The 115,343-nt window shown below is 61.5% G+C and carries 105 protein-coding genes and 1 riboswitch (2 of these 106 cut by a window edge); of the genes, 53 read left to right on the top strand and 52 right to left on the bottom strand.

The features are described 5' to 3' along the window. Positions 1 to 888: the 5' portion of a stealth family protein gene (locus G9U53_RS30100; RefSeq protein ID WP_207624724.1), read on the bottom strand. Its footprint begins 606 nt before the window's first position; 888 of the gene's 1,494 nt are visible here — the first part of the coding sequence; its start codon is at positions 886 to 888; the stop codon falls past the left edge of the window. Positions 889 to 1,168: 280 nt separating this feature from the next. Here G9U53_RS30100 and G9U53_RS30095 point away from each other — a divergent pair, with 280 nt between their 5' ends. After that, a complete protein-coding gene (locus G9U53_RS30095) occupies positions 1,169 to 1,402 on the top strand; it encodes a hypothetical protein (RefSeq protein WP_007729258.1) in 234 nt (77 codons plus the stop codon). A gap of 3 nt (positions 1,403 to 1,405) precedes the next feature. Here G9U53_RS30095 and G9U53_RS30090 read toward each other — a convergent pair whose 3' ends face one another. Continuing rightward, complete coding sequence (locus G9U53_RS30090) at positions 1,406 to 1,831, bottom strand: nuclear transport factor 2 family protein (protein WP_031333638.1); 426 nt, start codon at positions 1,829 to 1,831, stop codon at positions 1,406 to 1,408. 234 nt (positions 1,832 to 2,065) lie between these two features. On the opposite strand from G9U53_RS30090, the gene G9U53_RS30085 reads away from it, so the two are divergent. Further along, positions 2,066 to 3,040 carry a TauD/TfdA family dioxygenase gene (locus tag G9U53_RS30085; RefSeq protein WP_165639745.1) on the top strand — a complete coding sequence of 325 codons (975 nt, stop codon included), beginning with the start codon at positions 2,066 to 2,068 and terminating at the stop codon, positions 3,038 to 3,040. Here G9U53_RS30085 and G9U53_RS30080 read toward each other — a convergent pair whose 3' ends face one another. Beyond that, positions 3,041 to 3,883 (bottom strand): hypothetical protein, encoded by an 843-nt coding sequence (locus G9U53_RS30080; RefSeq protein ID WP_083059551.1) that lies wholly within the window; start codon positions 3,881 to 3,883, stop codon positions 3,041 to 3,043. 31 nt (positions 3,884 to 3,914) lie between these two features. After that, complete coding sequence (locus G9U53_RS30075; protein ID WP_165639744.1) at positions 3,915 to 5,708, bottom strand: alanine racemase; 1,794 nt, start codon at positions 5,706 to 5,708, stop codon at positions 3,915 to 3,917. A gap of 160 nt (positions 5,709 to 5,868) precedes the next feature. On the opposite strand from G9U53_RS30075, the gene G9U53_RS30070 reads away from it, so the two are divergent. Both G9U53_RS30070 and G9U53_RS30065 read left to right on the top strand, forming a co-directional pair. Next, on the top strand, positions 5,869 to 7,314 hold the full coding sequence (locus tag G9U53_RS30070; protein WP_003940657.1) for an amino acid permease: 1,446 nt from the start codon (positions 5,869 to 5,871) through the stop codon (positions 7,312 to 7,314). Beyond that, entirely contained in the window at positions 7,311 to 8,231 is a 921-nt protein-coding gene (locus G9U53_RS30065) for a universal stress protein (RefSeq protein WP_165639743.1), read from the top strand. The genes G9U53_RS30070 and G9U53_RS30065 overlap by 4 nt, the downstream gene beginning before the upstream one ends. 42 nt (positions 8,232 to 8,273) lie before the next feature. Here the strand turns inward: G9U53_RS30065 and G9U53_RS30060 are convergent, their stop codons facing one another. After that, positions 8,274 to 9,275: an MBL fold metallo-hydrolase gene (locus G9U53_RS30060; RefSeq protein WP_054831764.1), complete on the bottom strand. Its 1,002-nt coding sequence runs from the start codon at positions 9,273 to 9,275 to the stop codon at positions 8,274 to 8,276. A gap of 296 nt (positions 9,276 to 9,571) precedes the next feature. Between G9U53_RS30060 and G9U53_RS30055 the strand changes: the two genes are divergently transcribed. The 7 genes from G9U53_RS30055 to G9U53_RS30025 all read left to right on the top strand — a co-directional run bounded on the left by G9U53_RS30055 (position 9,572) and on the right by G9U53_RS30025 (position 20,219). Further along, positions 9,572 to 10,672, top strand: coding sequence for an LLM class flavin-dependent oxidoreductase (locus tag G9U53_RS30055; RefSeq protein WP_063316922.1), 1,101 nt, complete (start codon positions 9,572 to 9,574; stop codon positions 10,670 to 10,672). 109 nt (positions 10,673 to 10,781) lie between these two features. Next, complete coding sequence (locus tag G9U53_RS30050; protein ID WP_230358890.1) at positions 10,782 to 12,905, top strand: hypothetical protein; 2,124 nt, start codon at positions 10,782 to 10,784, stop codon at positions 12,903 to 12,905. Further along, complete coding sequence (locus G9U53_RS30045; RefSeq protein ID WP_165639741.1) at positions 12,898 to 14,415, top strand: ATP-binding protein; 1,518 nt, start codon at positions 12,898 to 12,900, stop codon at positions 14,413 to 14,415. The genes G9U53_RS30050 and G9U53_RS30045 overlap by 8 nt, the downstream gene beginning before the upstream one ends. After that, entirely contained in the window at positions 14,412 to 17,336 is a 2,925-nt protein-coding gene (locus tag G9U53_RS30040; protein WP_165639740.1) for a Z1 domain-containing protein, read from the top strand. Before G9U53_RS30045 ends, G9U53_RS30040 begins: the two co-directional genes overlap by 4 nt. A gap of 33 nt (positions 17,337 to 17,369) precedes the next feature. Continuing rightward, positions 17,370 to 18,224, top strand: a complete 855-nt coding sequence (locus G9U53_RS30035; protein ID WP_165639739.1) for a ParA family protein — start codon at positions 17,370 to 17,372, stop codon at positions 18,222 to 18,224. Next, the gene (locus G9U53_RS30030; RefSeq protein ID WP_125051573.1) at positions 18,221 to 18,712 is read left to right on the top strand and encodes a hypothetical protein; all 492 of its coding nucleotides are present in this window, start codon (positions 18,221 to 18,223) and stop codon (positions 18,710 to 18,712) included. The genes G9U53_RS30035 and G9U53_RS30030 overlap by 4 nt, the downstream gene beginning before the upstream one ends. Before the next feature lie 511 nt (positions 18,713 to 19,223). After that, entirely contained in the window at positions 19,224 to 20,219 is a 996-nt protein-coding gene (locus G9U53_RS30025; protein WP_039972632.1) for an HNH endonuclease, read from the top strand. Between the two features lie 3 nt (positions 20,220 to 20,222). Here G9U53_RS30025 and G9U53_RS30020 read toward each other — a convergent pair whose 3' ends face one another. The 4 genes from G9U53_RS30020 to G9U53_RS30005 form a co-directional block, all read right to left on the bottom strand. After that, positions 20,223 to 21,056 carry an HNH endonuclease gene (locus G9U53_RS30020; RefSeq protein ID WP_165639738.1) on the bottom strand — a complete coding sequence of 278 codons (834 nt, stop codon included), beginning with the start codon at positions 21,054 to 21,056 and terminating at the stop codon, positions 20,223 to 20,225. A gap of 184 nt (positions 21,057 to 21,240) precedes the next feature. After that, positions 21,241 to 23,121: a DUF2075 domain-containing protein gene (locus tag G9U53_RS30015; protein ID WP_332314325.1), complete on the bottom strand. Its 1,881-nt coding sequence runs from the start codon at positions 23,119 to 23,121 to the stop codon at positions 21,241 to 21,243. Positions 23,122 to 23,262: 141 nt separating this feature from the next. Next, positions 23,263 to 29,175, bottom strand: coding sequence for a DUF4011 domain-containing protein (locus G9U53_RS30010; protein ID WP_256083146.1), 5,913 nt, complete (start codon positions 29,173 to 29,175; stop codon positions 23,263 to 23,265). Between the two features lie 676 nt (positions 29,176 to 29,851). Then, positions 29,852 to 30,448, bottom strand: coding sequence for a hypothetical protein (locus G9U53_RS30005; protein WP_165639736.1), 597 nt, complete (start codon positions 30,446 to 30,448; stop codon positions 29,852 to 29,854). Positions 30,449 to 30,691: 243 nt separating this feature from the next. Between G9U53_RS30005 and G9U53_RS30000 the strand changes: the two genes are divergently transcribed. Continuing rightward, positions 30,692 to 31,702, top strand: coding sequence for a plasmid pRiA4b ORF-3 family protein (locus G9U53_RS30000; RefSeq protein ID WP_347570840.1), 1,011 nt, complete (start codon positions 30,692 to 30,694; stop codon positions 31,700 to 31,702). A 482-nt stretch (positions 31,703 to 32,184) separates the two neighbouring features. Here the strand turns inward: G9U53_RS30000 and G9U53_RS29995 are convergent, their stop codons facing one another. Beyond that, positions 32,185 to 32,454: a hypothetical protein gene (locus G9U53_RS29995; RefSeq protein WP_165639735.1), complete on the bottom strand. Its 270-nt coding sequence runs from the start codon at positions 32,452 to 32,454 to the stop codon at positions 32,185 to 32,187. Between the two features lie 176 nt (positions 32,455 to 32,630). Here G9U53_RS29995 and G9U53_RS29990 point away from each other — a divergent pair, with 176 nt between their 5' ends. Continuing rightward, complete coding sequence (locus G9U53_RS29990; protein ID WP_099698360.1) at positions 32,631 to 33,194, top strand: recombinase family protein; 564 nt, start codon at positions 32,631 to 32,633, stop codon at positions 33,192 to 33,194. 290 nt (positions 33,195 to 33,484) lie between these two features. Here the strand turns inward: G9U53_RS29990 and G9U53_RS29985 are convergent, their stop codons facing one another. The 7 genes from G9U53_RS29985 to G9U53_RS29955 all read right to left on the bottom strand — a co-directional run bounded on the left by G9U53_RS29985 (position 33,485) and on the right by G9U53_RS29955 (position 41,121). Beyond that, the gene (locus G9U53_RS29985) at positions 33,485 to 34,459 is read right to left on the bottom strand and encodes an alpha/beta hydrolase (protein WP_063316911.1); all 975 of its coding nucleotides are present in this window, start codon (positions 34,457 to 34,459) and stop codon (positions 33,485 to 33,487) included. Between the two features lie 300 nt (positions 34,460 to 34,759). Further along, positions 34,760 to 35,587 (bottom strand): alpha/beta fold hydrolase, encoded by an 828-nt coding sequence (locus tag G9U53_RS29980; RefSeq protein ID WP_347570839.1) that lies wholly within the window; start codon positions 35,585 to 35,587, stop codon positions 34,760 to 34,762. Further along, positions 35,584 to 36,021, bottom strand: coding sequence for a nitroreductase/quinone reductase family protein (locus G9U53_RS29975; RefSeq protein WP_165639734.1), 438 nt, complete (start codon positions 36,019 to 36,021; stop codon positions 35,584 to 35,586). The genes G9U53_RS29980 and G9U53_RS29975 overlap by 4 nt, the downstream gene beginning before the upstream one ends. Positions 36,022 to 36,118: 97 nt before the next feature. Continuing rightward, on the bottom strand, positions 36,119 to 37,090 hold the full coding sequence (locus G9U53_RS29970) for an NAD(P)H-quinone oxidoreductase (protein WP_081558892.1): 972 nt from the start codon (positions 37,088 to 37,090) through the stop codon (positions 36,119 to 36,121). Between the two features lie 70 nt (positions 37,091 to 37,160). Beyond that, the gene (locus G9U53_RS29965) at positions 37,161 to 38,753 is read right to left on the bottom strand and encodes a succinic semialdehyde dehydrogenase (protein WP_165639733.1); all 1,593 of its coding nucleotides are present in this window, start codon (positions 38,751 to 38,753) and stop codon (positions 37,161 to 37,163) included. A gap of 38 nt (positions 38,754 to 38,791) precedes the next feature. After that, the gene (locus G9U53_RS29960) at positions 38,792 to 39,703 is read right to left on the bottom strand and encodes an acetoacetate decarboxylase family protein (RefSeq protein WP_165639732.1); all 912 of its coding nucleotides are present in this window, start codon (positions 39,701 to 39,703) and stop codon (positions 38,792 to 38,794) included. A gap of 125 nt (positions 39,704 to 39,828) precedes the next feature. Next, positions 39,829 to 41,121, bottom strand: coding sequence for an NADH:flavin oxidoreductase/NADH oxidase family protein (locus G9U53_RS29955; RefSeq protein WP_165639731.1), 1,293 nt, complete (start codon positions 41,119 to 41,121; stop codon positions 39,829 to 39,831). A gap of 61 nt (positions 41,122 to 41,182) precedes the next feature. On the opposite strand from G9U53_RS29955, the gene G9U53_RS29950 reads away from it, so the two are divergent. The 3 genes from G9U53_RS29950 (at position 41,183) to G9U53_RS29940 (ending at position 44,500) form a co-directional block, all read left to right on the top strand. Next, the gene (locus G9U53_RS29950) at positions 41,183 to 41,758 is read left to right on the top strand and encodes a WHG domain-containing protein (RefSeq protein ID WP_058039359.1); all 576 of its coding nucleotides are present in this window, start codon (positions 41,183 to 41,185) and stop codon (positions 41,756 to 41,758) included. A gap of 35 nt (positions 41,759 to 41,793) precedes the next feature. After that, positions 41,794 to 42,486, top strand: coding sequence for a type 1 glutamine amidotransferase domain-containing protein (locus G9U53_RS29945; RefSeq protein ID WP_075834874.1), 693 nt, complete (start codon positions 41,794 to 41,796; stop codon positions 42,484 to 42,486). Positions 42,487 to 43,300: 814 nt separating this feature from the next. Then, entirely contained in the window at positions 43,301 to 44,500 is a 1,200-nt protein-coding gene (locus G9U53_RS29940) for an IS110 family transposase (protein WP_165639730.1), read from the top strand. Between the two features lie 67 nt (positions 44,501 to 44,567). Here the strand turns inward: G9U53_RS29940 and merB are convergent, their stop codons facing one another. After that, positions 44,568 to 45,575 carry an organomercurial lyase gene (gene merB / locus G9U53_RS29935; RefSeq protein WP_165639729.1) on the bottom strand — a complete coding sequence of 336 codons (1,008 nt, stop codon included), beginning with the start codon at positions 45,573 to 45,575 and terminating at the stop codon, positions 44,568 to 44,570. Beyond that, complete coding sequence (locus G9U53_RS29930) at positions 45,572 to 45,976, bottom strand: MerR family DNA-binding protein (RefSeq protein ID WP_165639728.1); 405 nt, start codon at positions 45,974 to 45,976, stop codon at positions 45,572 to 45,574. Before G9U53_RS29930 ends, merB begins: the two co-directional genes overlap by 4 nt. An 843-nt stretch (positions 45,977 to 46,819) precedes the next feature. Here G9U53_RS29930 and G9U53_RS29925 point away from each other — a divergent pair. The 4 genes from G9U53_RS29925 to G9U53_RS29915 all read left to right on the top strand — a co-directional run bounded on the left by G9U53_RS29925 (position 46,820) and on the right by G9U53_RS29915 (position 50,968). Then, a complete protein-coding gene (locus G9U53_RS29925; RefSeq protein WP_207624721.1) occupies positions 46,820 to 48,472 on the top strand; it encodes a sodium:solute symporter family protein in 1,653 nt (550 codons plus the stop codon). A 27-nt stretch (positions 48,473 to 48,499) separates the two neighbouring features. Beyond that, a complete protein-coding gene (locus G9U53_RS33720) occupies positions 48,500 to 48,631 on the top strand; it encodes a putative transporter small subunit (protein WP_003941363.1) in 132 nt (43 codons plus the stop codon). An 85-nt stretch (positions 48,632 to 48,716) separates the two neighbouring features. Next, entirely contained in the window at positions 48,717 to 49,178 is a 462-nt protein-coding gene (locus G9U53_RS29920; protein WP_003941330.1) for a MarR family winged helix-turn-helix transcriptional regulator, read from the top strand. Continuing rightward, positions 49,175 to 50,968 carry a long-chain fatty acid--CoA ligase gene (locus G9U53_RS29915; RefSeq protein ID WP_165639726.1) on the top strand — a complete coding sequence of 598 codons (1,794 nt, stop codon included), beginning with the start codon at positions 49,175 to 49,177 and terminating at the stop codon, positions 50,966 to 50,968. Before G9U53_RS29920 ends, G9U53_RS29915 begins: the two co-directional genes overlap by 4 nt. Here G9U53_RS29915 and G9U53_RS29910 read toward each other — a convergent pair. Continuing rightward, entirely contained in the window at positions 50,965 to 51,345 is a 381-nt protein-coding gene (locus tag G9U53_RS29910) for a helix-turn-helix domain-containing protein (RefSeq protein ID WP_007726046.1), read from the bottom strand. The genes G9U53_RS29915 and G9U53_RS29910 overlap by 4 nt on opposite strands. 223 nt (positions 51,346 to 51,568) lie before the next feature. Here G9U53_RS29910 and G9U53_RS29905 point away from each other — a divergent pair, with 223 nt between their 5' ends. The 3 genes from G9U53_RS29905 (at position 51,569) to G9U53_RS29895 (ending at position 53,848) form a co-directional block, all read left to right on the top strand. After that, on the top strand, positions 51,569 to 51,814 hold the full coding sequence (locus tag G9U53_RS29905) for a hypothetical protein (protein ID WP_020908376.1): 246 nt from the start codon (positions 51,569 to 51,571) through the stop codon (positions 51,812 to 51,814). A gap of 124 nt (positions 51,815 to 51,938) precedes the next feature. Further along, the gene (locus G9U53_RS29900; protein WP_165639725.1) at positions 51,939 to 53,528 is read left to right on the top strand and encodes an FAD-binding protein; all 1,590 of its coding nucleotides are present in this window, start codon (positions 51,939 to 51,941) and stop codon (positions 53,526 to 53,528) included. Continuing rightward, positions 53,525 to 53,848: a ferredoxin family protein gene (locus G9U53_RS29895; protein ID WP_007726052.1), complete on the top strand. Its 324-nt coding sequence runs from the start codon at positions 53,525 to 53,527 to the stop codon at positions 53,846 to 53,848. The genes G9U53_RS29900 and G9U53_RS29895 overlap by 4 nt, the downstream gene beginning before the upstream one ends. On the opposite strand, the gene G9U53_RS29890 is transcribed toward G9U53_RS29895, so the two are convergent. Further along, positions 53,838 to 54,893: a 2,3-butanediol dehydrogenase gene (locus tag G9U53_RS29890; RefSeq protein ID WP_003941279.1), complete on the bottom strand. Its 1,056-nt coding sequence runs from the start codon at positions 54,891 to 54,893 to the stop codon at positions 53,838 to 53,840. The genes G9U53_RS29895 and G9U53_RS29890 overlap by 11 nt on opposite strands. Before the next feature lie 176 nt (positions 54,894 to 55,069). Here G9U53_RS29890 and G9U53_RS29885 point away from each other — a divergent pair, with 176 nt between their 5' ends. Together G9U53_RS29885 and G9U53_RS29880 are read left to right on the top strand one after the other, a co-directional pair. Then, positions 55,070 to 55,564 (top strand): DUF3558 family protein, encoded by a 495-nt coding sequence (locus G9U53_RS29885; protein ID WP_003941299.1) that lies wholly within the window; start codon positions 55,070 to 55,072, stop codon positions 55,562 to 55,564. A 41-nt stretch (positions 55,565 to 55,605) separates the two neighbouring features. Further along, positions 55,606 to 55,932 (top strand): hypothetical protein, encoded by a 327-nt coding sequence (locus G9U53_RS29880; RefSeq protein WP_003941339.1) that lies wholly within the window; start codon positions 55,606 to 55,608, stop codon positions 55,930 to 55,932. Between the two features lies 1 nt (position 55,933). Here G9U53_RS29880 and G9U53_RS29875 read toward each other — a convergent pair whose 3' ends face one another. From G9U53_RS29875 to G9U53_RS29865, 3 genes are all read right to left on the bottom strand, one after another. Next, positions 55,934 to 56,287 carry a UBP-type zinc finger domain-containing protein gene (locus G9U53_RS29875; RefSeq protein ID WP_003941317.1) on the bottom strand — a complete coding sequence of 118 codons (354 nt, stop codon included), beginning with the start codon at positions 56,285 to 56,287 and terminating at the stop codon, positions 55,934 to 55,936. A 70-nt stretch (positions 56,288 to 56,357) separates the two neighbouring features. Beyond that, on the bottom strand, positions 56,358 to 57,794 hold the full coding sequence (locus G9U53_RS29870; protein ID WP_003941311.1) for an ATP-binding protein: 1,437 nt from the start codon (positions 57,792 to 57,794) through the stop codon (positions 56,358 to 56,360). A gap of 9 nt (positions 57,795 to 57,803) precedes the next feature. Further along, a complete protein-coding gene (locus G9U53_RS29865) occupies positions 57,804 to 59,480 on the bottom strand; it encodes an FAD-dependent oxidoreductase (RefSeq protein ID WP_047270241.1) in 1,677 nt (558 codons plus the stop codon). A gap of 180 nt (positions 59,481 to 59,660) precedes the next feature. Between G9U53_RS29865 and G9U53_RS29860 the strand changes: the two genes are divergently transcribed. Further along, positions 59,661 to 60,188 (top strand): DUF3558 domain-containing protein, encoded by a 528-nt coding sequence (locus tag G9U53_RS29860; RefSeq protein ID WP_232329882.1) that lies wholly within the window; start codon positions 59,661 to 59,663, stop codon positions 60,186 to 60,188. 160 nt (positions 60,189 to 60,348) lie between these two features. Then, positions 60,349 to 60,555 carry a hypothetical protein gene (locus tag G9U53_RS29855; RefSeq protein WP_240952927.1) on the top strand — a complete coding sequence of 69 codons (207 nt, stop codon included), beginning with the start codon at positions 60,349 to 60,351 and terminating at the stop codon, positions 60,553 to 60,555. A gap of 56 nt (positions 60,556 to 60,611) precedes the next feature. Here G9U53_RS29855 and G9U53_RS29850 read toward each other — a convergent pair whose 3' ends face one another. Together G9U53_RS29850 and G9U53_RS29845 are read right to left on the bottom strand one after the other, a co-directional pair. Then, on the bottom strand, positions 60,612 to 61,073 hold the full coding sequence (locus G9U53_RS29850; protein WP_007726074.1) for a 6,7-dimethyl-8-ribityllumazine synthase: 462 nt from the start codon (positions 61,071 to 61,073) through the stop codon (positions 60,612 to 60,614). A 46-nt stretch (positions 61,074 to 61,119) separates the two neighbouring features. Continuing rightward, the gene (locus G9U53_RS29845) at positions 61,120 to 61,632 is read right to left on the bottom strand and encodes an Lrp/AsnC family transcriptional regulator (RefSeq protein WP_003941343.1); all 513 of its coding nucleotides are present in this window, start codon (positions 61,630 to 61,632) and stop codon (positions 61,120 to 61,122) included. Positions 61,633 to 61,851: 219 nt separating this feature from the next. On the opposite strand from G9U53_RS29845, the gene G9U53_RS29840 reads away from it, so the two are divergent. The 3 genes from G9U53_RS29840 to G9U53_RS29830 all read left to right on the top strand — a co-directional run bounded on the left by G9U53_RS29840 (position 61,852) and on the right by G9U53_RS29830 (position 65,696). Beyond that, positions 61,852 to 62,967, top strand: coding sequence for a Glu/Leu/Phe/Val dehydrogenase dimerization domain-containing protein (locus G9U53_RS29840; protein ID WP_003941274.1), 1,116 nt, complete (start codon positions 61,852 to 61,854; stop codon positions 62,965 to 62,967). A 129-nt stretch (positions 62,968 to 63,096) separates the two neighbouring features. Then, positions 63,097 to 64,215, top strand: coding sequence for a class I SAM-dependent methyltransferase (locus G9U53_RS29835; protein WP_165639724.1), 1,119 nt, complete (start codon positions 63,097 to 63,099; stop codon positions 64,213 to 64,215). 113 nt (positions 64,216 to 64,328) lie between these two features. Continuing rightward, positions 64,329 to 65,696 carry an acetamidase/formamidase family protein gene (locus G9U53_RS29830; RefSeq protein WP_165639723.1) on the top strand — a complete coding sequence of 456 codons (1,368 nt, stop codon included), beginning with the start codon at positions 64,329 to 64,331 and terminating at the stop codon, positions 65,694 to 65,696. A gap of 20 nt (positions 65,697 to 65,716) precedes the next feature. Here the strand turns inward: G9U53_RS29830 and G9U53_RS29825 are convergent, their stop codons facing one another. The 7 genes from G9U53_RS29825 to G9U53_RS29795 all read right to left on the bottom strand — a co-directional run bounded on the left by G9U53_RS29825 (position 65,717) and on the right by G9U53_RS29795 (position 72,125). Next, entirely contained in the window at positions 65,717 to 67,063 is a 1,347-nt protein-coding gene (locus G9U53_RS29825; protein WP_165639722.1) for a hypothetical protein, read from the bottom strand. Between the two features lie 212 nt (positions 67,064 to 67,275). After that, the gene (locus G9U53_RS29820) at positions 67,276 to 67,758 is read right to left on the bottom strand and encodes a hypothetical protein (protein WP_003941346.1); all 483 of its coding nucleotides are present in this window, start codon (positions 67,756 to 67,758) and stop codon (positions 67,276 to 67,278) included. Positions 67,759 to 67,923: 165 nt separating this feature from the next. Then, positions 67,924 to 68,481, bottom strand: a complete 558-nt coding sequence (locus G9U53_RS29815) for a LysM peptidoglycan-binding domain-containing protein (protein WP_003941373.1) — start codon at positions 68,479 to 68,481, stop codon at positions 67,924 to 67,926. 288 nt (positions 68,482 to 68,769) lie between these two features. Beyond that, entirely contained in the window at positions 68,770 to 69,564 is a 795-nt protein-coding gene (locus G9U53_RS29810) for an ABC transporter ATP-binding protein (RefSeq protein ID WP_165639753.1), read from the bottom strand. Positions 69,565 to 69,572: 8 nt separating this feature from the next. Next, on the bottom strand, positions 69,573 to 70,376 hold the full coding sequence (locus G9U53_RS29805) for an ABC transporter permease (protein ID WP_003941393.1): 804 nt from the start codon (positions 70,374 to 70,376) through the stop codon (positions 69,573 to 69,575). Then, positions 70,354 to 71,382, bottom strand: coding sequence for an ABC transporter substrate-binding protein (locus G9U53_RS29800; RefSeq protein WP_030536827.1), 1,029 nt, complete (start codon positions 71,380 to 71,382; stop codon positions 70,354 to 70,356). The genes G9U53_RS29805 and G9U53_RS29800 overlap by 23 nt, the downstream gene beginning before the upstream one ends. Next, positions 71,382 to 72,125, bottom strand: coding sequence for a TenA family protein (locus tag G9U53_RS29795; RefSeq protein WP_007726090.1), 744 nt, complete (start codon positions 72,123 to 72,125; stop codon positions 71,382 to 71,384). The genes G9U53_RS29800 and G9U53_RS29795 overlap by 1 nt, the downstream gene beginning before the upstream one ends. After that, positions 72,113 to 72,208, bottom strand: a riboswitch (TPP riboswitch). Its footprint overlaps the gene before it by 13 nt. Positions 72,209 to 72,312: 104 nt before the next feature. Here G9U53_RS29795 and G9U53_RS29790 point away from each other — a divergent pair. Continuing rightward, positions 72,313 to 73,881, top strand: a complete 1,569-nt coding sequence (locus G9U53_RS29790) for a carboxylesterase/lipase family protein (protein ID WP_058037977.1) — start codon at positions 72,313 to 72,315, stop codon at positions 73,879 to 73,881. On the opposite strand, the gene G9U53_RS29785 is transcribed toward G9U53_RS29790, so the two are convergent. Both G9U53_RS29785 and G9U53_RS29780 read right to left on the bottom strand, forming a co-directional pair. After that, on the bottom strand, positions 73,874 to 75,100 hold the full coding sequence (locus tag G9U53_RS29785) for an MFS transporter (RefSeq protein WP_039972654.1): 1,227 nt from the start codon (positions 75,098 to 75,100) through the stop codon (positions 73,874 to 73,876). The two genes, G9U53_RS29790 and G9U53_RS29785, sit on opposite strands and share 8 nt — an antisense overlap. A 161-nt stretch (positions 75,101 to 75,261) precedes the next feature. Beyond that, positions 75,262 to 75,531: a GNAT family N-acetyltransferase gene (locus G9U53_RS29780; protein WP_165639721.1), complete on the bottom strand. Its 270-nt coding sequence runs from the start codon at positions 75,529 to 75,531 to the stop codon at positions 75,262 to 75,264. Between the two features lie 573 nt (positions 75,532 to 76,104). Between G9U53_RS29780 and G9U53_RS29775 the strand changes: the two genes are divergently transcribed. Then, positions 76,105 to 76,431 carry a hypothetical protein gene (locus G9U53_RS29775; RefSeq protein ID WP_003941297.1) on the top strand — a complete coding sequence of 109 codons (327 nt, stop codon included), beginning with the start codon at positions 76,105 to 76,107 and terminating at the stop codon, positions 76,429 to 76,431. A 57-nt stretch (positions 76,432 to 76,488) separates the two neighbouring features. On the opposite strand, the gene G9U53_RS29770 is transcribed toward G9U53_RS29775, so the two are convergent. Further along, entirely contained in the window at positions 76,489 to 77,112 is a 624-nt protein-coding gene (locus G9U53_RS29770) for a Type 1 glutamine amidotransferase-like domain-containing protein (protein ID WP_042447910.1), read from the bottom strand. A gap of 34 nt (positions 77,113 to 77,146) precedes the next feature. Beyond that, positions 77,147 to 77,965, bottom strand: a complete 819-nt coding sequence (locus tag G9U53_RS29765) for a maleylpyruvate isomerase family mycothiol-dependent enzyme (RefSeq protein WP_064444064.1) — start codon at positions 77,963 to 77,965, stop codon at positions 77,147 to 77,149. Between the two features lie 191 nt (positions 77,966 to 78,156). Here G9U53_RS29765 and G9U53_RS29760 point away from each other — a divergent pair, with 191 nt between their 5' ends. The 4 genes from G9U53_RS29760 (at position 78,157) to G9U53_RS29745 (ending at position 83,085) form a co-directional block, all read left to right on the top strand. Beyond that, positions 78,157 to 79,695: an AMP-binding protein gene (locus G9U53_RS29760; protein WP_165639720.1), complete on the top strand. Its 1,539-nt coding sequence runs from the start codon at positions 78,157 to 78,159 to the stop codon at positions 79,693 to 79,695. Positions 79,696 to 80,222: 527 nt separating this feature from the next. Then, positions 80,223 to 81,332 carry a Re/Si-specific NAD(P)(+) transhydrogenase subunit alpha gene (locus G9U53_RS29755; RefSeq protein WP_083059500.1) on the top strand — a complete coding sequence of 370 codons (1,110 nt, stop codon included), beginning with the start codon at positions 80,223 to 80,225 and terminating at the stop codon, positions 81,330 to 81,332. Continuing rightward, the gene (locus G9U53_RS29750) at positions 81,332 to 81,655 is read left to right on the top strand and encodes an NAD(P) transhydrogenase subunit alpha (RefSeq protein WP_003941319.1); all 324 of its coding nucleotides are present in this window, start codon (positions 81,332 to 81,334) and stop codon (positions 81,653 to 81,655) included. Before G9U53_RS29755 ends, G9U53_RS29750 begins: the two co-directional genes overlap by 1 nt. Further along, complete coding sequence (locus tag G9U53_RS29745) at positions 81,655 to 83,085, top strand: NAD(P)(+) transhydrogenase (Re/Si-specific) subunit beta (protein ID WP_003941368.1); 1,431 nt, start codon at positions 81,655 to 81,657, stop codon at positions 83,083 to 83,085. The genes G9U53_RS29750 and G9U53_RS29745 overlap by 1 nt, the downstream gene beginning before the upstream one ends. Positions 83,086 to 83,480: 395 nt before the next feature. Here G9U53_RS29745 and G9U53_RS29740 read toward each other — a convergent pair whose 3' ends face one another. The 5 genes from G9U53_RS29740 to pdhA are packed head-to-tail and all read right to left on the bottom strand — an operon-like array spanning position 83,481 to position 88,647. Continuing rightward, complete coding sequence (locus G9U53_RS29740) at positions 83,481 to 84,122, bottom strand: hypothetical protein (protein ID WP_003941332.1); 642 nt, start codon at positions 84,120 to 84,122, stop codon at positions 83,481 to 83,483. 41 nt (positions 84,123 to 84,163) lie between these two features. Next, the gene (locus tag G9U53_RS29735) at positions 84,164 to 85,369 is read right to left on the bottom strand and encodes an MFS transporter (protein WP_054781838.1); all 1,206 of its coding nucleotides are present in this window, start codon (positions 85,367 to 85,369) and stop codon (positions 84,164 to 84,166) included. Between the two features lie 10 nt (positions 85,370 to 85,379). Continuing rightward, positions 85,380 to 86,588 carry a dihydrolipoamide acetyltransferase family protein gene (locus G9U53_RS29730; protein ID WP_165639719.1) on the bottom strand — a complete coding sequence of 403 codons (1,209 nt, stop codon included), beginning with the start codon at positions 86,586 to 86,588 and terminating at the stop codon, positions 85,380 to 85,382. Next, positions 86,585 to 87,562: an alpha-ketoacid dehydrogenase subunit beta gene (locus tag G9U53_RS29725; protein ID WP_054187321.1), complete on the bottom strand. Its 978-nt coding sequence runs from the start codon at positions 87,560 to 87,562 to the stop codon at positions 86,585 to 86,587. The genes G9U53_RS29730 and G9U53_RS29725 overlap by 4 nt, the downstream gene beginning before the upstream one ends. Continuing rightward, positions 87,559 to 88,647, bottom strand: a complete 1,089-nt coding sequence (pdhA, locus tag G9U53_RS29720; protein WP_007726109.1) for a pyruvate dehydrogenase (acetyl-transferring) E1 component subunit alpha — start codon at positions 88,645 to 88,647, stop codon at positions 87,559 to 87,561. The genes G9U53_RS29725 and pdhA overlap by 4 nt, the downstream gene beginning before the upstream one ends. A gap of 221 nt (positions 88,648 to 88,868) precedes the next feature. Between pdhA and G9U53_RS29715 the strand changes: the two genes are divergently transcribed. Continuing rightward, entirely contained in the window at positions 88,869 to 89,897 is a 1,029-nt protein-coding gene (locus tag G9U53_RS29715; protein WP_003941376.1) for a phosphotransferase family protein, read from the top strand. Here the strand turns inward: G9U53_RS29715 and G9U53_RS29710 are convergent. The 3 genes from G9U53_RS29710 to G9U53_RS29700 are packed head-to-tail and all read right to left on the bottom strand — an operon-like array spanning position 89,894 to position 92,088. Continuing rightward, positions 89,894 to 90,343, bottom strand: coding sequence for a thioesterase family protein (locus G9U53_RS29710; RefSeq protein WP_007726113.1), 450 nt, complete (start codon positions 90,341 to 90,343; stop codon positions 89,894 to 89,896). The genes G9U53_RS29715 and G9U53_RS29710 overlap by 4 nt on opposite strands. After that, positions 90,340 to 91,578: a benzoate/H(+) symporter BenE family transporter gene (locus tag G9U53_RS29705; RefSeq protein WP_064112973.1), complete on the bottom strand. Its 1,239-nt coding sequence runs from the start codon at positions 91,576 to 91,578 to the stop codon at positions 90,340 to 90,342. Before G9U53_RS29705 ends, G9U53_RS29710 begins: the two co-directional genes overlap by 4 nt. A gap of 36 nt (positions 91,579 to 91,614) precedes the next feature. Further along, positions 91,615 to 92,088: an Lrp/AsnC family transcriptional regulator gene (locus tag G9U53_RS29700; protein WP_165639718.1), complete on the bottom strand. Its 474-nt coding sequence runs from the start codon at positions 92,086 to 92,088 to the stop codon at positions 91,615 to 91,617. A 102-nt stretch (positions 92,089 to 92,190) separates the two neighbouring features. Here G9U53_RS29700 and G9U53_RS29695 point away from each other — a divergent pair, with 102 nt between their 5' ends. Further along, the gene (locus G9U53_RS29695; protein WP_003941342.1) at positions 92,191 to 92,814 is read left to right on the top strand and encodes a LysE family translocator; all 624 of its coding nucleotides are present in this window, start codon (positions 92,191 to 92,193) and stop codon (positions 92,812 to 92,814) included. A 22-nt stretch (positions 92,815 to 92,836) separates the two neighbouring features. Beyond that, positions 92,837 to 93,673, top strand: coding sequence for a sulfurtransferase (locus tag G9U53_RS29690; protein ID WP_003941325.1), 837 nt, complete (start codon positions 92,837 to 92,839; stop codon positions 93,671 to 93,673). A gap of 1 nt (position 93,674) precedes the next feature. Here G9U53_RS29690 and G9U53_RS29685 read toward each other — a convergent pair whose 3' ends face one another. Beyond that, the gene (locus G9U53_RS29685) at positions 93,675 to 94,136 is read right to left on the bottom strand and encodes a DUF6328 family protein (RefSeq protein ID WP_003941357.1); all 462 of its coding nucleotides are present in this window, start codon (positions 94,134 to 94,136) and stop codon (positions 93,675 to 93,677) included. Between the two features lie 13 nt (positions 94,137 to 94,149). Next, the gene (locus tag G9U53_RS29680) at positions 94,150 to 94,968 is read right to left on the bottom strand and encodes a shikimate 5-dehydrogenase (protein WP_007726117.1); all 819 of its coding nucleotides are present in this window, start codon (positions 94,966 to 94,968) and stop codon (positions 94,150 to 94,152) included. 127 nt (positions 94,969 to 95,095) lie between these two features. On the opposite strand from G9U53_RS29680, the gene G9U53_RS29675 reads away from it, so the two are divergent. Beyond that, positions 95,096 to 96,670: a molybdopterin-dependent oxidoreductase gene (locus tag G9U53_RS29675; RefSeq protein ID WP_058227739.1), complete on the top strand. Its 1,575-nt coding sequence runs from the start codon at positions 95,096 to 95,098 to the stop codon at positions 96,668 to 96,670. On the opposite strand, the gene G9U53_RS29670 is transcribed toward G9U53_RS29675, so the two are convergent. After that, complete coding sequence (locus tag G9U53_RS29670; protein ID WP_047270252.1) at positions 96,657 to 97,292, bottom strand: TetR/AcrR family transcriptional regulator C-terminal domain-containing protein; 636 nt, start codon at positions 97,290 to 97,292, stop codon at positions 96,657 to 96,659. The two genes, G9U53_RS29675 and G9U53_RS29670, sit on opposite strands and share 14 nt — an antisense overlap. 158 nt (positions 97,293 to 97,450) lie before the next feature. Here G9U53_RS29670 and G9U53_RS29665 point away from each other — a divergent pair, with 158 nt between their 5' ends. Beyond that, positions 97,451 to 98,683, top strand: coding sequence for an amidohydrolase family protein (locus G9U53_RS29665; protein ID WP_165639717.1), 1,233 nt, complete (start codon positions 97,451 to 97,453; stop codon positions 98,681 to 98,683). Position 98,684: 1 nt separating this feature from the next. On the opposite strand, the gene G9U53_RS29660 is transcribed toward G9U53_RS29665, so the two are convergent. Both G9U53_RS29660 and G9U53_RS29655 read right to left on the bottom strand, forming a co-directional pair. Then, positions 98,685 to 99,386 (bottom strand): HNH endonuclease family protein, encoded by a 702-nt coding sequence (locus G9U53_RS29660; RefSeq protein WP_083059489.1) that lies wholly within the window; start codon positions 99,384 to 99,386, stop codon positions 98,685 to 98,687. 106 nt (positions 99,387 to 99,492) lie between these two features. Further along, entirely contained in the window at positions 99,493 to 100,413 is a 921-nt protein-coding gene (locus tag G9U53_RS29655) for an NADP-dependent oxidoreductase (protein WP_165639716.1), read from the bottom strand. 63 nt (positions 100,414 to 100,476) lie between these two features. On the opposite strand from G9U53_RS29655, the gene G9U53_RS29650 reads away from it, so the two are divergent. The 3 genes from G9U53_RS29650 to G9U53_RS29640 all read left to right on the top strand — a co-directional run bounded on the left by G9U53_RS29650 (position 100,477) and on the right by G9U53_RS29640 (position 104,962). Next, positions 100,477 to 103,293, top strand: a complete 2,817-nt coding sequence (locus tag G9U53_RS29650) for a DEAD/DEAH box helicase (protein WP_165639715.1) — start codon at positions 100,477 to 100,479, stop codon at positions 103,291 to 103,293. Beyond that, positions 103,290 to 104,063: an SWIM zinc finger family protein gene (locus G9U53_RS29645; protein ID WP_047270178.1), complete on the top strand. Its 774-nt coding sequence runs from the start codon at positions 103,290 to 103,292 to the stop codon at positions 104,061 to 104,063. The genes G9U53_RS29650 and G9U53_RS29645 overlap by 4 nt, the downstream gene beginning before the upstream one ends. Positions 104,064 to 104,212: 149 nt before the next feature. Then, a complete protein-coding gene (locus G9U53_RS29640; protein ID WP_007726130.1) occupies positions 104,213 to 104,962 on the top strand; it encodes a GntR family transcriptional regulator in 750 nt (249 codons plus the stop codon). Between the two features lie 54 nt (positions 104,963 to 105,016). Here the strand turns inward: G9U53_RS29640 and G9U53_RS29635 are convergent, their stop codons facing one another. Then, positions 105,017 to 105,475 (bottom strand): glucose PTS transporter subunit IIA, encoded by a 459-nt coding sequence (locus tag G9U53_RS29635; RefSeq protein ID WP_064075266.1) that lies wholly within the window; start codon positions 105,473 to 105,475, stop codon positions 105,017 to 105,019. Next, positions 105,472 to 105,702, bottom strand: a complete 231-nt coding sequence (locus tag G9U53_RS29630) for a PTS glucose/sucrose transporter subunit IIB (protein ID WP_064075265.1) — start codon at positions 105,700 to 105,702, stop codon at positions 105,472 to 105,474. The genes G9U53_RS29635 and G9U53_RS29630 overlap by 4 nt, the downstream gene beginning before the upstream one ends. A 327-nt stretch (positions 105,703 to 106,029) precedes the next feature. Between G9U53_RS29630 and G9U53_RS29625 the strand changes: the two genes are divergently transcribed. From G9U53_RS29625 to G9U53_RS29585, 9 genes are all read left to right on the top strand, one after another. Beyond that, positions 106,030 to 107,373 carry a PTS transporter subunit EIIC gene (locus tag G9U53_RS29625; protein WP_064075264.1) on the top strand — a complete coding sequence of 448 codons (1,344 nt, stop codon included), beginning with the start codon at positions 106,030 to 106,032 and terminating at the stop codon, positions 107,371 to 107,373. Positions 107,374 to 107,375: 2 nt separating this feature from the next. Further along, entirely contained in the window at positions 107,376 to 107,645 is a 270-nt protein-coding gene (locus G9U53_RS29620; RefSeq protein ID WP_003941322.1) for an HPr family phosphocarrier protein, read from the top strand. Then, complete coding sequence (gene ptsP / locus G9U53_RS29615) at positions 107,645 to 109,318, top strand: phosphoenolpyruvate--protein phosphotransferase (protein ID WP_064075263.1); 1,674 nt, start codon at positions 107,645 to 107,647, stop codon at positions 109,316 to 109,318. Before G9U53_RS29620 ends, ptsP begins: the two co-directional genes overlap by 1 nt. Beyond that, positions 109,315 to 110,556, top strand: coding sequence for an amidohydrolase family protein (locus G9U53_RS29610; protein WP_165639714.1), 1,242 nt, complete (start codon positions 109,315 to 109,317; stop codon positions 110,554 to 110,556). The genes ptsP and G9U53_RS29610 overlap by 4 nt, the downstream gene beginning before the upstream one ends. Continuing rightward, positions 110,544 to 111,323: a glucosamine-6-phosphate deaminase gene (gene nagB / locus G9U53_RS29605; protein ID WP_007726140.1), complete on the top strand. Its 780-nt coding sequence runs from the start codon at positions 110,544 to 110,546 to the stop codon at positions 111,321 to 111,323. Before G9U53_RS29610 ends, nagB begins: the two co-directional genes overlap by 13 nt. A gap of 1 nt (position 111,324) precedes the next feature. Next, positions 111,325 to 112,047 (top strand): copper homeostasis protein CutC, encoded by a 723-nt coding sequence (locus G9U53_RS29600; protein ID WP_007726141.1) that lies wholly within the window; start codon positions 111,325 to 111,327, stop codon positions 112,045 to 112,047. A gap of 129 nt (positions 112,048 to 112,176) precedes the next feature. Continuing rightward, complete coding sequence (locus tag G9U53_RS29595; RefSeq protein ID WP_003941275.1) at positions 112,177 to 113,694, top strand: CoA-acylating methylmalonate-semialdehyde dehydrogenase; 1,518 nt, start codon at positions 112,177 to 112,179, stop codon at positions 113,692 to 113,694. Positions 113,695 to 113,708: 14 nt separating this feature from the next. Then, positions 113,709 to 114,869: an isobutyryl-CoA dehydrogenase gene (locus G9U53_RS29590; RefSeq protein WP_165639713.1), complete on the top strand. Its 1,161-nt coding sequence runs from the start codon at positions 113,709 to 113,711 to the stop codon at positions 114,867 to 114,869. Further along, positions 114,866 to 115,343, top strand: the 5' end (the start) of a protein-coding gene (locus G9U53_RS29585; RefSeq protein WP_042923165.1) for an enoyl-CoA hydratase/isomerase family protein. Its footprint extends 581 nt past the window's final position; only the first 478 of its 1,059 coding nucleotides appear in the window; the start codon lies at positions 114,866 to 114,868; its stop codon lies beyond the right edge, outside the window. The genes G9U53_RS29590 and G9U53_RS29585 overlap by 4 nt, the downstream gene beginning before the upstream one ends.

Genomic DNA, 115,343 nt, shown 5'->3' with positions numbered 1-115,343 from the left:
GTGCAGCTGGCACTCGACAGCTTGAGAATTGTGGGTGGGCAACACACTTGGATCGGCGAAGAACTTTTCGCTGGGCATGAACGTGACTCGCGGATCGTCGGCAAGCCAGTCCGGACGATCGGAATCGGTTGCGACGAAGATCCGCCGGATCCACGGCGCGTACATGTGGATAGATCTAAGTGCGTATTTGAGCTCGTCGATCTGACGGAAGCGCGCTTCTGATTCGTCGCCCTCGCCGACGATGTAGTTCTGCATGCGCTTGGCGCGCTGAGCCTGAAACTCTTTGGAAGAACCGTCGACCCAGGAAAAGACAAGATCGATATCGAAGCTGATATCGGAGGCATGATCGGCGAACATGTTCTCGATGGTCGGCCAGATCCGGCCGAATCGCTCGACGGTTCCTCGGACAGCTTCTTCGGGGAGGACGGTTCGTCGTGTCAGTGAGTTCTCGACGGGTAGGACGATTTCTTCGTCGGAAATCGACCACAATTCGATCTGAACGCCGATGTTCGCGCCGTAGTTCATACCGCTTGCGACGTGAACCCTCGGACGGAACAAGCGGAAGATCCGTGACTTGTTGGTTTTCGACAGGGCACCGTCCGCGACAAGGAGCGCTGGACTCTTCTTCGCGTCGACGGTTTTGGAATAGAAGGGTGCGTTTGCGCATCCCTCGACAAGTGCCTGCCGCAGGTTCTTGCGTTCCGTCCAGCTGACCGCGATGACCGGGCGCTCGTCGTTTCCGCGGACGAGTAGATACTCGATTCCTGCGGCGTCGAGGATGTCGCGGATGAAGAGGAGATCTTCGACCATCGCTTCGAGCGGCGTGGTGGTCGTGATCGCGAGGGCAAAACGATTCTTGAATCGGACGGTCTCGGGTAGCTCGCCCATCCGTGCGCGTGACGCGGCCGACGCCGGCTCCACAGGATTGGGGCTGTCCTGCTCCGGAGGTACGAAGTAGATGTCGTGCGGAGCGGGAGATTCTGTAATGGGATGCCTTCCGATTCTGATCCAGCTGTGTATCTGTCGCCCCCGACGCTGCGAGAGCGTGGTGGCGACGAGCTCAGTCTATGCCGTCGGCGCCGAAAGTCGGACATGAGTGACGGGGATGGGTAGCGCGGGGCGAGTCGGGTACCCCGAGGACCGAAGCGAGAGTGAAGGAGGAGAACCGATGCGTGTGAAAGCGATGGTCGGAACAGGCGCGATGGCGGTTGCGCTGGCCGCCGGCCCAGTTGCGACAGCGTCTGCGGAGCGAACCGAGGCAGCGGGGTCGGAGGGTTCACCGGAGATGCTGACCTGCGAGGTGGTCTTCGATGCACTCGAAGACATGAGCCCGGAATGGACGGAAGAGGGGATCGATCAGGTCGAAGACTGGTGTGAGGCGATCACCGGCGAAGAAGACTGACCGTCAGCCGCGCGAGATCACTCGTCGCGACAGTCGCCACCGCCCGTCTTCGAGTTCGAACTCGTCCGCGTAGCTCCCGACGCCGCTGAGTTCGGGCGACGTGGCTGTGTCGACGTAGAACGTCCACACCGCATCCGCGCGGGCTGTCGTTTCCGAGGTCACGTCCACGGCGATCGCCGTGGTGACGTGGCGTGTGAATGTGCCCGGGCCTTGTATGCCGGCGGCTCGACGCTCGACTACTCCAGCAGCAATTTCTTCGCGGCCACGTCGTACCTGTGCGGGGATACCGCGATCGGGGTTGGCCGGCATGTTCCATTCGGCCTCGCGGGTGAACTGCTCCACGTAATCCTCGACCGAGCCGGTATCGGCAAGATGCGCGATGCGAGCGAGCGTTGAACGAATCTGTTCGGCAGGGCCCTCGGGTTGCATGCTGTCCTCCGTAGACGTGGGTGCGGCAGATCGCACGCTACAGCTCATGACGACAACGACGACGGCCTCGTCCCAGTGAGCGGCAATATTCTCCGGCGAGGGAGCGGCGAACTTTGAGATCACCTCGAGTTCAACCGTATTCGAGCCCGCAGCGTAAATGATTGATTGTTCACAGTAGGCAGCGCCATGACGACTGCCGCGCCCGTAGGCTTGACCGACTCACAGGAGATCGCCATGTCCGTCACCGAACTCGAACGTGTCACCCAGACCCCGGAGCAGATCTACGCTGCCGGCGGAATCACTGTCCACAAGGTCGGTGAGCTGATCGGCGCCCGCATCGACGGCGTACACCTCTCGGGGGATCTGTCCGAAGAGACCGCCTACGCGATCAACTATGCGCTGGCAGCGCACAAGGTTGTGTTCTTCCGTGGGCAGCATCATCTCGACGACACGTCGCAGTACGAATTCGCCGGAACCCTCGGCACCCAGACCACCCCGCATCCGACGGTGAAGTCCAGGGGCGACAAGCTGTTGGTGCTCGACCGAGCCGCCAACAGTTGGCAAACGGACGTGACGTTTGTCGACCGCATCCCGAAAGCCTCGATTCTGCGAGCGACGACCATTCCCGAGTACGGCGGAGCGACCACGTGGGCGTCGACCACCGCCGCGTACGACCAACTGCCGTCTTCACTCAAGGTCTTGGTCGAGAATTTGCGGGCCGTTCACACCAATGCCTACGACTATGCCGAGGTTGTCGATCAGGCGAACCCGGTAGACGCGCAGCGCCAGGCCTACTACGCCGAATTCACCCGTGAGATCTACGAGACCGAACATCCGGTGGTGCGTATCCATCCGGCGACGGGGGAGAAGACCCTCCTGCTCGGTCACTTCTTCAAGGAGTTCGTCGGGCTCAAACCGTCGGAGTCGGTAGCTCTTTACCAGATCCTGCAGGCACGAATCATCAAGTTGGAAAACACTGTTCGATGGAACTGGTCGGCCGGCGACCTGGCGATCTGGGACAACCAGGCGACTCAACATTACGGTATCGCCGACTACGGGACTCAGGCGCGCAGTGTGCACCGAGTGACATTGGCCGGCGACGTCCCCGTCGACGTCCACGGCGAGCAGAGTCGAATCCTCCAGGGTGACGCCGCGGAGTATTCGATCATCGCGGACATCGATCGGCTTCCCGGCTTCGCCGCGAACTGATCAGTCGTGCTGCGGGTGATCCGGCGGGAACATCTGTCCCCATGAGTGATTGCATGCTCGGCACGTCCATTCCGGGGTGTCCGGTCCCACGACGCAGCCTGTTCCGGCGAGCCACGGTAGGTGATCGAATGGATGGACCGGCATCCCCGGGGAACACTGAGCGGTTCTGTGTGCACCGCAGAGTGGGCACGACGGATTCTTCGACAGCATGTAGTCGATGAAGTTGGTGTGCCCGGACGTGGCCATCCTTCCGGTGCACTTGCGGCACAGGACGGCTGGGTAGTCGTCACCAGGTTCAGCCTGCCTGAAGATCCGTGATGCGGAATGAAAGTGAAGGCGATCGCCGCTGTTGAACATTCGCAACGGTAGCGGTGAGCGGCAACCTGTGCAGTTTCCCCTCTCGTTCATCAACGTTCGGGCGTGGGCAGCTGTGGACGTCGGATCCAGCGTGTCGATGTCGCCGAAGTAGTGCGCATAGTGTGACTGGCCGGCCGTGAGAATCCGGTCGGCCAGTGCGTCGTCGACCGGCCCTGGATCCGTGGGAAACGTGATGGAGCATCGTTGTTCGAGTTCTGGAACGGTGGGCAAACCGTGGAGTTCGTACGGGCGTTCATCGACTTCCATCCGCGACGTGCCGTCGAACGGCGCAGCCACGGTTTCGATGCAGAGCAGCGTGCGAGGAGTGGTGTCGAGAACCGTGACCAGCAGGTCACCGATGACCATCTTTCCGTGCATGATCCAGGGATCGACACGGGCCCGGGGTTCGAGAAACGCGACCACGGCATCGATCCATGGCGTGCCGAGTGCGATGAATACGTGCTGACCGGAGCTCCGCGTGATCATCGAACGATTCTCGCAAGGGCTGCCGACAACGTCAGGCTTTGACCACCTTGCGCCCGAGCAGCGATGCAACCAGTCCGTCGACGAAGATCGCCTGACGGCCGAGAGGATCGGAATCCGCTGCCGCAACGCTGCCGATCGAAATCGATCTCGTCAGGCCGGTCTCGCTGATGAATTCGGCGGCGAGGTGCGCTTCTCGGAATGTGAGGCCGCCCAGATGTGTCGTGTCGTCGACTCCGAGAACACGTCCGTCGATGATGTCCATGTCGAAATGGACGTGGACGCCGTTCACACCCTGGCCCGCCGCGGCGAGGACGCGAGGCATCAAGGCCGCCATGCCATGGCGATCGATCTCGTCGATCGTCACCAGCAATACCCCGTACTCGTCGAGTGCGCGCTTGTGATCGACCGTGGCGTTCTTGACGCCCACCAAGACGGTGTTCTCCAAACTGGGGCCGTGCAGATCCGCCGCCGACGACAGCAGTTGTTCGATATCGCCGTGGGAGGCGAAAATGATTGCACCCAAATCGGTTCCGGGTTCGGTGGCAATCGGAATTCTGGTGTTCTGCCAGGCCTCGGTAGTGAGCCACAGCGGCAGCGTTGTGAGATCCGCGGCGGCGTTCTCGGCTTGAATGCAGTTGAAACCGATTCCGGACATGTCCTCGCGTAGACCGTGATCGAGGAGATGGCTTGCCAGCCCGGTAGTTTCGAAATCGATCAATTCGACGGTCGCATTGGCATCGATCGGTTCGGTGCCCAGGACGTAGCGCTTTTCGACGTAGGGCGATGTCATCGCCATCAAGAGCGCGCCGTAATCGATCGTGAAGTCGACGGTGCCACCCAGTCGGTATTCGTCACCTGTTTCTCCGGCGTCGACGAGGAGGTGATCGCTGCTGGCACTGATCACCTTCAATCGCGGATCGATCGGGGTCAAGCCTTCCGGCGAGATGTCCTCGCGGCCGATGGACAAGATCAGGCGTCGGCTCGGCTTGTCCTCGTTGTCGAAGACGGGGCGTCGGCCGAATGCGTCTTCCCCTGAGACTCCATACGGCCGCGACGGCTTGACCTTGGCCTCGATGATGTCCGCGGTGAGAGTGAAGGCATCGTTGTTCAGCAGTTCGTACAGTCCGGGGGGAGTGGGTGATTCGGCCAGTACGATGCTGGCGCCCAAACGCAGATGGTTGATCCCCTCGGGCATCGTGCCCGTCTCGAGGAGTGGCAGCGAGAACGTATTGCCGCCGGAAACGATCGGCAGTTCGATCGAGAACCGCTTCGTGATTTCGTCGGCTAGGTAGACCAGATTCGACAGGTTGTCGACGGTCGGTTGGATGCCGCCGACGCAGGCGAGGTTCGCGCCGATTCCGATCAGTCTGATGCCCTCGATGGGAAGGATTTCAGCGACTACGTCCAACGCCTCCGCCGGCAGGATTCCTTCGCGGAGATCTCCGAGGTCGATCATCAGCACGATGTCGTGGACGACTCCTCGCGTTCGTGCTGCTCTGCCCAGAGCAGCAATCGTCGTCAACTCGGAGTTGAGGCTGATGTCCGCGTAGCGGATCGTGTCGTCGATCTCGTTCAACGACGGTGCGCGGATCAGCATCAAGGGAACGGTGATGCCGTCGCGGCGAATGCGGGCCAGGTTGTCCAGGCGGGAGTCGGCGATCTGCGCGACGCCGCCGCGCACCATGGCTCGCGCAACCTTGGGGGAGCCACACGTAGATTTGCTGACACCGGCCACCGATATACCGTGAGCGCTGGACGCCTCGACGAGGACGCGCGCATTCTGTTCGATACGACGCAGGTCGACGGTGATGGTCGGTCCGGTCATGATCTCCCCGTTTTCTCCGAAGGTGGTTCACGATCCGGGCATTCCAGACCGGACGGTTGGCGTGAGCTGGGCAACTTTGCTCCAACTGTTGTGTCGCAGGACACTTACGTGCAGTATGAGGATACAACAGTTTCCTACCAGGCACTCTAGAGGAGCGTCGATGGCTACTCTCGTCAAACACGTACTTCGGCGCAAGCCGGCTTTGCAGATAGACCAGGAGACCGGCGCAGATACCAACGGCGGTGAGCTGACCCGCAGTATCGGTTTGGCGCAGTTGTCCATGTTCGGCATCGGCGCCACGATCGGCACCGGTATTTTCTTCGTCCTCTCGCAGGCGGTCCCGGTCGCCGGTCCGGCAGTGATCATCTCCTTCGTTGTTGCCGGTGTCGTCGCGGGACTCACAGCGATCTGTTACGCGGAGTTGGCCGGAGCTGTCCCAGCGTCGGGCTCGTCGTATTCCTACGCTTACGCGACGCTCGGAGAGCTTCCGGCCATGGCCGTCGGCGCGTGTCTGCTTCTCGAGTACGGAGTCTCGGCCGCGGCGGTGTCCGTCGGATGGTCGCAGTACTTGAACCAGCTACTTGGCAACCTCTTCGGGTTCCAGATCCCCGACGCGCTGTCACAAGCGCCGGAGCAGGGCGGCATCATCAATCTGCCCGCAGTGATCCTGGTGTGCCTGTGCGGTGTTCTGCTCATTCGCGGTGCCAGTGAATCGGCCAAGGCCAACGCCATCATGGTCTCGATCAAACTCGCAATTCTGCTGCTCTTCATCGTGGTCGGCATCGCCGGATGGAACAGCAATCACTTCGCCGACTTCGCACCGTTCGGATTCAGTGGCGTCATGTCCGCCGCCGGAATCATCTTCTTCTCCTATATCGGCCTCGACGCAGTGTCCACCGCCGGTGAAGAAGTGAAGAACCCTCGTCGCAATCTCCCTCTCGCGATCCTCATTGCACTCGTGTCCGTCACCGCGATCTACATCGCCGTTGTCGCCGTGGCGATCGGTGCACAGGATTCCGCATCGTTCGAAGGTCAGGAAGCCGGACTGTCCGCCATCCTCGAACAGGTGACCGGATCTACCTGGCCGGGAACACTTCTGGCCGCCGGTGCGGTGATCTCGATCTGCAGCGTCACGCTCGTGGTCATCTACGGTCAGACCCGCATCCTGTTCGCGATGTCACGCGACGGCATGATTCCGTCGATTTTCCACAAGGTGAACCCGCGGACTCTGACGCCGGTGCCCAACACCATTATCGTCTGCGTCGTCATCAGCATTCTGGCCGGTTTCATTCCCATCAACTTCCTCGCCGAAATGACCAGTATCGGAACCCTGGTGGCCTTCCTCGTGGTCTCGATCGGGGTCATCATCCTGCGGCGCAGTGACCCGGACCTGCCGCGCAGCTTCAAAGTTCCCGGCTATCCGGTCACACCGATCCTCTCGATCCTGGGCTGCCTGTGGATCATCAAGGACCTCCGAACCGTCACGATCTACGTGTTCCTCATCTGGGTGACCGTCGCGATCATCTGGTACTTCGCCTACGGTATGAAGCACTCGCGTCTCGGTGCGAAGAACCGCGCCGAATTGGGATCGGAGTCCGAGTCATGACGCTGCTCGCGGGATACGCACCCGACGGTGACAGTTCCGGAACCGTCCATCTGGCAACGCTGTTGGCGCGCTCGTCCGGTGAACCGCTGGTGATCTGCGCGGTGATTCCCTCGCCGCCACCGCCCGGAATGGCGCGTGTCGACGCCGAATACCACCAGCAGTTGCGAGCCGAAGCCGAAGCGGCGCTGGCGAAAGCGCGGGCAGACATGCCCTCCGACGTCGACGTGACCTATGTCGTACATGAGGCTCAGTCGACGTCGAGTGGCTTGCTTGATCTCGTTCACGAGCATGAAGCCAAGATGATCGTCCTGGATTCGTCTACGGCCGGGGTGTTCGGTCACGTGGCTCTCGGCAGTGTCACCTCACGCTTGCTGCACAGCTCCGACGTTCCGGTCGCCCTGGCGCCGAGGGGATTTCGAACCAAGCCCGGTGAGGTGGTTCGCCGCGTCACCGCCGCATACTCGGGCACACCCGATCAAGACGATCTGGTGCTCGCCGCCGCGACCGTGGCTGCGCGTGTCGATGCCGGACTCAGACTGGCGGCGTTTGCAGTTCGCGCAAACGCGCAGTACACGACCACACTCGGGACCGAGGGGGATTCACCGATCATCTCTGAGTGGGCCGAGGTGGTCGAGCGCGAAACCAACGCTGCCTTCGAGCGCGTGCGTGCACTGCCCGAAATACCCGACGTCATGGAATCGCTTATCAGCCATGGTCGTAACTGGGCCGAGGCGCTCGAGGGCGTCGAGTGGGACCGAGGTGACGTTCTGACTGTCGGCTCGAGCAAGGCAGGTCCACTGGCGCGGGTGTTCCTCGGCAGTCGGGCAGCGAAGATCGTGCGGTACTCACCGGTTCCGGTGGTGGTGGTCCCGCGATCGGCGTCGACCCGAATAGTCGATCAGGCCGAAGCGGAATAGAGATCAGGGCCGACGAGCGGAGTGCTTGTCGGCCCTGATCTTTCAGACGGAGCGAGCGAAGAGCGCGGGCTCGGAGCCGGGAACCTGAGAGACCTGCTCTCGGGCAACCAGATGGCGAAGGTGAGCTGCACCTTCGGACAACGCCATCGTCTTTCCCATCGGGGAGATCTCGGCCCACGGCTTGTACCACTTCATCTTTGCCGCGACGTCCCATACGGTGAGCTTGTCGTCGGCGAACTCCTGGAGCAGGTGATCGAGTCGTTCCTGGTGATGCTCGATCAGCTCACCGGCGCGACCTCCGACGTCGTCGATCGGAATGCCGTGAGCGCCGAGACCGCGGGTGATGTTCATGTTCTGCACCCGTGCGAGCGAGTCGAGGAAATCGGCGAGGGCGTCACGCTCGTCGAGGGGGTACACGAAGTTGCCGACGTGCGGTGTTGTCTTCTGCAGGACGTGGTCGCCGGTGAACATGATGTCGGCGTCGTCGAGGTAGAAGCAGACGTGACCAGGCGTGTGGCCGGGGGTGTAGACAACGCGGAGGCCGCGGCCGGTGAGTGCGATGATCTCGTCGTCGACGAGAAGGCGGTCGGGAGCGGACTCGGGGCCCACGGGAGACTCACCCGCGGCAGCCAGTCGGAAGGCATCACGGTCAGCTGCGGGCGCTCCGGCACGTTCCATGTTGTCGAGCTGGTACGCCATCCACTCCTCGTTACGCGCAGTGGCCATCTGATCGAACAGGTAGTGGTCGTCCTCGTGCATGGCGATCCAAGCGCCGGATGCCTCGCGGACCCGTCCGCACAGTCCGGTGTGGTCCGGATGGAAGTGCGTGACCACGACGCCCTCGATATCGGTCACCGAATGCCCGATCTCGGCGAGCCCCGCGTTGAGGCCCTGCCAGCCATTGTCGTCACCCCAGCCAGCGTCGACCAAGATCAGTCCGCCGGGGGATTCCATGGCGTAGACGAGCGTGTGCCCGAGCGGGTTGTCCGTGATCGGGACAGGAATCTGAAATATGCCATCACCGATGGCTGCCGCACCGTTCATGTCAAGTACCTCTTAACGATAAGGGAACGCACTCTTAGTACTTCATGTTTACCGTGCGCTCGTTTGGTTGGTGACACAGGTCCTGCCTGGCGGGAGTTCGGCATGTTTTCGGGCGACTTCGGATCGGGGAGAGTTTTATCGACCGAATAGTGCCATTGATTTGAAAGTAGTTGTTGAATAGGGTTTTTCGTGATCTCGTCGTGTCAGGGGCGTCCTCGGATGGCGGATCCGTCGACGAGTCGCGTACTAGCCTCCGAGGGACAGGCGCGCTGTGCGGTTATCGAGAAAGACGGGTCATGCGTTTTCAGGTTCTGGACATCATTTTCAACCCACCCCATCCAGTGACCGGCGAGGAAGTTGCCCCGTCCGATCGGCTCAACCGCGTCGTCGAACTGGCCGTTCTCGCCGAAGAACTGGGTATCGATTCGTTCTCGGTGGGTGAGCGCCATGCCGGGCCGGTTCTTTCGTCGGCGCCAACCGTCGTTTTGGGCGCGATTGCGCAGGCCACGGACAGAATCCTGCTGTCTACAGGTGTCACCGTCCTGTCGCTACTCGACCCGATCCGAGTCGCCGAAGATTTCGGAACCATCGATCAACTCAGCCGGGGACGCCTCGAGATCGTGATCGGCAAGGGCAACGAGGTTCTTCAATACCCGCTCCTCGGTCTGGACATCACCAAGCAGTACGAGTACCTCACCGAGAACTACGAACTCCTCAAACTGCTGATCAGCGAGGAAAACGTCAAGTGGGTGGGAACGCACCGGCCTTCGCTCGAGGACGCGACGACGTTACCGCGTCCTTTCGACGGCCCGTTCCGTATCTGGCACGGATCGGCTACCTCGTTCGAGGCCGTCGAACTCGCGGCGAAGTGGGGCGACCCCATCGTCACCGCCAACGCCTTCCAGCCTCGTGAGAACTACAAAGTGCTGATCGACCACTACCGCGAGCAGTACCTGGCGTACGGGCACGACCCGTCCAAGGCGTACGTCGGATCGGGTTCGGGCGGATTGTTCCTCGCCGACACGACCGAACAAGCGATCGAAGAGTTCCGTCCGATCTACGAAGGCGCCGTTGCGCAGGCCGACAAACGCAAGCACGATCCCAAAGCTGTCGGAAAGTCGACGAGTTTCCGGACCATCGAAGAGGCCGTCGATCGCGGGCCGGCGTTGGTCGGGTCGTCTGAGCGAGTCGCCGAGAAGATCCTCGATTACCACCAGAGCTACGGCCACGATTTCCAATCGGTGTCGGTCAATCACGTGCTCGACTTCGAGCAGCAGAAGGACACTTTGCGCTGCTTTGCGGAAGAGGTCATCCCGCTGGTGAAGGCGGAACTGTCGACGACGCTGTGGACCTCGGCCGACAAAGATCGGGCGAAGGGTTTCACCGCCGTCGACTGAGCGGAGAAGTCTGACTGTCGGGTAAGCGGGTCCGGCGCTGCGACCGCTCACGAGCTGCAGTAACTTGTTACCGACATCGCGGTCGGTTTTGACCGCAATGAAGGTATCCGTGAGTGGGAGTAGTGCGTTGACGTTGGGTGTGAACTCGCTTCCCGCGAACGAGCTGAGTCAGACGCTGTGGGTCGATCTGTTTCCTTGGCTGGACGACTACGTATCCGATCGTGCTGCGCTGCTCGAGCCGCTGGCACCGTCACCTGATTGGTGGTTCAGCGAAGCGCCGTCGTTCACTGTTCTCGAGGTCGATCTCGAGAAGGTTCTCTCCGAGCTGGCGTCCCTCTACATCGCTCACCACGCGGCAGCGGTATTAAGAGCGAGCTTTCCGCTACTTGGTGAAGATCTCCCGCTGGAGGTGTTGAGTCTCGATACTCGCGCAGTGACTGCACTGTCTCGGCTCACCACCGACAAAGCAATCGGCGGACTGCTGATGCACACGACCGCTGAGATCTTCGGCGTGCGCGGAACGAGCGAACAGACGGTGCACGACATAGTGCTCAACCTGTTGGTCTGTGCGGTCATGACGACTCCGCTCGCCCGCGTCGAGGCCAATGAGGAAGCAGGTGCCCCACCCGCGATCACAGCGCTGCTCGACGATCTCGCTCAGCTTGCTATGTGGCGACGGGTCCGAGGTCAGGACAGCAGACCACTCGTCACCGTCGAGATCGACGACGAATCTCCGGCCTCGATTCAGGAAGTTGCCGCCCGGATCTCGGCTCTGACGCCGAACGACTTGCCCGACACGGACCGTACCGACGCGATGGACGAGATCGACAATCTCTTCTCGCAGCTGGATGAGCGGGAGTCGTTGGTGTTGCGTGAGCGGATCGTGGCGCGAGTTCCGCAGCGCAGGGGAGCGATCGGAGCCAAGCTCGGTGTGGGCTCGGGGCGAGTCGGGCAGATCGAGGCCGACGTGAAAGCCAAACTCAACGCGGCGTGCGGATTCGGGACGGCGGTGGGGAACCTGCTTGCCAGCCTGCGGGTCGAGATTCAGCCGGTAGCTTCGCTTGATCGCCTCCTCGACGTGCATCCGAGCATCGCGGCGGAGGTGCCTGGTTACGGAGTTCCGCTGTGGTTGGTTCTGGACCGTCTCGACGACTACTTCGAGGTGACTGACGGTTGGGCTGCCGCTCCGGGCGTCGCGGAGGCCAAGAAGCGGACTCAGACCTTGCTCGAGGACTTTGAGTCCCCGAACGGTGTGGTTGCACTCGACGACGTCGCCGAAGTGGTGTCGATGTCACGCGGCGAACTGGAGAAGTGGCTTGCGTGGTGCGGCGTTGTCGTTGTGGCGGAGTCTGCGCTGACGCGTGCGCGTCGGATCTCCGATCTGGCAGTCGGCGCGCTCGAAGCCGTCGGATCGCCGAAGTCCGTCGTCGAGCTAGTGGACTTACTGAAGTCCGATCGCAGTGAGCGGTCGATCGAGCGCGCGCTCGAGGCCGACGATCGCGTGGCGCTCGACGGCGCAGTGTGGCGGCTGCACGCCTGGGGAAGCGCGGATTCCGTTGGGGAGGAACCGGTTTCTTCGGGAGAGGCTGAAGAAGCCAGTGAGTTCAACATTGGTGGTGACGGGATAGTCCGGCGCAAGCGGACACGCAACACTGCGAAGACGCCAGAGTTGACTCGCCGCCTGTACCGGTCAGGTAGTACGTGGCGGTATCGACTGACTGTGACCGCAGATCATCTGCGGGGCTCCGGATTTGCTGTACCCGCCGGTGTCGCGGTCGCTGCCGGCTGTGTGCGCGGTGAGACCATCGAGTTGGAGAGCCACCTCGGCGTTCAAGCAGTTCGGTGGACCGGAGCGCAGCCGACGTTCGGCACTATCCGCCGATTCCTGCGTGAACTCTCCGCTGTCGAGGGCGAAGACGTGTTGCTCGAGCTGTGGCAAGACGGAACCTTCCGCGTGGTCCGACCGGCGATTGTCCACTCTGACATCGACCCACTACGTCAGGCACTTGCAGAGGTTGGCAATCGCGAGCCATTGCGAACTGCCGAGAGACATGTGGTGCGGATTCTCGCCGAAGCCGTGTGTCTGGACGGCGAAGACCGTCCACGAAAGATACTGCGCGCGTACGAAGATCGTGGTGAAGACGTGGTTTTGGACTTCCTGGAGGCGGCATGGAGGCGCGGCGAAGCATCCGAAATCGACGAGGTAGAGGGTAAGGATGCATCCCATGACTGACGTCGCGGACACCCGCATAGTGGGCACCAAGATCCTTGCTGCGGACGAGTCCCTCGCCGGCGCCATCGGCTTGCACCACACCATCGCGACAGCGCTCGCCGATCTGATCGACAACAGCCTCGACGCCGAGGCCTCCCACGTGCTGATCAGGTTCGTTCAGGAAGGCACACGGATCGTGTCGATGATGGTGATCGACAACGGCTCCGGCATGGACAGTGACACCATTGATTCCGCGATGACCTACGGCCGCCGACGCGACTATGCCGCCGGGGACCTGGGTCATTTCGGTGTAGGGATGAAGGCGGCGTCGTTGAGTCAGGCTCGGTTGCTCCGAGTGTGGTCTCGAAAGTCCGGGCACCCGACGCAGGGCCGCGAGATCGACTCGGCCTCAGTGCAGGGGCGTCAGTCAGTTTCGGTGATCGAGGACCGGCAAGCCGAAGAATTCTTCGACGCAGTCACGCCCCGCTTTCCCTTCGACACCGGAACTGTTGTCGAATGGCGCGGCATCACAACATTTCTCATGTCCGCGCACGCGGACGAGCAGACCAGCTGGCTCGAACAGACCATCAACGACGTGCGCAGTCACCTCGGCGTCGTATTTCACCGTCTCATCGAATCCGGCCGGATCGCTCTGACTGTGGATGTCTTCGACGTCGAAGCGGGACGCGCCGGCGCGCTGCGCACAGTCAGTGCCATCGACCCGTTCCGGTATCCGCGCACCGGCGACCCCAACTACCCTCGGACACTTACCGTGTCGATCGCCGGTGCCACAGTAACCGCCGAAGCTCACATGTGGCCCGCCCGGAGCAATGCACCGGAATTTCGCATCCACGGCGCCCCCGGCCGCGACCAGCAGGGGCTCTACTTCTATCGGCACGATCGACTCCTGCAGATCGGCGGCTGGAACGCGATAGTGCGGGGCCGACCGGACCACGGATTGGCACGAATTGCTGTCGATCTGAACGATTCTCTGCTGCAGCACATCACCATCAATCCCGAGAAATCGGGGGTGACGCTCGACGCCACTGCGTCGGCTGCCGTCGACGGGGCCGTCTTCACGGATTGCAACGGTGGATTCCGTTCGTATCTGACCGATGCCGAGCGCGTCGTGCGGGCAGCCCGAAGTTCTGCACCTCGGCCGATCAGCGTCATCGAGCCGGCATCCGGCTTTCCGGAAGACGTGCTCGATTCCTTCAGCGACGCCTTCGAATTCAGCGTCGGTGATGATCCTGTTGCTGTGGGTTGGCGAGCCTTGGCGCGTGATCAGTTCTTCGAAGTTGACCTCAAGACTCGGACTTTGTGGATCAATGCGCGTTTTCGGCGTGATCTGCTCGGACGTCGCAGTCTCGACCCGGCTGATGCTCCGGTGCTCAAGACGCTTGTCTTCCTGTTGGTGAGTGAGATGTTCGAAGGAACGAGAATCGGCGCTCGTCAGAGGGAAAAGATGCAGGCGTGGCAGGAAGTGTTGATTTCCGCAGTGGCAGCGCACCGGGAGCAGGTAGTGCAGTGAGTGATGAAGTATTCCGTGCGGTTGCGCGTGAACTCGGTGACGGGTTTCCGCCCGAGAACGTGCTCTACCCGGTCAACGCGCGCCTGCGAGCGAGCTATCCGGATGGCCTGACCATCGCGGACATCATCGATGTGTTCCTCGATGAGAGTGCTGTCGGTGTACGAACGGCGCTCACCTCGCGTCTACGGCAGTGGGATGCGGAAAGTGTCGAGACGTGGGTAGGCTCGACTGTTCCGCAAAGTCGGGAACGGCGGGCTCGGATCTACGACTTGTTGGGATTGCCGGTCGACGCCCACGCCGAGATGGATGCGCACTTCCCTCGCGAAGGTGGGCCCGTTGTCATTGCGGCTCAGCAGCCGTGGGACCCCTGGTACACCTCCGAACGCCGCCGCGAGCACGACTTCTATTGGCGCGCTTACAAGCGAGGTCTAGCCGACAAGAACTGGGACGAGGCGACAATCGGAAAGCTGGACATTGCAACCACTGAGGTTGTGCACCGGCTTGCGGATCCGACGCGGCCCGAGCCGTATCAGTCCAAAGGTTTGGTGGTCGGCTACGTCCAGAGCGGGAAGACGGCGAATTTCAGCGGCGTGGTGGCCAAGGCGATCGACGCTGGGTACCGCTTGGTCATCGTGTTGACCGGCACGATCGAGATTCTCCGGAGCCAGACTCAGCGACGCCTCGACATGGAATTGGTCGGTCGTCAAAACATCAGTGCCGGTGTGGACGACGACTACGCCAACGACGAGGACTGGCGGGACGGGAACTTTCTCGAACACGAAATCGATCCGAACAAGACCAATGAAATCCCGGCTATCCGTCGACTCACCACCTCGACCTTTGACTACAAGAGCCTGCTCGCGGGCCTGAGCGCACTGCACTTCGAAACCGTGGATCACTCCCTTCCGCTGAATGATCCGAAGAATCTGTACCCCAGCAATATTCGCATCGCGGTCGTGAAGAAGAACGTCTCCAGCCTCAAGAAGCTGGTGGCCGATCTGAAGAAAGTGCCGACCGAACTCGATCAGATTCCTGCCCTGATCATCGACGACGAAGCCGATCAGGCATCGGTGAACACGATCGATCCGAAGAAGATGAAAACCGAGCAGGTCGAGCGGACGGCGATCAACGGTCAGATTGCCGAGATCCTCGGTCTACTCGAGCGTGCCCAGTACATCGGTTACACCGCAACACCTTTTGCCAATGTGTTTGTCGATCCGGAAGACAGCGTCAACGTCTTTCCTTCGGACTTCATCGTCAGTCTCGAGCGGCCCGGCCCGTACATGGGTGGTGCGGACTTCCACGATCTAGACGATCTCGAAGACGACGACAAGACTCCGGCCAATTCGAACCAGAAAGCGTACGTACGGGATCTCCGGGCCGAGTGCGACGAGGATCGCTCAGCCGAGCAGTTGCGAGCGCTCGACTCGTTTGTCCTGACCGGGGCGATCAAGCTATTCCGGGAATCGAAGGGCGCCAAGCCGTATCGGCACCACACGATGCTGGTGCACGAATCGGTGAAGCAGGCCGAGCATGACGCCGTAGCCGACGACTTCAAGGCCTTGTGGAAATCGGCCGGATACAGCCAGGCCAAGAGTCTTTCCCGGCTGGACAAGCTCTGGGCCGAAGACTTTGCGGTGGTGAGTGCGGCTCGGGGCAGTGAACTGGAGAATCCTGGTTCGTTTGCCGAGTTGGAGGAATTCATCGGCGCTGCCTACGACAAGATTTCCGAGGGAACCAGCCCCGTTATCGTGGTCAACGGTGCGGCCGAGAAGGACTACAAACAGGATTCCCTCGATTTCCAGGAACGCGGCGTGTGGAAGATTCTGGTCGGCGGCACGAAGCTGAGTCGCGGCTTCACGGTCGAGGGCCTGACCATCACTTATTATACGCGTCGAACGGGCCAAGCTGACACATTGATGCAGATGGGACGATGGTTCGGATTCCGCCCCGGGTACCGAGACTTGGTGCGCCTGTTCATCGGCCGCACGGTTGGCGGACCCGCCGGCGCGGACTACGACATGTACAAGGCGTTCGAGGCGATCGTTCGGGACGAGCAGGAGTTCCGGAACGAGCTCACTCGGTTCAGCGGCGTGAACGAGAAGGGCGAACCGTGGGTCACTCCACGCGATGTGCCGCCGATGGTGTTTCAGCAGCTGCCGTGGCTGAGGCCAACGGCTCGAAACAAGATGTTCAACGCCGATCTGGTTTATCGAGGCATGGGCGGTGAAAGTTTCAGCTTCACGATGCAGCCCCCGCGAGGTGACGGTTCGATCAACGCTCGGCACTTCGACGCGGTTGCACCATTATTGAAGTCGTTGGGCGAAACAGGGTCCTTCAATTTCGTTGACAAGGATGATGTTTCGCGATCGTTCACTGCGCGATACGGCATTGTCCCTGCCCATGTGGTGTTAGAGGCCGTCGACCAGTTCGAGTGGGCGAACGGGTGGGATTTCGGTCCCCACCGCGAAGCGCTTTCGACCGCAATCGAATCCGGATTGCTCGAGGATTTTGCAGTTCTGCTGCCGTACCCCAAGACCCGGGAGCCGATCGAGATCAAGGGTTGGCACGAGAAACTTCCGATCGTCAATCGCAAGCGTCAGGAACGCGAGTACCGAACAGGTTTCACCGGTACGGCCGTCCGTGAGCGCGATGCGATCGAGCACATTGCGGGCAGCCCGAAGAAGAACGGTGGACCGCTTGCGGGTGCTCTTCATCGGAAGACTCGCGGTGCATTGATTCTGGTATTGGCCAACGATCCGGCTCCTCGTCAGTTGAAACGGGCACAGGCTGGTCCCGTGGACTCGCGCGGTTTTGCGACGTTGTTCTCGTACGCGCTTCCGCACGCGGCGGAGCCGTTGGGGCGAATCGGTTTTCGGGTGAAGCAGTCAGGGACAGGGGCGATCGTCGATGCGAACTAGGTGTGTTGTGGTGGGAGACAGGAATGGGTTCTGATGGCTAAGACGATTGCGACGATCAACCTCAAGGGCGGCGTCGGTAAGACGACGATCACCGCGGGGTTGGCCGAGTTCATGTCGCTCGAATTCGGTCAGCGCGTGCTGTTGATCGACCTCGATGCGCAGATCAATCTGACGACGATGATGATCAGTGAGGATCACTGGCTCGAACTCAACAAGCAAGGGCTGACCAGCGCAAACATTTTCCGCGACGCCGTCGATGGCACGTCGAACTTCGATCTTGAAGCCTCGATTCAGCGCGGAGTTTCTCCGGTCAAGCGAGTGACGGGTGTGGATCTGCTTCCCTCATCTCTCGATTTGATCGAGCTACAGGAGGAGATCAGTGCCCTTCGGGTTGCTGATCGGAACTCCACCAAGCCGGTTGAATTGTTGAGGGATGCCGTCGCCCCGGTGATGCCGTACTACGACTATGTTCTGATCGATTGCCCGCCGAATCTCGGGCCGATCACACTCAACGGATTGGCAATGGCTGACGGCTACGTGATCCCCACGATCCCGGATGTACTCTCCACGTACGGCATTCCGCAGATCCAGACGCACATCGCGAAGTTCGGCAAAGAACTCGGCCGTGAACTCTTCGAACTCGGGTTGGTGATCACCAAGTACAAGTCCAACTCGGCGGTGCACCGCACGACTGTGCGAAATCTTCGACGCGATCCCAACGTCCCTCACGTATTGCCGGAGTATCTCGCGGAGTCGAATCAGATTGCCGCGTCGGCGGAGTTTCACCCGTACAGCACTTTGAAGGTGAAGTACGGCAATGCAGGTCAGTTCGATCAGATGCGTGCAATTACGCAGAACATTCTCACGGAAGCGCAGGCGAAGCTATGAGTGCGGGTATCGATGAGGCGCGTCGTCGGGTGCAGGTTCAGGAGACCGGTGCTGCGCTCTTGAAGTTGGGTGCAACTAATGCCTCGGCCTCGGTGTTGCTGGCCAAGCTGGTTCAGGTAGTCGCGGAGGAAGCTGCCCGTACCCCGAGGTTCGCGAAGGCAATTGAGAACGCTTTCGCAGTTCCGTCCGATGGATCCGCCGCTGCGGTACCTGCTTCTGCGCCGGCGCCGCGTCGTCGTGCTGCGGGTCCGAAGGTGAAACGGGAGCCGGGGGCTTTCGACCCGTTCGAGGTCTTCAAGCTTGATGGGGAAGAGGCTCTCTTGGAGCGTCTTTCGGCCCTCGATGCCGACGGGATCAAGGACATCATCGCGGAGCAGGAAATGGATACGCACAAGGAGACGGGTCGCAAGCGCAAAGTGGATGTGCTTGCGATCTGGACTGTCGAGCGGGTGAAGACTCTTACCTCGAAGGGCAGTGCGTTCCGGTAGGGGCCTGCGGCCCCTGTGCGCCTTTATGGTAGTGGGCGCCACCAGAAAGGCGCACGGGTTCGCGGGCCTGGTTTGCAATTGAGCATCAACTGTTTTCACTGCTACCTGCCAGAGGCATAGCTATGACAAGCACGCTTCGGCAAGCAGAGAGTCACCGACTGCCGGATCATCATCGCTGGTTGGTGGTCGATGTTGACACGTCAGGCGAACGGGCGTCACATCGCGTGCTCAGCATCGGTCCGTGGGCTGTGAACTAACTCTGTTCACACGTCGAATCCGGCGTGGACGAGCTGGACCGCTCATGCAATCGACACGCGCCCGCGAGTGATTCTTCGAGTATTGCCGAATAGGGGGTTATGCCGGCTGCCTCGGCTTTGGATGCGTGGTGGCGTCCGGAGGCGCATGATGCCACGGATTTGGGAGAGATCGTTACGGCAAGGTGCGGGTGTGTCATTTCGGGCGCCGGCTACTGTGTGAATGTTGCAGTCAACCTCGATGAGGGAAGTGGATCTTGGCGCCGTTGGCGATTTCTGAGTTTCTCGACCCGACACCAGCGGCTTTGTCAGAGCAGTGGACGTCGGTATTGGCACGCCAAATTCCTCCGCCAAAAACGAACCAAGTGAACTTTGTGCCATCCGAAGTGGTGCTGTCGCTATGCGCTTCCTTGTTGGTCGACCACAGCAGGTTCGGTAGCGGGTCCGCTCATCGTGCAGGCATGCCTGTGCAACACCTAGCGCGATTATTCAAGCGTCCACCGACCAGCTTCATCGCGAAGATGGCAAACCTCGACGGGAGTCGCAGCAACGGGGGTCGGCACGAAGTTGAAGTTGCGGCGCGGATGCTCTCAGACAGCGAGCTTCTTCAAGACGTCTACCTGCGAATCCTGCGGTCGGCCAGGCAACACGGAATCGACGAAGTTACTTTGCCGGACTTCCTGGGCCTCGAGCACGGCGAAATACTGTGGCTCGCGGGTCAAGAAGAGCTGGTGGAGAGCGAGATCGAAAAGTCATTGGAACTGACTCTCGAAAAGTGGTCTAAAGTGCGTGACGATATTCCGATAGAAACCACGCAGCGGTTGCTAACTTCCACCGTGCGTGTGGGGCAGCACCGTTTCGCAGAAGGCGTGCTTCGTAATCACCAGCACCGATGCGTGTTTTGCGGACTCAGCGCGAATATCGGCGGACGCCGCCGTCCACGACTTCTCACCGCGAGTCACATAAAACCTTGGCGTGACAGCACCGGTAGGGAACGCCTCGACCACCGGAATGGTTTCACCGCCTGCCCGACCCACGACGTCGCCTTTGACACAGGACTGATCACCGTCGACAAGGAACTCAACCTTCACTACGCACCTGGTGTCGAGAACGAGATGCTGACCGAAGGCCCGCTGCGCGCGGCGCTCGGAAAGCCACCCCTCACAGACCGTTTGATACTGCCCGATGCTGCCGACCGGCCAGACATCGCCTACCTGGACTGGCATCGTACGCAGATTTACGTCGCATCCTGAAGTTTAGGTTGTGGCCGATGAATTGGGCATCCAGGAGCAGCTTTCGCGGTGCCGGTGGAGAGCACCCCGATCTGGGTGGTGAGCTAGGTTGGCGGGCAACCGAAGTGGCATGCCATCGAGAGACTCGTACTCCGTGCCCGTCAGCTTGGGATCGACTCGGATAAGGAAATTCTCGTCCACCGTGATGCGTCGGAGATCGAACAACGTGTGGAGATCGGCACGCAGCAGAAGCCCGTTGGTTACGTGATGCGTGTTCTCACCAAAGTAGCGGTCGATATGAGCGGCTTCGAGCACTGATGGCACTGAGGTTGCGGTCATAGCGCAGGCACCGTGGTAGTTGTCCATGAGAGATTTCCGAAACGCACCCTGGCCTTGGCGAATCACGATCAAGCGCTCGGCTCGCTTGCGCATGTCCTCGCCTTGGACGTACGGGTCGTCGATTCGTGAGGGAACAACAGACGAGTCGACGGTGATAGTCGTCGCATACGGCCCGATGGTGCGGTCAGTTTGGGAGGCGAATAGTGATCGCAAGTAATCGACTTGCTGTGTGGTTTGGAATTCGCGGGGAGCTTGCGCCGTGAATGCGGTCCCGAGCAGCTTCTGCGCCTCGCCCCAGCGGGGGTCGACGGTTCTCTGTGTGTTGACCAGCTGGAAGTGGAACCTGTACTTGTAGCCGTAGTTCGGATCGGTCCAAGGAAGCGTGCTTGGATCCACGACTTCCACTCCCGAGGACACAATTCCCCAGCCGGCCATGCCTGCATGCGCGACCTTGGGCTTCTCGCCGGAAAGCCAGAAGAAAACGTCGTCGCCTTGTTGGATATTGAAACGCTTGGGCATGTCCCAGAAGCTATTGGCTTGGGCGATCTCCCAGTTCTCAAGCTTATCGCCGTCTATCGGAACTATCCAAGCGGACATTTAGTCATGCACCTATCCGGTATCGCACCGGGTGGAGGCATGTCCTGTGGCGGAAGCCTGTCGGGCCGAGCTCGTTTTCTGCTAGAAGTGTGTTTCGAACGGAAGGTCAGAGGTGTTCGCTCACCAACGAACGCAAAGCTTTTCGAGTTTCTTCGTCTGTCGAGTAGATGACAGTTCCAACCATGCCTCGGGTGAGCAGAACTTTGTAGATGTTGCGGATCAAGCGGTTGAACCGGACGTCGCCGATCTTCTTGGTGTTTTTGAGATCCGGGTCGCGGTTGGCGGTGCGTACCGTGGTGAATGCGCCGTTGCGCCAGACAATGTCAGGTCCAAGAATGACACCGTTCCAGTCGTATTCGAAACCCTGTGCGGTGTAGACGCATCCAACTTGCCCGAAACCGCCGTCTTCCGTAGCCCAAAGCGGGGCCGGAGGTGCGTCTCCGATTCGTCTGTCACTCTTGCTGTTCCAGGGACGGGACCAGTTGTCGATCTCTACGTCCGGCACGAGAGTGCCATCTTTCTCGGCGTTGCTCCATGGCCAGCAGTACCCGGCCGTCATGCGAGCCGAATATCCACGTTCGATCTGTTGTGACAGCAGATGTTCCATCTCCTGCGGTGTGTCGGCGATACGAACTGAGAACTGCGGATCGCCAGCCCAGGCTACGGGCTCACCTTCTGCCAGTCCGAGAAGCTGTTTGACCCAGAGAACGTACTCTTCGCTACCACCGCAACGGAATTGCTCACCGAGGTGAACGTGTTGCGTTTCCAATCCGAGAGACTTTGCATGTCGCTCGATCTGCTCCAGTGATCCCATCTCGCCGGGTCGCACGACCTGGTACTCGTCGAGCAGGAAAACGGGGACGCGTGCTGCTGCCATCAATTCGTCGAGCTGAGGACGCTCCGTTCGAAGCTCTGCCTTGGTGTAGCGGTCGACTGAGGTCTCACGGATACGGTGAGCTTCGTCGAGAACTAGTACGTCGAGTCCGTTGCGGTCAGCGGTCATGAATTGGTTGAAATACTTGAACATCTTCTGCACCCGTGGAGCGCGGGCGCCGGCGACCTTGCGAAGTGTCTGAGTGAAGGATCGGGAACCTGTGGCGTGCAATACCGTTCGACCGCGCCGCGCGAGTTCACCGACTAAGGACAGTGCCACGACACTTTTTCCACTGCCAGGCCCTCCGGTGACGATGATGATTCGCTTGTGATCGAGTTGGTGAGCTTGATCCACTGCGTGGAGTACGAGGTCGACAGCTAGTTGCTGCTCACCAAGGAGATGGAACTGCGGTCGATCGCGGACCTCGGCGGCAGCTACCTTGAGCAATGGTTGAGAGGGTGCCACTGCGGAACGGATCAAAGTATCACCGGCAGTGTGTCCGGAGGACTCAGTCGAGAGCCGAGATTTGAGGAAGGTTTGCATATCTCCGCGGTCGGCTCCGGTAAACAACCGGCCGCTGAGGGAGACGGGATACGACCGTAGTTCTGCGACGGCTGCGGGATCCGTGGCGTTGTGGAGGTAGGCCACGCCGGCAACCGCATCGGGCTGATCTGCAAGAGCCTTCGCGAAATCTGACAGATACTCGCAATAGCCCTTGACTTGTGCGACAGGGTGCAGTTTGGGGCCACCGGGCATCCCCGGCACATCGACGAGGTCAATGCTGCCTTCATATCGTTGGGCGGCCGACCATTGCTTGAGTTCCACCACGACATATGACGGTCGGCCGGTAGTCGGATGTAGTCCGGCCAGTACGACATCAGCGCGCTGAGACGTGAGAGGTAAGTGGTACTCGACCAACATCTCGACGCCGCCCAAACCGGCTTCGATCAAATCATTGGCTAGAACGGGAAGGCTGCGGCTCCACGACTTCTGCTCCGATTCACTTGCGCGCCGGCCGGTACGAAACAGCATTTGTTCCAACAGCTGTTCCACCAAGGAATCAGGATTCGCCATCGCGCCAATCCTGTTGGCAGAAGTACGAAGCAAGGTCACAGTGAGGTCCCCCAGGCAGCACGAATCGAGTCGTGCGGGTGGGGGCATGTCCGTGGCTGTGAATCACAGCGGAAGTCCGTCGGGCCGCGCTCAGTACATTAGCGGAAGCGCGGCCTGACGGATTGAGCGACTCGTGCCGCGCTACGATCCTGCGCGGTAGTGCTCATCGATCTTGATCAGCTGACCGGATTGAAGCCCGAGGTGAATGCAAGCGTCGAGTCGTTCCCGGGTTGGAGTGGTCAGTCGCTTCTGATTGAAGACTGCCAAAGTTCGACGATGCAGGGAGTCTACATCCGACTTGCTACCACAGACCGCCATCATGGCATTCACGATCTCCTCGGGCGCAATGTCCATCAAACTTCGCGTGATCTCGGCCGGGGTGGTGCGGTAGCCACGCCAGCCAATCGGGTTGAGTTCCTTCGGCCAGACAAAGTCGCCGAGTCCTGATTTTTTGATCAACTCGGCCGGAATGCAACGAACGATCGTCTCCCGTTTCCCGGCCGAGACACGGTCGAGACCGAAGCGCCGGCCGACGTCACGGGCCAAACGGTCCATCGAGATCGGGCCTTCGATGTTTACTGTTTCCCGCACTGCACTCAGGATCGTTTGCTGAACCGAGGGTGAATCCACGCGATCGAGATCACCGCGTGGTCCGAGCGTTGTTGTGGGCGCCTCCAGATACGTGGTTCCGCGTCCATCCCAATCCCGGGCAACAGGACTGGCAGGGGGCGTATCAGCTGCAGCCATCCGACCGATCAGGACGGGTTCGTCGGACACTTCAGCGGGGTGGTCGGGCTCATCCGATTTCAGCCAGCGGGTGTTGTCGGCTGAGAAGTCGACCGATATCGACACTTCGAGTTCAGCCAGCGCAGCGGCAGCGATAGCTTCGGCCTGAGCCAGTGCTGCGGCGTCGATCTGGGCTTGCCGTTCGGCCATGCGGAGCTTCGATCTGGTCAGCGCTTCCTTGACTTGTTGGACAACGGATTCGGGGTTGTCGATCCAATTGGGAAGCCACACGCGAACTGAAGCTCCCCAATGCATCATCGACTCGAGAAGCTGTGGTGTCAGATCGCGGTCAGCGACCGTCGGACGCTCAGCCCACGCCGGCCCGTCGAGCAGGATTGCGACCTGCCAACATTCGGATTCTGGTTCACGAAGAACAATGTCCAGAACAAAGTCTGACAGACCGTAATTTGCTTCGACTTCGTATCCCTGTTGGCGCAAGGCTTCACAGATCGACTCCTGGATCTGATCGGACGTGTTCTGGGGGCGTGGTTGGGACGAGGCGTTGCCGGAGCGATCAGGTTGTGCAGCGAGTTCCAGATATCCGCGAAGATGCGCCATTCCAACCGACTTGGTGCGTGAAAGATCGATGTCCGAAGGCTCGAACGAGGTGAAGATGACAACCTTTCGGCGGGCACGGGTAATGGCGACGTTCAATCGTTTCTCGCCACCAGTACGAGTCAGTGGACCGAAGTTGAGTGGCATCTTCGAATCGTCCTGCTTCTTCGAGAATGCCGTTGTGAAGAGAATGACATCTCGCTCGTCGCCCTGCACGTTCTCGAGATTCTTGACGAAGATTCCGTCTTCCTTGTCGGTGCGCAGTTGGTCGAGGACCAATGGGTCTCCGGTCTTCTCGAGCAAATCGAGCACCAGGGTCTGTTGCTGTGCGTTGAACGTGACGACGCCGATGCTTTGAGACGCCAGATTGGCATTCGACAGGCGCTGGCGAATCTCGGCCACAATCGCTTCCGCCTCGACAATGTTGGTTCGGTGCAGTTGTTTAGTCTCGCGATTGAAATGTCCCGGCACTCTTCGCCATTCGACGCCAGCTGTGGCATCGCCGCCAGGTGAAGGCAAACTCGCGAGGCGTCCCTCGTAGTACTTGCGGTTGGAGAAGGCGATCAGAGATTCGTCTTGACTCCGGTAATGCCAGGATAGCCACAGCCGTGGAACCCCAGATTCAACGGACTCCGTCAGAATGCTCTCGAGATCCTCCGGTATGACCTCGTCATCTTCAGTGACATCGTCGCCATCGCTTGCGGTCACCTGGCCGATTGCAGTCGGCGGCATTTGCTGCGAATCGCCGACGATCACGGCCGAGCGGGCGCGGCCCAGCGCGCCGATGGCTTGAGGGACAGTGACCTGCGAGGCCTCATCGAATACAACGACGTCGAATGTGGCTGATCCCGGCGGCACGAACTGAGCCAAGGACGTGGGGCTGACGAAGAAGCACGGCGTTGCCGCCAAAATGTGGTCTGAGTAGCGAGTCATCAACTGACGGAAGGTGGTTCCACCGCGCTTGGCATCGAGTTGGCGTCGAAGCTGCCCGATTTCGCCAGACAGCGCACCGGCCTTGAATAGGCGTCGGTCGAGCAATGCAGCGGGCAGGGCTGCGATCTGTTCCTCGCGTTGAGCCGCCGAGGCTCGGGCGTAGTCGAGAGTCTCGCCATCCTTGAGGGCCTTGTTGAAATTGGTGAGTCCCTGCGTTCTTCTGTGTTCGTTCAGCGAAGCAACTGCCAGGCCACGGATGAAAGCGACTTCAGCGTCCGAAGAGTTGATAGCGCCCGTGAGAAGTTCATGGGCAAAGACATTCAGCTCGGCAGTTTGCAGTGGCTCGAGGAATGTCGACATTGTCGACCACTTGCGAACGGACGCTCCCGCGTCTGCATCGATCGAAAATCTCCAGGCTTCTGAGTCGCGACCCCACGCGGACAGCCAATGGGACTCATCACACCAACGGTCGAACTCGGCGTCGCTGAACCCGAGGAGTTTCTTCCAGGTGAGCCACGCTTGTGACACCGCTGCGAGCGCATCGATGTTCTGTTGGGACACAAGACCGGACTCGACCAGGATCCGCCACATGCCCGGGTGTGCGCGGATGTAGTCACCTGACATATCGATGAAGTCGAACGCCGGCTGAAGTTGCTGTGCTGCGTCAGCGTTGAAAGGGTTCCAGACCGGGGGAGCAAATGGCCCGAGCAGGGTGCGCATGTGTTCGACAGTTTGTCGAGTCAATTCGCGTGCGCTGGAAATCGATCGCAACAACGGCAATGCGGTGTCCGGATCGATCGCCACGCCAGGCAATAGTGCCGGTGCAACATCGCGGATGAATTGCTCGGTTCGCTTCTTTTTGCCGAATATGCCCTTGCTGACCTCCTCGGCCGCTACGATTAATGGTTCGACGGAACCAGATCCGATGAAGTTCGGCATGAAAACTGCAGTGAGTGGCGCACATTGCTGTTGGAGCAGGGTCAGCTCACTGAGTAGTGAAGTGCGGGACGTTGTCCATTGGGTGCCCTGCATGCGCTCGACTACGGTCGGGTCGGCGATCATCCAGTTCGACTGCCGGCGGGCCTGCGGCAACAAGACCTCGATCTCGGCGGGAGTGCGCATCCGCTCGATGATCCGCAAAGCAGGCGGGGTCTGCTGTACGAGCGCAAGTGCGGAGTTCATCTGCGCCGAAGCGGAGCGGAACGAGTCTTCCGATGCTGCCGGATCGATCGCTCCGACGATGGTCCACGGATTGACGCGATTTATCGTGACCGACCGGGCAGCACGTTCGAATTGCTGCAATGCGTTGGTGACTGCTCGAACGCTGACCTTAGGGGACGCAACATAAGGCGCAGGAATTGTGGCCGTCGGGCCGTCGCCAAGGCTGAGGACTGTGTCGTAGGCAGTCCACAGTGTGTGCTCGACGCCGTTCTCGGTGTGAATCTTGGACGGATAGTCGTCGAGCGGGACGTGCTTGGCCCGCAACTCAGCGAGCTTTGCTGACCAGGCGCGCTGATTGTAGTGAACAGAATGATCGATCGCGGTCTTCAGCTGAGCGCGAATAGCGTTAGCGCTCTGACTCTTTCCATGTAGGTCCAGCGTGAATTCGGCCAGGCCGACCTTTGTCAGCCGCTTTTTCACCACCTCGAGGGCGGCTTGCTTCTCGGCTACGAACAACACGGTCTTGCCCTGAGCCAGAGTGTGCGCAATGAGGTTGGTGATGGTTTGTGACTTGCCGGTACCGGGAGGGCCCTCCAGGACGAAGGAGTGACCATCCGCTGCCAATGCCACTGCACGGAGCTGTGAGCCATCGGCAGGGATTGGGACGGGCACGTCGAGTTCTTTGACCGGTACAGCTTCAATCTCGGTACCGTCCGGGCGACGTGAATCTCGGAACGACTCACCAGCATGATGAGTCAGATGACGAACGATGGGGCTCTGCTCGAGAAGGTCCCAGTGATCGTCGAGGTCTTTCCACATGCCGAAAGTTCCGAACTGGCAAATGGCCAGTGACGCAGTTTCATCGATGCGGAAATCCAAGTTGTGCTCGATCATCGCCGAGCGAATGCCCTTGAGAGCTGCGTCGATGTCTATGCCGCTCTCATCGAGAGGTGGCGTCTCCAAAGAAGGAATCGAGACACTGTGCTTGAGCCGTAGCCACTCGACGAGGCAGTAGTTTGGTGTTGATGTGCCGGACGTGTCGACCACAATCCTGAAGGGGCTGCGCCCAGAGCCGCCAGTAACCTTGACGGGCAACAAAAATAGGGGAGCTCGCGCTGGCCGTCCGGTGCTGGTGGCATGCATCAATCCGCCGAATGTCAGATAGAGATTGGCGTTGCCGGTCTCCTCGAACATGGTGTGCGCGGTGCGTTGCAGGTGCTTGAGTCGGGCTGTATATACGTCGTGCTTGACGACTGCATAGATTCGCTTTCGGTCGCGTAAATAGTCGAGAACCGTTGCATCATCGATGTCTTGGGCTTGGCGTGCGCCTTGGAGTTCGTGGATCGAACTCAGTTCGTCGTGGGGAGTGAGCTCAATGGGAACGTCTGCATGCACCAAATCATCGAGTAATGCGAGTCCGCCGATGGGGACATGGAGATCGATAACTTCCCGCGACTCTTTCAAATTGAGCAGACGGTTCCGTGTACTGAGGTCAAGCAGGGATCGCTTCCATTTCTGAACTCGTGGGGGAGAAGCGTCAGTTGCATCGAAGACCGTGTCAACCGAATTCTGTTTAGTGAGAAGGTTATCGGGCAGGCTGAGGTCCGGCTGAATTTTGCCGGCGGCGGTGCGCTCGGATATTGGCGATGCGAATTCGTCGAAGGTTGGAAGCGGCCGCACACCGTCCTTGCGGGCGGATGCGATCGCGACAAGTCCATGGAGGTCGTCCGGCTGGGAGAAGTGGCGTCTAGCATGTGCCACAGCATTTTTGAAGGATCCTTCGGGGCTGCTGTCGTAGTATGCAGCTTCGACGGCTACGACTTTTCCGGAATCGAAGAGATTGGCTATCGCGTTCGACTCGAGAATGACGCTGTGTGAGAGGTGAGCTTCTTCTTGCATGAATCCAGCGAATGCATGTCCCTTGACAAGCCAGATGACCGGTCGCAGTCCGGCCGCTTCCAAACATGCTGCATAGGTGACTGCTAGATCGATGCACGTTCCGAAACGTTCATCGAGTACCTGTGCCGTCGTTCGGATCTTCTGGCCCGTTCCTTCGAACGAGGCAGGCGGATCGATATAGCGAATCTGACGGAGGCGTAGGGCTTCGTAGGTTGCTGCCGCGATCTCTGCAGCACGTTGTGGTCCGCGCTGATACCCCTCGAGTGAGGTGGAACCGGTGAGGTTGCCAAGAAGCTCGGACGCGGCGTCGAGAACATTGCTCACAGCTCGGGTGTTTGGCTGAACAAAGGCTGCCAGTGAATCGAAGAACTCGGGGGCATTGAACCACTCGTTGTGGGCTAGAACTCTAATCGGCACATTCAACGCGATGTCATCGCCCCAAAGGCGTGAGACGGTGACCGCGATGGTGGCAGGGTAGCTCTCGTTCAGTTCTCGAAGGTGCGGAACAGTTGGCACGACGGCCGCGTAGTCGTCCCAGAACGCCTCGTGACCGGGAGCGAGAGAACCGTCGACGATGTCAGTTCGAGCCGGTGAGAGTTCCTGGCCGGCACCGTGCAGTTGTACGGTTGCTTTCATATCGACGACGGGCGAATCGGAGTTGTTAGTGATCGAGAGCCCCCGTACCAGCGGTACTCCGTTGTGGACCAGAGCCAGGTTCACGGCGGGGTGTGTATGAAGTTCGATGGAGATGCCATCAACTTCCGTACGGCATCGGTCCCGTGCTGATTCACGCTCGTTCACTTTTCCTCCGAATCGTATTCCACAATTTACCCGGACGAAGATTCCAACTCCGTACGATCAAATTAATTACGTTAGGGCATGGCACTGACTGGTCTGCAGTGTCTAGGCGTTTTGCGGCACATTCCCACTATCGTTTCGCATACTTTTCATGTGAGATCTCTTATTGTCTGTGACTGATGAACGAGGGATTGCGAATTTCAGAACAGGCTGGGCGTTGCGCATTCGCCCTGTCTGCGCCTCTTGAGAAATAGGGTCTAGACCCTGAAATATTCGATCCACAAGGCACAGCTACCTGACTCCGATACCTCGGCTAGCCAGATGAATGCTGCGAGGAGCGAAACTGCAACGCCGGGTGTCACGGTCGAGGATGCGCAGATCGTAGGTTCGCGCCTGGTACCAGCGAACGCGGCCGGCTGGCGGACCGTAACGAGATAGCCGCGCTTGCATTTCACGGTATCGACCGGAATAGCGTTCGCCGCCGAAGGCTGGATGTTGTCGCTTCCGGCGGTACTGGAAAGTGGCAACAAACGTCAGCGCGCGTGCATCTCTGCAATCGCAGAGATGCACGCGCGCAATACTAGCCGTGGGTTATTGCTTACTCGCTGGGCGTCGAGGTGACCGCCCTGATGCTGAGCTCGCCGTCTGCATCATCGCCGCACGCACAGTCACAGTCTCCGCCGCAGCCACCGGTGGTGCATTCGCCGGCGTAGCTGTCGTCATCCGCGTCGCAGTCGAGGGACCCTCCGAAGGATTCAGCAAAATCGTCGTCGAGTTCGTGAGTGAAGTCGTGAACCTCGTCGATCAGGTTCAGCAGATGCTGCGGAGCGAAGGGATCGGCGTCGAGCATCGTGGAGACCAGTAGGTGGTCGCCGCTGAAGGCGAAGCGCAGGCGCGGCCATTCCTGCGCGAGTTCGATGAGTCGAGTCGCAGCGTGCGAGGGATTGCCGAGGCCGGTCAGAACCGAAGACCAAACGTTGATCTGGGGTCCGTCGTCGGCGACGGTCACGTAGGCGACAAATCCGTGAACCGGCACGACAATGTCGCCGTCGTCATCGGTGGCAGGCTCACTGCCCAGCAGTTCGGCGAGGGTCTGGACGCACAGGTGAACCAACTCGTCGCGCTCATCCGTCACCAAGGCAATTGCGCCGTTGATGTGGAGGGGCTGGTCGGCGGTCGTGTCTTGGTCGCTCATGGATCCTCATGTTCTGTGCCAGTCCGAGCAGGCGCTGGGCACTGTTTTCGTACGGTAGCTGTCAGGTCTACGGTAATCGGCGCACACTATTGTCCGCGCAGTGGATGATTAATAATGCCTGCGCAGGTCCGTGTTGATCAGGACTTGACAGCCGACCAGCGACGAGGTGCGAGCCCCGACAAATCGGGCAACCTTGTGGCAGTGAGTATCTCGGCTGTCGGTAGGTAGATCTAGCCTCCATAGATGACAGGTCAGCGAGTTCGGAAAGGTTCACATCTGCGTTTGGTACCTGCATATCAAGCGGCGCAAAGCCCGATGAAGGTCCTTACGCCGAGGCAGATGCGGAATCAGCGTCGACGGCCGGAGGTGGCGAACTTTGTCATGCGGATCGAAATCGACTGCATCACGCCGCCTATTTGGAGACGGTTTTCGGTTCCGTCGAATATCGAACTGGACCAACTTCATTCGATTGTGCAGGCGGTGATGGGGTGGGGAGATCAACACGCTCATCAGTGGGTGAGTGTCCATCATTCAACGGACAATGGCCCAGATCGGTATATCGCGCCAGAGGTGATCGAGCGCGACGGATACCAGGAAGACGAGTTTGGTGAGGACGAAGTCCGGATCGACGAGGCAGTTACCGCGGTAGGGGAGTACGTCCGTTATGAGTACAACGCCCGCGCAAGGTGGAGTCACACGTTGGTTCTCGAGCAGATTGTCGAAGACCAGCCGATTTCTGAGCCATCGTGTCTCGACGGTGCGAGGGCGTGCCCGCCGGAGGATTCTGGCGGTCCGATCGGGTATCGCGAGTTCCTGAACGTGCAGGCGAGTAACGGACTGTTCGATCCCGAACGTTTTGTTCCCGCAGAGTCCAATGCAGCAGTCACCATTGCAGTGGCACTGCATAGGTCACCGCCTGTGGGCAGTTCGCTGTTCGAGAAGTTCTTGCGTCGCCTGTCGGTTCATTCCGCGCCGAAACTGTTTGCCGCAGTTGCCAAATCGGAGCTTCGTGGCGGATATGACAACTATTTCGAGGTGATGCGTGAGGGAGCAACCCGCCAGCTGCTGTGGCTACTGAACTCTGCGCGAGGTGGTGGGATCGTGTTGACGGCGTCCGGGTCACTGCCTGCGGACCTTGGTGCGTCTGCCCGAGACGAACTCGATTGGGACAGTGAGTGGATCGATGTCACGGCAGGGAGTGACTCGCAATTGGTCAGTTTCTATATCCAGAGAGAACGTACGCTGTGCACATGAATTCATCCGGGGGCGTAGTTCGAGCTTTCTTTAACGCCTCCTCCTTCGCGCTGGCTCTCGGCGTACTTGGATTGATCGTCAGTTTCGGTGCGACCTCTCGGTGGGGGTTCCCGGCCTCAGCGCCGGAGCTCTGTCGATCAAGTTTGTATTCAAGCGGCGTGCTCGAAGAAGCAGGGTGGGCGTGGGTCCATTTCCCGTATCCTCCTGCAAGACATTGGATTTCGATTCAGCCGCGAACTACTTCGCGCTCGGGTGGGGAAACTCCATCACAACCGCAGTTTCGCTCGTAGTGATCGTTGCAGCGCTGAAGGTCAAGGTGAGTCACAGGGCCTGAATCGGGCCAGCCTCAGGTACGGGCTTCGCCAGCCGGGAGAGTGCGCTGCTGATGCAGCAACTTGTGTTGTCGGCGAAACCCTGATCACCTCATACGATCCGAAGCCTGACCGGAAACGGCCGAATTCGGTCAATCAGATTCCACTCGGCTAGGAACCGGCTGTGTATCCACCCGAAGTGCCGATCGTCGACTCGCCTGGCACCGGGGTCTCTCTCGGGCTTCGCCCCAACTTCGAATCCCTCTTGAAGTCCTCGTTCGTCTGGGGAGCGTCGTGGTTCGGCTGCTCGGAAGTCGTCGGATCCGTCGAGGAGGAATCAATCGAGCGGGTACCCAGCGCGATATACAAAAGACCAACTACCATCGCCGCGGCCACACTGACTGCTAATGCAACGGCGATGCGTCGTCCCCAACGAGCCATGAATGATCCTCTCAATGGAGTAGGCCTCAGCACTCGCCAAGTACTCTCGCGCTGCTTTGACTCTATGTGCCCGCGATGTCGCCCAAACACACCCACTGGAGCCCCGAGGTCGACCACCAACTCATGAACAGCCGCACCATCCCACAACACAGCAGCAGATCAGAAGGACCGAGACTGTGAGCATCATCGGATACGCCCGCGTCTCCACCCTCGAACAAAACCCCGAACTGCAAGAACACGCCCTCCGACAAGCCGGCGCAATCCGCATCTTCACCGACTACGAATCCGGCTCCACAGCGCAGCGCCCCCAGCTCACCGAATGCCTGAACTACCTACGCGAGAACGACGGCGACGTCCTCATCGTCTGGAAACTCGATCGCCTCGGACGATCCGTCCGCCACGTCATCGACACCGTCCACAACCTCGGCGAACGCGGCATCGCATTCCGTTCCCTCACAGAAGGATTCGACACCACCACCGCAGGCGGCGAATTCCTCTTCCACATCATGGCAGCCCTCGCCCAAATGGAGCGCCGCATGATCGTCGAACGCACCCACGCCGGCCTCGAAGCCGCCCGCCGCCAAGGCCGACACGGCGGCCGACCCACCGTCATGACACCCGAACGCACAGAACTCGCCCGTACCCTCCGCGAACAGGGCAAGAGCCTCGACGCCATAGCCGCAACGCTCGGCGTCGGCAGATCCTCCGTCAGCCGCGCACTCCTGACGGGCGCTAAATAGATCGATTGGTGTCGATAACCACGTGAGCAGGGCATAGAGCCGGGCGATGCAGTGCGCGCACGATATCGCCACGCGCACTCGTCACCCAGGCATGGCCGCCACGTGGGCGGCGATTCCTGGGCGCAGCTCTACCGTCGTCCGCCCCTGATGCCGGCTTGGCAGCAACATCTATTAGCGCAGTGTGCAGTGCAGTTGGCGCCGCATCCGTACAGGTGGGGGTTGGTTTCTCTTGGAAACTGATCTAATTCCGTGCCGCCGCTGTCGCCTACCTGTCGTGGCTCGGACTTGTGTCAGCTGCCGTGCAGTGCGGCACGGAGTGCGTCCACGGCGAGGGTCCGTGCAACATTGGCAGCGCGGGTGTTTCGGAGGCTGTCGAGCAACAGGAAATCGTGAACCATTCCGGCCACGCGCACCGATGTCACGTCGACACCTGCCTCGCGGAGCTTATTCGCGTACTGCTCTCCTTCGTCCCGAAGGACATCGGCTTCGTCGGTGATGACCAACGTGGTCGGGAGTCCGGCGAGGTCCTCTAGGGAAGCCTGTAGCGGCGAGGCGTGCACTTCTGCGCGCTTCGCGGGGTCGGAGGTGTAGGCGTCCCAGAACCATTTCATGCCGTCGCGGGTGAGGTAGTAGCCTTCGGCGAACTGCAGGTAGGACGGAGTATCGAAGTCCGCGTTGGTGACTGGGTAGAGCAACACCTGTGCCTTGAGGTCGATGCCTCCACGTTCTTTGTTCATGAGTGCAAAGACCGCAGACATGCATCCGCCGACGGACTCCCCGGTCACCGCGATGCGGGTAGTGTCCAGGCCGTGCTCGGCTCCGTGCTCGAGTATCCACTGCCCAACCGCGTAGTTCTGTTCGACTTGGGTCGGGTACTGGGCTTCGGGCGCGCGGTCGTAGACGGGAAATACTCCGGCAGCGTCGGCGCCTACCGCGAGTTCGCGAAACAGTCGATCGTGTGTCTTGTCGTCTCCGAAAACCCATCCGGCGCCGTGGATGTAGAACACCACCGGCAGTGGTCCGGTAGCGCCTTTCGGTCGAATGATGCGAGTGCGGACCGTTCCCCATTGGCCTGCATCGACGTCCACCCACTCTTCGTCGACGTCGGGTCGTGCGACGCCGTCGCCACTTTGTAGGTCCCGCAGTATCTTTCGTCCTTCTTCGGGTGGCACTTCGTAGATTCGGGGGTGGGGGTCGGTGGCCTCGCACAGCTCCTTCGCTGCCGGTTCGAGGTAGGGAGTGAGCGGTGGTGGTAGTTCGGACATGTCAGCTGGCCTCTCGGGTGGGGGAACGATGGGACGAAGCAGGCGATGGTTGGTCTTTCGAAATCTCGGTCCAGAAGTGCCGGTACATTCGAAGGGAGGGTACCTGGCAGAAGTACGCAAACCCGCTGCATAGCAAGTAGTTTCGTGCTCCAGTTGCATCGGGTAGTAGTCGCTACTTCGACCCCGCACTGCCGACGAGCGATCGACGTTCGGTTGAATGTGTGCACCTCTCACATGACCTAAACATATTGCCTGTCGGGTCGTCAATGGATTGATGTTCGCGCGTGTCGGAGGCGACCGTCATGGCTTCTCCCACCAGGCAACGATGCGTGCGACCACCTGTGAACTTCCCCGGACCCATCTGATGTGATCGTTGCTCGCACCGGGCAAGACGTCGTCGTGCTCGTACTGCCATCGTGTCACCGCGCGTGTGTCGAACAGTTTCTCCGCGAAGATGTCCACCGATCGTGGTGGGGCCATGGCGTCCGATGCGAAACTGATGACGAGAGCGGGCGTCGCGATCGGCCGATCGGCTTTGTACGGTGGGTTGCCTGTGATGACCGTGCGGGCCCATTGCCGCATCAACGTGCGAGCGCCGGGGCCGCCGAAAGCCGGTGTCGGTACGTAGCCGAACAGTGTGGTGAGCAGCGGGACGGCTACTGCGCCCATGAGCAAGACGTGTAGCCCGCAGAATCGGTAGGTTCGATGGTGGGGGAGCGCAGCAGCTACGGTGACCATTGCCTCGACCGCCGGGTGGTTCAGTTGGTGTCCGGCGACGAGTTGACCGCCGAGACTGTGCCCGAGCAACAGGATTGGCTGCTCGGGATGATCCCTCCGCGCGCAGGTAATTGCGTCCTCGATGTCGTCGATTTCGTCCTGGTAGGACCAATCGTGTCTGCGGTCGGCGCGGGGCTCGCCGCGTTCGAATCCTCGTCGTCGAATAGCATGGGCCTCCCACCCGTGCCGTGCGAACTCTGCGACCAGCGGTTCGTAGAAGTGCGACCCTATTGCCATCGCGGGCGCGATCAGGACAAGGGGAGCGCTCGAGCTGTGCAAGCGGTGACGAATCGGAGTGCACAACGGACGAGGTGGGCCTTCGTCTTGTGCTGCGTGGTGGTCGTTTCTCACCGTTGGCAGATCACCAGTGGTATTTCGCGCTGTGTTCGTCGTTGGTAGGCTGCGTAGCCTTTATAGGCAGCAACGACTTTGGGCCACAGTGCGGCTCGTTCTTCTGTGGACGCGGTGCGTGTGTGTACCGCGAAGCGTTCTCCGTCCATGACGAGTTCGGCGTCGGGGTGGGCCTGGAGGTTTTTGTACCAGTCCGGATCGCGGTCGTCGCCGCCTTTCGACGCGACGAGCACGATCCAGTCCTTTTCTCGGACAGGGGTTGTCAGGTAACACGACCGCGGGAGTCCTGACGAGCGTCCGATCGTGTGCAGCTCGACGACCGGCATTCCGAAGGGTTTGGACAGCAGTCGCCCTCCACTGACGGTGAGCACGATTTTGTGCGCACCGTTCATCAGCTTGGCGCCGAGGTCTTTGACGGTGTCGGTGTTCGACATTTCTCATCCCTTCATGAAGGTGGTGAGGGTGATTCTGTGTGTGCGTGCGCGGTGGGTGCCCTGTGAGGGGCCATTCGCTCCAGTCGGTTGAGATCTGTCACGAACTCTGCGGCAGGAGAAGGACTTTTCCCACCGAGTCTTTCGATTCGAGCAACGCCTGCCCCTCGTCTGCATCGGCCAGGGGTAGCTTTGCCGAAATGATCGGTCGAATAAGCCCTTGTTCGATCAACGGCCACTCGTCAGTGGCGACGGCCGCAACGATCTCCGCCTTCGAGCCGGGGCCAGTCAGCGGGCGGTTGCGCACGTTGAGGCCGATGATTCGCGCACGTTTACCGATGAGTGCACCGACGTTCGCCTCACCGGTGAAGCCTCCCTGCATGCCGATGATCACCAGCCGACCTCCGACAGCGAGGGCATCGATGTTGCGGCTGAGGTAGCTCCCACCCATGATGTCGAGGATGACGTCTACCTGGCCCGCCAGTTCGGCTGCGAAGTCCTGATCTCGGTAGTTGAGCACGATGTCGGCACCGAGGTCTCGGCAGCGCTGCGCCTTGGCCTCTGATCCGACGGTGACCGCGACGCGCGCCCCCAGCGCCTTGGCCACCTGAATGGCATGGGTTCCGATTCCGCTGCCGCCGCCGTGGACGAGAAGCAGATCGCCGGCTTGCAGGCCTGCGTCGGTGACGATCGTGGACCAGACGGTGCTCGCCACCTCGGGCAGAGCAGCGGAATCGATCAGAGTCACGCCTGCGGGTACAGGTAGTAACTGAGATGCGGGGACTACTGCGTATTCTGCGTACCCGCCTCCGGCGATCAGGGCACACACTTCGTGGCCCAGTGCCGGACCGTCGACGCCGGGACCAAGGGCGACGACGGTGCCGGAGATTTCGAGACCCATGATGTCGCTGATACCCGGCGGTGGCGGATAGAGTCCCTGCCGCTGCATCACATCACCGCGGTTGATACCGGCGGCGGCAACGCGAATCAGGACCTCGCCAGGTGCGGGCGTTGGGGTTGGTACTTCCTCTACGGCGAGGTTCTTCTTATCGTCGACGACGATCGCTCGCATGGTGGGGGTGACGGTGCTCATCTTGCCTCTCCTGTGGTGGTGGCCGAAATCGGTTGGCAGGCGGTGTTTGTCAGCGTGCGCCGATGGTTTTCCAGATGCGTAGCGCGGCGTTCACCACGGGTGCCCATGCGTTCCAGGGGATTGCCGCTGGTGGGTAGAAACCGAATCGCGACTGGTGGGCGATGGTTTGGGCTTCGGTGTATTTGAGGATCCCGTCGATACCGTGCCGACGCCCGAGGCCGGAATCGCCCATTCCGCCCATCGGCGAGTCGATGCTGCCCCATGCCGCGGCGAAGGCGTCGTTGATGTTCACGGTCCCCGAACGCAATCGGGCAGCGACTGAGCGGGCGCGGGTGGCGTCGCGACCCCACACGCTGCTGTTGAGTCCGTAGACGGTGTCGTTTGCCCGTGCAACTGCCTCGTCGTCATCGGCGACGGCGTAGATCGAGACGACCGGACCGAACGTCTCGTCCGTGTGCAACGTCATCTCTGGTGTGACGTCGGCGAGGATGGTCGGCTCGTAGAACAGCGGCCCCAGGTCCGGACGTGGCTTCCCTCCGGCCAGAAGGCGTGCGCCCTTCGCGACGGCGTCGTTTACATGAGCCGACACTGTCTTCAGTTGTTTGTCGGTGGTGAGGCTCCCGACGTCGACCCCGTAGTCGTAGGAGGCTCCGATGGTCAAGGCAGAGGTTCGCTGAACGAACTTGGCAACGAACTCGTCGTGTACGGACTCGGCGACATACAGGCGCTCCACCGAGACGCACAATTGTCCTGCCGACGGGAACGCAGCGCGCACGGCCCCTTCGGCTGCCCGATCGAGATCTGCGTCGTCGAGGACGAGCATCGCGTTCTTGCCGCCCAGTTCGAGTGACGCCCCGATCAGCCGCTGGCCCGCGCCGCGGGCGATGTCTCGACCGGTCGCCGTGGACCCTGTGAACATGATGTAGTCCGCGTTCGCCAAGAGTGGGTCCCCGATCGAACTGCCTCGGCCGATCACCATCTGCCACACATCGGCCGGTAGGCCCGCTTGGTACATCAGGTCCATGGCCCACAAGGCGGTCAGCGCGGTCTGGGTGTCGGGCTTCTGCACCACAGCATTTCCGGCCATCAGTGCGGCGATGGCGTCCGTCGCCGCCATCGACAGTGGATAGTTCCATGGCGAGATGATCGCCACCACCCCTTTCGGGTGGTGCAGCTCGGACGTGCGGGTGAGAAAGGGCAGAGCCCCCCGGCGACGTTCGGGTTCAAGAACTTTCGGTCCGGTGCGGCCGTAGTAGCGGGCGGCGATGGCAGCGTCGGCGATCTCGAGGTACGCATCGCGACGAGTCTTGCCGTTCTCAGCCTGCATCAGGTCGAGCCCGGTGTTCTGATTCTTCAGGACCAGATCATGGAAACGCAGTAACACGCTGGCACGCTCCGCTACGGAAGTCGCTGCCCATCTCGCCTGGGCGCGGCGGGCACGAACGAATGCTTCGTCGACGTCAGCCGGGGCCGAGACCGGGAAGTCTGCGAGTGGTGAACCGGTGTACGGGGCAGTGGTGATCGAGCGGGGAGCGTCGGGCGAGGCCGTAACTCGTTCTGTCAGCCGTTCGAGTAATCCTGTGGTCAGTGTGGCAGGCAGCGCTGCGCGGGGATCTGTGGAGGTGTCGGTCGTTGTGGTCATGTCGGTGTACTCCTGAGATGTTCGGTCGATACGAGGTGTCAGCGAACCGAGACCGGGACCGGCATGTGCAGAGCGGCCTGAGCCGAGGTGGTGGCATCGAATCTGATCGTGCGGATGGGCCGGAGTGCGCGTAGGTCGTCGGACATCCTGCCCTCGCCGAGAGTCAGATCGAATCCACGAGGAAACAACGACGTTCCGCTGGCGAGGACGTTGGTTTGGTTGAGGGTCGAGTGCCAGGATCCGTCTCGCTTCGTGTACGAGGTGAGGGTGGAGACGTTCGTGCCCGTTTCGAACGACTTCTGCTCCGGGGTGGGGGCGGAGAAGGCGATGTCGGCGCCGCCGTCCGCGTTGGCGATGCGGGCCGTGGTGCGTGCCTGGTCGATGCCGACATCGAGATCGGTGACCCACTTGGGGAACCCGTACCCGTCATGGCCGCGCACCTGGGCGATGTCGGTGTTGACCGGAAGTGAGAGCACATAGGAGTGCAGGTGATCGTCACCGAGGGCGGCAACCAGATCGGCAGCGGCCGTGGTAAGTCCGCCGTGGCGCGCCGGGCGAACCGCCACACCCACAGCCGCCTCGGTGTAGAAATCGATGTCGCACACGTCGTAGCGGAACGCCATCACTGACACCAGCCCGAACCCGGGTGCGATTTCCAGCGGCGCCAGCTCCTCTGGGATCCGCTTACGGATCGCCCTGCTCGGGGCCACCATGGTCAAACGCGCGGAGGACATCGCGTAGTAGAAGTTCGGCGTCCTTGTCGTGCCGATCGGCGATTGGACCTGCGTTTTCGGAAGCGTGCGGAAGAAGTCGACACTCGGGACCCGCGGGTCGGCGGCGACCTTGTCGAGCGGCACATCCATCCGGTAGCGGTCGAACAGGCCGTCCTTCGGGATTTCGACGGTCCGGCCGCCCAGATCGACCTTGGCGGTTGTCGCTGTGTTCGTCATTTTCATGCTTCCGTTCGTTCTGTCGACCATTCAATGTTTACATTGCTTACATCAGGCTAAGGGTGAATGTAAGCACTGTCAACACTGTCTGGGTTCGCCGCCGAAATGACGGGAAACTGTCCGTATTACCCGATCGAGGGGGTGCGGTGCTGTAGCCAGCGGCGATACCGCCGGAGCGCGCGGCGCTGCAGCAGCTGCTCTTTCAATAGTGCGACCACAGGACTGGCCGTCGGCCGCGTGGACTTGCCTCGGCCTAATCGTCGAAGCTGCTGTCGCACGCGAGCCATGCTCGCCGCCGACGCTATGGCCTTGTCCTTGATGGTCACCGGGGCCAATTCGACGGAGGCTGCGGCATCGAGGCGCCACCGATTCGGCAGATCGGGATCGATCGCCAACGCACTGCCCATGCCGACCAAATCCACACCGCTCGCCAGGACCTGCTCGGCAACAGGTCGCCGAACCACACCGCCGGTCAACATCAACGGCACCGGGCTGGCCTCGGCCAGTTCCTCTGCAAGAGTCAGAAAGTAGGCCTCCCGAGCGAGGGTGCGATCGTCCGGGCCTTGGCCGGTCATGGCCGGTGCTTCGTAGCTCCCTCCGGACAGTTCGACGACGTCGACACCGAGTGGTGCGAGCATGGCGATCACTTGCGCTGCGTCGTCGGAGTCGAATCCTCCGCGCTGGAAATCCGCGGAATTGAGTTTGACGGCAACCGCGAACGTCGGGTCGACAACCCTGCGCACTGTGCGGACGATGTCGAGAAGCAATCGCGCTCGGTTCTCTAGGGTGCCGCCCCATTCGTCGGTGCGCTGATTGACCAACGGAGAGAGAAACTGCGAGAGCAGATAGCCGTGTGCGGCATGGATTTCCACGCCGTCGAAACCAGCTTCCTCTGCGCGACGTGCTGTTGTTGCGAAACGGTTGACGGTGTCGTTGATCTGGACGGCGGTCATGGCCTGGGGATGCGCAAATCGCTTGCTGTTCTTGCCGAGTTCGACGCGAGTGGCCGACGGGCCCCATGCGACACCGGGCATGTCGGCTTGAATCTGCCGACCGGGGTGATTGATCTGCATCCACACTTTCGCACCTCTGCCCTGTGCGGCATCCGCCCACTCGCGGAACGGCTCGATCGGGGATTGTGCGTCGAGAACGACGCCGGCCGGCCCGGTCAGCGCCTCCGCGTGAACCATGACGTTGCCGGTGATGATCGTTCCCACCCCTCCTCGGCTCCAGCGGTGGTACAGCTCGAACAGCTCTTTGCCGGGGAGCTGTCCAGCTACGGCCATGTTCTCCTCCATGGCTGCCTTGACCATCCGGTTGGGGAGTGTCGCCCCACTGGGAAGAGTGAATGGGGCGAAGGCCGGAGAGACTGTGCTGTCAGTCTCCAACTTGTCGGGTGCAGGGTCGGTGAATGGCATCGGCGCTCCTGAATGAGGTATGTTTACATTGCTCACATGAGCGTAGAAAGGAAAGTTAACGGTGTCAACATCTGTCAAGGGTGGCTACCATCACGGTGATCTGAAGGCCTCGCTGCTGGCGTCGGCGATGCGCATGCTCGAGGCGGGTGAGCCGTTTTCGATGCGCGCGATCGCGCGCGAGGTCGGTGTGTCGGCGACTGCGCCGTACCGACATTTCGCTGATCGTGAAGCACTCGAATCTGCTCTCGCCGCGCAAGGATTGCGCGATCTGAAAGCGGACCTGACAGACGGCCGCGAGCTACCGTCGACGTCGGCAGATCTTGCCGAATTCGCAGTCGCCTACGTCGAGTTCGCGCTGCGGCGACCGGCGCTCTTCCGGTTGATGTTCGGCAACGAGTGCGACACGGGTAACGACGAGCGCGTGCAAGCGGCTGGAGAGATTCATCTGCTGATGCAGATGGGGATGACGCTTGTCTTTCCTGATGCAGATTCCGAGGCGTTGGCATCGGCGGCATGGGCATTGGCGCACGGTTTGGCTTGTCTGCATCTCGACGGCAAAATGTCGACGGCCACGGCCGGTGAGGCTGCAGATCGGGTGCGAGCAGCTTTTGCTGCGATTCTGGCGGTACAAGGGTGAGATCCACTGACCAAAGCGATCGAGAGAAGAGTTCGATGACCAAGCGAATCTTGAACGTAGTCACCAACGTCGGCCACTACGACGATCCGTCTCATAAGACCGGGTTGTGGCTGTCCGAGCTCAGCCATGCCTGGCAGGTTTTCGACGACCACGGTTTCGAGCAGACTTTAGTCAGCCCCGAGGGCGGAGCGGTGCCCTTGGAACCGCGATCGCTCAAGTTCCCGAACTACGACAAGAGCGCAAAGGCATGGCGGTCCAACCCTGCTCGGATGGCGCTACTCGACTCCACCGCCAGCCCCGAACAGGTCGACTCCGCTGACTACGATGCGATCTTCTTCACCGGCGGGCATGCAGTCATGTACGACTTTCCCGGTAGCGAAGGTCTGCAACGCATCACCCGGGAAATCTTCGAACGCGGCGGGATCGTGTCGTCGGTGTGCCACGGGTACTGCGGACTTCTCGACACCACACTGTCCGACGGCAGCTACCTCATCGCCGGCCGCAAACTCACCGGATTCGCCTGGCGCGAGGAAAAACTCGCCCGCGTCGACAAACTCGTGCCCTACAACGCCGAGGAAAAAGCCAAAGCGCGCGGCGCACTGTACGAAAAGGCGAAACTGCCCTTCGTGTCCTACGCAGTCGTCGACGGAAACCTCGTCACCGGCCAGAACCCAGGATCCGCAAAGGAAACCGCAAAGAAAATTGCAGACCTCCTGCTGAAGGCCTAGCGGAGCTCTCGATGGCGACCGTCCTGGACCGAACAGAGGGGCGTCGAGATTGTGTGCTCAACGCAGATGACGACCAGCTGCCCGGCCCGACGTGCACGGTCTCGGTTGCGGCGCTGTCCAATTGCCCTAACTGACAGATTCATGTCGATTCATCCGAGAAGAGCCAAACTGCTGTAGCTCAGCAGAAAGCCATCCGAAATAATTCACCGATAACTTATATTATGTCATTCTATATATGAAAGTCGATGCACTGCAACGAAATACATCCACGGTGAACGTAAATCGTCAGTATCGAGTGTTGGCGCTACCAGAGTGAGAGCGGACGTCCCGCAGCCTCGGCCGCAGCGATATGCTCTTCGATGACATCGCTTCTTACGTGCTGTTCGATCCCGGTACGGATCGCGGCAGCGATGGCACGAGTGCGACCCGCGGGTCCTCGAACGTCGGCGAGTGGGCTGGCGATGTTGCGTCGCCGGAGCTCGTGTTCACGCCTGCCCGGCGGCCGGCCACCTTCGGTGTCCCCCGAAACGAACTCCGCTGCGCTGCGTCCTGATGAAGAACATCTTTATTGTTCCTTACCGTTTTTGCCGGGCAGTACGGGCCGGATGTTTGTAGGTTCGGAGCTGCCTGGGGACGCTGGGTATGGCTCTTTTTGTTTCTGCCGTGCGCATGGCTGAAGGAGAATGGCCGCCCGGTGTCCTCGACGACTCGACCGCTCATTGAGAGACGCGAACGATATCGCTGTGTAAGGACACGACGGAGAGGTCGTCCACCAGGCTTTCAGCCGACTCGACAACCAACCGAAGGGGAGCGCGTGAAGCAACTCTGGGCAGGTATTGACGCAGGTAAAGCCCACCACCATTGCGTGGTGATTGACAGCGACGGAACGCAATTGCTCTCTCGCCGGGTCGCCAACGACGAAGCAGATCTGACGACGCTCGTCGACAACGTCCTCGATCTCGCTGATGGTGGCGGAGTGATGTGGGCAGTGGATCTCAACAGCGGTGGCGCTGGATTGCTGATCGCGTTGCTCGCGGACCGTGATCAGAAGTTGTTGTATCTACCCGGCAGGATCGTTTACCACGCCGCTGCCGGCTATCGCGGTGACAGCAAGACCGATGCGAAAGACGCGGCGATCATTGCTGATCAAGCTCGGATGCGCCGTGATCTGCACCCGATGCGGGTGGACGACGAGATCAGCGTCGAATTGAAGATCCTGACCTCTCGTCGCACGGATCTGATGCGAGATCGCACCCGGGCTATCAACCGACTCCGAGCACTACTGACCGGGTATTTCCCGGCGCTTGAGCGAGCACTGGATGTGCGCAACTCCGTGGGCGGGTTGATCCTGTTGACCACCTATCAAACCCCAGACGGACTCCGGAAACTTGGCACCACGAAGTTAGAGGCGTGGTTGCGGAAGAAGAAGGCATACAACGCCTCTCGGATCGCTGATACTGCGATCGAGGCTGCAAACGTGCAGTTGGTGCGGGTAGCCGGGCAAGATGTCGCCGCATCGACAGTCGGTCGGTTAGCACATCAGATTTTGAACCTGAATGTCGAACTGCGGGAGTTGGATTCCTCGATCGAGGAGCGGTTCCGCCGCCACCGGCACGCGGAGGTGATCGAATCGATGCCTGGCTTCGGACCGTTGCTCGGTGCCGAACTCCTCGCAGCGACGGGCGGTGATGTCGCTGCATTCGGAACCGCGGACCGGTTGGCCGGCATCTCCGGTCTGGCGCCGGTGCCGCGTGATTCTGGTCGGGTCAGTGGGAATCTTCGCCGTCCGCGCCGATATGACCGCAGGCTGTTGCGTGCCTTCTATCTGTCGGCGCAGCTCAGCATCCGACACAACGCTCAATCGCAGCTCTTCTACGACCGTAAACGAGCCGAGGGAAAACGCCATACGCAGGCGATACTCGCCCTCGCGAGGCGGCGGTTGAATGTGTTGTGGGCGATGTTGCGCGATGATGCTGTCTATCGGCAAGGACCGAGTATTGCATCGGCGGGGTGAGTGCTCGGCCCAACGTACAGCGGGGCGCCTGGCCGACTCCGTCGCGCGGGCCGGATGGCCGGTTCTGTTACGTGTTGAGGAGGGGGCCGAAGATCGCGGCTCCACACCGGGTTGCGTCGGCGAGGTCGACCACGATCCCACCGACGTGTGGGTTGGCCGCCGACCATGCCTCCGCGGCCGGGCGATCGGTGAAGAAGTTGAGGTAGTTGCAGCAGGTATCCGCCGACGGACCCTGCGCTGACTGCGCTCCGATGAACACCACCGTGGTCGCCGGATCCGCGGTGCTCTCTTCGCCTCGGACTGAAACGGTGATCTGTTCACCCGTCGACACATCGGCAGAATCGATCACTACCTCACTACCGCCGAGCATCGCGGACATGCCGAGCGCGTCGATAGCGCACATTGCGTAAACCCGAGCGCCATCGGCGATCTGAACACTGTGCGCGGTCGGTGTGGCGGAGAACGGGTACACCGAGGCGATCCGCCCCGACCTGTCGAGGCGGATCACGTCTGAGGCGTGCAGCCGGTCCAGGATCTGCTGCGCAGACGAGTCGAACTCGGCGGCGACCGCATCGATCTCGGTGATCGGTGGTGGGCCTCCGCGGGTCGCGAACGCCCGCAAGATGGCGTGGTGGATGGCCTTTTCGGCGGGGTCGGCGGGCTGCGCCGCGCCCCGCCACGCGCCGAGTGCTGCGACCGGGGATTCGTCTCCCGTCGCGGGTGCACAGCAGTCGACTGGACCGGCCGGCATCTCAGTCGACTGATCGGCCGGGGCCAGGTTCAGTGCGGCGCGAAGAGCAGCGACGGACGGTGCACCATCGATGCCGCCGACGTCCGACCGGTAGAGTCGGCACGAGACGCTCGGCACCGAGCCGGGCTCCGCGAACGGGTCTTGGCCGTCGATGAGCAGGGTCGGTGATCCCGTCATGCCTGCTTCGGTGGCTGCGGCCTGGTCATTGAGAACGCGGTGGGTGATCGCGACGTCGATGTGCTCGCCGGCCACCGCCTCGGCGATCCGGCGCTCGAGTAGCACCACGTTTGGGCACTCGGGGACCTGCAGGATCTCTAGTTTCATCGGGTCTCTCCTTCGTCGTGCAAGGTCTGGATCAGTGGGCAGCATCGGTCGGCGCGAGGCAGATCGCAGGTGGTGACAAGTTCGGCGAGCGATTGCTGCATGCGCTGCAGGTCGGCGATCTTTTCGGCGAGGTGCGCCATCTTGGCGGCAGCCAGCTCACGAGCAGCCCCACAGTCGTCGGGTCCGCCGTCGGCGAGGTGCAGTAGCTCCTCGATCTCGTCGAGGGTGAACCCGTGCTCCTGCGCGCGCTTGATGAAGCGAACCACCGCTACCGCATCGGCCGGATACGCCCGATACCCCGATCCCGACCTGGGCGGCTCCTCCAGCAGGCCTCTGCGTTCGTAGTACCGCAACGTCTGGACGTTGACCCCCGACTGGGTGGCAACTTCACTGCTCCGCATATCGCCATTGTTAACCCTGTACCTAACTATCGAGTCAAGTGCCTGTCGGGATGCGTCCTCCATTTTCGGATCGCCGTCATCTAGGTCTGCTCGCGAACCAGCCAAACCCGCGATCGACGATGCGGCGCGGTAAGACTGGGTCGGTTCGGACAATTGCTTGTCGGATCTCAATTGAGGAGTATCCGGAAGTACGGAGGCCTCCCTTTCAGCCGGCACTCTCGGTCCAAGTCCTGTGAAGAGGGCTGATAGAGCCCTCATTCTTTGACAGCGGGTGTTCTTGCACAGGTCCTTCGGACCTGCATCACCTACGGCGCTGCCAGATAGAACGGCCTGCGGCCGTGCTTGACAAACCCTATTGAGATTCTCCTTCTGGCCTTCCGATTCTTGTCGGCGGTGACCTGCGCGCAACCCCTGGCGGCGCAAGCGCCGGCCGATGGCTCCGAGAAATTTTCGTCACTCGCACGCTCCCGCCGAAATTTTCTCGGCCCAGGGGTGGCACTCCGGCCCCCTCATGCCGACGCGATTCTCCTTTGCCAGCAGGCGAAAAAATTCGGGTGGGAAATTATCGGAGTTTTTGTTCGAAATTGCCATCATGCTATGGTCGATTCTCAGTTGTTGAATTGCGTGGTCGAGCCAAAAGCTTGCGCAGAAGATTTATTTTGTGGAGGTTGGGTTTCCGAAAAGACGAAGTGCGTGTTGCTAGTCAATTGAATATGTGACCGGTGTTGGTATGGCGGTCGCTCCTAGGGCGTGCAGAAACGAAGCGCAAAGCTCCTGAACAGGGGTTTTGTGCTTTGCTCTGCCGATTATGTGCGAAGGGTGTGGCATGTGACGGGGTCCGACATGGTCCAGTTCAGTACCTTGGTAATTGTTTCACTGCTTGTTGCTTTTTATGGTGGAACATTTCTGATTTCTCTTCGTATTGGTAAGAAACAGGAAAATGCCGACGGTTTTATGACCGCCGGAAACAAATTAGGATTTGGTGTTTCGGCCGCGAGCATGACGGCCACCTGGATTTGGGCGTCGTCGATGTACGCATCTGCCACTTCTGGCTACACCTACGGAATCTCCGGCCCCATTCACTACGGTTTGTGGGGCGCGTTGATGATTCTCTTCATTTATCCGTTCGGCCAGCGAATTCGCAAAGTAGCGCCGAAAGCCCACACCCTGGCTGAGGTCATGTACGCGCGGCACGGACGCTCGAGTCAGCTGATGCTCGCGGGCTCCAATATCGTCGGCAGTCTCATCAGTTTGATGTCGAACTTCCTCGCTGGTGGTCTGCTGATCGCGTTGCTTTCGCCGTTCAACTTCATCCAGGGTGTGTTCATCGTTGCGCTGGGCGTTTTGCTGTACACGTTGTGGTCGGGCTTCCGCGCTTCGGTGTTGACCGACTTCGTTCAGCTGATCGGAATGCTCGGTGCGGTAGCGGTTTTGGTGCCTTTCATCTTCTTTGCGGCAGGGTTCCCGGCAGCCTTCGAATCCGGGGCAGGCAACCTTACTGCTGAGCAGGGCAACTTCTTCTCGAGCGTTGCCTTCTTCGAGCAGGGCGCGCCGTACATCGCGGCAGTTCTTGCCTACGCAATCGGCAACCAGACCATTGCCCAACGTCTGTTCGCGGTCCGCGAAGACCTGATCAAGCCCACCTTCATCACCGCAACCGTCGGATACGGCGCAACGGTCATTGGTGTCGGAATGCTGGGTGTTCTCGCGCTGTACCTCGGAATCGAGCCGATGGATGGTGACGTCAACAATCTGATTCCGCAGATGGCCGCGTCGTACCTGCCCGGAATTTTGCTGGCTGTCTTCTTTGTCATGATCATCGGCGCGCTGTCATCGACGGCGGACTCGGACCTTGCTGCGCTCTCGTCCATCGTGATGACCGACGTTTACGGCCAAGCCGTCGCAGGCAAGGCAAATGCGAACCCTCGACGGATGCTGCTCATCGGCCGAGTAACGATGATTGTTGCCACGGCGGCGGCTATCTCTTTGGCAAGTCTGCAACTGAGCATTCTGGATCTGTTGGTGTTCGTCGGCGCGCTGTGGGGCGCGCTGGTGTTCCCGGTTATCGCGAGCTTCTATTGGGGAAAGGTCACCAACAAGGCCTTCACTGTGTCGGTGCTGGTGGCTCTTGCTGCCTTCTTGCCCGTCCGATTCAGTTGGGTGCCGATGGATGGGATGTTCGGGCTCTTCTCCGACATCGTTGCCGTTGTCGGTATCGGAGTGGTGCTGGGGCTCATGGCATTTGGATTCTTCGGCCTGAAGGTTGCGCAGATCGTCGGTGGCCTGGCGATCGTGCTGTCCGCGCCGTTAGCAATCGGCTTCCTCCACGACTACCCAACGCTCAGCGGATCTTTGGTGGCCTATGCCGTCAGTACCGTCGTGTGCTTTGCGATGTCCGTCAATCAGCGTGAGACGTTCGATTTCGAACTGATCAAGCAGCGGACGGGAGACTTCGACGATGACGAGCTTCCTGCCGTGGGAGCGTCCGGAAAGTAACCGTCGAGACAAGTGGAAGGAATACGAATGAGTACAGCTCTACTGACCATTTATGTTCTGATCTGGCCGGCGTTGGTCTTGGTCGTGCTGGGAGTCATCAGCAAGGGATTCTTCAAGGATTGGGCAACTGCTCGCCGCAACGGTGAGGATCTGGTCTAACTTTTCACGCCGCCACCGACGGACTTCTTGTCGGTGGCGGCGGTCATATTGCAATCGGGACTGGGGGCAGCGTTATAGTTGCCCAGTGCAACACGACGGAGCAATGGCGCTCACCGGTCCACCAGCCGTTCATGACGAGCTGGTGCACCTGACGCGGCAGTTGATGACGGGGGATCGGCATTCCGATGACCACCCGTCGATCGCCCAGCATTCGTTCCTCTCCTTCATCGGCCGCAATGACGGATGCAAGGCCACGGAGATCTCCGAAGTCTTCGGCGTCAACCGCTCGACCATCTCGCGCCAAGTGCGCGGGTGCATCGAGGCAGGCTGGGTATATGCCGATCCGGGATCCGTTCGTCAGGGCAATCCGCTGCACCTCACGGAGGCTGGCCGCAAATACCTCGACGCCGCTGACGCGCGTCGGCTCGACCAAGTCGCCGGCAGGCTGCACGATTGGACCGAGTCCGAGGTCGCAGACTTCGCCCGCGCACTCCACCGCTTCAGAATCAGCATCGAATCGCAGACCAACGGAGATGACACCCTGTGAGTGAGTACAGCGCCAAAGCCCAGTTCACCATCTCCGACAATGAGTCTGTGGTGCACACCGTCTTCACTCACGCCGAGCGCACGCCAGATCTGACGGTGTTCTCCCGACCCAAGGGCGAGGGCTGGGTAGATGTAACGGCTAAAGAGTTCGCCGAGCAGGTCACCGGCGTCGCAAACGGGCTCATCGCCGCTGGCGTGCAGGCAGGCGACCGCGTCGCACTCCTCTCTGCGACCCGATACGAGTGGACGCTGTTCGACTTCGCCATCTGGGCCGCCGGCGCGGCTACCGTTCCGATCTACGACTCGTCGTCTCAGGGGCAGGTCAGCTGGATCCTCGAAGACTCCGAGGCCGTCATCGCGATCGTCGAAACCGGCGCGCACGAGCAGCTGTTCCAGGACGCGCCAAGCTCTCTCAAGGCCGTCATGCAGATCGACGACGGAGCAGTCGAAAAGCTGACCGCACAGGGTGCCGACGTTGACGACACCGAGCTGAAGAAGCGACTCGCGGGCATCAAGGCCGACGATCTTGCGTCACTCGTCTACACCTCCGGCACGACAGGCCGTCCCAAGGGATGCATCCTCACGCACCGCAACTTCCTGTCCGAGGTGCGCGGGATTCTCACGGCATCGATCGGCAAGGTGGCGGTTCCGGGAAACCGAGTCCTGACCTTCCTGCCGCTGGCTCACGTGCTGGCTCGCGCGGTTTCCCTCGCGACGTTCGAAGCTGGCGCTTCGCAGGCACACTGGTCCGACTTCGCCACCATTACAACTCAATTCGAGCGCTACAAGCCCAACACCATCCTCGGTGTTCCGCGTGTCTTCGAAAAAGTTCGTGACGGCGCAGCACGCAAGGCGGAGTCCGGTGGAAAGATTCCGGGCGCGATCTTCGCTTTCGCAGAAGTCACTGCAAAGGAATATAGCCAAGCCCTCGACAAGGGCGGTCCCTCGCTGATCTTGAAGGCGAAGCACGCAGTGGCAGACAAGCTCGTGTACTCGAAGCTTCGTGAGGCTCTCGGGGGCGAGTGCTGGTTCGCGATCTCCGGCGGCGGCGCCCTCACTCCTGAACTGGGGCACTTCTTCCGTGGGCTCGGAGTTCCGATCTACGAAGGCTATGGCCTCACCGAAACCACAGCAGCGCACTGCGTCAACGTCCCGGGTGCTCAGAAGATCGGAACCGTCGGACAGCCGATGGGCGGCAACGGGGTTCGCATCGCCGAGGATGGCGAGATCGAACTCAACGGTGGAGTCGTCTTCAAGGGATACTGGAAGAACGACAAGGCCACCGAAGAGACATTCGTCAACGGCTGGATGCGAACCGGTGATCTCGGTGAACTCGACAGCGAAGGTTACCTTTCCATCACCGGACGCAAGAAGGATCTTCTGGTGACGGCGGGCGGCAAGAACGTCTCGCCCGGCCCGATGGAAGACCGTATCCGTTCGCATTCCATCGTCTCGCAGGCAGTCGTCGTCGGCGACGGGAAGACCTACATCACGGCGCTGTTGACCGTCGACCCCGAGGTGTTCGAGAAGTGGAAGGCCGAGAACGGCAAGCCTTCTGGTGCCACCGTCGCCGAACTACGTGACGACAAGGACCTTCGAGCGGAGCTGCAGAAGGCCGTCGACGACGCCAATGCCGCTGTCTCACATGCAGAGTCGATCAAGAAGTTCGTCATTCTCGATCGCGATCTGACCGAGGAAGACGGTGAGATGACAGCGACGCTCAAGATCAAGCGCAATGTCGTCGTCGATCGGTTCTCGAAAGAGATCGAAGGAATGTACGCGAAGAGCTAGGCGCGTTTGGGGAACTGCTCGCGGTAAGCCATCACGTCGTCGAGGCGGAACCTGCGGTGGGTGCCGCGTAGTTCGATCGGGAGTTTCCCGGCGTCGGCGAGTTTGCGCACATACGTGTCCGAAACGCCGAGGATCTCTGCTGCCTGCGAGGTGGTGAGGAGCTCTGCGACTGGCCCGAGGGCGACGCTGTCCCCGGCAGCGAGGTAGGTCAGGAGCTGCACGACGGCGTCGCCGACCGACGGTGGAATCTCGATCCGGACGCCGTCGAACACCAGCGTGGTCGTGTCCGTCGAGGTTGCGGCTCTCTGGGTCAGGGCCGTTTTGATTCGCTCGGCAGCATCGCCGTCGACTGCGGAAACGATGTGGTCGATGCTCACGCGGTATATCTCCGATCGAAGGCAGTGTTTCGCAAGCATAGACAGCGACAGTGTCCGTCGGCACGCTGGCTAGCGCCGTGTGCGTTGCATTACATGAGTGCCGTGAGTGGAAAACTATTTACCCACGTAGATCGGAATTCGAAGGTTTTGGCGCCCAAAGATATTCGACTCGACGCATATGTAACTCACCAAATTTGGTGTACCCGCAAGTAACATCCTGAGCGTGGCTAGACGATCGGTAACGGTGAGATTCGACGTAGAGGAACTGAGGGCCCTAGAGACCCTCCAAGAGCTCACGGGCGCGGACATTTCCAGCGTCATTCGTGAAGCTGTGATCGAGCATGCTCGTCGATGTGTTGCACAGGGAAAGCCCCGCGACATCGCGGAGCGACGCAAATCGCTGACCTTGCAGGAAGCCTTCGCCAAGTACTCCGCGTTGTGCACCGACGAGGAGCGGGAAGCGTCGTAGCGCTCTGTCGATGCAACGGTGAGCGGTTGAGTTCACAGTGATTCTGACTGTGGCGCTGGGTAGTTCGTCCGAGGAATATTACGGCAACAGAAGTGTTGCGTAGACCTCTGACAGGAGCTGGCCAGTGACGGACGTCCTCGAACTCTCCACCGATGTATTGGTGATCGGTGGTGGCCCCGCCGGCGCGTGGGCAGCGTTGCGCGCGGCCAAAGCCGGTGCAGACGTCGTCCTGGTCGACAAGGGCTACTGCGGAACGAGCGGCGCAACGGCCCCCTCCGGAACGGGTGTTTGGTACGTCGAACCGGATACGACTGCCCGTGAGCGGGCAAAGGCCGGTCGTGAGGCGCTCGGCGGATATCTTGCCGACCACCATTGGATGGACCGCGTCCTCGAGCAGACCTACTCCAACATGGATCTCCTCGCGGTGGAGGGCAGATATCCGTTCCCCGTCGACTCCAGCACGGGCAAGCAGATCCGCACCGGCTTGCAGGGGCCTGAGTACATGCGACGGATGCGCACCTGGATTCGTCGAACCGGGGTGCGGATCCTCGATCATTCGCCGGCGCTGGAGTTGTTGGTGGACGACGCCGGGCGAGTTCGCGGAGCGGCGGGCTACCAACGCCACGAGCAACAGGATTACCGAGTCTCGGCAGGCGCGGTAGTGGTCGCCAGCGGAGGTTGTGCGTTTCTGTCCGGTGCGTTGGGTACCAACGTCGATACCGGTGACGGTGCATTGATGGCAGCCGAAGTCGGAGCCGAGTTCTCTGGGATGGAGTTCTCCAACGCGTACGGAATCGCAGCGGCCGGATCGACGATCACCAAGACGGCTTACTACGCGTACGCGACGTTCTTTCACGCAGACGGAAGCGTGCTCGAAGGGGCCGGTTCGGCGAAGGGGAGGTCCGTCATCGCCAGCACGTTGCGGAACGAGCCCGTGTTCGCGCAGATCGATCGGGCCGACGCCGAGGTGCAGCGTCGAATGAGGCTGGGGCAACCCAACTTCTTCCTTCAATTCGATCGCCGCGGAATCGATCCCTTCACCGACAAATTCGAGGTCGGCATGCTCGCTGAAGGCACGGTGCGCGGCACTGGGGGAATCAACGTCGTCGACGACGATTGCGCGTCATCCGTTCCAGGACTGTTTGCCGCCGGGGACGCTGCGACCCGCGAGCGAATCTGCGGAGGGTTTACCGGCGGGGGAAGTCACAACGCCGCGTGGGCGATGTCTTCTGGTTCGTGGGCGGGAACCGGTGCTGCGCGCTATGCGCTGTCGGTCGAACGTGGGTCTACCAGTGGTCTTCGCGGAGCCGGAACCGTCGGATTGCGTAATCCGGTACGAACCGGGTTTGCTGCCGACGATGTGGTGAAAGCTGCTCAGGCGCAGCTGATTCCCTTCGACAAGAACTACCTCCGCAGCGGTGATCGAGTATCCGCAGCGCTCGGTGAGCTCGAATCGCTGTGGGGTGCAGTGAGTGCGGATCTGGGCGCGGATTCTGCAGGTCGGATGGCGGCGCGGCAGGCTGCCGCGATCACGGCCGTCGGTCGCTGGATGTATCACTCGACGTTGGCGCGGACCGAGACTCGGGGAATGAGCAAGCGGGACGATTATCCTGAACTCGATGTGACGCAGCACCATCACGTTCTTACCGGCGGTTTGGATGCGGTGTGGACCCGAACTTCTGAATCTGCCGGGTCTGCACTGGTGGCGTCATGATCGAGCTGGTTTCTGCGCCTGACTGCATCGGCTGCGACAAGTGCGTAGACGTCTGTCCCACAGATGTTTTCGACCGGACGCCCTCGGGCGTCCCGGTGATTGCGCGCCAATCGGATTGCCAGACCTGCTTTATGTGTGAGGCCTATTGCCCGACGGATGCGCTGTATGTGCATCCGCAATCCACACCGTTGGAAACGGCCGATGTGATCGAGGACGATCACATCGGCCGCTACCGAGAGAAGATCGGATGGGGCAAGGGGCGCGCACCTGGGTCGCTGACCGCGGTGGGTCCCGAGGTGCCCCGTCCGGTCACGACCTGACGAGAATCTTGACCGCAGTGTCGTTGTGCTCGATCAGAGTGGTGAATCCTTCGGAGATCAACTCTTCGAGCTGAATACGACCGGTGATGAATGGCGCCAGATCGACGACACCGTCCTGGACCATCTTGATGACCGCTTCATGGTCACGGACGTACGCGATGGTTCCGCGTAGATCGATCTCCTTGAGGACCAGCTTCTGCATGTCGATGGTCGCGGGCTTGCCCCAAATCGACACGTTGACAACAACTCCAGCAGGCCTGACCGTGTCGAGCATGGTGTCGAGTACTGCGTTGACGCCTGCGCACTCGAAACCGATGTCTGCGCCGATGCCTCCGCTGAGTTCGAGGACGCGCGCTTTGACGTCTTCGGTGGTGGGATCGATGACGTAGTCGGCGACTCCACTGGAGAGGGCCTTGGCTTTGCGGGCCTCGCTGAGTTCGGTGACGATCGTCGTGACACCCAGACCCTTGAGGACTGCCGCAACGAGGAGTCCGATCGGTCCGGCTCCGCCCACGATGGCGACGTTGCCGCTTTCGGCTCCACTGCGTACGACGGCGTGATGGGCGACGCTCAACGGTTCGATGAGAGCTGCCTCGTCGAGCGGGATGTTGCCGATCTTGTGGATCCAGCGACGGTCGACGACGACCTTCTCGCTGAGTCCGCCACCGCCGCCGGCCAAGCCGATGAACCCCATCTTCGTACACAGGTGGTAGTTGCCCGCCTTGCACGGGGCGCACTCGTTGCAGACGAAGTACGGCTCGACGACAACATTTTCGCCGACCTCGACGTCCGTGACACCTTCGCCGACCTCTTCGACGGTGCCGGAGAACTCGTGGCCCATCGTGACCGGCGCATTCTCGTGTGAGAGTGGATGCGGGTGTCCGGGTGCGGAGATGAAGATCGGTCCCTCGAGGTACTCGTGGAGATCGGTGCCGCAGATTCCGCACCATGCGACCTTCAGCTTGACTGTTCCTGGCCGCAATTCGGGCTCAGGGATCTCTTCGATCCGGATGTCTTTCTGCCCGTGGAACCGTGCTGCCTTCATTGATCCGCACCTCACTTCGTTGTGAATCCCCTGGTAGATCGACGTTAGGCCGATTATCGGCGTGGGTGAAGGGTTGCAACGGAATGCAATGTCGTGGAACCGATCTGTGCTGGGGAGCGTCCAATACTGTGAGCGGGTCGCGAACGAGGGGGAGTGCTGTGGGAGTGAGGGTTGCAGTGGTCCTGGTCGCGGCCGCGCTGTTGGTTGGGGGTTGTTCCTCGACCGTCGAGGGCGAGGCTTTCCCTGTCGATGTGATTGGGATGTTTGATCCGTGTGAGGTTCTCAGCAATGAGGAATTGGAGAGAGTCGGAGTTGACCCGGCAACAAAAGAGGTTGACATAGTCAACACCCATATCGATGGGTTCAATATATGCAAGTGGGAAGGATCTTGGTTCTTCCTCCGTCTGACTTCCACAACACACTCGCTTGCGGAAGTCGAAGCAAATCCGGTGATGCGCGATCTACATCGAATTCAACTCGCCGGCCGACAGGTCCTGATGTTCCAGGAACACAATGACAAGGCGGACACCGCGTGCAATATCGCCTTCGCGACTGCTCAGTCCACGGCGATGATTCGAGTGGGTGCGAAAGTCGGTGACCAGCGCCCCGAAACTCCGTGTGAACTGGTTGAGCGGGTCGGTCTGACCGTGTTACCGCTGCTTCCCGAATAACGCTCGGAAGAGATTCGACTCGTAGTGAATTGGAGTATGTGATGTCCGGTTTGTATCTGGAGAAGAGGGTCGCAGAGGATCTGGCGAAGGCGTGTGATGATCTAATTTCGCTGTTCAGGTCACTGTCGGACGATGCGAACTATCTCGGGCAAGTGGGAGGCTTCGGCACTCTCGGATCCGCCCGGGCACTGCAGGTTAAGTTCGAGGAAAAGGCGGTTGGCGGCCCGGATGCGCTCGTCGATGTGTTGGCGAGTCATATCGCGGTCGTGGAGGCAATGCAGGCTCAGTTTCAAGCCTGCATCGACAACGCATTCGAGCAGGAGTCGTCGAACGTCTCGACTTTGAGGTCGATCGACCAACCGAACTGAGTCAGTGGATGTGTTGCTGCCAATCGGCCGGGACACGACCCTTAGGCCCTGGGGTCGGCTGATCTACGGGATGTGAAGTGGGCGCCGCCAATTCAGGTCCGTCGTACGCCTCGTTGGTTTCGAAGCTCCAGAACCAATCCTCACCGGGTTCGTAGCTCTGCATGAACGGATGCTTCGTCGAGGCCGCATGCTTGCTTGCGTGCTGTGACGGTGAGGAGTCGCAACACCCCACGTGACCGCATTGCGCGCATCGACGCAGGTGCACCCACCAACCGCCGCTCGCATCGCATTCAACGCATCCCGCGCCACTAGGCGGCACGCTCGGATCGATCCCCGCTGGAAGTCCGTCGGTCATGGTCCACCCTCTCGCTGACTGAAGTCGGTCATTTCATCGTGCGCTTTGCCTACCGGCCGTGCAAGGGCGACTAGTCGTCGCGCGTATCCCGCGGTGGGCCCGCGATTGGCAACAAAACTCTGAACCGGGTGTTACCGGGCTCCGACGTGACCCGCAGCTCACCACGATGCTTGCCGACCACAATTCGCCATGAAATATCAAGGCCGAGACCGGTTCCCTCACCGACAGGCTTAGTCGTGAAGAAGGGTTCGAAGATCCTGTCGATGACGTCATCGGGAATCCCGGCGCCGGTGTCGCAGATCTCGATGCACACGCGGTCGCCATCGCGGCTTGTCCGAACGGTGAGTGTTCCCGATCCGTCCATGGCAGACACCGCATTGTCGATCAGGTTGGTCCACACCTGATTGAGTTCGGCGGCGTAGGCGTCGATCGGAGGCAACGCAAGGTCGTACTCCTTGACGACTTCGATTCCGCTTCCGATCTTTTGCCCCAACATGATCAACGTGCTGTCGAGCAATTCGTGGACATCGATGGTCTGGAAGGGAGCGCGATCCATCTGTGAATACTGTTTGGCCGCACCGACGAGCGTCGAGATCCTCGTTGTGGAGTCGGCGATCTCGTTCATCAGGAGTTCGGATTCGATGGTGTAATTCAGCCAGCGAATTGCGCCTTCGAGTACGGACTCGTCAACGGCTGCAGCAACGTTCTCGAGCCAAGCGGTGTCGAGTCCAGCCTGCACGAAGGTCGGAGCCAGGTCCCAACCTTCTCGAATCGAATGATCCTCGAACCATTCACCCAACGAATCCTCCCGATCGGAGGCTTCGAGGGGAGTGAGCGTCGGCGCCTTGGCGACAACCTCTGCAACTTCCTCTTGAAGTCGCATGAGAGTGACGAGGGCATCGCGGTCGTAGGTGCCCGATGCAACCATCCCCAGTTTGTGACGCATGCCTGCAACACGCTCGCGCAAAGAGGCTGTCGCTCGAACCGCTGCGGCTGCAGGGTTATTGAGCTCGTGAGTCAACCCGGCCGACAGTGATCCGAGTGCAAGGAGTCGCTCTCGCTGATCGATGATCTGCTGAGTGTTCTTCTTGCCGAAGAAAACACCTTCGAGTAGATGAACCGCCATTGGAAACCACTCGCGCATCGCGTTGCCGAACTTGTCGGCGTCCAGGACGAAAAACGTCGAAGGAGTCGTCACTCGCATCGACCCCGCGTAGACCTGCGGTACACGATCGCCGAGATACGCCGTCCAGCCTCCCGAGTAGACGCCGCGCTGGGTGGTCCTGTTGATCTCGATGTCTTCGCCGCCCGACAGCTTGGACAGCACCACCTCGCCCTCGATGAGGACGTAGAAGCAGGTGGCAGGCTCACCTTCGAGGTAGACCTGACCTCGATCGATCTCGGTGATATGGCCTGCCTGGCAGAGTGATTCGAGCTGATCGTCGGTGAGCTTCTCGAACAGGAACAGGGTGCGAAGCAAGTCTGGGCTGCATTCAGGAATGGACATCGAATCTCCCTATTGTTGAGCGAGATAGCGGTGGACGAACATCACGGCCATCGCGCCCTCTCCGACGGCCGACGCGACGCGCTTGGCCGATTCGGCGTGTACGTCCCCGGCGACAAACACTCCGGGGACACTGGTTTCGAGATGATGTGGTGCGCGGTCGAGCGGCCACCCGTCCGGGGTGACGCCTTCGGACGGAAGGTCCGGGCCGGCAAGAACGAAGCCATTCCCGTCGCGGACCACCACGTCTCCGAGCCAGTCGGTCAGGGGAGCGGCACCGATGAAGATGAACAACCACTGAGCATTGACAGTGTCTTCTTCTCCGGTGGCTCTGTTACGCAGTGTGATTCGTTCGAGGTGATCGTCACCCTCAGCGCCGACTACCTCCGTGCACGTGCGCACGGTGATCTTCGGATTCTTTTCGATCTGCTGAATCAGGTAGTAGGACATCGAGGCTTCGAGCGAGTTGCCGCGAATGAGAATGGTGACGGACCTAGCTCCGCGGGAGAGATAGACCGCAGCTTGCCCTGCCGAATTGGCGCCGCCGACTATGTACACATCCTGCTCGCTGCACCGTGCAGCTTCGGTGACGGCCGATCCGTAGTAAACCCCTCGGCCGGTGTAGGTATCGAGCCCCGGCGCCGACAGTTGGCGATAGGAAACACCGGTCGCCAAGATGACCGAATGGGCGTCGACCGACGAACCGTCGTCGAAACGCACTGTGCGGGCCGAGCCGTTGATTTCCAAACCGGTGACGTCTCGCGCGGTGATGACCTCGGCGCCGAACTTGGTTGCCTGGCGCCTCGCCCGATCGGCCAACTGTGCGCCGGAAACTCCGTCGGGGAAGCCGAGGTAGTTCTCGATTCGTGAACTCTGGCCGGCCTGACCGCCAGTCGCCCGCCGTTCGATGAGAACCGTCCGAAGCCCCTCCGAAGCGCCGTACAGAGCAGCCCCCAGACCCGCAGGGCCGCCGCCGATGACAACGAGATCGTAAAAGTCTTCGGAGAGGGTGGTACTCAACCCGAGTTTGTCGGCGAGTTCGGCGTCAGTGGGCTCGACGAGTACATCCCCATTGGATGCGATGACGACGGGAAGTCGCAGGTCGTCGGTACCGGCAGCGGAGAGCAGCCGTTGTCCTTCGGGTTCGTCCGACATGTACCAGCGATAGGCAAGTTGGTTGCGTGCCAAGAACTCTCGGACGTCGGATGATCGCTCGGACCAACGATGGCCGATCACCTTGGTTTCCTCGGCGGGGTGATGACTCGAACTTGCCCAGGCATCGAGCAGCGCATCGATGACGGGGTACAGCTTCTCTTCCGGCGGATCCCAAGGCTTGAGGAGGTAGTGGTCGAGGTCGACGACGTTGATGGCGTCGATCGCAGCATCGGTGTCGGCGTACGCGGTGAGGAGAACGCGACGAGCTACGGGATACAGGTCCATTGCCTGTTCGAGGAACTCGATTCCACTCAAACCGGGCATGCGGTAATCGGCGACGATCACAGCGACTGCATCGCCGCGAAGTTTCATTTCACGCAAGGTTTCGAGAGCCTGGTCGCCGGACTCCGCACGAATGATTCGGTACTTCTCTCCGTACCGTTTGCGAAGGTCTCGAACGACGGCACGCGAAACACCAGGATCGTCGTCGACGCTGAGGATCGCTGGTTTGGCCGGGGCTTTCGGTGCGCTCACTCGGTGCCTTCCCGAAGTCGTAGTCAACCCCTCCAGTATGCGACTGCTGAGCTGAGCGTCAATCGCTGAAGATGCGCTCTGAGTGAACCGGCGAACCTGAACTGGGAATTTCTTGATTGCGGGAACCGATCGAGCCTCCGGTGCATCCAATACAGTGGGTCCACATCAACAGGGGGTGTCATGCGGGGGTCGGTGGGGGTTGGGCGACTGCTCATGGCTGGGGTGTTGGTGTGGGCTGCGGCAGGATGCAGCTCAGTCGTGGAGGGGGCGGCTGAGCCTGCATCCGGCGAAGAGGGTCTGTTCGATCCGTGCAAGGACATTCCGGACTCGGTGTTGGAAGAAGTGGGGCTTGATCCGGCTACCGAGGAAGCTGGTGCGGCGGGCGTGGAGCAGCCAGGATGGAAGATCTGTGGGTGGAGCGGGTCCTGGTATTTCTTGACCGTGTATTCATCGTCGTACACCGTCGACGATGTTCGACGGAATCCTGATTTCCGAGGGTTCGAGGAACTCACTGTCGGTGGGCGGCGTGGTATCGAGTATCAGCGCGTCGACGACGAGGACAACAATGGTTGCTACCTTGCTTTCTCGGTCGAACACGGCTCAATCTGGTTCAACGTAGAACGAAAGCTGTCTGAGGCTCGGCAAGAGTCCAGTTGTGTTGTTGTGCAGCGTCTGTCGGTCAATCTTGAACCGACGCTACCGAAATGAGGTCTCGGTGAGTGGGTCTGATCGAAGCAATGGGTCTGACGACTCGCGACTGGAAGTTGAGCCAGACATCGCACGTGATGTGGTTGCGGCATGCGAAGGGTTTCTTGGCGAACTCGATCAGATGCGCAGAAATCTGTTCGTGATTGCGAATGTTTCTGGAATGGGAACGCTCCAATCTGGAATCAACCTGGCCGAGAAGTTCTCCAAGAAAGCTAAGGATGGTGAAGATTCGTTGGAGAAGTCGTTGACCAGCCACATTCAGGTGGTCACCGAGATGCGGGACTTCTTCCAGCAATGCGTCGACCGCTACGGCGAAGTCGACGACTCGAATGCCTCCGCACTGGCAAGCGTCGAGACCCCTCGATAGACACAAAAAATCTCGCTGAGCCGATGGCATTCGACTCAGCGAGACTTGGGTAACGACTAGTTGGTGGGCAGGGCCTTCAACGACTTGACGGTGGCGTCGACCGCGCGAGCAGCCTCGGCGCCCTTCTTCACGAAATGCGTGCTGAAGTAGTCGACGTGCTCGGCGTGCTCGTGGAAGTGATGCGGCGTCAAGACCACCGAGAAAACCGGAACGTCGGTGTCGAGCTGCACGCGCATCAGACCGTCGATGACAGCCGTCGCCACGAAGTCATGCCGGTAGATACCGCCGTCGACGACCAGACCTGCGGCAACGATGGCCTGGTAGCGGCCGGTCTTGGCCAACCGCCGGGCGTGCAGCGGGATCTCGAAAGCTCCCGGTACCTCGAAGAAATCAACCGTGTCCTTGGGGTAGCCGAGCTCGACGATCGCGTCGGTGAATCCGTCGCGTGCACGGTCGACGATGTTGCGATGCCACGTCGCCTGAATGAACGCGATGCGCTGTCCCTGGATCTCACTCATAACCATGAAACTAGCGCACTGGGAAGCATCGACGCGACCACCCGTCCTAGTCCTGCTGACGGGGGAAGGCGGTCGAACGACCCCAGCCGGCGTCATTGGTGAGGTGCTCGAGGAGAGGCTGAATTCGATACGGAAGGGGATTGGTCAGAGCGATGGTCGTGGTCGAATGCGTGACGCCTGGAAGTGACACGATCTGCTCGGCCAACTTCTGCAGGGCCGCGTGCGTCGAGGTGGCGACGCGAACGAGCAAATCCTCGCGACCGGTCGTGGCGTGAATTTCGATCACCTCGGGCAACTCGGTCAGACTCCGAGCGACTGCGCTGATCTTGCCCTGCTCGAGTTCCAGACCGACAAATGCCTGAATCGGGATACCGACCTCGGGGAGATTGAGATTCGGCCGAAACCCGGTGAGAAGTCCGTTGGATTCCATGCGCTTCATTCGCGACTGGACGGTGTTGCGGGCGACGCCCAACGAGTTGGCCAACTCGGCCACACTCATCCTCGAGTCCTTGCTGAGCAGACCGAGCAACTGGACGTCGAGCTTGTCGATGCTGAGCACTTTGTGAACCTCTCCTCAGTGATATGAGTCACTGGATGATCGAATTGACTAGTTCAAGAGATTTGCATTGACCAAATCGTAACTCAGGCAGAGCATTGGTTCCACGAATTGCTCAGCGGGATTCTCTTTGGGTTATTTGTCCCCAATAGTACCCAACGGCCACTTCGTCCCAATATTTCGACTGCGCCCCGTTAATCCTTCGGAAAGGTCTATCCCACAATGACTCTCACCGCCGAGCCCGTGAACTCCGTTGTTTCCCATGACGACACTGCGGGCGTGTTTGATCGCGCCGACTACCTGCGCGATTACCCCCACGAGCAGGTGAGCTTCTTCCAGGATCCCGCGAGCGGCCTCAAGGCCATCGTCGCCATCCACTCCACGACGCTCGGCCCCGCGCTCGGCGGAACGCGCTTCTACCCGTACTCCGACGAATCTGCCGCAGTAACAGACGTTTTGCGTCTCTCGCGCGGCATGACCTACAAGGCTGCGGTTGCCGGTGTAGACCTCGGCGGCGGCAAGGCTGTCATCATCGGCGACCCCGCAACGGCCAAGACCGACGAATTGCTCGGCGCCTACGCAAAATTCGTCCAGACCCTCGGTGGCCGCTACATCACCGCTGGTGACGTCGGAACCAACTCCAACGATCTCGACATCATCGGTCGCAACACCGACTTCGTCGTAGGCCGCAACGCCACCGTCGGCGGTTCCGGTGACAGCGCTCCGATGACGGCCCTCGGCGTATTCCAGTCGATGCGCGCCGCGGCGCAGTCGCATTGGGGCACTCCGTCGCTCGCAGGCAAGACTGTTGGTGTCGAAGGCACAGGCAAGGTCGGCTACGAGCTGATCAAGCTCCTCCTCGCAGACGGCGCAACCGTTCTCGCGACCGACGTCAACGCCGCAGCGCTCGACCGTGTCAAGGCTGACTTCCCGCAGGTGAGCATCGTCGACAGCATCATCGACGCCGATCTCGACGTTTACGCACCCTGCGCGATGGGCGCAACCCTCACAGACACGACCGCACGCTCGATCAAGGCCGAGGTTGTCTGCGGCGCTGCCAACAACCAGCTCACCGTCCCCGAGGTCGAGAACATCCTCCGCGACCGCGGCATCACCTGGACCCCTGACTACGTGGCGAACGGCGGCGGCCTCATCCAGGTCGCCGGCGAGCTGAAGGGCAACTCGGCCGAAGAGGTCAAGCTCAAGGTCGAGAAGATCTTCGACACGGTCACCGAGATCTTCGCGAAGTCGAAGAAGGACGGAATCCTCGCCGGCGAGGCTGCTGACGCGGTCGCCGAGGCTCGGATCGCCGAGGCAGCTCGCGTCGCCAAGGGCTGACATCCCTCTCGCAGTCATGTAGCGCGGCCGGTCCCGACTAGTGTGGACACCAGACGAGCAGATTTTGCAGATCTGGACCACATCAGCCGGTAGACCGGCCGCTATGCGTCGGACGCCGGAAGGGCTTACATGACTGAACAATTCGCTGTGTGGACCGAGAACGACGCCGAGCAATCGGCCCGTTGGGGTTCGACGAGCAACGCCCCGGCGCCCAAGCGCATCGTCGTCGCCGACGACACGATGAAGGCCGACGACGCCTATCGCTTGGCATGCGAAGGCACGGCGTTGTTGTGGCGCGGAGATTTTCAGAACGCTCGCCAACTGTCGAAGGCCGTCGCGTCGCGCATCGACCGCAAGCCGCGCCGAGCCTCCGAAGATCCCGCCAAAGCCTTCCATCTCCACCGGCAGACCCAAGGACGCCGCGCGCAGATCCTCGGCATGCTGCTCATTCCCTTGGATGCAGATCTGTCGATTCCACTCCGGCGAGCCCCGGACGCGCAAGTCGCGTTGACCGAAGCTTTCGGGATTACCGGTGAGCCTTCGGTTCGCTCGTTGCGTGACATCCTCGGCGCGATCGGCGCTCACGAGTGGCACCGCAAAGGTGTTTTCATCGAGGCTCTCGACGCACGAGTGCATCCCGCCTTCGGAGTGTTCTCACCCGTCCGCGGGGAGTATGTCGATCTTGTCGCGTCTGCGCCACTGCCGTCGACGGAATCGGCTTTCGACATCGGCACCGGCACCGGCGTTCTTGCTGCCGTACTGGCGCAGCGCGGTGTCAAGGCAGTGACGGCCACCGACCAGGACCCCCGGGCACTGCAATGCGCTCGTAGCAACCTCTCGCGGCTTGGCTACGGCGATCAGGTGACCGTGGTGGAAGCAGACCTCTTTCCCGAAGGCACCGCTCCGTTGGTGGTCTGCAATCCTCCCTGGATTCCGGCCAAGGCCACCTCGCCCATCGAATACGCCGTCTACGACCCCGCTGGAGCGATGCTGAAGGGCTTCCTGACTGGTGTCGCAGCGCATCTGGACGACGGGGGAGAAGCGTGGCTGATCCTCTCGGACATTGCCGAACACCTCGGTCTCCGAACGCGATCCGAACTACACGACCTGATTGCGGCCGGTGGACTCACTGTTGTCGATCGCATGGACGTCAAACCGACGCACGCAAAGGTCAGTGACCGAACCGATGCGCTTCACGCCGCCCGGGCACGAGAGACGACCTCGCTCTGGCGGCTTCGCCGTCGCTGAATTCATTCTCAGTCAGCGGTATTTCCTTGCCATGAAATGGTAATGAACGAGTAACAAATCGGGTCTAGCTTTCTTCGCAGTCGCACATCGTCACGCACTCCGGAGGAATCTCGATGGAATACACTCTTGCCCGCAACGCAGCCGAAGACCTGACGAAAGGTCTTGGCCGACGCGGATTCATAAGGGCAGTCGCTGCCCTCGGTGCGGGCGTAGGAGTTGCCGGTGTGGCTTCGGGATGCGCGCACTCGAACGCGTCACCGGCTGGATCGTCCTCCTCTGCACTACCGTTCGCCGATGGCATTCCGATTCTGCAACCGGGCAGCGGAAACGTCAGTGGCGATCACTATCTGAGTTCGGATCCGTCGGACGTCATGTGGGGTTATGTGCCCAGCATCCACACCCGCGAGGTGATGCGGATGAAGTCGGGCCAGACCGTCACGATCGACGCCCTCTCGCACGAGGGAATTCTCGAGGATCAAGGGCGCAATCCTCTCGAATACTTCGGTAGCAAAGGCGTTTCCGAGAAGGACGTGCTCGAGGATGCGATTGCCGTTGCGGCCGAATACAACCGAACCGAACGAAACTTCGACAAGGACGGACCGCACGTCGTCACCGGCCCGGTCTTCGTCGAAGGCGCCCAGCCTGGAGACGTACTCAAGATCGAGACTCTCGAAGCCATTCCCCGCGTGCCGTACGGCGTTGTGTCGAGCAGACACGGCAAGGGCGCTCTCGCCGTCACAGCAGACGGAACCGCTCCAGCGGGAATCACTCTGGACGAAGTCATGCCGCCGGTCGCCACAGACGGGCGCGCAACAAAGGACCCGTTGAAGTACGGCGGTGTTTCCACTTTCACGGCGATCGAAGACGGCAAGGGCGTGATGCCTTTCGGACAGTCGAAGGTGCGGTTTCCCCTGCGGCCCTTCATGGGAATGATGGGAGTTGCCTATTCTGCGGATGCAGACCCGACATCCCCGTCGTCGAACTCCATTCCTCCGACCCTGGGCGGCGGAAACATCGACATCAGGCATCTCGGTGTCGGATCAACCTTCTATTTGCCGGTATTCGCTGAAGGCGCCCTCTTCTACGTCGGTGACCCCCACATGGCCATGGGTGACGGTGAGGCGGCGCTGACGGCGATGGAAGGATCGCTGCGCGGCACGTTCCGACTCAGCGTGTGCAAGAAGGATTCCGGTGACGCTCCATCGGTGGCTTTCGGATACCCGTTCGCCGAGACAGAGGAGGCCTGGATTCCGATCGGCCTGTCCGACCCCAACGGTTCGGTCGATGGGCAGAACAGTGACCTCAACGGCGCCATGCGGCGCGCGGTGGTCAACGCGCTCGACTTCCTCGAGCATGATCGCGGAATGGATCGAGCGACGGCCTACGCCTATCTTTCTGCCGCAGCCGATTTCACGGTCTCGCAGGTTGTCGATCGAACCGTGGGCGTCCACGGACAGATCTTCAAATCCCACTTCGAATAGCGGGAAGGCGATCCGTGTTGTCAGGACGGATCGTCGAAGAGGCTCTGTTGCAAGGGATCGGCAAACAAGCCCATTTGCTCAGGTTGCGGCTTTGCCGGCGTCTCGGTTCGAGAATTGGGTAGGACCACCAGTCGCAAGGCCCCTCGCAGACGGTCGACCATGAGTTCCCACCCGCCGACCTGATCCTCGTATCCCGCAGCCTCTTCGGCGTCTCCGCGACCGTGGGCGTCCACAGCCTGACTACGCAGCTGAATCTGCCATTCGTTGCTGATGTGGAGGAGCTGAAGAATCAGATCGCGATCACGACCACAGACATCGGCTACCGCGTCGAGATCCTCGGCCACGTCCAGATCGAGGTGCAGCAGGGTCTCGAGTTCGGGAGGCAGGTCCTCGGCCGTCAGATCGGGCTGCAGCGAGGAGGAGTCACCGCTCTTGTTCGCGAAGAAGAGGTCTCCGCCGACGCGTGCGGCGAACTCGTCGTCCACGGTACGCAGGAACGACGTCAGGGCGGCGCACGTATCGGTGAGTTGCTTGGGAACGAATGGCGAACCCGCCACCTCGAGGAACACCGACAGACGATCGTCGATCAAGACGAACTTGATGCGCGACCACTTGCGGTTGAGATCGGCGATGACCTCGGCTGCACGGGTGCGGTTGCTGATGTCCTGAACGAGTGGGGAGAACAACTGCACGTCCATGGACTCGGAAAGCGGACCGACGAACATGACAGTCGAACCGACACGAATGGGTATGTCGCCGTCGCTGTCTCGCTCGGGAAGAGTGCCGAGCATGGGAAGCAAAGCGAGAGTGACCAACTCCTTGAGGTGGTCGATGTCGTTGGGCATGTAGGCCGCGGTGGGGTCGAGTGTCGGAAGTTCTGTCGACTCGACGACCGACGGATCGAAATCCGGAGTCTGCTCGTTGCCGGTGAGATCGCTGGATAGAAAAGCCGGGTGGTGCACACCGAACACATCACGGAATGCAGCGACAGTCATCGCTGCGAGCTGATCGGCCCAGTTCTGCGCCTTGTCGACGCAGAAGGCGGGGGAGTTGTTCGGATCCTCGAGATTCTCGGAAGGCGGATTCCAGCCGAGTGCGATCAACTTTTGTTCGTCGGCATCTTCGAGTCGATAGCGCGGATGAAGGAAGTCGTTGGAAGGAACCTCGCAGCGGACTGTGTTCTCGTCCCACACGAGGAACTGAACGCATGGCGCTGCGCCGTCAGCTGGATCGAAGTCGCCGGTGGACGATTCCACGGCAAGAACGTCGCCGTCGACCATGATGGAAATGTGATCGCCGAGGCGACGTTGAAATTCTGCCCACGCCCGGTCGACACTGACATCGAGATCGAAGCCCATTGCGCTCATCAGCCACCTCCTTCCGCAAAAGCTCAGACCTATACGGTATCGCGAGGCTCCGACAATGCTGCTGTCCTTTTCCGGTCGACCGGATTGCAGCGGACCACGAACCGTGACGACGAGGAAGGTAGTTGCAGGTAGATCGGTTATTCGAGAGCGGCGACTGAAGTGTGCCTGTAACCGCCGTCACGCCAGGCGGTGTGCGGGCGAAAGAGAGAGGGTTATCCGGCGAGAACGGGCGAGACCTCGACGACGGGCGGCGTGGATCCGGTCGTGACAACGGGGGTGGTGCTGGTCTTGGTGGTTGTGGCCGTCGCGGTCGGTGACGAGGTCGCGGTAGCCGACGCAGTTGTCGTGGATGAGACGGGTGTTGTCGTACTGGTGGCCGTCGTAGTCGAGGTGGCGGAGCTCGTGCTTGTCGCGGTCACCACAAGCGGCTGATTACGAGGAGCAGTCGTCTCGTCGGCGATTCGCCAGGTCGGCGTCGGCGGGATGACAACCGTGGGGACTGCAACCGAGCTGTAGAACGCGGCCGGTTCGATCCCGGCGACGGACTCCACGGAAACCGACGAGACCAGAGTGGGAGGCTTCACCACAGGGCCGCCGGCACCGAATGCGCCGGCTGCTCCGCCGAAAACGAGGCCTGATGTCAGAGAAAGAGCGGCCACTGCGACAGCGCCGATCATGACTGTTCTGTCTTTCATGCACACCTGTCCTTCGGGAGCAGTACGGAAGTACTGTAGGCGAAAAGATGCCGCAATGGAGTATCAGGGTCTGCTGGGCGGGACGCGAATCTGTGTGGCGTAGAACACAAAAGGCCCTGGGTGCCGACGCGGACGTCGGCACCCAGGGCCAGGTCAAGCAGTGAATCAGGCGGGGATCGTCAGTACCTGACCGGCGTTGATGAGATCCGGGTTCGGGATGCCGTTTGCATCCGCGATGCGCTGGTACTGGTTGCCGTCACCGTAGAAACGCTCTGCGATCGCCCACAGGGTGTCGCCGCTTTCGACGGTGTAGCTCTGCGCTGCCGGAGCGGCGGGGGCAGGCTCAGGCTCGGGTGCCGGAGCGGGCTCCGGGGCAGCCTCGGCGGCCGGCGCTGCGATTGCAGTGTCCGACGACCACAGAGCATTTCCGCCGGCGGACAGAACGACGTTGCGATCGTCTTGAACCGAGAGGGAGGCACCGTCGTTGCCTGCGGTCTGCGATGCCCACACGGCGTCGGAGTCCTTGTAGATGACGAAGTTTCCGTCAGCCTGCACCTCGGCGCGGTTGGCGCCGGATCCGTTGGTGCCTGCGGCCCAAACAGCCTGTCCGCCCTCGGACAGAACCAGGTTGCCGTCGTCCTGCAAGGTGAGGGTGTATGCGCCGTTGTCGGACTTGAGTTCCTGGCCGACTCCGAGGCTCTGACCTGACTGCAGTGTGCTCACGCTGTCCCTTTCCAAATCTGTTGCGATGACTGTGCCTCCACGATTCCGCTTTACCGTCCAGTTACCTTCTGGCCGTTGGTCTCGTAGGCGACCGAGTGTACGTTACCGAAGAGTACAGAGAATTGTGCAGCGTTGACGGATTGCGTGTCGAGCGTTCGGATCTTGCTGATATTAAGGCGTTTTGGGCGAACGCGCCGCGACATCCTACGCGAAGTTGCACTGTTGCGATGCACTTTCTCTTGAACGGCAGGTGAAATCGGCGCGCTCTCAGCGCATTATCAGTAACCGCTAGGGCTGTAGCGACTTGCGAGTCTCGTCGTGGAGAACGGCAAGCAGTTCACGCTCGACGTCGGCGAACTCGGGCGAGGTGATCATGTCCAGTTCGCGTGGCCTCGGCAAGGGAACGTCGACGACGCACCTGACCGTTGCCGGCCTCGCCGACAGAACGACCACGCGATCGGACAGATAGATCGCTTCACGAATATCGTGGGTGATCATCAGCACGGTCCACCGGTACTGCTGCCACACGTCTTGTAGCCAGGCCTGCATCTCGGTCCGAGTCAACGAGTCCAGTGCGCCGAACGGCTCGTCGAGCAGCAGGACAGGTTTGCCCTGAACAACGGTGCGCAGCATCGCCGCTCGCTGGCGCATGCCGCCGGACAGTTGTGACGGCCGGGCGTCCTCGAATCCGGACAGTCCGAACGCCGGGAACAACTCGCGAGCGCGCTCGCGTGCTTCCTTTTTGCCGACTCCCTGCACTTCCAAACCGAGGGCCGTGTTGTCCAGTACCGAACGCCAAGGGAACAGAAGATCTTTCTGCGGCATGTACGCGGTATGCACCTCGGTGGCTGGTTCGGATTCCGTTGCGCGCGTGCCCACACAGACCGAACCCGCGGTCGGGGATTCGAGCCCGGCCAGGACGTTGAAGATCGTGCTCTTGCCGCAGCCGCTCGGCCCGATCACCGACACGAATTCGCCCGCGTCGGCACCAAAGGACACCGAATCGAGCACGAGACGCGATTCTCCGGCCGTGTCGAACCTCTTGGTCAGGTCCTGGATTTCGACCATTGCATCCTCGACCATCGGGTCAGTCATGTCCGCGACCTTTCGTTCATCGCCCATGGTGCAACGATGCGCTCGATGGCGAACGTCAGCAAGTACAGCGTGACACTGATCAACGCGGTCACCAGTACGGCCGCCAACACCAGGTCGGTGCGGAAGGAGTTCTTCTGGGTGCTCATGTAGATACCCAAACCGGAAGTAGCGCCGACGTATTCGGAGAACACCGCACCCACGACCGCATACGTGATGCCGATGCGCAGGGCAGTGAAGAATCGCGGAATTGCCGAAGGAAGGCGAACGTATCGGAACTCCTGCCAGCGAGTGCTGCCCATACTGCGCAGGAGAGCGCCCGCTTCCCGATCGGCCGCGGCAAATCCCTCGATGAGTCCGATGGTCATGGGGAAGAACGTCGCAAGGGCGATCACCAACACCTTCGGCAACAACCCGAAGCCGAACCAGATGATCATCAGCGGCGCGATGGCGATGATCGGCAGCGTCTGCGAGACGACAAAAAGTGGTACCAGCGCGCGTGACAACCACGGCGAAAAGTCCACGACCACAGCAAGAATCCAGGCCAACACCAATGAAACAGTGAAGCCGACCAACGTGACCTGCAATGTCGACCAGGCGTGGCCGGAGATGATCTCGCGGTTGTCCCACCCCTGGGACAGAACGCGCCCCGGAGACGGAAGTACTTGCGGCCGAATCCCACTGATCTCGACGTAGATCTGCCACGCCGCCACGAGGAGCACCACCACGGCGAGCGCGGGAAGCGCCCGCCGCATGGTCGAGACCAACCGTCCGCTCACGTCAGGACGCGTCGAGATACTCATTGGTGAAGTACTCCGACCAGTCCGGCTTCTGGGTCAACGGCTTCCCATCGGGTCCGGCGAGCAATCCGTTCTCGAAGAGGAATCCCGAGTAGCCCGACCAGGTTTCGAGATTCTGGGCGCCCACAACGCCGTTGGCGTCTTTCATGTAGTCGGCGGCGAGCATCCGCTGACTCTCACGCACGAGGTCTTCGTCGGTGAATGCTCCGGGGTTCGCGTCGATGAGATCCTGCGCGGCCTGGTCCGGGTTGTCGGCAGCAGTCTGATATCCGCGTTGAACGGCTTTGACGAACTTGCGTGCCTCGTCGGGATGGTCCTTCAACCACTGCTGGTTGCCGTTGATCACGATCGAATATGCATCGGGGAAGCCGTAATCGGTGTACTGGAAGTACCGCATCGGAGTTCCGTTTCGCTCCGCTTCGAGGCCTTCCCAAGCAAAGTAGGAGACGGTGAAGTCTGCCTGGCCCGAGTACACGGCTTCGTACGCGGAAGTTCCGAGCGTGACCGTCGTGAAGTTCCCGGTCCCGCCGTCGTTGCGGATGATCTGCTGCAGCGTTTCGACTTCGCCGGGATCGCCGAACCCGGCGTACGTCTTCCCGTCGAGATCACGTGGGCGCGTGATGTCCGCACGATCCGCCTTCACGCCGATGCCGGTGGCGCGGTGCTGAAGTGGCGCGATGACGGACGTCGTGGCGGCGCCGGCTGCACGGGCGAACGTGGCCTGACTCTGTGTGCTGATGCCGAACTCGGCATTGCCGGCATCGACCAGGGTGTCGGGCGAGGTGTTGTTGTAGGGCAGGATCGAGACGTCCAGGCCGGCGTCCTCGAAGTAGCCCTCTTGGAGTGCTACGTACAAACCGGTGTGGTTCGTGTTCGGTGTCCAGTCGAGTGCGAACCGAATGGTCCCGTCGGAAGAGCCGGTGTCAGAGGCGCATCCGGTCAGAACTGTGAACGCGGCTGCGATCGCGGCAGACGTGGCAAGCGTGCGGCGCAGCGCCGCAAACGACATCACGACGCCGGCCAAGGCTGCTGGTGGAGTGCGGAATCCCAGAACATCAGCTCATAGCGGCTGGCGATGCGGAATGCTTCACTCATCGCCTCACGCTCTGTCTCGGTGGCAGCTTCGGCCGCAGCATCGACCAGTACGCGGGCCTGCGCCACCGACTCGTGGAATTCGGGTGCGTCGTAGGTCGTGACCCACTGTGCATACGGATGCGACGGATCGGCGTCGAGTACCTCGCGCGCTGAAGCGGCAAGATCGCGGCCGACCTCGGCGTAGATCCAGAAGCAGGGGAGTACTGCCGCTGCGGAGACCGGGTAAGGCGCAGTGGCTGCAGTCGCCGTCAGATACGAGACGTATCCCAGGCAGGCCTGCGAATGCTCGAGCCTTCCCGATCCCGCTGGAAGAATTCCACCGGTGAGAAGTCCGTCGTGAAGCGCAGATTCCACTGTCGCTGCCGTGGACGCGGAATTCGACCAGAAGCCCGCGGACTGCGGATCCGGGGCGTGGGCCGCGACCAGGGACAACGCTTTCGAATACCCCTCGAGATAAAGCTTGTCCTGCTCGATGTACGTGCGGAACGCGTCGAGAGGCAGTGTTCCGTCGCCGAGGCGGCGGAGGAACTCCAGTGAGTCGATCGACTCGCGGAGGGCCTTCGTCTCGGCCCAGAGTCGATCTGTGAACCGATCCGTCGACGGCGCTGTGGCCACCGAGTTTTCGGCAGAATTGTATGCAGGCTGCGTAGTAGCCATGACATCCCTTCGTCAGCATTACCTGATCAGGTTCCCGGGTGTGTTCTCAGCCCCGCCCATGCGGAGCACCCCGTGTCAGAACTAGGCGACCTTAACACCGAGGGGTTGTGTACTCGGCGCACACCCGTCCGAGATTGGTAGGTTTGGTCTTGATTGCCACACGCGCGGGTCGGGAGGGGATTCAGACATGGAGACCGACGTTCGACCAAATCTCGGCGAGGACGGAACTCTGGTGATCCGGGCGCGAGGCGGAGAAGCCCGCGGGTATCCGGATGGCGGTGTATTCGCGTGGAAGGGCATGCCCTACGCAGCGGCGCCGGTGGGTGAGCGGAGGTTCCGAGCGCCGCAACCCGCACAGTCGTGGGACGGGGTGCGCGACTGTCGTGAGTTCGGGCCGATCGCGCCGCAAGGCCAGAGTCCGGCGGTTCCGATCGATCGGGCCTTCAAAATCGACGAGGACTGCCTGTCGATCAACGTCTGGGCCCCGCGACCCGACGGTACGCCGCGACCGGTGATGGTGTGGATTCACGGCGGCGCCTACTGCCTCGGGTCTGCCGCCCAAACGATCTACGACGGCCGTCATCTGGCTGAAACCGGTGACGTCGTTCTCGTCTCCTTCAACTATCGCGTCGGCGCACTCGGATTCCTGGACCTGTCTGCATTCTCCACCGCGGATACTGTTTTCGAATCGAACTGTGGTCTGCGAGACCAGATTGCGGCACTCGAATGGGTTCGAGACAACATCGACGCCTTCGGTGGTGACCCGAGTGCGGTGACCGTGTTCGGGGAGTCCTCCGGCGCAGGATCCATCACGACGCTCATGACCTGTCCGAGCGCCGAAGGTCTGTTCCATCGTGCGATTGCCCAGAGTCCGCCCGCGACCTCCGTCTACGGGGCCGAGCGCGCCAAGACCGTTGCAGAGCGGTTTCTCGAACTGCTCTCGATCGACCCCGAAGACGCAGGCGATCTGCTGACCACAGATCTGGAACTGCTCGTCAAGGCAAGCGATGATTTGGTCAACGAAATTCCGACCCGGATTCCGGGAACTTTGGCGATGGCACCCGTTGTCGATCGCGATCTGGTGCCGCACTACCCGGTTGCGGCTTTCCAGAAGGGTTACGCGCACCGAATCCCACTGATCATCGGTTCCAACAAGGACGAGGCGTCGATCTTCAAGTTCATGAAGTCTCCGCTGATGCCGGTGAGTGCGCAGTCCGTCGAGGCAATGCTCCAATTACTGGCCGACGATCACCCCGACATCTCCGCGACCAAACTTGCCGAGATCATGTCGGCTTACCCTGACCATGCGAAACCGAGTGGCGCGCTGGCACTGTCACGGGACGCTGCGTTTCGCATGCCGACCCTCTGGATCGCAGACGCGCACTGCAGGCATTCCCCTACATGGGTCTACCGCTTCGATCACGCGACGCCGATGCTCAAGGCGGCGCGGATCGGCGCGGGCCACGCGACCGAATTACCTTATGTATTCGGCAATTTCGGAACCCTGAACGTCGACCCCACGTTCTGGCTCGGCGGTCGGAAGGCCGCGATGGAGGTGGCCGGCCGTATCCAACGGCGATGGTTGGCCTTCGCCAGGCATGCAGTGCCGGCGGCCCTCGACGGCTCGAAGCACTGGGCGCCGTACGAGGAAGAGAAGCGGTCGACGCTGTTGATCGACTCCGCCGACACCCTCGTCAGCGACCCCGATCACGGATTGCGCGTCGCCTGGGGCAACGACGTGATGGGGTTCAACTGACGTCGGTCGAGTGCCGCGGACGATCCAGTTCGCGAAGCACCGGCAGAGAGGCACAGACTGCGGCGATCAGGATGATCGGAATCGACAGGGCCACAAAGGTCGACGCGATTCCGAGTTGATCGAGCAGCGGGCCGACCGCGAGGTAGCCGAGCGGGCCTGCGGCGTAGGCCGTCGACGTCATGACACCGACGACGCGTCCACGCATGTGCTCCGGGCTGTGCGTCTGCATGGCGTAGTTGGCGATCGGGCCGACTGGTCCGTAGACGAGGCCCTGCAGTCCGGCAAGTACGAGGATCACCCACAGTGGAGGTAGGAGCGCCATGGCCAGCATCGCTATGCCGAGAACGGCGACGGCAAAAATCATGATCAGCCGCCGGGACATGATCGGCGCCAGTGGGGCGTAGGCGAGAGAGCCGATGATGCCGCCGATCGCCAAGGCCATCAACACCGATCCGAGTTGGGCCGGTTGATCCAACTCTGTGAAGTACACCGGGAACACGACACTCTCCACAGGCATGTAGAGCGCGACGACTGCCATGTCGATCAGCGCCAGGGTGCGCAGCAGTTTGTTGTTCCAGACGAACCGAAGACCGTCGAGTGTGCCGTGCCAGATCGATTTCGGACGGTGTTCGTGTTCGGGCACTCCGGCGCCGGGAAGCCGGATGAAGGCGACCACGACTATCGAGAACACAAAACCTGCCGCCGTGACCCAGAGCGTGTTCACCGCTCCGATCGTTGCGATGAGGACACCGCCGATGCCAGGGCCGATCAGATACGCGACGTTGAAGTTGGCCTCGTACACACTGTTGGTTCGATCGAGCTTCCACTTGGCGGTCCGAGTCGCTGCAGGCAGCATGGACTCCCTCGCCGCCATTCCGGCGGGGTCGAACACGGCGCCGAGTGCGGCCAACGCCGCGATCACCGGGATCGTCAAGCCCGCGGTGGCCGCGATGATCGGAATCGCTGCAACGGACATCGCGGAGAGAGCGTCGGAAATCATCGACGTTCGACGGCGTCCGAACTTGTCGACGAATGTCCCCGAAAACAGGCTCGACACGAGTAGCGGAATGGCTGCTGCGCCGGCAACTATCGCCGCGTCGGTAGCCTTACCGGTTCGTTCGAGAACCAGCCAGGGGAGCACGACGATGGCGATACCGTTGCCGATCGCCGAGAACAGCGTCGCGAGATTGACCAGTACGAGAGGGAGATAGCTGGGGATAGCTACGTCCGTGGACGCAGGTGGACGCCGATCTGCTGAGGCGACCACGTTCTTTCCTTCCCCGAGATGGTGCCGCCCAGGATTTCGACGACGGCACCATCGACGCTAGCAGCGGTGTCTGCAGGTTCGCGACTGGTTTTTCGCCGGCCGTTCTCGTTCGGTTATGCCTGGTAGACGGGGTTCTCCGCAACAAACTTCTCGACGTACGAGCACGTCGGAAGGATCTTCAATCCCTCGTTCCGGGTCTGATCGAGCGCTTCACGCACCACGATGGCGGCAAGCCCGCGCCCACGAAACTGCGGAGAGGTCACCGTGTGGTGGAAATCACGGACGCCGGAATGGTCCGAGTACTCGGCGAAACCGGCGAGTTCGCCGTCGACTCGGATCTCGAAACGCGTTTCCGCGGGATTGTGCGCCACTGTCTCGGTCATCTTCGGGCTCCGTTTCGAAAGGGCGGCCGGTTGCGCCGCGCCGCGTCTACGTTCTCTGGAGCACGCTACCTGGCAGGCCGTCCGCAATATCGGTTGCCGACGTGGGATCCGTTACTTAGCGCAACTACAACTGGACGACCGTTCAAGGGACCTTCGTCGCCATGGAGAACGAACAAAACTGGTCTGTACGTGCCGATTTGCCCGTACTTTTGTGCCCACAACGGGTGATACATATGCATCACGATCGTAAACATCCCAATATGTGGGACCGGTCACAAAGTTTTTTGTCGTCTGTTCGGATGGATTAAGTGGAGGGCCTGAAACGGGCAAATTGCAGGTCAGCGGCGCGCTGGTTGCGTGTCGATGATGGGTGCGAGCGGCCGGAAACCCCAGGGGTATTGCGTTGGTCATCAGATCGTTTCTCGGACGTGATCCCAAAGACCCGCTCGGGGGGTTAGCGTTTGAATCGTCGGGGATAGAAGAAGCGTTACAACTTCGCCAAAAAACTTTGGCGTCGCTGCTCAACGGTTCGATTTCGAGTCTTCGTCGGACAACTTCGAGGAAGGAACGCACATGATTTTCGGGCAGCGTGAGTCGAACAGTTACTTTGCCGCAATTTTTTCGTACGACTTCCTTGACGAAGGTCTGGGATACGAGACCATCGCACGGATTCACCGAGGCGAGATCTGCGAATGGATTCGTGATCTCGAGGCTTCCGGGTTGTTCTCGGCTGCGGAAGTCCATGCCGCTGAACTGGCATGGCGCGAAAATCCACGCCTGCTCCTCGACGCCCTTCTCGAGGACGCTGACGAGGTCTCTGTCAAGCGCTGGGAGATCGCGTGGACGAGGCTCGAGCGTCAGTCGCCGGCAGCCGGAACCGCGGTGGCAGAGCACGGCTGATCCGGTCGGGCCGAGTCGACTGCTCAGTCTGCGTCAAGATCAACCGTCTGCGTTACATCAACGGTCGACGAGTATCACCTCGTGATCTGTAAGCACGGTGAATTGCGCGCCCGCCGTGGTCAGGGCCGCAACCGTCCGCGCAGTCACCTGTGGATCTTCGAGTAGCGAATCGCCGCCGTGCGGCACTATCGCGAAGTCGATCAGCGCGAGCCCGGACCAGATCGGGTCGATACCGCACGTTGGCATGACTTCAGCGGGGTCGTCCGACGCGTCCAGCCCGATCAGAGTCGGAGTCGCCAGGCACGCTCCGGCGCTGTATCCCGCATAGGCCACGACGCCTGAACGAACCAGCATCTCGATGACCCTGTCAGCGCCACTTCGAGCTAGCTGAGCTCGCAGGACGAACGTGTTTCCGCCGCGAACCCACAGGCAGTCGAATTCGCGGAGCCGGAGTTCCAGTGCTTCCGATGCACCCAGGAAGTCTCGGACATCCACTTCCTCTGCGGTGAAGCCCGCTGCACGTAGCGGAGTCAATTCGCTGGTGACTGCTGAACTGCGGGCATTGGCGGGCCACGAATCTGCAGCCGCGGCGATGACCGCGATGCGAGCGCCGCGGCCTACGAGATCGACAAAAGCCTCGCGGTGGTCGCCGAATCGGTAGGACGAGAGAAACAGTTTCACTTCTCAGTACCTTCGCGACCTACCCACCCAGCCCTCAAATCGTGAACGCCAGATTGTCGACGACGCGTGTGCCCACCGTGGTGTCACCGCGAAGCGAGATGTCGGTTCGGTGATCCGACGCGTGGACGCGGCCACCGGCAATTCGGGTGAAGAGCGGTGAGCTCATCGAGATGGTCGTGGTCGCCGGACCGTCCAACTCCGGGACGAGTGTTGCTCGCGCGTCGACCGAGACGTGAAGTGAACGGGCAAGTGGCCCTTCGAGTTCGAAAGTGATCCGTGCTCCCTCTGGCGCCTTTCCTCGTTTTCCGACGACGAATCCGAGCGCGCTGGTGATTTCGCCGAATGCAGTCTCCGCGCGCAATCCGCCTTCCTCACCCCGAATGCCAACTGCATCTCTGATGTCGAGTTCGTGCATCCAACAGTCGAAGGTCCGAATACGCATGAACCGGCCATAGGGCGCAAGACCGACCGGTGTTTGTGTCTCGGCGTCCCAGTCCGCGCTGGTCATCGAGCGCAGCGCTTCGGTTCGTTCGGCGGTGATCTCGCGATATCGGGTCAGCAGGTCCGAGTGCAGTGTCCGCCGCAGGCCTTCGACCCAGCGCTCGTTGAACGCCGCAATCTCGTTGTGGACGTGGGGCAATGCGTGCACGTCCAGATTGATCGACGGCGGATTGATGCCCGAGAGCAGTGATTCCGTACCGATCAGATGGGACACGATGTCGTGAACCGTCCACCCCGGAAGGTTCGACGGTGCCAACCACTGATCGCCGTCGAGTTCGGCCAGCAGTGCGTCGATGACTCTCCATTCCTCGGTCAATGCGTCGACTACTGAGTCCTGGGGCCAACCACTCATGTGGACATCTCCTGTTTCGGACGGTGCGGTTCTCCTCACTGTATGTCCCGGCGGATAAGTGAGCGGGCATTCCCATGCTTCGAGTCGGTGTCACCAAACCTCCGAGGGTGGCAGAGTTCCTGTGGTAGACCAGGATTGTCGACGCCGAAGCAGGCTCACGCGGCGTTGTCGTCACCGACAGAGGAGTCTTCGTGTTTCCAGGAAATTTTGTCCAGTCCACGCCGGACAAGCCCGCCGTCATTCGCCCTGCGACGGGTGAGTCCATCACCTATCGGGAACTCGACGAACGGTCGACGCAGTTGGCGCGATACTTCCGAAGTGTCGGTGCCAAGCCTGGGGACCACGTCGCTCTCATCTCGAACAACGATCTCCGGGCGTTCGAGGTGTACTGGGCAGCGTTGAGATCCGGCCTCTACATCACCGCGGTGAACTGGCATCTCACGGCTTCGGAGGCTGCCTACATCGTCGACGACTGCGAGGCGACAATTCTGGTGGCGTCGGGGCAGGCGTCCGCAGCAGTTCCGTTGGACGAGAAGCTGATTCCACGCGTGCGGCACCGATTGGTGTACGGCGGCGCCCTCGAGGGCTTCGACGACTACGAAGACGCGGTCGATGCGCAGTCCACTGCTCCACTCGACTCGCAGCCGCGTGGGGCTGACATGCTGTATTCGTCGGGAACCACCGGCAGGCCGAAGGGGATCAAAGGAGATCTCCCGGAGGGTGAGGTGAACACCACCATGGATCCGTACACCGCGGTGTTCGCACCGATGTACGGGTTCGATTCCGACACAGTCTATTTGTGCCCGGCTCCGGTCTATCACGCGGCGCCCCTGCGTTTTTGCGGCGTGATCAATTCGGTCGGCGGAACCGTGATCTTGATGGATGCATTCGAAGCCGAAACCGCGCTGGAGTTGATCGGTAAATACGCTGTGACGCACAGTCAGTGGGTACCGACGATGTTCGTTCGAATGTTGAAACTTCCGAAGGAGACCCGTGATCGTTACGACGTCTCGACGGTGAAGGTCGCCATTCACGCTGCTGCTCCCTGCCCGCCCGAAGTGAAGACGGCAATGATCGACTGGTGGGGGCCGGTGATCTACGAGTACTACGCCTCGACCGAGGGTTCGGGCGCTACCTTCATCAACAGTGAGCAGGCCTTGTCGCATCCGGGTTCCGTCGGGCGTGACGGAGTGATGGGGATCGTGCACATCTGTGACGACGCCGGGCGCGATCTTCCGGTCGGCGAGATCGGTACCGTGTTCTGGGAGCGGGAGACTTTGCCGTTCCGGTACCACAATGATCCCGAGAAAACGGCTGCCGCGCAGCATCCGGATCATCCGACGTGGACGACGAGTGGAGATATCGGCTATATCGACTCCGAGCGTTTCCTTTATCTGACCGACCGCGCCGCGTTCACGATTATCTCCGGTGGTGTGAATATCTACCCACAGGAGTCCGAGAACATCCTTACTTTGCACCCGAAGGTGTTCGACGTGGCGGTCATCGGTGTTCCCGACGAAGAAATGGGTGAGCAGGTCAAGGCGGTTGTCCAACTAGCGGAGGGAATCGAGCCTGGTGCCCATGTCGCCGAGGAATTGCTGGAATACGTTCGCAGTCAGGTCGCACATTTCAAAGCTCCGAGAAGCATTGACTTTGCCGACGAATTGCCTAGGACCGCTACAGGAAAGCTCGTCAAGCACAAGTTGCGGTCTCAATATGTGAGCAATTGATGCTCTAGTGAAATGCTAGGACATCAGAGTAATTCTGCGAGATAGTCGGCAAGGACCTGCGCGTGACCGTACGGCAGGTCCTTGCTTGCTGTCAGTAGAACAACGGGTCGAGCATCCGAGGCCGGTGCGAGGCGTACTGCAGGTTTTCGCGTTTGAGGGCGAGTGGCCGGAGTCGGTCTACGCGGAGTCGGACGGCGTTACATTCGGAAGCCGGTTCGTAAACTCGCTCGACGGTGATTATTCGGCGCGTCATTCTGATGCCTTTACGTCTTTCGGCCGTTTCAAATAGTGGAATAGTCCGCCATTCCGGTGTGATCGGCCTCACAGTAGGCTTCTTCAGGTATGTCCAAACATACTGTTCGGACTCGATTCAGATGGAGAAAGTGCGTCGTCGGTTTCCCTACGCCGCGTTAACTCTGGCTACTATCAGTCACCATTCACCCAAAAGCGGGTCATCTTCCGCTCATCACATGCTGGTTGCCGCTCGTCGCAGCAGGCGAACCACCAACCGCAGAAGGTAATGGAAAATGGAAACATCGAAGAGCGCACAAGTGCGTCCGTCGGTCGGCGTCCCTCGGGAATCGAGTGATGGTGAGCGTCGGGTCGCATTGGTGCCGAAAATTGTGTCCGCTTTGATCGGCAAGGGTGTCGACGTGGTCGTCGAGTCCGGGGCCGGTCTCGGGGCGTTGATTCCCGACGAGTTGTACACCGCTGCCGGCGCGAAGATCGGCGATCCGTGGACTGCTGACGTGGTGGTCAAGGTTGCGCCTCCGTCGACAGAAGAGATCGCCCGGATCAGTACCGGCGCGAAGCTCATCGGTTTCCTGAATCCGCGTAATGCGGACAACCGCATCGCCGAGTTGAAGGCCGCCGGCATCGAGGGATACGCCGTGGAGGCGATTCCTCGTATCTCCCGCGCGCAGGTGATGGACGCGTTGTCCTCGCAGGCGAACGTGTCCGGGTACAAGGCTGTTCTGTTGGCAGCATCGGAGTCGACGCGGTTCTTCCCGATGCTCACCACCGCTGCGGGCACGGTGAAGCCTGCGACGGTTCTGGTCCTCGGAGTGGGTGTGGCAGGTCTGCAGGCGCTGGCGACAGCCAAGCGTCTCGGTGGCCGCGCTACCGGGTACGACGTGCGTCCTGAGGTCGCCGACCAGGTGCGTTCGGTGGGTGCACAGTGGCTCGACCTCGGAATCGATGCGGCGGGCGAGGGTGGATACGCCCGCGAGTTGACCGACGACGAGCGAGCGAAGCAGCAGCAGGCACTCGAAGATGCGATCAAGGGCTTCGACGTTGTGATCACCACAGCTCTGGTTCCGGGTCGCCCCGCGCCGCGCCTGGTGACCGCTGCCGCGGCCGAAGGCATGAAGCCGGGCAGTGTGGTGGTCGACCTCGCGGGTGAAACCGGTGGTAACTGCGAGCTGACCGAGCCGGGTCAAACCGTCGTCAAGCACGGCGTGACCATTTGCTCTCCGCTGAATTTGCCGGCGTCCATGCCGGAGCATGCGTCCGAGTTGTACTCGAAGAACATTTCCGCGCTGATCGAACTCATGTTGGTGGAAGGTGCCTTGGCGCCTGATTTCTCCGACGAGGTTCTGGCCGGTGCGTGCGTCACCCGTGAAGAGAAGGGCGCCTGATGTACACATCACTTCTGGCGAACATCGCGATCCTGGTGTTGTCCGGGTTCGTCGGTTTCGCTGTGATCTCCAAAGTTCCGAACACCCTGCACACCCCGTTGATGTCCGGTACGAACGCCATCCACGGCATCGTCGTCCTGGGCGCGTTGGTCGTCCTGGGCAAGGTGCACGATCCCTCGATCGGGCTGCAGATCATCTTGTTCGTCGCGCTCGTCTTCGGAACCGTGAACGTTGTCGGTGGTTTTGTCGTCACGGACCGCATGTTGGCGATGTTCAAGGCCAAGCCGGCCGCCAAGTCTGTGTCGAAGGATGGTGACCAGTAATGGAATACCTGGTCAATGCGCTCTACATTGTCGCGTTCTCGATGTTCATCTACGGCCTCATGGGTCTTACCGGCCCGAAGACCGCAGTCCGCGGCAACCAGATCGCCGCGGTCGGCATGCTCATCGCCGTCGTTGCAACTCTGATCTCCATTCGTGATGCGGAGATGGGGAACTGGATCCTCATCGCTGCCGGCCTTGTCATCGGTGTCGTGCTCGGCGTTCCGCCGGCGCTCCGGACGAAGATGACGGCCATGCCGCAGTTGGTGGCACTGTTCAACGGTGTCGGCGGCGGCACGGTCGCGTTGATCGCGTACGCGGAGTTCCTGGACTCGGACGGTTTCACCGCATTCCAGCACGGCGAGTCGCCGACGGTGCACATCGTCATCGCTTCGCTCTTTGCCGCGGTGATCGGATCGATCTCCTTCTGGGGCAGCGTGATCGCGTTCCTGAAGCTGCAGGAAACTCTGCCTGGTCGTCCGATCGGAATCGGTAAGCTCCAGCAGCCGCTCAATGCTCTGCTGCTCATTGCCGCCGTCGCGTTCTCGGTGATCATCGGTATCAAGGCGATCTCACCGGAAGGCCCGACCAGCTCACTGTGGATCGTCGGCGTGCTCGTACTCTCGGGCATCCTCGGACTGATGGTCGTGCTGCCCATCGGCGGCGCGGACATGCCCGTCGTCATCTCGCTGCTCAACGCTCTGACCGGTTTGTCAGCTGCTGCTGCAGGTTTGGCGCTCAACAACCAGGCGATGATCGTCGCCGGCATGATCGTGGGTGCTTCGGGCACCATCTTGACCAACCTCATGGCCAAGGCCATGAACCGGTCCATCCCGGCCATCGTTGCCGGCGGCTTCGGTGGTGGTGGCGGTGAAGCCGCATCCTCCGACGGTGTCGTGCGCACGGCAAAGGCGACCTCGGCCGCCGACGCGGCCATCCAGATGGCCTACGCCAACCAGGTCATCGTCGTACCCGGATACGGACTTGCGGTCGCGCAGGCTCAGCATGCCGTCAAGGACATGGCGAAACTGCTCGAGTCGAAGGGCGTCGAGGTCAAGTACGCCATTCACCCGGTCGCCGGCCGTATGCCCGGTCACATGAACGTTCTTCTCGCAGAGGCGGATGTCTCGTACGACGCGATGAAGGAAATGGACGACATCAACGACGAGTTCTCTCGTACCGATGTCACCTTGGTGATCGGCGCGAACGACGTCACCAACCCGGCGGCGCGCAACGATCCGAGCTCACCGATTCACGGAATGCCGATCCTCAACGTCGACCAGTCGAAGTCCGTCATCGTGCTCAAGCGCTCGATGAACTCCGGTTTCGCCGGTATCGAGAACCCGCTCTTCTTCGCCGAGGGCACCTCGATGCTCTTCGGTGACGCCAAGAAGTCGGTCTCCGAAGTAACCGAGGAACTCAAGGCGCTCTAGCGCTGGTACTCGGAAGGGGCGTCCACTCGCAGCTGCGAGTGGACGCCTTTTTTCGTGGCCGTGTGTTGCAAAGATGTCGTGTGTTTGCAACGACTTCTTGTGCTGAAACGACTTCTTGTGCTGAAACGACAAAGGCGCCTGGTCCGAGACGAAACTCGGAACAGGCGCCTCTGGCGACGTTTTACGGAACCTCGGGGGTTTCGGGGTCGGAAGAGAAGCCGGAAAGTAGTTCGATCAACTTCTGGATCAGTTCGAGCGGGTTCAGATCTTCGAGGCTCACGGTAAAGACTCCTTCGCTGTGGAACTACTTGATTCGGACATTTCAGAACATACGTCATGTCCAACCGTGGCGGGAGAGCTATCGGCGAAAATCTCTGAATCCCAAAGATTTAGGACTAAAGTCGGATGCTCCGGTGCCTGGAGAACGCGATGGCTGCCGTATCTGGGCGCAGCTCTTCACGTTTCGCGGCGATGGGCGATCGTGCCATCAAAATGGCTGCGGCACAGGCCCATACCAGGGTGATCAGAATGCCAGCTATCACTCCGAAAAGGCCGCTCAGCTCGGCGGCGAGCGCGCTGGCACCGATCGCAGCAACTCCGACGAATCCGAGCCCGGCGACCACCGGACGCCACTGCGGGGCGGAGATCAAGATCGCCGAGCAGTACAGCGCGGTCGCCGCTGCGACGTGACCGCTGGGCAATAGGTCCTGGGGAACATCGGGGAGCCAGGAACCGAATGCCGCGTTGGTGAGATTGGCGCCCATTCCGAGGAGCAGGATCGCGCCGATGCCGTATGGCAGTCCGCGGACCATCGAGACGACGGCCAGAGCGGTAGTGGCTGCGAGTACAGCGGTGACGTCGAATCGGCCTACTGTCCACTCGGCAAGTGCGCGCACCTGTTCCGGGACGCTTAAACCGGGCGAGGTGGGTCGCACGAAATACAAGACGCCCAGCGCTACGACGGCGATCGCGGCAAGGACGAGGAAGCGAGTGGTTGTGGAGGGAGCGGGGTGCTGGGTGGAGGTCGAGACGGTCACGAGTACCAGCATCCCTGTTGAGTCTGTGCCGATCGTGAGGATCAGCTGTGAGGTCTGTAGGCGGTCGGAGAATCGCGCCGAACGACACCCGCACAACCTGCTGCGACCAGGACGCATGCAAACGGGATCAACATTGCTGTGGTGAGAGGCACAAGCTTGGTGACCCAGCCGATGGTTGCCGGACCGGCGAGGAATCCGATGTATCCCATGCCGACGACGCGAGACATGTTGGTGCCGGCCGAACCTGAGCCCAGATTTCCGGCCGTGGTGAAGATCTGCGGAATACATCCCGACAGGCCTGCGCCGAACAGTGCCCAACCGAGCAACGTCAGTGGTAGCCAGCCGGATACCACGACGGTCAGCATTCCGACGGACGACAGCAACGCACCGTAGCGAACCACTGCCACCGGGCCTACCGCCGCGCTGATCCGATCCGCGGTGAACCGGCCGACGGTCATCATGGCGGAGAATGCGCCGAACGACAGTGCGGCAACGGCATTCGAAACACCGAGATCTTCCTTGACCTGCAGCGCGCTCCAGTCGTTTGCCACTCCCTCGGCCAGCATCAGAACAAAGGCGAGGGTTCCGAGGGCAAGTACGCGAGCCGAGAATCTGCCGTGTGTCTTTCCGGTAGTCGACGCGGTTTCGGCATGCACGTCGACGTGAGGGAGAAGGGGTCGCGAGCACAACCAGACTGCCAGCAAGCCGATTGCCGACGCGATGCTGAGCGTGACGTACGGCGGAAGATCCAGTGCGAGAGTGCCGAATCCGATGACAGAGCCCAATACGCCACCGACCGAGAACATGCCGTGAAAGGCCGCCATGATCGGGCGCCGGTACAACTGTTCGGCCTCGACGGCCTGCGAGTTCATCGACACGTCCAACGCGCCGTTCGCGAAGCCGAATACAACAAGTGCAGCGCCCAGTTGCCAGGTGTTCGTGGCAAATCCCGGGCCGAGAGTGGCGAATGCCAGCCCGCTACCCGCCAGGATGACCATGCGCCTGCTGCCGTATCGATCTGCGAGCGGGCCGCTCAACTGCATGCCGGCGATGGCTCCGACTGCAAGAAGGAGAAGAAGTGAGCCGAGCGTCGAGTGACTGATCCCCACTCGGTGTTCGATGGACGGAATGTGGACGACCCACATCGCGAGGAGAAATCCGTTGATACCGAAAATGCCGAAGATGCCGGCGCGGGCGCGCACCAGGGCGGAGGTGGGGACTGCGCGGTCGGTGGGGTTGACGCTCACTCGTTCCTTTCTACAGGTGAGTCAGCAACAGGTCCGGGTTCGCGAGCATCTCTGCGACAAATGAGAGGAATCTCGCGGCCTGCTCACCGGTCAGCACGCGGTGGTCGAACGTCAACGTCAGTGTCACGACGCTCCGCACTTCGATCTTGCGCTCGATCACCCACGGACGCTCGCTCACCGAGCCCAGGCAGAGGATGACGGCTTCTCCCGGATTGAGAAGCGGAATGCCGCCGTCGACGCCGAAGACTCCGACATTGGTGATCGTGACGGTGCCACCCGTCAGGTGACGGACGTCCGTCTTTCCCTCACGGGCAGCAACGGTCAGTTCGGTCACCGCGCGTGCGAGTTGGACCAGGCTCAGTGTCTCGGCGCTCTTGATGTTGGGCACGGACAGTCCACGTTCGGAGGCGACGGCGATGCCGAGATTCACGTCATCGTCGACGGCGGCGTCGCCGCGGGCCTCGTCCCAATGCGCGTTCACCATCGGGTGCGAGGCGATGGCGGCCACCATTGCCTTGGCAGCGAGTGTCAGCGGAGTGAGAGACAGTCCGGTGAACGCCTCCGAAGAACGGAGCCTGCCGAGCAGTTCCATCGAAGGCGTGATATCGGCGGTGAGGAAGACGCTGGCCTGCGGAGCGCGGACGCTGGCAACCATCGCCGACGCCATCTGTTTTCGTAGCCCGGACGAGGCCAGGCGTGTCGCGTTATCCGAAGGCGCCTGCACGGTAAGCGCGTCTGCGACGTCAGCTGCGGTGACGGCGCCGTCGAATCCGCTGCCGGTGATTTCGCTCAGTTCGATGCCGGCTTCGCGGGCCGCGCGCCGCGCCGCGGGTGTTGCGGGCTGTCGTTCGGTATTCGCCGCGGATTGCGAGGCGGGCGTGATCTTGCTCCGTCGGCGGCTCGGTCTCTCGGCCGCGGGTCCGTATCCGACCAGCACGCTCGGAGACTGTGAATCACTTGGAGACGGTGAATCTGCAGGCTCCTCGATACGGATGATCGGAGTACCCACCGGAACGGTAGTGCCAGGTTCGACGAGGAGTTCTCTGACAACGCCGACGTAGGGCGACGGCAGTTCGACAAGAGCTTTGGCTGTCTCTACCTGGGCGAGAACTTGATTGAGTGCCACCGTGTCGCCGACGCCGACCGTCCACTCGACCAGATCGGCGGACGTCAGGCCCTCGCCGAGATCCGGCAACCGGAATTCGTGCCCTGTACTCATGCTGCCAGCGTCCGGTCGAGTGCTGCGAGGATCCGGTCGGCGTCCGGAAGGTGAAATCGCTCGAGCTTGGCGGGCGGGTAGGGGATGTCGAATCCGGTGACCCGCAGGATCGGTGACTCCAGCTGATAGAAGCAGTGTTCCGCGACGTGTGCTGCGATTTCGGCGCCGACGCCGAGAAACTTCGGAGCCTCGTGGACGACGACCAGCCGGCCTGTCTTGTTCACCGACGCCTCGATCGTGTCGAAGTCGACGGGGGAGAGTGAACGCAGATCCACGACCTCCAGATCGTGGCCTTCTTCTTCGGCAATCCGCGCGGCCTCGAGTGCGGTGGCGACCATGGATCCGTACGCAACCACTGTCGCGTCGTCTCCAGGGCGAGCGACGCGGGCACGGTGGAGCGGAAGCTCGGGCGCGGCATCGGTATCCACGTCGGCGGTGTCCCAGTAGCGCCGTTTGGGTTCGAGGAATATCACCGGGTCGTCGCCGGCAATGGATTGGCGGATCATGTGAAAACCGTCGATCGGATTGCTCGGGTACACCACCCGCAGCCCTGCGGTGTGAGCGAAGTACGCTTCCGGCGACTCCGAATGATGTTCCACCGCGCCGATTCCGCCGCCACTGGGAATCCGAATCGTCAGTGGCGCAGAGGCAGCGCCTCGGGTGCGGTACTGGATCTTGGCCACCTGCGAGACGATCTGATCGAAAGCCGGGTAGACAAACCCGTCGAATTGAATTTCGCAGACAGGCCGATATCCGCGCAAGGCAAGACCGAAAGCTGTTCCCACGATCCCTGATTCGGCGAGGGGCATGTCGATCACCCGGGTGTCGCCGAAGTCCTTCTGCAGGGCGTCGGTAACCCGGAATACGCCGCCGAGACGGCCGACGTCCTCGCCCATGATGACAACGCGACGATCGTCTTCGAGTGCGCGTCGAAGGCCGGTGTTGAGCGCGGTCACCAGATTCATGACGGTCATGACGAAGCCCCTTCCAGGCTACGGAGATACGCCCGATGCTCTTCGCGTTCAGCGTCGATCAGTGGGTGTGCCTCGGCGTAGACGTGATCGAAGAGCGCTGACGGGGGCGGATCGGCGAGCGCGATGGTTGCGCGTCGCAGTCCAGCGGCGACGTCGTCGGCGGCTGCCGCGATGGTGCTGAGTTCGTTTTCTCCGAGAAGATCGCGACGGCCGAGGAGCAGACGCATTCGCTCGAGCGGATCGCGGCTTCTCCACTCCGACATATCCGTATCGGTGCGGTACCTGCTCGGATCGTCGGAGGTCGTGTGCGGGCCCATTCTGCAGGTGATCGCCTCGATGAACGTCGGGCCGCTGCCTTCGCGTGCGCGATTGAGCGCCGAGCGCGTCACGGCGAGCACGGCAAGGACGTCGTTACCGTCGACGCGGATCGCGGGGATGCCGTAACCGATTGCCCGATGTGAGATGGGCGTGCGTGACTGGAGGGATACCGGTTCACTGATTGCCCACTGGTTGTTCTGGCAGAAGAAGACAACGCCGACACGGAAACTGGCGGCAAATCCCATCGCCTCGGCGATGTCGCCCTGACTTGTGGCGCCGTCGCCGAAGTACGCGATCGTTGCGATCTCGGCGCCGTCCAGGTGTGCGCCGAGTGCGTATCCGGTGGCGTGCAGCCCTTGGGAGCCGACGACGATCGCCGGGTTGGTGACGTTGAATTGTTCTGGATCCCAACCGGAATGGGAGATTCCTCGCCACATGGTGGTCAGCAATTCGGGGGGAACACCCCGGCAGTACGCGACGGCATGTTCGCGGTAGCTGGTGAACGCGAAGTCGTCTGGGGCGAGCGCTCTCGCGGAACCGACCTGGGCGGCTTCTTGGCCTAGCATCGGAGCCCACAAACCGATTTCGCCTTGACGCTGCAGGGCAACAGCTTCGGTGTCGATGCGGCGACTCACGACGAGATCGCGATACAACGACAGCAGTTCGTCAGGCCCGATGTCTGTTATCAGGCGGTCGAATTCGGGACGGCACACTCGTGCGCCGTTCGGTTGGATGAGTTGGACCGGATAATCGAGGTTGTCGATCATCTTCGCTCACCTCGGTTTCTGCTCATGCCCGGCGCGCCTCGTGAGTACGCCGCACAATCCCGATGTGTCGTATGCAGTTGTCGCTCTACCATCAGGATCCCCCTGATTGGGAAATCCGCAAGTTTTTTCACTGCCGTATCAAGACCTGAACTGCGAACTGGCGAGTAACAAACGTGTCGGTACGGCCAACCGATCGGACTTCAACCGCTAGCATCGGTGCGGTGACTGCAGTCGGTTTGAACGAAGAAGCTGTTTCCGCGTGGATCGCCGAACTGGGGGTCGGCGCCACGACACCACTGACTTTCGAGAGGATCGGTAACGGGCAATCGAACCTGACCTACTCCGTGACGGATGCGGGCGGAGGACGGTGGGTACTGCGCAGACCTCCACTCGGCACGTTGTTGGCGTCCGCGCACGACGTCGTTCGCGAGCACCGCATCCTGTCCTCGCTCCAGGGAACCAAAGTGCCGGTTCCGAAGATCCTCGGCATCACGGAAGATCCGGAGATCACGGACGCTCCGCTGGTCCTCATGAGCTACATCGACGGCGTTGTGATCGACGGCGTTCCGGTGGCTCAGAAGTTGACCGAGGACGAGCGTCGCGCGGTCGGCTTGGCGATGCCCAAAACCCTCGCAAGCATCCACGGAGTTGACCTGGAAGAGACCGGGCTGGACGACCTGGCCAGCCGCAAGCCCTTTGCCGAGCGTCAGCTCAAGCGGTGGTCGGCGCAGTGGGAGAAGTCGAAGACCCGCGATGTTCCGGATGTCGACCGATTGGCCGAGATTCTGCACCGAAACATTCCGGAACAGAACGAAGTGACGTTGGTTCACGGCGACTTCCACCTCAACAACGTCATCACCGATCCGGCCGAGGGGCGCATCGTTGCCGTCGTCGACTGGGAGCTGTGCACGTTGGGGGAGCCGCTCGCGGATCTCGGTGCGCTACTCGCGTACTGGCCGGAAGCCGGTGACAAGGTTGCCGGTCCGTTCATGGCGTCCACGCTGGAAGGCTTCCCGAACCGTGACGAGCTGGTCGCTGCCTACGTCGAGGCGACTGGCCGCGACGTGTCAGCGGTCGGATACTGGCACGTACTCGCTCTGTGGAAGCTCTCGATCATCGCAGAGGGCGTGCTGCGACGCATTCTCGACGATCCGCGCAACAAGGCCGAGCATGGCGGCCCGACGGTCGCGCTGATCGACGGAATCGTTGCACGCGCCGTCTTGACGGCAGATCAGCTCGGCCTGAGCTAGTTTTCGGTCAAGGTCCCGGCTGCCGATCTGATGGCCGCCGGGATCTCCACCGGCTTACGGGTGTCGGCGTCGACGTAGACGTGCACGAAGCGCCCGGTCGCGGCAGGTTCCCAATGGCCGCTTTCGACCTCGTGGAATATCGCCAGGGCGTAGACGATGCTCTTGGTGCCGAGCTTCTCGACGGAGATACCCACCTGCAACTGCTCGGGGAACGACAGCTCGCTCAGGTACCGGCACGACGTCTCGGCGACGACGCCGATGGCAGGCAGGGTGCGGATGTCGGTTCCTGTGGAAGACATCAGCCAGGCGTTGACCGCGGTGTCGAAGTACGAGTAGTAGGTCACGTTGTTGACGTGGCCGTAGTGATCGTTGTCGTCCCACCGCGTCGGGACGGGCCAGAGAACGGGAAACTCGCTGATCGACGGGGGCGTCTGCGCTGTGCTCACGGCTTCGACTGTAGTGAGGACTTTCGCGAGAGTGGGGGCAGGGTGGTGCCCTGTAGGACTGCACGCACGATCAGCCCCACCAACAGTGCCCAGAATGCCGATCCGATTCCCAGGATACTGACCCCGGATGCGGCGATCAGAAACGTGACCACGGCGCCTTCACGTTCACTCGCCTCGCTCAGCGCCGACGTGAGGGCGCCGGCAAGCGTTGCCAGGAGCGCCAGTCCGGCAACAGTTTCCACGACTCCGGCCGGTGCGGCGGCTACCAGAGCGGCCACCGCGGCCGCGCCGGCAGCGAGAACGAGATACGCCCAGCCTGCGGTGAAGGCAGCGATCCATCGACGTTTGGGATCCGGATGTGCGGTGGGGGCGGCGGCCAGGGCTGCGCTGATCGCCGCGAGGTTGATCGCATGGCCACCGGCCGGTGCGCCGACGATGGTGCCGATACCCGTCACGATCATCGACGGTCGCCAGGGAACGGTGTATCCGAACGAATTCATCACGGCCACACCGGGAATGTTCTGCGAAGCCATCGTGACGATGTAGAGGGGAATCGCAATGCCGATCATTGCCTGCCAGGTCCACGACGGCGCGGTGAGATCGATGCGGGGAATCATGGCGCCGGCGTCGAGCACTCGATCCGACGTGACGAGGCTGATCCCGATCACGACCGCTGCGGTGAGGAACGCGAGCGGAACCGCCCATCGCTTGGAGAAGCGCTGCGCGGCAAGCCAAACCAGGATGACGGGCGCGACCGCTGCGGGGGCGTCCCGGACGGCGATGATCGGCGCCAGGCACAACGGCATCAGAACCCCGGCGAGCATCGCCTGCGCGAGGGGCGTCGGGATTGCCGAGATGATCCTTCCGAGCGTCGGCCACAGTCCGGTCAGAACAATCGCGATTCCGACGACGATGAATGCTCCGACCGCCGCCGGCCACCCACCCTCGACGGCTCCGGCGCCGGCGAGCAGAGCGGCACCGGGCGTCGACCAGGCCAGGGTGATCGGCATCCGATACCGGCGTGAGAGCCAGAGCATTCCCAACGCTTGGGTCACACACAGAACCAGCAGTCCGGACGCCGCCTCGGTCGCGTCCGCGCCGACAGCGGCGAGGCCGGTGAGGACCACCGCGAACGAACTGGTGAAGCCGACGAGGGCCGTGACGATGCCTGCACTCATTGGCTGCGAGTTGCTGCGAACGGCTTCCGGTTCGGTGGTATCTGTGGAGTCCGACATGGTCAGTGATTCTGCCCGACCCGCCCCCGACCCGATTTACCTGTCCGGTCGGATGGGTGAGGTGACCGCTTTGCCGTAGATGAGGTGCGTTTGGGCGCGCCAGACCTCGGGATGTGCGGCGAGGTGGTCGATCAATACCCGTTGTAGATGAGCGCTGTCACGGACCGCGACGTGGAGGAAGAAGTCCTCGGGCCCCGAGACGTTGAAGAGCGCAAGCGTTTCCGGCAGCGCTAGCGCGTCGGCGGTGAACCGGTCGACGAGGTCGCGGCGGTGTGGTCGCAATTGAACGGCGATGATCGCCTGCATCGACCGGCCAACGGCTGCCGGATCGACAACCGCATGGATGCCGCTGATCGTGCCGTTGGCGCGTAGGCGTCGTACGCGCTCGTGGCACGAGGACGTCGCCAAGCCGACTCGATCGGCCAACACCTTGTTGGTGATCGACGCGTCGTTCTGCAATTCGGCCAAAATCTTCCAGTCCACCGGATCCAGAGGCTCATTCTTCGTCATCTGCCGAACTATATCCGGAGTCGTTTTGAACTTCCCGGATCCAGTTGCACACTCCTGGCATGAACATGTGTCTCGAATCAGCTCGGGTGTGAGGTATTTCGGATGAGTGTCGGTCAATGGCTCGCTTTCGGCTCCCTGCTATCCATCGTCCTGTTCACGCCGGGACCGGATTTTGTCCTGATCCTGCGTCATTCTCTGGCAGATCGTCGGACCGGCGCGGTGGTGGCCGCCGGTGTGATTTCCGGGCTCTTCGTTCACACCGCTGCCGCGTCACTTGGTCTCTCCGCACTTGTGGCGACACGGCCGCAGTTGCTCTCCGCGCTCACATACGCCGGGGCGGCATATCTGACCTGGCTCGGCATCTCCGCGATTCGAAGTGCTTTCAAGGCCCGAGCCTCGGACGAGGGAATTCCGGCAGCGAAAGAACCGATCGCGGTCACCACAGCATTTCGCTACGGCTTCCTCTCGAACCTGCTGAACCCGAAGGCGCTGTTGTTCTTTCTCGGGCTACTCCCGCAATTCATCGAGCCGGGTGAAGGCGCAGGGCTGCGGACGTTGATGTTGGCGGGCGCGACGGTGGTCGCCGCGGCACTGTGGTGGGCGATCGTGGTGGTGTTGGCGGCCGGAGCCGGCAAGAAGCTGCGTCGCCCTGGCGTCGGCAAGCGAATCGACGTGGTGACGGGAGTGTTGTTGGTGGGCCTCGGTGCCTTCTTCGGGGTTGCATGAGTGGTCGTGTCAGGATGGGCTCATGACACTTCCCGTGCTGATCGACGTCGAAGAACTGTCCGCTCTCATCGAGGCCGGCGCTGCGCCGCGATTGCTCGATGTCCGATGGGCGCTGGGTGATTCGAACGGCGAGCAGCATTTTCGCGACGGCCATATTCCCGGTGCGGTATTCGTGAACCTCGACGAGGAACTTGCCTCGCCGCCGTCGCCGGGCAAGGGAAGGCATCCGCTGCCGAGTCTCGAAGACCTGCAGGCCGCGGCGCGTCGTTGGGGAATCGACGACGGTGATTCGGTGGTGCTTTACGACGCCACCGGCAACACGGCCTCTGCTCGTGGTTGGTGGCTGCTGCGGTGGGCCGGACTCTCGGATGTCCGACTGCTCGACGGCGGGCTGCAGGCCTGGGAGTCCGCAGGACTGCCGTTGGCGGCCGGTATCGGCGAGTCCGTCAGCCCGGGCGACGTGACTTTCACCGGCGGCAACATGCCGACTGTCGACATCGACGGTGTCGGCAACTGGACGAGCGAGGGCGGTGTCCTTCTCGACGCCCGAGCCGGGGAGCGGTACCGCGGCGAGGTCGAGCCGATGGATCCCGTCGCAGGGCACATCCCCGGTGCGGTGAACGCGCCGACCGCCGAGAACATCACCGGCGACGGGCGATTCCTGGATACGACCCACCTGCGTGAGCGATTCGCCGGACTGGGCGTCGGAGACAAGGTGGCGGTGTACTGCGGATCCGGAGTGACTGCAGCGCACGAGATCGCGGCGCTCGCGATCGCCGGTTACGACGCGACGCTGTTCCCGGGCTCGTGGTCACAGTGGTCCAACGACAGCACTCGCGCCGTCGACACCGGAGCCTGAGTCAGCTCTTGGTGCGATCGATGAATGACGGCACGAGAAACCACAGCGCCGTGAACATGATCGCGGCGCACGCTGCCAAAACCTTTGCGGCAACTCCGCCGACGGCGACCTCGGCGATCAACAGGACCGTGCCGGTCATGGAGGCGGCCAGAAAGGCTATGCCGCACAGGGCGAATCGGTTGGCGACGGGCAATATGTTCTCGCGGTGCCCACGGCGGAAAAGCATGCGATGCCAGACCGCGGGTGCCATCAGGAACCCGAACGAGATGGCAACAAGGATCACCGTCACCAAGTGGATGCCGCGGATGTACGCCGACGCTTCCTCGTAGCGTTCGGTGAATGCCACGGCCAGCAAGAAGGCAAACAGGATCTGAACACCAGAGAGCGCGACGCGCAGTTCTTGCAACAACTCGTTGAAGTTCCGCGCGAGTTGTTGAGGTGGAGTCTCCCCGGTCTCGTTCACGGCGACGTGGTTCCTACGCCCGTGAGTATTCCGACGCTCGCTGGATCTGCTCCGCGCTCGGGCGCACACCGGTGTAGAGAACGAACTGCTCGGCGGCCTGAAGGGCAATGACCGACGCTCCTGTGATCGCCGTTTTGCCGAGTTCGGTCGCCAACGCGATCAGTGGCGTCTTCGAAGGCATCGCGACGACGTCGAAGACGACATCGGCTGCGCGCACTGCGTGCTCGGGGAACGACAGTGCATCTGCTTCTGCGCCGCCGGACATACCGATCGGGGTGGCGTTGATCAGCACACCTGGACGAAGCTCACCGAGTTCGGCCTGCCAGTCGAAGCCGTACTGCTTCGCAAGCGATGACCCCACTTGCTGGTTGCGGGCGATCACGGTGACGTCGGTGAATCCGGTGTCGCGCACCGCGGCGACGACTGCTTTTGCCATGCCACCGCTGCCGGCGACAGCGACGGACAGGCTCGTGTCGACGTTGTTGTCACGCAGTAGATCGGCCACCGCCTGATAGTCGGTGTTGTAGGCGTGCAGCACTCCGGACTCGTTGACGATCGTGTTGACGGAGTCGATGGCGCTGGCCGAATCATGCATGACGTCGATGTGCTCGATGACCTGTTCCTTGAACGGCATCGACACCCCGCAGCCTCGAATCCCGAGTGCTCGGATGCCGCCGATCGCGGCTGGCACGTCTTCGGTGGTGAAGGCTTTGTAGACGAAGTTCAGGCCCAATTCCTCGTAGAGGTAATTGTGAAATCTGGTGCCGATGTTGCTCGGTCGCCCGGAGAGCGACATGCACAGGAGCGTGTCCTTGTTGAGGTCGACGGTCATCGTTCCCACTCTAATCGCGAGTTCGGCGTAGTTCTTGATGGAGGAGTGCACCCATCCGGATGGCCCGCAGCGCCGAATGTCGGGTATCCGATCGAAGCACCACTCGCACCGACAGAGCCGAGACGACATGGTCACACAGAACATCGACGAGCACCCGAGCACCGAATCTCGTCCACCGCGTCGTAGATGGGCTGCTCACGCGATCTCCGGGGTCTTGGCCGCGGCTGTCGTCCTGGGCGTCGGTGAACTGGTTGCGTTGCCGATCAACCCGGACGCGTCGCCCTTCTACGCGGTAGGTGCGACTACCGTCGACCGAACGCCGGCGTGGGCTCGCGAGTTCGCGATCGATACTTTCGGTACCAATGACAAGCCGGCGCTGTTCATCGGAATGTCGATCTTGATCGTTCTGCTCGGTGCGGTGGCCGGGCTCCTGGAACGGCGACGCCGCCCGATCGGCAGCGTCATTCTCGTTCTTCTGGGCGCGGTTGGTGTGTATGCGGCGATGCAGCGCCCGACTGCCGATGCGATGTACGTGTTCCCGACGCTGGTCGGTGTGGTGGCGGGCGTCGCAACCTTGCGGTTGCTGATCACACAACTCGAAGTGCCGCTCTCGCCGGGCGTCGCCGACTCGTGGTTGCCTCGTCGTCAGTTCCTTCTGCTGGCAGGTGCGGCGTTGGCAGTGGCTGCGGCAGCGGGTGCCGCCGGGAAGTTCGTGGGTCAGCGAATCGCCGGAGCAGTAGCGAATCGTGAAGACTTTGTCGTGCCCACCGCCGCTGACCCGGCGCCGCCGATCCCGGCGGGTGCGGATATCGCAATTGCGGGTGCGTCGACGTACATCACGCCCAACGACGACTTCTACCGAATCGACACGGCACTCCTCGTTCCGCAATTGACGACGGATTCGTGGGAGCTGCGGATTCACGGAATGGTGGACCGCGAGATGACGTTGTCGTTCGACGATCTGGTGGCGCGAACGCCCATCGAGCGGGTCATCACGCTGACGTGTGTCTCGAACGAGGTGGGCGGCGTTCTGGCCGGGAACGCGAAGTGGATCGGTTATCCCATGAAGGACCTGCTCGACGAAGTCGGTGTCCATCCCGACGCCGACATGCTCCTCTCGACCAGCGTCGACGGCTTCACAGTCGGCACCCCGGTCGAGATAGTCACCGACGGCCGTGACGCGATTCTCGCCGTGGCGATGAACGGTGAGCCGTTGCCGTTCGAGCACGGTTATCCCGTTCGGCAGGTGGTTCCGGGGCTGTACGGTTTCGTGTCCGCCACCAAGTGGGTGACGGAGTGGGAGTTGACGCGTTTCGACAAGGTCGAGGCCTATTGGACCCAGCGCGGTTGGGGTGCGCAGGCACCGATCAAGACGTCGTCGCGTATCGAGGTGCCGGCAGCTCTGGCTCCCATCGAGCCGGGCCAGGTGCTGGTGGCGGGAACGGCCTGGGCTCAGCATCGCGGGATCGAGAAGGTCGAGGTTCGCGTCGACAACGGTGAATGGCAACCGGCGACGCTGGCCCAGGAGTACTCGGTCGATACCTGGCGGCAATGGTCGTGGATGTGGGATGCAGGCTCAGGTTTGCACACCGTGCAGGTCAGAGCGACGGATTTGGACGGGAACGTTCAGGTGGAAGAGCGCACTCCGCCGATCCCCGGTGGAGCCACGGGATGGCACACCAGGTCGTTCACCGTGAAGTGACGTCGGAATCCGAATGAGGTTCGGTATACAGACGAACAACGCGCTGAGCCATCCATCCGGCGATCAGGGTTCGCAGGCCGAAGTCGAACGTGTCGTCGGTTCGCAGTGGGGTCGTAGCCTCGCGCGTGATCTCGCTCGGGTTGGAGGATTGAGTCCACGCGACATCCGGCGTCGAGAGTTTCACGACGGATCCGAGAACCAGACTGTCCAGCGTGGAGATTGCGTGACGAGTGTCGGTCGAATCGAAACCCCCGTCCGAAAATGCTTGAACCAGTGCAGTATCGATAGCAAAAGTTACCTCTGTGCGGACACTTCGTGTCATGAGCAGCGGGATGAGGCGCCAGTGCTCGACCGCAGCTCGGCGATAGGCCCACCCCCACGCGCTGATCCGTTCGCTCCACCCTGCCGGTGGGTGGGGGACAGAGATCGACGACATCACGCGGATGCGCATGAGTTCGACGATCTCGGATCGACCCGAAATATGTGTGTAGAGCGAAGACGGAGTCACGTTCAATTGCTTGGCGATCCCGGGCATGGTGAAGTCGCCGGTTGCGTCGACAGCATCCAGAGCCGCGTCGGTGATGTTTCGCGTGGACAGTATCGGCTGGGTGGGACGCGGCATCGATTCTCCTGGTGAGGGATTCGTCAGCAATCTCGGACTTCATCGAGTGATGACAACTCCTTGATTTCGGGAGCCGATATGCATCATACTAACCGAACCCTATTCGGTATGTCGGCGGAATCTTCCGGCGATCGGTACACGTCGGAGGAACATTCAATATGTCTGTCGTATGGCTGACCGGTGCAACGATCATCGACGGGACAGGCGCCGACCCGTTCGAGAACTGCGCTGTTGCTGTGGAAAACGGGCGGATCAGTGCACTCGGTGGCACGCCACCTGCGGGGGCGGAGGTGTTGGACTGCGCTGGGCTGACAATCACGCCCGGCCTCATCGACGCGCACGTTCATCTCGGTGGATCGAGCGATCTCGCACCGAGTCTGCGGCGTCAGATCTCGGTAGCCGAGCTCGCTGCAGACATGTTCGCGACCTGCGCATCGACCCTCGACGGGGGATTCACCACTGTTCGTGACTGCGGCGGAATCGACGGCGGACTGGCCGGAGTTGTCGCCTCGGGCAAGATTCCGGGTCCGCGGATCATTCAGTGCGGCCCGATCCAGTGCCAGACCGGTGGACACGGACACCTGGCGGCCGAGTGGGAGCCGACTTCGGACTGGTCCGATCACGACATCCCCGGATTGCGTTGTATGTCTCTGCTTTCCGACGGTCCGCACGAGATGCGAAAAAACGTTCGCGAGACGTTTCGCAGGGGTGCCGACTTCCTCAAACTGTGCGTCACCGGGGGAGTGGTATCGACTCACGACAAGCTCACCGATACCCAGTTCACGGTCGACGAGATCGAAGTTGCCGTCGAGGAAGCCAATGCGCGCGGTACCTATGTCACGGTGCATGCCCACAACAACGAGGGAATCCGAAACGCTGTCACTGCCGGGGCAAAATGCGTCGAGCACGGCTCCGATATCGACGACGAGACCGCCAAGTTGATGGCCGAGCACGACGTCGCCTTGGTGCCGACGTTGGCTGTGGTGCAGGCGCTCTCGGACAGTGCGGCGTCGGCGGGTCTGCCCGAATCGATTTCGGCTCGCATCGGAAAGATGATGCAGGGGCAGATCGACGGGCTCCTCGCCGCTCGAAATGCCGGGGTCAGAGTGGGGCTGGGATCCGACCTCATCGGTACCGATCAAACGGGCCGTGGGATGGAGTTGGTCCTGCGCGCGAAGGTCGAAACACCCATGGATGCACTGGTTTCCGCTACCCGGATCAACGCCGACATTCTCGGAATCGCCGACGAGGTCGGCACCATCGAAGTCGGTAAGTTCGCCGACCTCGTTGCCTTCCGCGGCAATCCGTTGACGGACCCGTCCATCTTCGCCGATCGTGAGCGCATCGCACTCGTCATTCAGAGCGGTCGAGTGGTGAAGGACGGCCGGTAGCTCAACAGCGAGTGGCGAGTTCTGTCAACGCCGAGTGATCCGCCCGGCTGACCGGTAAGCCGTAGGAAATCGCGACGGTCAAGTACTTGCCGGCGTAAAAGCATCGGTATGCAGGATTGGGCGGCAACCACTCACTGGGCGTGCTGTCGCCTTTCGACTGGTTGTCGGGGCCGTTGACGGCCAACAGGTTCAGTGACGTGTCGTTCGCGAACCTCATCCGAAGCGCGGGCGTCCAGGAGTTCGCGCCGAAGTCCCAAGCCGCGGCGAGTGCGAAGACGTGGTCGATCTGGACGGACTTGGCCTGGCTGCGTTCGAATTCGATGCGATCACCGGAGTACGGGTCGGTCATCGCGCCCGACAGTACGACGCAGTCACGTGTTCCCGGTTTGAACACCACGTCCGAGAGATCTTGGGCCAGAACGTTGTTGCGGGTATCGCACCCGTCGTGGCCACCTGGAGCGTCCTGGTCGTCGGACCACGCGGGGCCGAAGACGCAGGCCTCGCCGTTACCGCAGCCGCGCTGGTATCCACCCGGATGTGGTCGGGTGTCGACAATCGCTGTCCGGGACAGCAACTCTTCCAGTTCCGATCGCGTGGGGCTGCCAGGGGCCGACTCGAGGCGCTCGTCCCCGAACCATCCGCAGGACGCGACGAGACATACGAGCGCGAGCGTCGACAGGATCGCAGATAACCGTGCAACCACCTGTGCCCCCGCCCGTCGTAGACGGTGATTCAACGCCGTCCGTCGTAGACGGTGATTCAACGCCGTCCGTCGTAGACGTGATTGAACCATCGGGGGCCGACAGGAATCAGCCGAACTCGATCACTACTTTGCCGGCGGCATGGCCGTCTTCGACTGCAGCGAGCGCTTCCCCAGCGCGGGAGAATGGGTACCGCCCGGACACGGACGGGTCGAGGATCCCGTCGGCCACGAGCGCCGCGATCTCCGTGAATACTGCTGTAGTTCTTCGGCGTTCGACACCACCGCCGCCGAGTCGGATCGCAGCCAGAGGATCGGCGATGCTCAGGATCGGTGCGTCCGGTCGGGCGAGCTCAGCGCCGCGAGTGAGAGTGTCCCCGCCGACCAGGTCGAAAACCGCGTCCACTCCGACTGGGGACAACGCGGACACGTCGTCTGCGAAGCCGTCCCCCGACGCAACCCAACGTGCTCCCGCTTCCTCGATCGCGGTTCTCTTGGACTCGCTCGCGACACCGATCACGTTGATACTCCGCGCCAGTGCAAGCGCGATCGTGCTGCGACCAACGCCGCCGCCGGCGCCGAGCAGCAGGAGTGTCGCCCCGGGTTTCAGACCGAGATCGTGGAGTGCGTCGTAGGCCGTTCCTGCCGCAACCGTCAGCACTGCGGCATCGGCCCAGGACACGGTAGGCGGCGTGTGTGCTGTCGAGGAGACGTTGAGCAATGTCGACGCGGCGTAGCCGCCGAAGCCGGTCGCGGTAGCGCCGAACACTTCGTCGCCGACCTCGAACTCGGTGACCCGCGGACCTACTCCGATGACAACACCGGATACTTCGCGACCCAGAACCGCAGGCAGCGTCACCGGGACAGTGTCTTTTCGAGTACCCGCACGAACTTTCCAGTCAGCTGGGTTGACACCCGCCGCGCGGACCGAGACCAGCAGTTGGCCGGCACCCGGTGGGGGCAAGGTGACGTCGAAGTAGGACTGTGTGTCCGGTCCGCCGTACTCGGTGAAGCCGTATGCCGTCGTCATGCCTGCCAGCCTATTGCCCGGTAGGCCGGAAGTGGTGTCGGTGGCACCTGATTGGATGGTCGGATGCTGCATGGACTCTGGTCACCGGGATCGGGGCTCAAACTGTGGGTCGACGGGCACGACGGTGCCGGGACCGACGATCCCCGTGATCCGGTCAGTGCTGTCCTGCACCGCAAGTTCCGTCATCGTGCGAATGTCGCTATGCCGCCCGTACCTGGCGGGCCTTTGCAGAGTGAGTACGCAGCTGTTGCGTTGGCGCCGCCGGACGCAGTCGATCTCCTGCTGCGGTTCAAGGCCGACGATCAGCGAATTGCGGGAGACCTGCACTTTCTCGTACATGTGGCGCGAGGAATAGACCGGTGGGTGCGCGCCGGACGGGTGGTCCCCGCACTGACGCGGGCTGAAGGAAGTTGGTGGCCACGCTGGCAGTTGTCGGTGGGGGAACGCCAGCGCGCCTGGATCGGTGAACTGGTAGTGGCGATGCCGCCGGTGCAGCGGGCGGTCGGTTCGCCGAGGGCGACGATCGAAGACATCACGAACGAACTCACGGACCCGATCGTTCGTCGTGCTCTCGGGGACTCACATCCGGTGGTGCAGACCCCGCTGTGGCAGGCCGTGTTGTCCGGGGACGCTTTCGACGACGTGTCGGTACGAGCGGCCGAGGGACTCGCCGAATGGGGGTCGACGTTCACCGCCGGAGAGCCGGACTTGGTTCTGCGGCTGATCGAGCCTGAACTCGACGACAATTCCGATCCCGACGACGATGCGCTGTGGCGTCTGCAAGTGTGTTTGCGTCCTGAAGGTGAAGCGCCCGAACGTGTTCGACTGCACCGGGCAGATCCCAAACGTATCCAGCTCGGCAGCCGCAAACTCGAAGACGCAATCAAGGCTTACCCACGTTTTCGCGACGTGCCGCGTGACGAGGACAGCCTCGACCTGTTGCTGCCCACACCTGTCGTGATGGACCTGGTCGGACACGGCGCGATTGTCCTGCGAGAGCGAGGGATCACGCTGCTGCTTCCTCGCGCATGGAACGTGGTGTCTCCATCCCTGCGTGTGCGCGTGACCTCGGCGGCATCTCCGATCGTTGCGGAGAATCGTACGGTCGGTATGGACCAATTGCTGGAATACGATTGGGAATTGGCGCTCGGAGACAAGGTACTCACCGCCGAGGAAATGACCCGACTCGTCGATGCGAAGTCCGATCTGGTCCAGTTGCGCGGCGAGTGGGTTCAGGCGGACAAAGACGTCCTGGCCCGCGCGGCTCGTTTTGTCAGTCAGCGGCACGCGAGCGGGGACCGAGCGATCGTCGATCTGATCAAGGATTTGATCGCCGACGACCTCAAAGACCTGCCGGTCGAGGAAGTGAAGGCAACCGGATGGGCTTCGGCACTGCTCGACCAGTCGGTGGCTCCGCGGCAGGTCGCGGTACCGTCGACGGTCAACGCGACTTTGCGTCCGTATCAACGACGCGGTCTCGACTGGTTGGCGTACATGAGTGCTCTCGGGCTCGGCGCTGTTCTGGCCGACGACATGGGTCTGGGTAAGACGCTGCAACTGTTGGCGTTACTTGCGCACGAGAAGTCCAAGACAGCAACCCTTTTGGTGTGCCCGATGTCGGTTGTGGGTAACTGGCAGCGTGAATCGGCGCGATTCGTGCCGAGCTTGCGCGTCTACGTTCATCACGGTTCGGATCGCGCTACCGGGGCGGAGTTGGAACAGGCAGTTCGTGAGAGTGACCTCGTGATCACCACCTACGCGCTCATGACCCGCGACGTCGCGGCCCTCAAGGATCTCGACTGGCGGCGCGTAGTGCTCGACGAGGCTCAACACATCAAGAACGCCAAGACATCTCAGGCGAGAGCTGCTCGCAGCATCCCCGCGGATCATCGTGTTGCTCTGACCGGAACGCCGGTGGAGAACCGACTGGACGAGCTGCGGTCCATCCTCGATTTTGCCAATCGCGGTGTGCTCGGCTCGGAGCAGATGTTCCGCAAAAGGTTTGTCGTACCGATCGAGCGGGAAAAAGATCAGCTTGCCGTCTCGCGACTGCGAGCCGTCACGTCCCCCTTTGTGCTGCGGCGCGTGAAGACCGATCCCGCCGTGATCGCGGATCTCCCGGAGAAGTTGGAGATGACGGTTCGAGCGAATCTCAGCGAAGAGCAGGCCGCGTTGTACCGCGCCGTGGTGGACGAGATGATGGCGCAGATCAAGGGGACGGAAGGGATGAAGCGCAAGGGCGCCGTCCTGTCTGCGCTGACCAAACTCAAACAGGTGTGCAATCATCCCGCGCACTTCCTGCGCGACGGTTCGCCGGTGATGCGCCGCGGGCAACACCGTTCGGGAAAGCTCGGACTGGTCGAGGACATCGTCGAGTCGGTCATCGGCGACGACGAGAAGGTTCTGTTGTTCACACAGTTTCGTGAGTTCGGCGAATTGGTGGTGCCGTACCTGGCCGACCGGTTCACCACCGAAGTTCCGTTTCTCCACGGCGGAGTGTCGAAAGCCGGGCGCGACGCCATGGTCGAGGCATTCCAAGGTGAAGGCGGCCCGCCCATCATGGTGCTCTCGCTCAAAGCCGGCGGCACGGGTCTGAATCTCACGGCGGCCAACCATGTGGTTCACCTCGACAGATGGTGGAACCCGGCGGTAGAGAACCAGGCGACGGACCGTGTCTTCCGCATCGGTCAGAGAAAGAACGTTCAGGTACGCAAGATGGTGTGCGTCGGAACCTTGGAAGAGCGAATCGACACGATGATCGCGAGTAAAAGTGAACTCGCCGAACTTGCAGTCGGGACCGGTGAGAACTGGGTGACGGAGATGAGCGTCGAGCAATTGGACGAGTTGTTGCGACTCGGCGACGACGCGGTGGGCGAATGAGTCCGCGCGGCAAGGGCCCCGATTTCAGCGAGTACACCGGGCCTCGACGGCGAGCACCCGCGCCGGTCAAGCCTCGTCCAGCGTTCGGGAGGACGTTCTGGGGCAAGGCTTTTGTTCGGGTCGTCGAAGAGATCGGCGACAAACCTCGTGTCACGCGTGGGCGTACGTATGCGCGTTCGGGTCAGGTCTTGGCGCTCGACATCGAACCAGGAGTGGTGACGGCCGAGGTTCAGGGCAGCCAACTTCAACCGTTCGTTTCCACGCTGTCGATCGACACCCTTGACCAATCGGATATCGACGACATCATCACCAAGATCCGCCGCGTGCCGGGAAGTCTTGCCGCACTGGTGTCCGGCGTTGTCCCGGACATGCTTGCTGCTCAACTGATACCGGACGGCCCGTCGGCTTTTCGCTTCGACTGCACCTGCCCCGATGTCGGTTGGCCGTGCAAACACGCTGCGGCCGTGGCGTTCTTGACCGCGGAGCGAATCGACACCGATCCGCTCAGGTTGCTGAGACTTCGCGGGGTCGACCTGGAGCAGTTGATCGGGGGAGTGGAAGACGAGTCGACTGTTTCGGTGGACGTCGAGAATTGGTTCGGAATCGCGGCTGCCCTCCCTGCGCTACCGAAGGTGCCTTTTCGCGCGGCGATCGACGATCTGGATATCAGGCGGTTGCGCGAGGCGGTTGCGGCATTGGGATTGGACATGGCTCAGCAGAACGTCGCCTTGGACGAAATACGGTCCATCTACCGACGGTTGGACGGTTGAAATCGGACAACTCCGGACTGGTGCTAGTTTCCTGTCGTAAATTCCAGTATCGTTAATTGGACCGGTCCGGTCGGGACCTGCCTGCGATTTCAGGTCGTTGTCGTCGGCGAATAGACGACTATTCATTTCTCGGAGGGACAGTCGCTGTGATGCCCGTTCATTTGCGCGACAGCGCAATACCCAAACACGAACAGTTGCGCACCATTCTCCTGCGCAAGTGCACCCAAGAACTCCAGCCTGGCGACTTGATGACCAGCGAGCGAAACCTGATGCAGGACTACGGCGTCAGTCGGATCACCGTTCGCGAGGCAATCGGGCAACTGGTCAATGACGGACACCTCGTTCGCGTGCGTGGCAAGGGAACCTTCGTTGCGCACCGTGCTGTCCAATCCAAGCTGCACCTTGCATCCTTCACCGAGGAAATGCGCGCCCAGGGGCATCACCCCACGACAGTGGTCCTGGTCAGCGAACAGGGGCCGGTCCCCGAAAACACTGCTGCCGCACTGAATATGCGACCGGGTTCCGACGGTTACCACGTCAAGCGCTTGCGCCTTGCCGACGGCGAGCCGGTGAGCGTGGACGACGGCTGGTTCAATCCCGAACTGTTGCCGGGTTTGCTCGACATGGACTTGACGGGTTCGATCTATCGGGCAACCGCCGACAAGTACGACAAGCCGATCGATCGGGCAGAGCAGACAGTCAGTGCCGATGGTGCCAGTACGGAGATCGCGACTCTCCTGGGCACTCGTAAGGGCGCTCCGGTTCTGTACTTCGATCGAGTGTCGTTCAGCGAGATCGCACCGGTCGAGCACACTCGCAGTTGGTACCGATCCGACCGCTACCAGTTGCAGATGGAAGTCCAGGGCCAAGCGCGGCCCAAAACGCGCGGCGACCAATAGTCATCGTTCGAAGCGAAAGGGCGAGCACACCTTCCGGTGTGCTCGCCCTTTGCGTTACGCCGACCAGTCGAACAGAGTGTCGCCAGTGGCGACGTCCCCACCGACGGAAGGGGATTCGACGGTGTCCGGTTTGGAATCCATCACGACTACCGGGCAGATCGCCGAGTAACCGGTCGTGTCGATGTGCGCTGGATCGAAGCTGACAATGGGATCACCCGCATCGACGGTGTCACCCTCGGCGGCGATGAGGGTGAATCCGTCGCCTTCGAGCTTGACCGTGTCGATGCCGATATGGACCAGCACGCCGGTGGCTTTCTCGCCGAAGATCACGAACGCGTGGGGGTGAAGTTTCAGGATCTTTCCGCTGATCGGCGCCACGACCGTGAGCGGGCCCTGACCGCGAGCGGGTTCGATCGCGACGCCCGAGCCGACCATCTGCTGAGCGAACACCGGGTCCGGTACGTCAGTGAGTGCGACGACCCGACCGGGGAGTGGGGCGAGGACGACCGTCACAGGATGTCCTCGATGTCCTCGGCAAGGGTGTCGGCCTCGGGCCCGACGATGACCTGGACAACCGTTCCGGACTTGAGTACGCCGTGTGCGCCGGCAGCCTTGAGAGCGGACTCGTTCACCTTCGCTCCGTCCTTGACCTCGGTACGCAGGCGGGTGATGCAAGCCTCGATCTCGACGATGTTCTCTGCGCCGCCGAGGCCTTTGATGATTGCTTCCGCTTTCGACATTTGCTGCTCCTGATTGTCGGGTTGGTCGTGATCGTTGAACGGTCGTACAGGTGGGCTGACTAGTTGCTGGTCAAGGCTATCCCGGTTACGTATGTCACATTTGGGTGTTGACAACTCGCCTCCACCAGGTAAAACTACAACTGGTTATGACCGGACAGTACCCGTTGGAAGTCCGGCTCCACAACAGTTTCGACAAAACGGTTTCGGCCTCACTTCCGAGCAAGAACCGTGACCTGCATTTTCACGAAACCTGCACGTGTACGACACCCGAATTTCCAGAACCAGCGGCCGATCGCGACGCGGCCCGGCGAACGAAGAAGGTCCTTGATGACTCTCGAAGACACCCCGAAGAAGGAATCGAAAGTGTTCGCCGGGGTTCAACGCCTCGGCCGAAGCTTGATGCTTCCGATCGCCGTTCTGCCGGCTGCGGGAATCTTGCTCCGCCTCGGCCAGGACGACCTGCTCGGGCGATTCAGTTCGATGCACAGTGCTGCTGCAGTGATCTCTGCGGCAGGACAAGCAGTCTTCACGTGGCTGCCGCTGATCTTCGCCGTCGGTATCGCGATCGGCTGGGCCAAGAAGGCCGACGGATCGACTGCCTTGGCAGCCGTCGTCGGCTACATGGTGATCGACGGCGTGTTCAAGGCGATGTCGCCGATCGTCCTCGAAGGGAAGACGGACCCGAACGGGGATCAATCCCTGATCAACTACGGTGTGCTCGCCGGTATCGTGATGGGCTTGCTGTCGGCGATCTTGTGGCAGCGGTTCTATCGAACGAAGCTTCCCGATTATCTCGGGTTCTTCAACGGGCGCAGGCTCGTTCCCATCCTGACAGCGATCACCGGTCTTGTGGTCGGTGTCCTGATGGCATTCGTGTACCCCTTGTTCAACTCCGGCCTCAACTGGGTCGGTGAAGCAGTTGCTTCCAATACCGTTGTGGGCGGCGGCATTTACGGCGCAGCGAACCGCCTCCTGATCCCCACGGGCCTGCACCACATCTTGAACTCCGCCGTGTGGTTCCTGATCGGCGACTACCAGGACGCGAGCGGTCAGATCGTTCGCGGTGACCTCAACCGGTTCTTCGCCGGCGACCCCTCCGCCGGTACGTTCATGACCGGCTTCTTCCCGATCATGATGTTCGCCCTCCCCGCTGCAGCCTTCGCAATCTGGCGCAACGCCAAGCCTTCTCAGAAGAAGCTCGTCGGCGGCATCATGCTCTCCACCGGCCTGACCGCATTCCTCACCGGTATCACCGAGCCGCTCGAATTCTCCTTCATGTTCGTCGCGTGGCCCCTGTACGTCATCCACTCGCTCCTGACCGGAACGTCGATGGCCTTGGTCAATGCGCTGGGGATTCACGACGGATTCACGTTCTCCGCAGGCTTCTTCGACTACGTGTTGAACTTCGGCAAGGCAACCAACGCATGGATGTTGATCCCGATCGGACTCGGCTACGCCGTGATCTACTACTTCCTTTTCAGCTTCGTCATCAAGAAGTGGAATCTGCGCACGCCAGGACGAGAAGAAGAGGTCGAGGTGGCTGCAGGTGAGCCCGACCCAGCGCTGCTCGAGGCCGAACTGGCACTGGCTGCCGAAGGTGACAGCCGCACCGACGCCCCGCTCGTCGCCGAACTGGAAACCAAGCTCGACAAGGAACTGGAAGGACGCTGAACATGGCGATCGCAACCACGACAATCGGATCCCGCGTCGGACTCCACGCACGACCCGCAGCGCTCTTCGCGCGCGCCGCAGCCGATCTACCGGTAGACGTCACCATCGCGCTCGGCGACGGCGAACCCGTCGATGCCTCCAGCATGTTGTCTGTCATGACTCTCGGTGCAGCATTCGGGGATTCGGTGACCTTGCGTGCTGACGGTGACGGCGCCGACGCTGCGGTCGGTTCGCTCGCAGAGCTTCTCGCATCCGAACTGGACGAAGCCTGATGACGGCGAGTGTGGACAACCGCATCGCGGGTATCGGAGTGAGCGCGGGTTCGGTCTGCGCGCCGTGGTTGCGATTCTCCACGCCTGAGCCGACCTCGGCGTCGGACCCGATCACAGGCAGTCCCGAGGCGGAGCTGATCAGGATCCGTGAGGCACTGGACGCCGTCGCGGAGGAATTGCTCTCGCGTGCAAAGACAGTCGAGGGCGTCTCCGCGGAGATCCTGACGACGTCGGCTGCGATGGCGCGCGACGCGGGCATCGTGAAGGCGGCCAAGGCGAACCTGGAATCGGGGCTGCCGACCGCACACGCCGTCGCAGTTGCCTTCGACGCATTCTGTGAAAAGCTCACGGCGCTCGGTGGGTACATGGCCGAGCGGGCAACGGATTTGCGCGATCTCGGGCAGCGAGCCGTGGCCGTTCTTCGCGGGGAACCGATGCCCGGAATCCCCGCTCCCGGTCATCCGTACATCCTGGTGGCGCGCGACCTCGCTCCGGCGGATACAGCGACGTTGGGCACCAGTGACGTGGTCGGATTGTTGACTGCCGAAGGAGGTCCGACCAGCCACACCGCAATCTTGGCGAAGTCGCTCGGAATCCCGGCCGTGGTCAACTGCTCGGGAACCGATCTGCTGGCGGAGGGAAAACTTCTCATCCTCGACGGCACCACCGGGACGGTCACCATCGATCCCTCGGCAGAAATGCGCGAGCGCGCTGTCCTCGAAGCATCGTTCGTGGCAGAGCAGTCGGCTTCGGCACAGGGTCCAGGACGCACGCGTGACGGGTTCGCGGTGAGGTTGTCGGCCAACATCGGAACCCTCGAGGACGCCGCGCGGGCCGGAGCGGCGGATTGCGAGGGCGTCGGACTGTTCCGTACCGAATTCTCGTATCTCGGGCGTCACGACGCGCCGTCGGTGGAGGAGCAAGCACAGACGTACGCGTCGGTGCTCGGGCACTTCGCCGGACAGAAGGTGGTGGTCCGCACTCTCGATTCGGGTTCGGACAAGCCGTTGCCGTTTCTCGATCTCGGGGTCGAGGAGAATCCGGCCCTTGGTATCCGCGGGCTCCGTGTCGGCACGGTTTATCCCGACACGCTCATCAGCCAGCTCGACGCCCTCGCGGCGGCAGGCAATGCGACGGGTGCCGATCTGTGGGTCATGGCGCCGATGGTAGCTACGGCCGACGAGGCGAAAGACTTTGCAGAACTTGCGCGTTCGCGGGGGATCGGCAAGGTCGGAGCGATGATCGAGGTTCCAGCTGCAGCGTTGCGGGCGAAGGATATCCTCGAGCACCTCGATTTTGTCAGTATCGGTACCAATGATCTGAGCCAGTACACCTGCGCCGTGGATCGTATGGCCGGAGGCCTGGCGCAACTGCTCGATCCGTGGCAGCCGGCGGTCCTCGATCTGATCGCGATGGTCGGTCAGGCGGGCGCCGATGCCGGAAAACCTGTTGGTGTGTGCGGAGAATCCGCGTCTGACCCGCTGTTGGCTCCGGTTCTGGTCGGTTTGGGCGTGACGAGTCTGTCGATGTCGGTCCCGGCATTGGGCGCAGTTCGCGCGCAACTGGCCTCTCTCGATCTGGCGGTGTGCAAGGACATGGCCGCGGCGGCGCGGGGCGCGCGAAACCCGATCGAGGGTAGAGCGGCCGTCGCGCGGATTCGCGAGTCGGCATGAGTACATCAGGCTCGGCTGCTGTCGGCGATCCGATCGTATTGCGGGGAACTGTGATCGGATCTCCGGCCGGGAAGATTCACGACGGAGTCGTCGTCGTGGACGGCGAAAAGATCAGTTGGGTCGGCTCGGCTGCGGACTATGTGGCGTCCACACCCGTCGTCGTCATTCCGGAACGCACCGACGCGGTGATCATGCCCGGCTTGATCGATGTCCACAGCCACGGCGCCGCGGGTGCTGGTTTCCCGAACACCGACGCCGATGGAGCGAGCCGCGCGGCGGCGCACCATTGCGAGCACGGCACGACCGGAATGCTGGCCAGCCTGGTCTCCGCACCGCGCGCAGATCTGGTGCGACAAGCGACGATGCTCGCCGATCTGGTCGAACGCGGAGAACTTCTGGGTATCCACCTCGAGGGGCCGTTCATCAACGGCGTCCGCTGCGGTGCCCAGGATCCGGCGGCGATCATTCCCGGTGATCCGGATCTGCTCGAAGCCGTGTGTGACGCCGCGCGTGGGACCGTGCGGTCCATGACCTTGGCGCCCGAGACCGAGAATTTCGAAGAGTTGCTCGCGATCATGCGTCATCGCAACATCGTGCCGAGTTTCGGTCACACCGATGCCGACGCGGCAACGACGTCGGCGCGCATCGATGCTGCGGTGCACGGGGATTGGGCCGGACAGATCAGCGCGACCCACCTCTTCAACGGGATGCCGCCCCTGCACCATCGATCTCCGGGTCCCGTCGCGGCGTGCCTGGCGGCTGCCGCGAGAGGCGAGATGGTGGTGGAACTGATCGCAGACGGTGTGCATCTTGCACCCGAGACCGTGTCGATGGTCTTCGATGCTGTCGGACCGGACCAGATCGCCTTGGTCAGCGATTCGATGGCCGCTGCGGGAATGGACGACGGCGACTACCAACTCGGTGCGCTCGACGTCACCGTACAGGCGGGCGTCGCACGGCTCGCGACGACCGACGGCTCGGCCGGCGCGATCGCCGGAGGGACCGCGAGGTTGCTCGACGTCCTGCGCAGCACCGTCTTCGACGGCGGCGTCGCGCTGGAAGATGCTGTCGCAGCGGCAACTCGGAGCCCAGCGCATCTGCTGGGGCTCGGCGACCTGATCGGATCGCTGGCCGTGGGCTGCCGAGCCGACATCCTGGTCACCGATCGTCAATTGCGTCTGGGGCGTGTACTACTCGGCGGAAAAGCCGTCGGAAAGGAAAAATCATGGAAATCGTAATTCAGCCGACACCCGCGGAGGTCGACTCGACCGTCGCGGACATCGTCGAAGGCTACGTCAGAGCCGGGGCGACGACGCTCGGTCTCGCAACGGGGTCGTCGCCGATCGGAACCTATCGTGAACTGGCAGCGAGGCATCGCGACGCCGAACTCGACTTCTCGCTGGCTCGGGCATTCCTGCTCGACGAGTACCTGGGATTGCCGAAACGCCATCCGCAGTCGTACTACTCGGTGATTCGGTCGGAGTTCGTCGATCACGTCAACCTGGATCCCGCGATGGTGTCCAGTCCCAACGGTGAAGCGCCGTGCCCGGAGCAGGAGATCGCCCGGTACGACCAGAGCATCGCGGCGGCCGGGGGAGTGGACGTGCAGTTGCTCGGCATCGGTACCGACGGCCACATCGGCTTCAACGAGCCCGGATCGTCGTTGACCTCGAGAACCCGCGTGAAGACGCTGACCGAGCAGACCCGGATCGACAACGCACGCTTCTTCGACGGTGTGGACGACGTCCCACATCACGTGCTCACCCAGGGGCTCGGAACCATCAGCGATGCAAGGCATCTGGTGATGATCGCGACCGGAGAAGGCAAGGCTGACGCGATCGCCGCTGCCGTCGAAGGTCCGTTGTCTGCTTTCTGCCCGGCTTCGGTGATGCAATTGCATCGCCATGTCACCGTCGTCATCGACGAAGCTGCGGCCAGTTCACTCAAACTTGCCGACTACTACCGGTATGCGCTCGAACACAAGCCGTCGTGGCAGTCCTTCTGACATGACGGTTCTGGAGCTGGCTGTGCAGGACGTGCGGGGGGCGAGGATCGCGCGTTCGGTGGGAGCGACTCGAGTCGAGTTGTGTGCGGCACTCGGCCCGACGGGGGGATTGACGCCCAGCATCGGAGTGATCGAGGCTGTGTCGGACGTGGGGATCGCGGTTCACCCGCTGATCCGTCCGCGCGCCGGAGGTTTTGTGTTCTCACCCGACGAAGTGTGGGTGATGGAGCACGACGTACATGCTGCTGTGGCCGGTGGAGCTTCCGGCATCGTGATCGGCGCGCTGACAGAAGACAATTCGATCGACACCGTCGTGCTGCGCCGCATCATCGGATGCGTGGACCGGGCGAGAGTCGAGGTGACAGTACATCGTGCGATGGACGTGGTGACCGACCGTCTGACCGCGCTGGACGAACTGATCGACCTGGGCGTGACCCGCGTGCTGACGTCCGGGGGTGCGGACACTTGCAATGAGGGACTCGACGAGATCGGTCGAATGGTCGAACATGCCGCGGGCCGGATCCAGATCATGGCCGGTGGCGGAATAACCGTCGACGACATCCCGGCAATCGCTGCCGTCGGCGTCGATGCGGTGCATCTCTCGGCGCGCAAGGTTGTCGCAGTTTCCGGCGGACCTGGTGGGGGATCGGACGGATACGACGTCACCGATGCAGTAGTCGCGCAGGAAGCGGCAGCCGCGCTCCGCGCTGTGCGCCTTTATTAACCCCCCGCGGTTAATAAAGGCGCACAGCCCTTGGGCTCTAGACATACATGGACATCCAACTATAGGATGGTAGACATATTCACTGCTGCCTCCTGGGCGGTCCATACGAGCAAGGAACGGGTTAGCACAATGGTTGAAAATGCGACGGTTCACGAGTTGACGCACTTCGTCGGTGGCAAGCGTGTTCCCGGGACATCTGATCGATTTGCGGACGTGTTCGATCCCAACACCGGCAAGGTGCAGGCCCGCGTTCCCCTCGCGAGCAAGGCCGAGACCGAAGCCATCATCGCCAATGCCGAAGAGGCGCAGCAGGTGTGGGCAGCGTTCAACCCGCAGAAGCGTGCCCGCGTGCTGATGAAGTTCCTGCAGCTCGCTCAGGCCGAGATGGATTCTCTGGCCCGCCTCCTCTCGTCCGAGCACGGCAAGACCGTCGCCGACGCCAAGGGTGACATCCAGCGCGGCCTCGAGGTCATCGAGTTCGCCGTCGGCGCTCCGCACCTGCTCAAGGGTGAATTCACCGAGAGTGCCGGCACCGGCATCGACGTGTACTCCATGCGTCAGCCGCTCGGCGTCGTCGCCGGTATCACGCCCTTCAACTTCCCCGCGATGATCCCGCTGTGGAAGGCCGGCCCCGCCCTCGCCGCCGGTAACGCCTTCATCCTCAAGCCCTCCGAGCGCGACCCCTCCGTGCCGCTGCGCCTGGCCGAGCTGTTCCTCGAAGCGGGACTGCCCGCGGGTGTGTTCAACGTGGTCAACGGTGACAAGGAAGTTGTCGACGTTCTGCTCACCGACGATCGCATCAAAGCCGTCGGCTTCGTCGGCTCCACGCCGATCGCTCAGTACATCTACGAGACGGCCGCAGCTCACGGCAAGCGCGCACAGTGCTTCGGTGGCGCCAAGAACCACGCGATCGTCATGCCGGACGCCGACCTCGACGAGGTTGCCGACGCCCTGATCGGTGCGGGCTACGGCAGCGCCGGCGAGCGTTGCATGGCCATCTCGGTTGCCGTTCCCGTCGGCGAGGAGACCGCGGACGCTCTTGTCGCGAAGCTGAAGGAGCGCGTCGCGAAGCTCAAGATCGGTCGCAGTGACGACGAAGGCGTCGATTTCGGACCGCTCGTTTGCCAGGATGCCCTCGACCGCGTCAACAACTACGTGCAGATCGGCATCGACGAGGGCGCAACGGCAGTCGTCGACGGCCGCGGCTTCACCCTCGAAGGCCACGAAGGTGGATTCTTCGCCGGCGCAACTCTGTTCGACAACGTCACCTCGGACATGCGCATCTACAAGGAAGAGATCTTCGGACCCGTCCTTCAGGTGGTCCGCGCTGCCGATTACGAAGAGGCACTGCGTCTTCCGACCGAACACGAGTACGGCAACGGCGTCTCCATCTTCACCCGCGACGGCGACACCGCGCGTGACTTCACCGCTCGCGTCAACGTCGGCATGGTCGGCGTGAACGTGCCGATCCCGGTCCCGATCGCGTACCACACCTTCGGTGGCTGGAAGCGCTCCGGATTCGGTGACCTGAACCAGCACGGTCCCGACTCCTTCCGCTTCTACACCAAGACCAAGACCGTGACGCAGCGCTGGCCTTCCGGCAAGAAGGAAGAGACCAACCACTTCGTCATCCCCACGATGAACTGATCGGAACACTTTCCATGTTTACTCTGACCGATGACGAGCGGGCGATTCGTGACACTGCCCGCGACTTCGCGGCCGAGCATCTGGCGCCCAACGCAGTGGAGTGGGATCAGACCAAGCATTTCCCGGTGGACGTCCTCCGTAAGGCGGCGTCCCTGGGAATGGGCGGTATCTACATTCGTGAAGACGTGGGTGGCAGTGAGCTGAGTCGCGTCGACGCTGCCCGGATCTTCGAAGAGCTGGCCAAGGGCGATCCGTCGATCGCCGCGTACATCTCCATCCACAACATGGTCACGTGGATGATCGACCAGTTCGGCAACGACGAACAGCGCCACAAGTGGGTTCCCGGACTCTGCTCGATGGATCAACTGGGCAGCTACTGCCTCACCGAACCCGGCGCTGGCTCCGATGCTGCGGGCTTGAGCACCAAGGCCGTTCGTGACGGCGACGACTACATCCTCAACGGCGTCAAGCAGTTCATTTCCGGCGCAGGCACTTCCGACGTGTACGTCGTGATGGCACGCACCGGATCTGCCGGTGCCAAGGGGATCTCGGCGTTCATCGTGCCCAAGGATTCGCCCGGACTGTCGTTCGGTGCCAACGAGGTCAAGATGGGCTGGAACGCGCAGCCCACCCGTCAGGTGATCTTCGAAGACGTGCGAGTTCCTGCCGCCAGCATGCTCGGTGAAGAGGGCAGCGGCTTCCGCATCGCCATGAAGGGTCTCAACGGCGGCCGGCTGAACATCGCCGCCTGCTCGGTCGGTGGGGCCCAGGCAGCGCTGGAGAAGGCAGTCGCATATCTGGTGGACCGCAAAGCTTTCGGTTCGGCACTGATCGAGTCGCAGGCCCTGCAGTTCCAGCTCGCCGACATGCGTACCGAACTCGAAGCGGCCAGGACGTTGCTGTGGCGCGCCGCTGCCGCACTCGAAGACGGAGCGTCCGACGTCGTGGAGTTGTGTGCGATGGCCAAGCGCTTTGCCACCGACACCGGATTCGACGTAGCCAACAAGGCCCTCCAGCTTCACGGCGGGTACGGCTATCTTGCTGAGTACGGGATCGAGAAGATCGTCCGCGATCTTCGGGTTCATCAGATCCTCGAAGGCAGCAACGAGATCATGAGGGTGGTCATCGCCCGCAGCGTGGTCGCATCAGGTCAGGGAAAGCAGGGAGCAGCATGAGCGACGAGCTCGAGGTATTGATCGAAAAGCGTGACGGGCTGGGGCTCATCACTCTCAACCGTCCCAAGGCGATCAATGCCCTCAACCACTCGATGGTCAAGGCGATGGCCAAGGCCCTCGAGGAATGGAAGTCCGACGACGACGTCAAGGCAGTCGTACTCACGGGCGCCGGCGAGCGTGGTCTGTGCGCCGGCGGCGACATCGTCTCGATCTACCATGACGCCAAGGACGGCAAGACCGGTTCGCTCGACTTCTGGCGTGAGGAGTACATCCTCAACTCCGAGATCGCGAACTACCCGAAGCCGTACGTCGCGATCATGGACGGGATCGTCATGGGCGGTGGCGTCGGAGTGTCCGCACACGGCGACATTCGCATCGTGACCGAGCGCTCGATGATCGGAATGCCCGAGACCGGAATCGGTTTCATTCCAGACGTGGGCGGAACTTACCTGCTCTCGCGTGCTCCCGGTGAAC

Source organism: Rhodococcus sp. D-46, from assembly GCF_011290655.1.
Taxonomy (GTDB): domain Bacteria; phylum Actinomycetota; class Actinomycetes; order Mycobacteriales; family Mycobacteriaceae; genus Rhodococcus_F; species Rhodococcus_F qingshengii.
Note: the sequence above shows the minus strand (reverse complement) of the source record. Positions and strands in the feature narration are given on the sequence as shown.

Bases quoted from the DNA above. Each gene is read 5' to 3' on its own strand.
- G9U53_RS30095 (WP_007729258.1), top strand. From the start codon at position 1,169: ATGCGTGTGAAAGCGATGGTCGGAACAGGCGCGATGGCGGTTGCGCTG.
- G9U53_RS30090 (WP_031333638.1), bottom strand. From the start codon at position 1,831: ATGCAACCCGAGGGCCCTGCCGAACAGATTCGTTCAACGCTCGCTCGC.
- G9U53_RS30085 (WP_165639745.1), top strand. From the start codon at position 2,066: ATGTCCGTCACCGAACTCGAACGTGTCACCCAGACCCCGGAGCAGATC.
- G9U53_RS30080 (WP_083059551.1), bottom strand. From the start codon at position 3,883: ATGATCACGCGGAGCTCCGGTCAGCACGTATTCATCGCACTCGGCACG.
- G9U53_RS30075 (WP_165639744.1), bottom strand. From the start codon at position 5,708: ATGACCGGACCGACCATCACCGTCGACCTGCGTCGTATCGAACAGAAT.
- G9U53_RS30070 (WP_003940657.1), top strand. From the start codon at position 5,869: ATGGCTACTCTCGTCAAACACGTACTTCGGCGCAAGCCGGCTTTGCAG.
- G9U53_RS30065 (WP_165639743.1), top strand. From the start codon at position 7,311: ATGACGCTGCTCGCGGGATACGCACCCGACGGTGACAGTTCCGGAACC.
- G9U53_RS30060 (WP_054831764.1), bottom strand. From the start codon at position 9,275: ATGAACGGTGCGGCAGCCATCGGTGATGGCATATTTCAGATTCCTGTC.
- G9U53_RS30055 (WP_063316922.1), top strand. From the start codon at position 9,572: ATGCGTTTTCAGGTTCTGGACATCATTTTCAACCCACCCCATCCAGTG.
- G9U53_RS30045 (WP_165639741.1), top strand. From the start codon at position 12,898: ATGACTGACGTCGCGGACACCCGCATAGTGGGCACCAAGATCCTTGCT.
- G9U53_RS30035 (WP_165639739.1), top strand. From the start codon at position 17,370: ATGGCTAAGACGATTGCGACGATCAACCTCAAGGGCGGCGTCGGTAAG.
- G9U53_RS30030 (WP_125051573.1), top strand. From the start codon at position 18,221: ATGAGTGCGGGTATCGATGAGGCGCGTCGTCGGGTGCAGGTTCAGGAG.
- G9U53_RS30020 (WP_165639738.1), bottom strand. From the start codon at position 21,056: ATGCCCAAGCGTTTCAATATCCAACAAGGCGACGACGTTTTCTTCTGG.
- G9U53_RS30005 (WP_165639736.1), bottom strand. From the start codon at position 30,448: ATGAGCGACCAAGACACGACCGCCGACCAGCCCCTCCACATCAACGGC.
- G9U53_RS30000 (WP_347570840.1), top strand. From the start codon at position 30,692: ATGACAGGTCAGCGAGTTCGGAAAGGTTCACATCTGCGTTTGGTACCT.
- G9U53_RS29995 (WP_165639735.1), bottom strand. From the start codon at position 32,454: ATGGCTCGTTGGGGACGACGCATCGCCGTTGCATTAGCAGTCAGTGTG.
- G9U53_RS29985 (WP_063316911.1), bottom strand. From the start codon at position 34,459: ATGTCCGAACTACCACCACCGCTCACTCCCTACCTCGAACCGGCAGCG.
- G9U53_RS29975 (WP_165639734.1), bottom strand. From the start codon at position 36,021: ATGTCGAACACCGACACCGTCAAAGACCTCGGCGCCAAGCTGATGAAC.
- G9U53_RS29970 (WP_081558892.1), bottom strand. From the start codon at position 37,090: ATGCGAGCGATCGTCGTCGACGATAAGAAGAACCTCGCCGTAGAGGAA.
- G9U53_RS29965 (WP_165639733.1), bottom strand. From the start codon at position 38,753: ATGACCACAACGACCGACACCTCCACAGATCCCCGCGCAGCGCTGCCT.
- G9U53_RS29960 (WP_165639732.1), bottom strand. From the start codon at position 39,703: ATGACGAACACAGCGACAACCGCCAAGGTCGATCTGGGCGGCCGGACC.
- G9U53_RS29955 (WP_165639731.1), bottom strand. From the start codon at position 41,121: ATGCCATTCACCGACCCTGCACCCGACAAGTTGGAGACTGACAGCACA.
- G9U53_RS29945 (WP_075834874.1), top strand. From the start codon at position 41,794: ATGACCAAGCGAATCTTGAACGTAGTCACCAACGTCGGCCACTACGAC.
- merB (WP_165639729.1), bottom strand. From the start codon at position 45,575: ATGAAACTAGAGATCCTGCAGGTCCCCGAGTGCCCAAACGTGGTGCTA.
- G9U53_RS29930 (WP_165639728.1), bottom strand. From the start codon at position 45,976: ATGCGGAGCAGTGAAGTTGCCACCCAGTCGGGGGTCAACGTCCAGACG.
- G9U53_RS29925 (WP_207624721.1), top strand. From the start codon at position 46,820: ATGGTCCAGTTCAGTACCTTGGTAATTGTTTCACTGCTTGTTGCTTTT.
- G9U53_RS33720 (WP_003941363.1), top strand. From the start codon at position 48,500: ATGAGTACAGCTCTACTGACCATTTATGTTCTGATCTGGCCGGCGTTG.
- G9U53_RS29895 (WP_007726052.1), top strand. From the start codon at position 53,525: ATGATCGAGCTGGTTTCTGCGCCTGACTGCATCGGCTGCGACAAGTGC.
- G9U53_RS29890 (WP_003941279.1), bottom strand. From the start codon at position 54,893: ATGAAGGCAGCACGGTTCCACGGGCAGAAAGACATCCGGATCGAAGAG.
- G9U53_RS29880 (WP_003941339.1), top strand. From the start codon at position 55,606: ATGTCCGGTTTGTATCTGGAGAAGAGGGTCGCAGAGGATCTGGCGAAG.
- G9U53_RS29875 (WP_003941317.1), bottom strand. From the start codon at position 56,287: ATGACCGACGGACTTCCAGCGGGGATCGATCCGAGCGTGCCGCCTAGT.
- G9U53_RS29870 (WP_003941311.1), bottom strand. From the start codon at position 57,794: ATGTCCATTCCTGAATGCAGCCCAGACTTGCTTCGCACCCTGTTCCTG.
- G9U53_RS29860 (WP_232329882.1), top strand. From the start codon at position 59,661: ATGCGGGGGTCGGTGGGGGTTGGGCGACTGCTCATGGCTGGGGTGTTG.
- G9U53_RS29855 (WP_240952927.1), top strand. From the start codon at position 60,349: ATGGGAACGCTCCAATCTGGAATCAACCTGGCCGAGAAGTTCTCCAAG.
- G9U53_RS29850 (WP_007726074.1), bottom strand. From the start codon at position 61,073: ATGAGTGAGATCCAGGGACAGCGCATCGCGTTCATTCAGGCGACGTGG.
- G9U53_RS29840 (WP_003941274.1), top strand. From the start codon at position 61,852: ATGACTCTCACCGCCGAGCCCGTGAACTCCGTTGTTTCCCATGACGAC.
- G9U53_RS29835 (WP_165639724.1), top strand. From the start codon at position 63,097: ATGACTGAACAATTCGCTGTGTGGACCGAGAACGACGCCGAGCAATCG.
- G9U53_RS29830 (WP_165639723.1), top strand. From the start codon at position 64,329: ATGGAATACACTCTTGCCCGCAACGCAGCCGAAGACCTGACGAAAGGT.
- G9U53_RS29825 (WP_165639722.1), bottom strand. From the start codon at position 67,063: ATGAGCGCAATGGGCTTCGATCTCGATGTCAGTGTCGACCGGGCGTGG.
- G9U53_RS29820 (WP_003941346.1), bottom strand. From the start codon at position 67,758: ATGAAAGACAGAACAGTCATGATCGGCGCTGTCGCAGTGGCCGCTCTT.
- G9U53_RS29810 (WP_165639753.1), bottom strand. From the start codon at position 69,564: ATGGTCGAGGATGCAATGGTCGAAATCCAGGACCTGACCAAGAGGTTC.
- G9U53_RS29805 (WP_003941393.1), bottom strand. From the start codon at position 70,376: ATGAGTATCTCGACGCGTCCTGACGTGAGCGGACGGTTGGTCTCGACC.
- G9U53_RS29800 (WP_030536827.1), bottom strand. From the start codon at position 71,382: ATGTCGTTTGCGGCGCTGCGCCGCACGCTTGCCACGTCTGCCGCGATC.
- G9U53_RS29795 (WP_007726090.1), bottom strand. From the start codon at position 72,125: ATGGCTACTACGCAGCCTGCATACAATTCTGCCGAAAACTCGGTGGCC.
- G9U53_RS29790 (WP_058037977.1), top strand. From the start codon at position 72,313: ATGGAGACCGACGTTCGACCAAATCTCGGCGAGGACGGAACTCTGGTG.
- G9U53_RS29780 (WP_165639721.1), bottom strand. From the start codon at position 75,531: ATGACCGAGACAGTGGCGCACAATCCCGCGGAAACGCGTTTCGAGATC.
- G9U53_RS29775 (WP_003941297.1), top strand. From the start codon at position 76,105: ATGATTTTCGGGCAGCGTGAGTCGAACAGTTACTTTGCCGCAATTTTT.
- G9U53_RS29765 (WP_064444064.1), bottom strand. From the start codon at position 77,965: ATGAGTGGTTGGCCCCAGGACTCAGTAGTCGACGCATTGACCGAGGAA.
- G9U53_RS29755 (WP_083059500.1), top strand. From the start codon at position 80,223: ATGGAAACATCGAAGAGCGCACAAGTGCGTCCGTCGGTCGGCGTCCCT.
- G9U53_RS29750 (WP_003941319.1), top strand. From the start codon at position 81,332: ATGTACACATCACTTCTGGCGAACATCGCGATCCTGGTGTTGTCCGGG.
- G9U53_RS29745 (WP_003941368.1), top strand. From the start codon at position 81,655: ATGGAATACCTGGTCAATGCGCTCTACATTGTCGCGTTCTCGATGTTC.
- G9U53_RS29730 (WP_165639719.1), bottom strand. From the start codon at position 86,588: ATGAGTACAGGGCACGAATTCCGGTTGCCGGATCTCGGCGAGGGCCTG.
- G9U53_RS29725 (WP_054187321.1), bottom strand. From the start codon at position 87,562: ATGACCGTCATGAATCTGGTGACCGCGCTCAACACCGGCCTTCGACGC.
- pdhA (WP_007726109.1), bottom strand. From the start codon at position 88,647: ATGATCGACAACCTCGATTATCCGGTCCAACTCATCCAACCGAACGGC.
- G9U53_RS29705 (WP_064112973.1), bottom strand. From the start codon at position 91,578: ATGTCGGACTCCACAGATACCACCGAACCGGAAGCCGTTCGCAGCAAC.
- G9U53_RS29700 (WP_165639718.1), bottom strand. From the start codon at position 92,088: ATGACGAAGAATGAGCCTCTGGATCCGGTGGACTGGAAGATTTTGGCC.
- G9U53_RS29695 (WP_003941342.1), top strand. From the start codon at position 92,191: ATGAGTGTCGGTCAATGGCTCGCTTTCGGCTCCCTGCTATCCATCGTC.
- G9U53_RS29690 (WP_003941325.1), top strand. From the start codon at position 92,837: ATGACACTTCCCGTGCTGATCGACGTCGAAGAACTGTCCGCTCTCATC.
- G9U53_RS29680 (WP_007726117.1), bottom strand. From the start codon at position 94,968: ATGACCGTCGACCTCAACAAGGACACGCTCCTGTGCATGTCGCTCTCC.
- G9U53_RS29675 (WP_058227739.1), top strand. From the start codon at position 95,096: ATGGTCACACAGAACATCGACGAGCACCCGAGCACCGAATCTCGTCCA.
- G9U53_RS29670 (WP_047270252.1), bottom strand. From the start codon at position 97,292: ATGCCGCGTCCCACCCAGCCGATACTGTCCACGCGAAACATCACCGAC.
- G9U53_RS29665 (WP_165639717.1), top strand. From the start codon at position 97,451: ATGTCTGTCGTATGGCTGACCGGTGCAACGATCATCGACGGGACAGGC.
- G9U53_RS29655 (WP_165639716.1), bottom strand. From the start codon at position 100,413: ATGACGACGGCATACGGCTTCACCGAGTACGGCGGACCGGACACACAG.
- G9U53_RS29650 (WP_165639715.1), top strand. From the start codon at position 100,477: ATGCTGCATGGACTCTGGTCACCGGGATCGGGGCTCAAACTGTGGGTC.
- G9U53_RS29645 (WP_047270178.1), top strand. From the start codon at position 103,290: ATGAGTCCGCGCGGCAAGGGCCCCGATTTCAGCGAGTACACCGGGCCT.
- G9U53_RS29640 (WP_007726130.1), top strand. From the start codon at position 104,213: ATGCCCGTTCATTTGCGCGACAGCGCAATACCCAAACACGAACAGTTG.
- G9U53_RS29630 (WP_064075265.1), bottom strand. From the start codon at position 105,702: ATGTCGAAAGCGGAAGCAATCATCAAAGGCCTCGGCGGCGCAGAGAAC.
- G9U53_RS29625 (WP_064075264.1), top strand. From the start codon at position 106,030: ATGACTCTCGAAGACACCCCGAAGAAGGAATCGAAAGTGTTCGCCGGG.
- G9U53_RS29620 (WP_003941322.1), top strand. From the start codon at position 107,376: ATGGCGATCGCAACCACGACAATCGGATCCCGCGTCGGACTCCACGCA.
- ptsP (WP_064075263.1), top strand. From the start codon at position 107,645: ATGACGGCGAGTGTGGACAACCGCATCGCGGGTATCGGAGTGAGCGCG.
- G9U53_RS29610 (WP_165639714.1), top strand. From the start codon at position 109,315: ATGAGTACATCAGGCTCGGCTGCTGTCGGCGATCCGATCGTATTGCGG.
- nagB (WP_007726140.1), top strand. From the start codon at position 110,544: ATGGAAATCGTAATTCAGCCGACACCCGCGGAGGTCGACTCGACCGTC.
- G9U53_RS29600 (WP_007726141.1), top strand. From the start codon at position 111,325: ATGACGGTTCTGGAGCTGGCTGTGCAGGACGTGCGGGGGGCGAGGATC.
- G9U53_RS29595 (WP_003941275.1), top strand. From the start codon at position 112,177: ATGGTTGAAAATGCGACGGTTCACGAGTTGACGCACTTCGTCGGTGGC.
- G9U53_RS29590 (WP_165639713.1), top strand. From the start codon at position 113,709: ATGTTTACTCTGACCGATGACGAGCGGGCGATTCGTGACACTGCCCGC.